This is a genomic window from Paenibacillus sp. N22P23 (assembly GCF_059383735.1).
The window spans coordinates 1-115,343 of sequence record NZ_JBXENT010000006.1 but is presented as its reverse complement, the minus strand read 5'-3'; the positions used below and the strand labels follow the sequence as shown (position 1 = coordinate 115,343).

The window sequence follows — 115,343 nt, the reverse complement described above, 5'->3', positions numbered from 1 at the left end:
CGGCATGACACTATTCAAATACGTGTAGCCATTAAATCCGGATTCGTATTGAAACTGTTCCCCAGCCCATGCGCGGTCATACATGCTTCTAACATAATCATGCATGTTCTCCGGCATGACTTCTTCCATGGTCTTGCCGATGTCTGATTGCGTTAGTCCAAGCATATAGAACAGCTGGCCGTCAGCCAGTGTATAGCGATATTTACCGTCTACCTTCTTAAGCTTAAACGTAATCCCCTGCTGCTCACGCAGCAAGGTCGTATATTCCAATTGAAGCGCCATGAATTGCGTATCCGCTCTGCGCATCCGAACGTAACAGAAGCGGCCCCATAAGAGAGCCGCTGCAATTGTTCCTATAATTGTGGTTGTAGTCGTCCAAGTCGTCATGTCTGCGCACCTGCTTAATAGGTTTATCAGTCATCATTCGACAACAATGGTGGAATTCCTCTAGGTGATCTGTCGCTGATTGTGTACTCTTCTTACGAACTGAGCGGTAAGGTCGAGAGTTTAATCTCGCCTGTCTTCACGCTCATAATGAGCGTGCGGCTTACTTGACCGCCGACTTCAGCGTTAATTGGCTCTATATTCAGATGCTGCAGCATCAGCTGCACTTGCTCCAAGTTGCGGCTTCCGATTCGGAAGTAGTCCCGCTTCTTCGGCTGTGCGCCTCCGAACAGCTGGATAATCAGGTTGTGCTTGCGGCAACCAAACTGCTCTACCATTTTGCGAATAAGCAAAGGAACACCTGTTGTGGCAAAATGGCCTGGCCGTTTGAGCTCGTCCTTCACGGAGAACGGCTGCGGAAGCACAATATGAATTAAGCCCGCTACTTTCTTAACCGGGCAGTAAGCTGTAACCGCCACACAGGTGGACAGGGAGAAGGTTGTGATAGTCTCTACTTGGTTGCCTGAACAAACCCATTCTCCCAATCCCACGACTCTATTCATGATGACTGACTCCTATCCCCTGTGGCGGTTACATTTGTTTGCTGCAACGTCAGTATAGCAATTAAATGTTAGATTTTCTCTAGAGTAAGGAGATATTCCAAAAAAGTTTCACTCATACTTTTCAAACTTTTTTAATGATTGAAAAATGCGAGCTGGATGAAGAACAACACGGCAAACAAATAGAAGATCGGGTGCACATCCTTCCGTTTGCCGCGTACCAGCTTCAGAATCGGATAGACGATAAACCCGACGCCGATCCCTGTTGCAATGCTGTATGTTAGCGGCATAAGGACGACGATGAGGAAAGCGGGGAAAGCTTCTTCGATGTCATTCCACTCGATTTTACGCAGCACATTCAGCATCAAGAAGCCTACTATAATAAGCGCAGGCGCCGTAATCGCCGGGATGCCGGCAAGTACGGATACGACTGGTGAGAAGAATAACGTTACCGCTAGAAGCACACTAACAACGACAGCCGTAAGACCTGTGCGGCCGCCGACTGCAACGCCTGCACTAGACTCGATATAAGCAGAAGTCGGACTTGTTCCGAGAAGTGCACCGACTGTAGTGCCGGCCGCATCAGCCAGCAGTGCCCCCTGGGAACGCGGGAATTTATTGTCCTTTAAGAGATTCGCCTGCTCCGCGACACCGAGCATGGTGCCTGTCGTATCGAACAGCGTAATTAGAAGGAAGGTGAAGATGACCGAGTAGAGCCCTTTCGTAAACACACTGCCAATATCAAGCTGAAAGGCCGTTGCAGACAGTCCGCTCGGCATCGAAACAACAGCATCCGGGAAGTGCATCTGCCCGGTTATCAACGCAATGATGGCTGTTATAATCATGCCTATAAATAGAAACCCTCGTACACGGTAGGCCATTAGAATAAGAGAAATAACAAGTCCTACTATAGTAAGCAGCGTCATCGGCGCAGAGAGATCGCCCAGTGTCAGCAGCGTTGCCGGGGAGTCGACGATGATCTTCGCATTTTGCAAGCCGATGAATGTAATGAACAAACCGATCCCCGCCGTGATAGCGTGCTTCAGACTTGTCGGAATCGCATCCAGCAGTGCGTAGCGGAACGAAGTGAGCGACAGCAGTACGAAGAGAATGCCCGCGACAAAAACAGCCCCAAGCGCAACCTGCCACGATATCCCGCTTCCACCTACGACACTGAAAGCAAAATAAGCGTTTAACCCCATCCCCGGAGCAATAACGATGGGATAGTTGGAGAATACGCCCATTATCAAAGTTGCGACAATACTGGCCAGCACCGTTGCGATGAATACGCCATGGAAATCCATGCCCGCTTCGCTCAGAATACCGGGATTTACGATAACGATATAAACCATGGTTAAAAATGTCGTGATCCCCGCCATGACTTCCGTTGACACGGTAGTACCACGTTCTTGCAGCTTAAATAGTTTGTCCATCTCTTGCAGCGCCTCCTGTAAACCTTGTTGACCTAGCTTCCCCCAAATAAAAAAAACCTAACCTGCAAGCATAGGGAGGGTTATAGATACACGTACCCCTATGCTCGTAGTTAGGATTCTTTGGCTCCTTGTAGAAACCCCCAAACCATATTGTTGAGGATATACGAACGATTGATCATTGTTTAATTGGGTAAATCCTTTACTAGGTTAATGGTATTAGTCGGTGCTGTCAATGAAAAATTGCGTAATTTGGCGGTGAAAAGCGAACTATATGCGGAAAAACGATTTGATTGTTCGGGTTTGTAATTATGAATATTTTCTTTTGCCGGAATGTTGCCTCTGTTCGCCTATGTGTGAATCGAAACCTGATATAATAGATTGCAGTTTATGAATTCACGTGCAGGAGACGCCAATTATGACGATGAAACTCCCTTTTTCCATCGATGATGCCGAGTGGACTGAGCTCACCTTGCAGGTGGGCAAGCATTTCGACGACCTCACGCTCAAACGAGGCTTTCAATATTATAAACAGGATCGGGTCCATTCGGTCATGATGCCCGAAGCTGCACTAGTTGAGGCTGCAGTAGACGGCTCCGACATGTTCGATGTAACGCTGCAACTGGATGATATTCCGAGCAGTGTTTGCTCTTGTCCTTTAAAAACCGGCCGCTGTATGCATGTTGTCGCCGTCTTGCTCTATTACTCTGCCATGCAAGGACGTTCCGTGAATGCCATTGTGAATGCTCGCTCCACGGCAACTGCAAGTGCCACTGCCGCAGCTAAGGGCACTAAAGTCAGCGGTAAGGCTCAGCCGGCAGTTCGACCCGCAACACTAAGTGCGGATGAGCTCGCAACCCTGAGCATTGCCGAGTGGCATACGCGGTTTGGCAGAACGTTAGGCCCTTTTAACCATAGTCCTCGCTTCTTGCAGGAAGCTAAGGAAATGCTCACGGGCATCCAAAACATGAAGCCGCTTCTTTCACTGATACCTGAGCAGCTTTTTGACCTGCATGCTTACTTATTTGTGCTGGAGAAGCTGGTGAAGCCGGCTCAGGAAGACTGGCGCCATTCCGGCCATTTCATGGGATATCATACCCAGCTTGCGATGGATGAGCTGCTCGAAGCTGCGCTTCGCTGTTTGGCCCAACCGCTTCCGATTTCATCAGAGTCAGAGTATTGGCCGCGTGTGAAGGAAACGCTGGCTTATTTGCGGACGCATATGCTGAGGGAGGATCGAAGCTTAAACTGTTTTGCCAAGCTGTATCAAGTATTCTGGATGAAGTGGATGCGGCCGAACTTGGATGACAAAACGGAGCTGGTGCAAGGTGAATTGCTTGAGCTGCAACAGGCTGAAGACGTGCATGGGCAGCATCTATCTCGCGTGCCTTGGATGCTGGCGGAGTGTCTGATGTTCTTCGAGCTGAACCAAGACGAGAACGCTTGGGCGCTGTTGAAAACGGAAGGCAAACGAGCATCCCTGCAGCCGGGTCAAGTGGACCCTTTGTTAGAAGCGCTCGTTCAGGCTGAGGCATGGCCAAGGCTCGTGAGCTGGCTGGAGCAGGTCGGTCCGATGCTTAGCCGTTACCGCAGCGATGACTTCAACTCCTATGGCGGCTATTGGGAGGCTGCGCTCACGCATGTTCAAGATGCGGAGCCGCGCATGTGGGCGACACTTGGCGCCATGCTTCCCTATTCCCGCAGTCTCTATGAGGAGGCGCTGCTGTCCTATGGCAGATGGCAGCAGTGGATGGATTATCAAATCAGCTCGGGCAAAGAGCCGCTTGAATTCAAGGTTGGCGTCCTGAAGCCAATCGAGAAAGAAGCGCCTGAGCTGCTGCTCCCTTTCTACCATCAAGCTGTTGAGCGCTACGTGCTGATGAAGAATAGAGACAGCTATAAAGCTGCCGTGAAGCTGTTGAAACGTCTGAACAAGCTATATAAGAAAACGAAGCAGGACGCGCGCTGGGAATTGTTCATTAGCGCCTTTACCGCACGCCACAGCCGCCTTCGCGCATTGCAAGAAGAGCTTCGGAAAGGAGGACTGCTGTCATGAGCACGTACACGGAGACGATTTCGATTCAAGTCAGCCTGACTTCGCATGGCGATGCACTCATTCACGGCACGGTACCGAGCTTCATCGTAACCGGCGTATATGTGAAGCATCGGCTGTTCGCATGGCATGAGCCCTCCTTCTACGGAACGGAGCTGGAGATCGAGAAGGTCCAGGACATGGAGCTTGTTGTACTCCCCTCGGAGCAGGTCATTCCCTTCTTCGGCGAGCGTCGGCTGCTGGAGCATATGGAGTGGAACTGGGAAAATGATGCGGCATCGCTGGTGGCGCTGGCACCTATTCTCGCCGCGTGTCTGACGGAACGAAAATATGTGCCGAGCTTTGCAGCTTTCCAGAGCGGCAAGCTGCAGTGGATCTGGGACGAGGCACAGCTGGATGCCGAGGCGCTCGAACTGTTTAAGCAGCATGGATTGCTGGCTGTTGCAGGCGTAGGAGATGAAGAAAGCGGGGATGAAGCTTTCTCCGCCGGCTTGCGCGCCGCATTCTCGTCGGCAGTCTACGCCCGCTATTATGGAGCGGAAGAAACAGCGGCCGACTTGCGCCGCGACTTCCCGCTGCTCTTCGCGAAGGACCGTGCATCGGCGACAGCCGGTATGGATGCACAGGCCTGGCTTGTCGCTTCCGGCTGGAAGGCAGATACCTTGCCGTTCCGACCGCTGCTGCAGCTGCTTGAGCCGGATGAAGGCGAAGAAGACTGGCAGCTCGCTCTAGTGCTGCAAGATAAGCGCGAGCCCTCGCTTCTCGTCCCGGTGCGGCTGACGAAGGACGGTTCAGCGCTAGGCTCTTGGCCGACTTCATGGTCGCCGCATGTGCGCGAGCGTTCGGCCGCATGGCTGACGCATCTGCTGGCAAGCCTGCCTGCAGAGCGGCTTGTCGGCGGAGAAGATGATGTCCTGAACTGCCCGATGACCGATGATGCCGCATGGCAGTTCTTGACCGAGGGCAGCCAGCGGCTTCTCGCAGCGGGCTGGCAAGTGCTGCTTCCCGCATGGTGGGAAGCAGCCAGCCGCAGGAAGCCGCGACTGCGGGCGAAGGTTCGCTCCGGAGCAGGCGGCGATCGAACAAGCGGCGGCGGTTCGTTGTTCGGGCTTGATTCGCTCGTAGATTTTGACTGGCGGATCGCGATCGGGGACACCGATCTGACTGAAGAGGAATTTGCGGAGCTTGTTGCCCGCGGTGAACGGCTCGTTCGTTTCCGCGGCCGCTGGGTGCCGCTGGATCCGGTGCTTCTCGCACAAATTCGCAAAGCGATGGCAAGTGTGGATCGCAGCAGCGGATTGTCTTTTCAAGATATTATGCAGCTGCATTTGCTTGGGAACGGTGCGGATGGCTCGGATGGTGCCTCAGCAGAGAGCGCTGGCGATAGCGGTGGCGGTACAGATCCTGGACGTATTCAGCTTGAAGTGGAGCTCAATGAGCATTTGACGAAGCTTATGGCGCAGCTGACTCAGCAGACGGAATGGCCTTCGGTCCCTGTCCCTGATAGTTTGCAGGCGGAGCTGCGCAGCTATCAGCGGGATGGTTTTGCATGGCTTGCCTTCCTGCGCCGCTTCGGTCTTGGAGCTTGCCTCGCGGACGATATGGGTCTTGGTAAAACCGTTCAGTTCATCACCTATCTTCTGCATGTGAAGGAACTTGGCGGTGATGGTGTCGAAACAGTGCCTTCTCTGCTTATTTGTCCAACTTCCGTACTCGGCAACTGGCAGAAGGAGCTCCAGCGTTTCGCTCCCTCGCTGCGCATCATGCTTCATTACGGAAGCAAGCGGCAAAGCGGTGAAGCTTTCCTCGCAGAGGCGAAGGAAGCAGATCTAGTGCTCACATCGTTTGCTACTGCATCGCTGGATCAGGATACAATCAGCGGCTTTCATTGGTCGACCATCTGCCTCGATGAGGCACAGAACATTAAGAACGCCGGAACCAAACAATCCTTGGCCGTTCGCAGCTTCCCTGCCCGGCACCGTATTGCACTGACCGGTACACCGATTGAGAATCGACTGTCCGAGCTATGGTCGATTTATGATTTTATCAATCCCGGTTATCTCGGAAGCTCGCGCACCTTCAATGAACAATTCAGCCAAGCCATTGAGAAGGCGCGCGATGAGGAACGGACGCAGGATTTGCAAAGACTGGTGAAGCCATTCATGCTTCGCCGCAAGAAGAAAGATCCGGCGATCCAGCTCGATTTGCCGGATAAAAATGAGATGAAAACCTACATTAACCTCACTGCGGAGCAAGGTGCGCTCTATGACCAGTCGGTTACTCAATTGATGGAAAAGATGCAGTCGCTTGAGGGAATCGAGCGCAAAGGTGCCATTCTCGCTGCGCTTACCCAGCTCAAGCAGCTTTGCGATCATCCGATGCTGCTCACGAAGGAACCGATTCCGGAGCCGGATGAGGAAGGGATGCTTGCGACGGAGCCATTGATCGGCCGCTCGGCGAAGCTGGAACGATTGCTCGCGATGGTGAAAGAGCTCCGCGAGGAAGGCGAGCGCTGTTTGATTTTCACGCAGTATATCGGGATGGGGCAGATGCTGCAGCGGGTGCTGGGGCAGGAATTGCAGGAGCCGGTGCTCTATCTGCACGGCGGAACGTCCAAGACAGGCCGCGACCGGATGATTGAGCAGTTTCAATCCCAGTCGCTCCCGGCTGCGGAACAGCCGAATGTGTTCGTGTTGTCCATTAAGGCCGGGGGGGTCGGACTGAATTTGACGGCGGCTAACCATGTGTTCCATTTTGACAGGTGGTGGAACCCGGCGGTAGAGAACCAGGCCACGGATCGGGCTTACCGGATGGGCCAGACGCGCGATGTTCAGGTGCATAAGTTCATCTCGCTCGGCACGCTGGAGGAACGCATCGACGAAATGCTGGAGAGCAAGCAGCAGCTCAGCGATAACGTCATTACGAGCTCCGAGGGCTGGATCACCGAGCTGTCGACCGATGCGCTGAAGGATTTGTTCACACTGCGCCGGGATTGGACGATCGGATAGCAGGTTCGAAAATAAAGCTTTCTCAAAAGTACCGCTGGCTTTAGGCGGTGTTTGAGAAAGCTTTTTTGTTAGTTGTATGTATGTGCCGCGCTAAAACTCTAACGAACCGTGGAGGCCTTATGTCCGCAAAATAAGCTCCTAAATTATTCTAACGAACCGTGGAGGCCTTATTTAGGGAAATTGGAGCAGTATAGAGCAGTAAAGCCCGTAATAGCGCCTGTAGGATTCGTTAGATTTTCAAATGCGGTCATTTGGCTCAAATAAGCCCTCTGTGGTTCGTTAGAGTGAAAGTCTGCTGAGGAATCACTGTGATGGCAGCGAATAATCCCAGTATCCACCAATAAAGCAGACCTATCACGGGTTGCCTTCTTCTATCTATTTCACCTCAACCGAGAAATAAAAATCAGCCTGCCCCTGGTCCAGGAACCATTCGCAGTGGATGCGGTACAGGTACACGCCTTTCGCGGTAGGGACGTAGTAGGGATCGCCGTTGAAATCCTTGCTCGTATTGGTCAGAGTGAATTCTTTAATCCCTTGCGGCGGGGTTGGCTCAATCTGGGCACCGCCTTTCACGACGACGGGTTCTAGTTGTGGAATGGAGGCGTCCGTACTTGTGCAAGAGACCGAATCTCCAATGGCTGAGCCGCACCACGAGTAGGCGCTCAGTTTTACAGGGATCGATTCCCCATCGATGACGATCTTCGGTAATGGAGGTTTTTCCCCCTTGATCCATTTTGAAGCGATGGCTTCTTGAACCGTGTGCTCTGCTGCCTTGTTCTGATTCGAGCCGAGAAGGAACCCTCCATAGAATGCACACGCCAGCGCGATCAGCGCAATCAATATGATATTGGTTCTAGTCAAACGACCTCCCCCTTTACCTCAACAGACGGCCGCCCTACACTTAAGGTTGCAAACCGACTATACCCTTACACGCAAAAGAACCCAGCCACCGGCCTGGATTCTTTTGTTCCAAGATTATTTAACTTTCTCGATTTTAAAAACAAACTTCCATTTCGCCGTATTCCCTGAGTAGCGACCACGATTCTCAACAACGGAAACTGTCAGCGACTTCGTGATTGTTTTGGTAATGGAAGATACTTTGATAGATGTTGTAGCTTCACCACTATCCGGATATTTATCCTGTTCTTGCGCTCCAGCCACTAACTTAATGGCATCCGTCGATTTCAAGCTCAGTGTTGTCGATTGACCTTCCCCGACTTCCTTACCATTTACAGTGCCGCCCGACCACCATTCATTGCCCACATGATTATTCTCGACTAAAGAAGCACTAACGAAAGTCACTTTAATCTTCGTTGGTTTGGCGGCTGCGAACAGCGGTTGAGCTGTAAAGAGAGTGAGAATCAAGAAAGAGATTAGTCCTTGGATTAGCTTCTTATTCAAGCACACCACCCCTATTTTCTAGGATATATAAAATCTTCCTTAATATAGCATGTGGGCGATTTTCATACTATGTAATTCGTTTACATAAAATTGGAGAACCCAGCAATTAATCGGCTGGGTTCTCTCTACGTTCATGCTGCAAAAACCACGCATACAGCTCCGTATTCCGGTACGTTTCACTCATGATGGGATGCTTCAGCCCCGGGTAGCACGTGAAGGTGATCGTACCGCCGATCGCTTCAAGCGCCTTCACCATATCGCGGGTGCCGCTCACCGGCACAACATCGTCGTCTTCGCCGTGAAACGCCCAGATTGGGACCTCCTTCAGCAAGGCCGCCGCTTCGGGCTGATACCAGCCGGAGAGCGGAGCCGCCGCCGCGAACCGCTCCGGATAACGAGCTGCCAGATCCCATACACCGTTGCCGCCCATACTAAACCCGGTTAAATAAATACGCCGCTCGTCGATTCGGCAGTTAGCGACGAGGTGATCGATCATCGCCATCACCCCATCCCGCTCGATAGGCCAGAACGAATGTGTCCCGCACTGCGGGGCTGCAACGACAAATTTGAAAATACCTCGGCTCTCCGCAATCGCCGGCAGCCCATATCCATCAAGTGCGCTCTGATCGTCCCCGCGACGATTAATGCCGTGAAGAAATACGATCAGCGGCCATTCCTTCTCCTCATGCTCGTCATACGCCGAAGGCAGAAAGAGTTGATACCCGATCGAAATGGGTTTCCTGATTTCGGTCTGCAAGCGTTGCTTATACAATGCCATTCGCAGCGTCCTCCCGACAATTAACTTGGTAAAATAATACATCCACAGCAGCGGAATGACAACAACAAAATAGGGCACCCGCTAAGGTGCCCCGCAACAACTAAGATGAGACCGGATAATTCACTTGGAATTGCGCGCTTTGCACCCATTCGCCGCGTTCGAAGTCTCTGCCTCTTACGAGTACGCGATCGGCGTACACTTCGACATAATAGCCCTGACTGCCATCCTTATGCTCATCCTCATCCGTCCATAGATACGCAGTCGAAGCGGCATTAAACATCGCCGGCAGCTGACTGCCTCCGTCGAAGAAATTATGCGGCGCATCCAGCTCCCAGTGCGTATGCCCGGTGAACATGATCGCTTGGCGATGTTTCGCCAGCACCGCTTTGAGTTCTGTGTCCTGCGTGACGCCGTACCAGTTCTGCGCTTCCAGCGAGCCTGCCACAGTATCCTTCAGCGGCTGATGCAGGAATACAAACACCGGCTTATCAGGCGAAGCCTTTTCTCCCAGCTTCGCGTCCAGCCAAGCAAGCTGCGCCTCCGATAAAGTGCAGTACAGACCGATCCCCTCCTCCGTGCCGAGGAAGATAAAGTGATACCCGTCAATCCAATGATCATGATACATGTCGGTCATGCCGGTTTGCGCTAAGAACAGCTCCATGTGGTGCCGCCACTCATCGCCAATATCATGATTACCGCTCGTCACATATAGCTTCGGGAGCGCCTCTTTGCTCGCATTCCAAATCCGGTAAAACTCCTCATACTCCTCGATAAACCCGTTATCCGTCAAATCCCCTGCATGCATGATGCCGCAGCTTCCTTCACCATGTGCCGCAATATCCGCAAGGGCCCGCTCCAAATTGCGATTATGCTCATGCGCCGGATCATTGTTAATATGCGTGTCCGTAATGACTTGGAAGGAGAGCAAAGGGCGCTCCTGCCGCTCTTGGTTTAGTTTCGTTTCCATAGAATGCGAATATCCCCCTATTAAGTCGGTTTCAATGCCCCTTACTACTCACCTGCAAACCGATAACACCGACGAGAATCAAACCGATCCATAAGAAAGAGATCGGAGGCAGTTTCTCGTTGAAAATAAAATAACTGGCAATCGTAATCAGCACTATGCCGACGCCCGACCAAACCGCATATACAACGCTAACCTGCAGATAACCAAGCGCGTAATTAATTAAAGTGAAGCTCGCAGCATAACAGACAAACATGATGATCGAAGGAATCAGCTTCGTGAAACTTGCTGACAATTTCATCGATATCGTACCGGTTAACTCGAAGAAGATAGCTATCCCTAATAGTATCCAACCCACGGTGTTCTCACCTTTCATCATGGCTGCTTATGCAGTGCCAATTCAGACATCGAGACGATAACTGCGTCTGCACCCGGCAGCTTTGCTCCTGAATCAGCGTTAGCGTCGGCAGCAATACCGATGGCAACCGCCGCACCGGCAAATTTGGCCATCTTCATATCGCCATTGGTATCCCCTATGACAGCTACCCGCGAAGGAGAGAGCGACAGCCTCGAACAAGCCAGCTCTACCATATCCGGGAACGGCTTGCCCCGCTCCACCTGATCCGTACCAATTACTGCTGCAAAATAAGACGTGAGCCCCAGCCACTCCAACTGCTTGACTGCAGCGTCTGTCTCATCCGCCGTTACGACAGCGAGTGTAATGCCATGTTCACGGCATTGTTCCAGGAATGGAATCACGCCGGGAAGTGCTTTAGCTGCACGCGCCGCGTTAAGCTGCTCATCCGCATATTGCCGGCACTGCTGCACGGCGAGCTTCGCCTCAGCCCATGACATGCCTGCGAGATAACCTTGCCATGCAAGCACGGCAACTAGATCATCAATCGTGCCCATGGCAAGAGGACCATTCCGATCGTAATCGATGATTTCCCCATTCGAGGCGTGGCACGTTCCCCATAGCGTTGCGATATCGAGCTGCATCGGCGGCAACTGGTTAGCCTCGAGCTGGCCCGCGAACGCTGCCAGCATATGCTCGCTCCATTTTCCCCAAGTAAAGATAAAATCGATCAACGTGCCGTCTTTATCAAATAAAATGGCATCAATCGGATAACTGACACCTGCTGCTGTCAATTGATTCAAGTCGTCGTCCCCTCTACTATTTAACTGCAGTTCGTTCAATAAATATTTAATTTTAATTGGAAATAGACTTATTTGGTTATATTATAACTTAAATTCAATAATTTTTGAACAGTAATAGTGTGGTTATTTCGTTTCCGCTTTCGGTTTGGTATAATTTCACGGAACCCTTGTACCATTCGGAGTCGGAGGCGGAGAACGTGAAGAAAGTAACTTCGGGGAAACTGAAAGAACCGGTGTCGCCGCGCGAGCAGTTTCGCATAAAGGTCATCGATGCCATCGCCAAAACCATGGACTTGTACGGCGTTAATTATTCCTTCGGCCAGCTCTACGGCATTATGCTCTTCGAGGATCGGCCCATGACGCAAGAAGAAATGCAGGCCAGCATGAACATGAGCAAGAGCAACATGAGCTACGCCGTTCGCGCATTAATCGATTCCAAGATGATGGTCAAACTGGAAGAGAAGGCTGATCGTAAAGACCTCTATGAAGTTGAAGCGGATTTCTTCAAAGCGTTCCAGCAATTCTTCGCAGCGAAGCTGCAACGGGAAATTGATGTCATGCGCGGTGCTATTGACGAAGTGTTCCCTTCCTTATCGGAGATGATCCTCGAGCTCGATACCTCGGAGGAAGAGCGAATGTTATGTCTCCAAGACCTCCATAAATTGAAGCATGCCGTACGTTATTACGAATGGTTGCAGCAATTCGTAAATCAACTCGAGAGCGGACAATTCTTTCACGGATACACAAACGAACCAATCGAATAGATGGCAAAGAAAGAACCTCCAAACTCACTGCAGCAGTGGCGTTGAAGGTTCTTTTTCATTATATTTATCAGCGGTCCCCCGGCTCCATCTTCTGCTTAAACGCAGATAAATCCATCTCCCCTGAGATGAACAATCGCTTCAGCAAATAGGGATTTTGCAACGAGGTCGTCATGCCGTCATCGAACGTAAACGCGTAATCATATCCGCTGTCCTTGACGATCTTCACGGTCTCAAAGCTGCGCAATCCATACGGATAAGCAATGACAGGAACGGATTTGGACAAGTGCTTCTCAAGCAGCGCTTTAGAACCGGCAATTTCATCAATCTGGCCCTTCGTCGTATGAAGAGGCAAATACGGATGCGTCCTCGTATGCGACATAAGATCCCAACCGCCGCTGCTAAGCTTGTCTACCTCGCTCCAATTCATATAGTCCGGCCCGCCAACCCAGTTAGTGACCAGAAACTCCACAGCCACATAGCCATATTTGTTCAAGATCGGATACGCATTCGTATAGTTGTCCTTATAGCCGTCATCGAACGTGATCAGCACATTTCGTCCGTCGTTTAACATTTCCCCTTTCATTAATAGATCAAACTGACTCAGGTTGATGCTCCGATAGCCTTGTTCGTGCAGCCACTGCATCTGTTCCTCAAGGTGAGCCGGACTGACCACATACTCCCCTGTCTTCTGATCCGTTATGGAATGATAGCAGAGCACCGGAATTTGAACCTCGGACTCCTCACCGGAGGCAAAAACAACAGTCGCTTTCTTGTAGGTAAGAAGCTGGTTCACACCAACGGTGAACGACATGATTGCAAAAATAAAACCGACACCAATAACAAGCAGCTTACGACTTTTATGTCTATTCACTAGGATCTCTTCTCCCGATCATTCAGATGAGCTCACATACCACTTATAACTAAACCATACTAAATAGTTCTAAATATAAAATAGAGATTCAAATCAGTAGTCTACTATGTTACGATACATCACATAGATGACTTCATAGACGATGAAATGGAGTGTTATTATTTATGTTGAAACGCATGTCGAAATTGATGCTGAGCATCGCCCTGCCCGTAGCTCTGCTTGCTGCAACGGCACAACCTGCAATCGCTGCTTCGAAGAAAACAGAGCTGCTTGTTTCCGCTGCTGCAAGCTTGAAAGACAGCCTTGCTGAAATTGAGAAAGGCTATGAAGCCAGCCATCCTACAATTGACTTGGTGTTTAACCTGGGTTCATCCGGTACGCTGCAGAAGCAAATCGAGCAAGGCGCACCTGCTGATTTGTTCCTCTCCGCTGGCCAGAAACAAATGGACGCATTAAGTGATGCAAAGCTAATTGAACGCAGTTCGCTGCTGCTGAAGAATGAGCTTGTCATGGTCGTGCCAACCACTAGCAAGAAAGCTTTCAATACGGTTAAGCAATTGACGGATAAAGACATTAAAACCATTGCAATTGGTCAACCGGAATCCGTTCCGGCCGGTCAATATGCGAAAGACACATTAACTACTCGCAAAGTATGGGATTCCTTGGAGTCCAAACTTGTCTACGCTAAAGATGTTCGTCAAGTGCTGACTTACGTTGAGACTGGGAATGTGGATGCCGGATTCGTTTACAAAACCGATGCGCTCACTTCGAAAAAAGTAAAAGTGGCTCTTCGTATTATCCCAGGTGTTCATAAGCCGATTCTTTACCCGGCCGGTATCGTGAAAGATACGAAACATCTGAAAGAAGCTGCTGATTTCTATACGTATTTACAAGGCAGCAAGGCTGATGCTATATTCGTCAAATACGGCTTTATGCTGCCATAAGTCAGGATGATGAACCATGGATTGGCCAACCTTTCTTGAACCCATATCGCTTTCCATCCAAGTCTCGCTGATCGCCAGCGTCATCATGCTGCTGCTATCCGTCCTCATCGCTGGGCGGATGGCCCGTGCGCGATTCTTCGGCAAGAGCATCGTCGATGCAATTCTGATGCTTCCGCTTGTGCTGCCGCCAACGGTCATCGGTTTCGTCCTGCTCGTTGTCTTCGGACGACGAAGCTGGCCCGGCAAGCTCTATGAGAAGCTGTTCGGCGGCCCGATTATCTTTACTTGGGAAGCTGCAGTCATCGCTGCTGTAGTTGTCGCGTTTCCGCTAGCTTATCGTACAATGAAAGCCGGCTTTGAGGGAATAGACCGCTCACTGGAAAATTCGGCAAGGGTGTACGGAGCGTCAGAGTGGCAGGTCTTTCGCTACATTACGCTTCCGCTTGCTTTTCGCTCCGTGACGACCGGCTATATTCTGGGCTTCGCGCGCGGGCTCGGCGAATTCGGAGCAACGCTTATGATCGCGGGAAATATTCCGGGCAGAACGCAAACGATCCCTACCGCCATCTATGTTGCGATGGACGGAGGCAGCATGCGGATGGCATGGGCGTGGGCCGGCTCCATGGTGGTGCTCTCCTTTATCATGCTCCTGGTCGTCAATCGATTAACGAAAGAAGATCATTAATATGGGAATCCCCTCGCCTTCACGCGCTGCGAGGTGAAGGGGATTTTTGGCATAGCAAACAAAACCCCTCGGCGTGCGCATTCCGTACGCAGCGAGGGGTTCTTCGTTTGTTTAGGTATCCAATAGAACCCGGCCGGTCTCCTGCAAATCGTAGCCACGCATGCTCCGCAGCTCGCTCTGATAAGATTCGGATTGCAGGATCTGCACAACCGTCTCAATCCACCTCAGGTTATCCGATCGCTTGAGCATAACCAGATCGTAACGCTCCTGAATGAGCGGCACGAAATCGACGCCTCCGACTATGCTTGCTGCCTGCTGGGTGCCAACGCCGACATCAGCTTCGCCTGCGGCGATTTTGCCGGCAATCGCCAGATGGCTGTGCTCTTCATCTTGATAGCCGTCAAGCTGCTGCGCCGAAATCCCCTGCAGCCTCAGCTGCTCATCCAGCAGTACTCGCGCACCTGAGCCCTGCTCGCGATTGACGATGCGCAGTCCGGGTTTACTCAAATCCGCCCATGCCTTCACCTGCTTCGGGTTCCCCTGTTTGACATAGAAGCCGGCCATACGCGCAAGCAGATGCACGACAACAACCGGCTTGCCGACAAGTAGTTTTCGAATGTAGGGCAAATTATAAGTGCCTGTGTCACCGTCAAGCAAATGAGTGCTTACGATGTCGGATTCACCTTTGTACATGGAGATTAAACTGTCCATGCTGCCGACGAAGGAACGCAGCGGCCGGAAGCCGGGCAGTTGCTTCTCGATGTGCTTGCTCAGCATGTCTAGGCTGATATCATGGCCGGTAATGACAAGCGAGCGTTCTGAAGCTGCACTCGGTGCATACGGGAGAGACGAAGCCGACGACCTGATCCCCTGCTGCGAAGCTCCTTGAACAGGGGCTGCGGTTCCTTTTGCCCGATGCTTATACACGTCAAGAGCGGAAGCATCTACGCGGATCTGCTTCCCGACCCGATAAGAAGGGAGCTCGCCTTTCTTGATTAGATCATACACGGTGAGCTTGGATATTTTGAGCAGTTTGGCTATTTCTTCGGTCGTATAAGACGTATCGCTGGACATAGACACCTCTGCTTATTTGTACTGTTCGTTCAATTATGACAGCCATTTCTTGTTGTTTCAAGATGAATAGAAGGTGTATGATGGTTAAACACTTAGAACCAGAGGGATTTGCACAACATGAAAATCAGAGATTGGGATTCAAATTTAAAAATCCGCCTAGGCGGAGAAGCTGCTTTTAACGTTATTTTCTGGACGTTCTTTCCGTTCCTCTCCATCTATTTCACCCGCGAGTTCGGCAAAGGCTGGACCGGCATCCTCCTCGTTTTGTCGCAGCTGTTATCCGTATTTGCGAATTTGCTCGGCGGCTACTGCGCGGACCGTTTCGGACGCAAGCGAATGATGGTTTTTGCCGCTTACGGACAAGCTGTCGGCTATGGACTTTTCGCTGCTGCCGCATCTCCGGGGCTGTCGATGCCGATTCTGGGGTTCATCGGCTTCACGATGGCGAGCTTCTTCGGCGCTTTGTACTGGCCAGCCAGCCAAGCGATGGTTGCCGATGTTATCGAGGAGAAACATCAGGCGAGTGTCTTCGCCATCTTCTACACAGCAGCCAACATGGCCGTCGTTGTCGGACCGCTGCTCGGGTCACTCCTCTATGAAGACAATCCCTATTCGGTCCTGGTCATAGCATCCATTATCTGTATGTTGCTCGCGCTCTTCATGAACTACCGCTTGCAGGAAACACTGCCGGAGAAATTAGCCGAGCGCAAACGCTCTAATGCCGGCGATCCTTGGTACCGCGCAGTCGCTGTACAGCTGAGGGACTACAAGGTTATCGCGTCGGACCGCGTCTTCCTGCTCTTCACCATAGCCGGCGTTCTGCTCTCGCAAACGTTCATGCAGCTCGATCTCTTGTTCCCTGTCTTCTTGAAGGAAACCATTCAGCAGGCAACGATCTTCTCGTTCAAGGACTGGCATCTGGAAGTCACCGGTCAACAGTTGTTTGGCCTGATTGTATCGGAGAACGGACTGCTCGTCGCCATCTTCACCGTGATGGTGACCAAGTGGATTGTCGGATTCCGCGATCGCTATATCTTTATTGGCGGCGCCTTACTTTATGCTGTTGGCATTCAGATGTTTGGTCTCATGTCCGGCTTCTGGGGCTTCACGCTGGCGATTGCCATCTTCACATTGGCTGAGCTGATGTCTGCAGGACCGCAGCAAGCTTTCATCGCAAGGCTTGCGCCGGAAGAGATGCGCGGGCAATATTTTGCCGCTGCCAGCTTGCGTTACACGCTCGGAAGGACACTCTCGCCACTCACGATTCCGCTTACCAGCTGGATTGGCTTCACATGGACGTTTACGTTGCTGGCCGTCCTCGCCGCATTCTCTGCGGTCATCTACAACAGCATGTTCAACTTATTCGATAAGCAATCGGCTTAATCGGCGATAAGAAAAACCTTACCTAGCTTGGCGGTTTGCACCTCCAAGCTAGGTAAGGTTTTTTTATTATGCAGCTGCCTATTCTCGGCCCATATAGAACAGCTCTTCCATCACACACCAAAGCCGCTCCGCATCCGGTTTATCCGTCCACGGCTCAAAATGCGGCTCCATTGCCACGCCCCAATCAGGCGGCGTCTCCTTCGTTGACAGCAGTCCCTTTCGAGGCGCCTCCACGATCGCGGGGAGCTCCTGATAAGAGAAGATATATTCGCCCAGACTGCCGATAATATAATATTTGTTAAACAGTCTCGGCTTCTCTTCCTGCAGCTGATAATGCAAGAATACATAGCTGGCGTACTGATCCGGCTTCAGCCTGGACAGACTGCCCACTCGCTGCGTTGGCCGGTAGTCCGGATGCCGCCAAGGCACGTCTGACTGCGGAAGATCATCGTGAAAAATATCGTTCATACGCAGCTCATACGAATTCGTCCCGCCGATGACCGGCCAGGTTTCCAGCAAAGCTGACAGCTTCTCGTCCGCAGCCCATAAGCGAGCCCGCTCTACACGATCGCTGTCACTTGCCCCGCCTTGCAGCTGCTCCAAGTACGTAAAGAGATACCGCCCTTCGCGAAACACGCTGCATGTCTCTACCCCTTGTTGCTTCAGCCGCCCCTTTAATGAAGCATCCGCTTCCGCCAACTCGGTCAGAAAAGCCTCTTCCATGCCCGGCTTAATGGCAGAAATCCATATGATCCGCTCGATCTCATTTGTCATGTTATTCACTCCAAGGCTCCTGATAGGAAGGATCATTAACGAAACGGGCCATACCGAGCTCAAGCGTCGTATGGCTGCCTGGTTCGATGGTTACTTGCAGCCATTTGTCATTGACCGCCGCAGCAGCTGTTGCCGCTTGCGGATTGTATAAGCCGCTAGGCAGCTTCTCCATTGTCGTGGACGCACTAAGCTTGCTGCCATCGCTTGCAGCAGCACCAAATACCGTGTACGCCACATCCGTGAATTGATGCTCGCCGAATGCGCCTGCTTGCAAGATGACAGTGCGGGACTGCGTTGGGTGAAGATTAACCAGCTTCACAGTTGTCCGGTCCGCTTCCAGCTTCTCGACAAGCGCAGCTACATCGGCAGGCAATCCCGGCCGACGAGCATCCGCATCGTAATAACGGAGCCTCGCCTGCAGCAGACCTCCGTTATACAGCGGAGACGGCGCACCGAGCGTAAGCTGGAGTAAGCCTTCCAGCGTCACTGTATTGCGAATTTGCAAGTAATCATCCCGGTAACCGGCCGGATCCTCCGTGTCTGTCCGCATGAAGCTCAGACGCTGGTAGATTTGAGTTAAATTGTAGTTCAATATCTCTTCCGGATAGCTCGGATACTCCCCTTCCAAATAGGAAACCCAGCAATAATCATGTCCGGCTTGGTCCTTGTTCCGGAAATAGCGGATTTGATTGTAATCCGGCTTCGCGTAATTGCGAAGCGACTTGAGCAGCGTGTGGTCGGATTCTTCCATCGACATGTACCAGAGATGCGTCGGATAGAACGGCTCAATGGTCGTAAATTCAAACGCGTGGTCTTTCCACGTCACCGTCTTCCCGTCATCATCCAGAATAATATTCGAGGTCGTGTATTCGTACCAACCCGGATCGCCGAATTTATTAGGCAGATAGCGGGTGCCATCCTCCGCAACAATTGCCTTATCGTTCATGATGGTCAGCTGCGAGCGCAGAAATTCCATATAGGCAGGATCGCGTTCCAGCAGGAGTGCATTCTGCGCAGCTACGCCAACGCCCTGACCAATGCTTACCCAGCCATGCGGCCAAGTCCAGCCATACCAGCCGCCATACCACTTGCCGCCGTTATGCTCCCCGATAATCCCGTTCAAGCCGACATTATCCGGAATCAGACCGCCATTCTGCTTTGCCCTGTCGATCCAAGCATCAACGTACTCCTTGACCCACGTTTTGTACTTGGGATCGCCTGTGTGCAAATACGCATTCGTTACCATACTTGTGGCGAGCAAATTCAGCGGGATATCGCCGCGCGAGGCACGTTCGACAATCGCCTTGCCCATCGCCATTGCACCTTCGTCATGCTTCAGATCATCAAGCGTTGTCACGCCCGGCACATCTTGGAAATGAAGCCCGTAATGCCTCATCCAATCGATATAATACCAGCCGCTAAAATGAGTCTTGAAATTGCGGTCCGTCGCGCCCTTGCTTCCGGAGTGCGGATAAGGAATGATACGGTGCTCCGGGTCATAGTTGATGGCTTCCGGGTCTTCGTTTAGGAATAGTCCGGCAAACTGCTTCGCCCGTTCCTTGATGACCGGGTCATTTGGGTCCATCAGGCCCATATGGTAGAACATCGTATACCCTTCGCCTTGGTGGAACCAGTCGTAGCCTTGCTCATATTCCTTCTCGACCATCTTGTGGCCGGTACCGGAATCGTAACGCGCGAATTGCGCCGTAATCGCGTCGAATTCCTTTTTCGATAACGTCTTGAACTTCTCATGACCGCCCAGAATGTAGAACAATGGCCAATTGAAAAAGCTCTCATACATATCGTCTAACGCGTCGATGCCGGTATGTGTATCCGTGGTTGGCCACAGAATCGTGCCGTCTGGACGAATATAGCGTTCCAGCAACGGCTCTACCGCGTCATTCATCAGATCGATGAGCTGTCGTTCCAGCAGCGCCCACTTCGGCGGCTCATAGAAAGCAAGATTAGCATGCAGTTTAAGCATAGCCGTTCTCCTTCTTCCAGTTCTCGAACTCGATCTTCGCTTCTGCGTTAGGCGGGTAATGGGTGTGCAGTGAGGCGCCTTCGTCCAGCTTCATCTTAATCCAGCGTTCTTCCAGCTCGTCATGAGCTCTTGCAATCTTGACGATTTCCTCTACGCATTGCGGCGGAATAGCTACGGCCCCGTCACGGTCTACCAAAATAATATCGCCCGGCACAACAGACACCCCGCCGCAGCGAATCGGTTCATTGAAACCAACCGACATCAGGGAACGCGGAATCGCGCCGCCGTGAACGCCTCTGGCCAGCACTGGAAAATTAACCGCCTTAACCCGCTGCAAATCGCGGATACAGCCATCCACGATAATAGCTTGACCACCGAGGTAACGCAGACGACGTGTAAAAATATCCCCGACAACGCCTGTTTCCATATGGCTGCCGGTATCGATAACGAGCACATCATTCGGCGTAATCGACTCAAGCGCAACTCGGTGAGGCGATTCCGGAAGTGTATCATACTGCTGCTTCACGAGGTCCTCGCGAAGGGGGACGAAACGCAAGGTCACCGCGCGACCTACTGCACTTTCCTGACCTTCAGGGAAACTCAGCGGCATAATGCCTTGCATATAGGCGTTGCGGTACCCCATCTCTACAAGGGTATGGGAAGCGGTGCTTACACTAACAAGCTTCAATTCCTCCAGCAATTCATCGCTAATCGTATGGGTGTTTTTCACAATATAGGTCATGGTCGTAAACGCTCCTTTAGATGGTTAATTAGTAGTGGTCTCGATTAGACAAATAAGGACGGGCTGTCGGCAAATAAACTCATCACTCGGCTGTGATCCTCTGGTGCCAAGCCCTGGCCGTCACAATAGGAGATGTTGGCGCGCAGTGAGCTGCTTGAGGCAGTACCGGTCAAGGTGACATGAATATCCGGATTTTGCAGGCTAAAACGCATTCCCGGTTCAACCAGCCCTTTGGGCTCCGTACGTCGCAGGAACGCTAAACTCTCCATACGCCTAGCCGCTTCGCCGATCAGCTCTTCATTAAGAAACTTCGCAGGCGCATCTGCCAGCAAGCCCATGCCTAAGACACTGCCGTTTATAACCGCAATGTTCTTCGCTTTGGCGAGTGGGATGATTTCTTTGGCAGCGGAATAATCAAGCAGCATATAGCGCGCGTAGAATTGAATGGAGTCGAATGCATCGGTCTCCATATAGCGCTTCAGCAAATCCAAGTTGCGCGTCGTTACGCCGAGGAAACGAATTTTGCCTTCCTCCCGCAGCTTCAGCATCGCCGGAATCGCTTCGTTGATAATGACGTCATACGGTTTCTTCTCCACATCATGGAGCTGAAGCAGATCGATATAATCCGTCTGTAAGCGCTTTAAACTTTCTTCTACAGAATTGATGATGCCTGCATAATCGTAATCCTTATCGAAGCGCGCCGCTTTCGTGGCGAGTACAATCTTCTCGCGTCTCCCGCCAGTGAGTGCCCGGCCGAATCGTTCTTCGGACACGCCGCCTCCGTATAACGGTGCCGTGTCGATGAAATTAATGCCCAAATCCAGTGACTCGTGAATGACGCGCTCGATTTCCGCTTCATTCACATCCTTGAAATCGCCTCCGATCGGCGCTCCTCCAAGGCCAAGCTTGGATACCTTCAATCCCGTTCGTCCGAATGTCGTATATTCCATGCCTCATTATCGTCCTTTCACTTATGAAGTATGATGATTTTGTTATTTCGTCTTTCATAAACTCAATATATACTATTAATATCGCGTATCGGATACCTGTTTTTTGCGATTTAAATACCAACTTTTTGCGGAGCTGATGGAGATGTACGATGCCCACTTTTTAGCCAAACCTGATTTCAACCGTTTCCCGGCCTACCCGATTGGCGTTGGGCATATCTTCGATGAGCCGAACCACTATGTTAACGGCATGCGTTATGGGCAGAACTTCTACAATATTCATTTTGTTGTAAAAGGCAGCGGGTGGCTCCGAACGAGTGTCGGATCCGTTGAACTGAAGCCCGGCATGGGATTCGTCTATGCGGAGGATCAATATCAGCATTTCGGAACGTACGCGGATGACCCGTGGGAAGTGTGGTGGATCTACTTGAGCGGTGAAGGGATTCGGGATTTGATCGGCGATAAGCGCATCGGTGATGTATGGGCCTTCTCGTTTGAGGGCAATACGCGGCTGATCGCGCTCATGGAAGAGCTTTGGGACGCAGCAAGCAAGAACGACATGGCCTACGTACCACGATATGCTGCCTTATCGTATGAGATCCTGCTCGACATTCTGCTTCATTCCGTTGACTTGAACGCGCCAAGCGAGCCCGGCTTGGTGCATGCCATCCGTCGAGCTGCGGAATTCATGCGCATGAACTGCGCCAAGGATTTGCCGCTGCAGAAGCTGGCCGATCAATGCGGAATAAGCCCGGCCTACTTCAGCCGGACCTTCCACATGCAGATAGGCATGCCACCCTTAACGTATTTGAACATGCAGCGGATTGAGCTATCGAAGCAAATGCTGATCACAACGTCCAAGCCCGTGAAGCAGATCGCCCTTGAGGCGGGCTTCTCCAAGCCGAGCTATTACATCGAGCGCTTCCGACTTGCCGAAGGCGTAACGCCTTCCGTGTTCCGCGACCGGTACATAAGGCCGGCAGAGCTGCCCCATGCTCCTCTGTGAGGAGAAGTCTGCTATGACAATTCTGAAGCTGAGATGGTGTTTTTAGTGTAAGAGTAGCTCACTGAGCTACTCTTGCACAGTTAGTACGCGTTTTCCGCGTTTGTGTCGCTCCCTGAGCTACTCATTCGCAGTTAGTTGGCGATTTCCCGTTTGTGTTGCTCCCAGTGCTACTCTTGCGCAGTTTGTTCGCGATTTCCGCTTATGTGTTGCTCCCAGTGCTGCACTAACTTGAGGCAGACTACTGAAGCAGCAGCTAACGGGTGCAATGTTACCAACCTTGCAACATTAGTCCTGGCCATTCGCGCTAACGAATCGTAGGAGCCTTATTTAGGCGAAAACAGCCCCTAAAAAATTCTAACGAATCGTGGAGACGCTATTTAGGGAAATTCGAGCTTCAAGGGGCATTTTGATACCAAATAAGGCCCCTAGGATTCGTTAGAATTTCACACACGCTCATTCGGCCGAAATAAGCCCTGTACGATTCGTTAGAGTCAATCACTCTACCTCCACACCACCACCAAGCACAAAAAGCTGCCCCAAAAGTCATAAATCGCACTTTTGGGACAGCTCTTCATGGAGTTACTTTATAAACTTAAGCCTGCGGCTGCGGCACGATCTGATATACCACTGTACCTGTTTCTTGCTGAACGTCGCCATCACCGCCGAGAATCGTCCAGCCATGCGACAATACAGACGACAGACGCGCCTTCTCAGCCGGCGTCAACGCCGCATTCACCGCTTCGCGGCCTTCCTCCAGCACCAGCTCAGGCTCCTGAGCGAAAGCAATGGCAATCCAGCTGCGGATGCCGCGAATGGTATTGTACTTGATTTGATACCCGGAGCGCACCGCTGCTTCGAACGTTGCAGGTTCTTTGGCAGCGAAAGCCGCCAGCTCTTCGTAGTTAAACTCGTAGATGCTGGTGTCATCCTTCGGCAGGTCGCCTTGATGAGTGCGACGAATCAGCTCCTCGTCCGACCAGCCCAGTACACGCAGCGATTCAATCAGCATCGCGTCCCATTGGGATAATTTCACCCGTTCCGTTCCTTCTGCTGCCATCATGATTTCCTCCCTGCTGTATCTATCATCAATCCGATTTAATCCAGCGCCACAAAATGTCCTGGGCTTACTTCCCGCAAATCCGGCACGACTGACCCGGCTTCCTTCGTCCAGATCACTCGCTCGTTTACTGCACGCGGGTCCGGTACCGGGATCGAAGAAAGCAGCGCCTTCGTATAAGGGTGCAGCGGGTTCTCGTACAGCTCCTCGCTTGAAGCCACTTCGACCAACCGGCCGCCGTACATCACGCCGATCCGATCCGAAATATGCCGCACCATCGACAAGTCATGGGCAATGAAGAGGTACGTTAATCCAAACTCCTGCTGCAAATCTTCCAGCATGTTAATGACCTGCGCCTGAACGGATACGTCGAGTGCCGAGATCGGCTCGTCACATACGACAAAATCAGGTCGTACAGACAAGGCTCTGGCAATCGAAATCCGTTGACGCTGACCGCCGCTGAACTCGTGCGGATAACGAAGCAGATGCTCTCGCTTCAGTCCAACCCTTTCGAGCAGCCCAGCCACGGCATCCTTACGTTCGGCACCGCGATGCAGCCCGTGAATATCCATAGGCTCCCCAATCAGCTCAAGCACGTTCATTCCGGGATTAAGCGACGAATACGGATCCTGAAAAATCGACTGGATGCGGCGGCGGAACGGCTTCAACTGCCGCTCGCCAAGCGATGACAGCTCATGACCGTCAAAGTGAACCTCGCCAGCCGTATAGTCATACAGCCGAAGCAAGCATCGGCCGACAGTAGACTTACCGCTGCCGGACTCGCCGACAAGGCCGAATGTTTCCCCGCGCTTGATGCCGAAGCTGACGCCGTCAACGGCCTTCAGTACCTCGGTCGGTCTGCCCCACACATCTGTACTCTTCGTGAAATGCTTCTTCAGTCCTCGCACTTCTACTAGCAAATCATCGCGTCGCTCACTCATGGTTGCCGCCCTCCTTATCAACCGTTAACCAGCACAGCGATCGGTGCCCCGGCGAAACCTCGGTGACCGGAGGCAGCTCTGCACACTTGGACATGGCATGCGGACAGCGCTCCATGAATGGGCAGCCCGGCGGCGGGTCCAATAGATTCGGCGGTGTGCCGTCGATCGGGACCAGCCGTTCCTTGGAGCCCTTGTCAGGCTTCGGCAAGGAACGAAGCAGTCCTTGCGTGTAAGGATGCTGCGGACTGTAGAATATTTGCTCTACCGGTCCTTCCTCCATCACCATGCCGCCGTACATGACGACAACGCGGCTGCACACCTGCGCCACTACACCCAAATCATGTGTAATGAGCGCGACTGCCGTCTTGGAGCGCTCCTTCAGTTCCTTGAGCAAATCCAGAATTTGCGCTTGAATCGTCACGTCGAGCGCCGTCGTCGGCTCATCGGCAATCAATAGCTCCGGCTGGCAAGATAGCGCCATCGCGATCATAACCCGCTGACGCATACCGCCGCTGAATTCATGCGGGTATTGGCGCACGCGCCGCTCCGGCTCCGTAATGCCGACTTGACGCAGCATTTCGATGGCTTCGGCTAGCGCGGCTTTTGGCTTCAAACCGCGATGCCGCTGAATGACCTCTGCCATCTGATCGCCAATACGCTGCACGGGATTGAGCGCCGTCATCGGGTCCTGGAACACCATCGCGATCCGATTGCCGCGCAGCTTGCGCCATTCTTTCTCCGTCAAATCGGCGATGGACTGCCCATCAAACGTAATATCCCCTTGAAGCACCTTGCCCGGCGGCGGAATTAGTCCCATCAGCGCCTTGGCTGTCACGCTTTTGCCGCTGCCGGACTCGCCGACGATGCCGACGGTTTCCCCTGCATCAATATGAAAGCTGACGCCGCGGACAGCTTGATTCTCCCCCTCGCGGGTAAAGAAAGAAACCTTAAGGTCCGTAGCGGTCAGTAACCGATTTGTCATCTATGACTCACTCCCTTGTGCCTGCTGTTCACCGGTTATCTCCGAGTGAGCTTCGGTTCAAATCCGACGCGCAAAATATCGCCCAGCACGTTGAAGCTAAGAACCGTCAGTAATATGAATAGTCCTGGAAACACCGCCAAGTAAGGCGCTTGAGCAATATAACCCTGTGCATTGTTGAGCATGCTGCCCCATGTCGCGCTAGGCGGTTGCACCCCAAAGCCGAGAAAGCTAAGGGACGACTCCATCATGATTGCATTCCCGATCGTATTCGTTGCGCCTACGATAATGACGGGCATCAAGTTCGGCAGAATATGCCGAATAATAATACCGACGGCGCTCTGCCCGGAAGCTTTGGCATACAGAACGAATTCACGCTCTTTCACCGTCATTGTCTCCGCCCTAATAATCCGAGCTATATTCATCCACATTAACAAAGCAATAATTAGAATAATGCTGCCGACATTCGGTTTCAAGAAAATGCTGAGCAATAGCAAGACAAGGAATGAAGGAATCGACATGATGACCTCTACGCCCCGCATCAGGATATTATCCAGCTTGCCGCCGAAGTAACCGCTAATCACCCCGATGGTGACACCGATACCCGTTGCCAATATCATGGATGCGAAGCCAACCATCAGCGATACACGACCGCCGAACAGTGCCCTCGTAAAATAATCACGACCGAAGTCATCCGTCCCGAACCAGTGGGCCGAGCTCGGTTTCTTCAGCCGCTCCAGTACATTCAATTGATTAGGATCCTGCGAGGATAGAAACGCCAGAATAGCGCCAATCGTTAGCACCGCCAAAATGACGACGGCCGCGATCCCAAATTTATTCGACAATAGCTCGATTCTAACATTGCGCCATTTGGTGCGATTCATGAAGTCACCTCGTCAGTTTGATTCTCGGATCGGCAATGCCGTACAGCAGATCCGCGGCCAGATTCCCTATTATCAGCATTACGGATGAGAACAGCGTTATGCCCATAATTACGGGATAATCCATTCCCCTCGCGGCTGTCATGCCCAGTGATCCGATACCCGGCCAGGAAAATATCGTTTCCGTGACGATAGCGCCTGCCACCAAATCGGCCATGGACAGCCCAAGCAGCGTAATAACAGGCAGCAGAACATGCTTCATGACATGGCGATATAGAATCGTCATTCGATTCGAACCGAATGCATATTGAATTTGCACATAGTCTTCTTTCAATTGTCCGATTGTACTCGAACGGATATATCGTACATAACCGGGCATGAATCCAAAGGCTAATACGAGACAAGGCAGAATCCCATGCTTAATCACATCCCAAGCAGAGTTCGTACCGATTGTCCGCATCCCCATACTGGGCAGCCAGTGCAGCTTAACCGCAAAGAAATAAATGAATAGAATGGCAAGCCAGAACAGCGGCACAGAAATACCAATATAGGATAAGAAATTGATCAGCTTGTCCACCCATTTGTTCCGGTATGCCCCTGCCAACAGCCCTAGCGGAATCGCAAGCAGCACGGCCAGACCAATCGCGGCACCCATCAGCCCTGCTGTTGCAGGCAGACGATCTACGATTTGCTCTGTCACCGACTGATGATTAATAAGCGAGTAGCCTAAGTTGCCAGTAAGGCAAGACTTCAGCCACTCCCAATATTGCACGATCGCTGGCTGATCGAGCCCCATATTATGCCGAATCCGTTCAATATCATCCGCATGCATGGCTGGTGTAACAAATGAAAGCACCGGATCGCCCGGAGCCATCTTTATCATAGCAAAGCAGACAACCGAGACGAAGAAAAGCATCGGGATGGTCTGCAATAATCGTTTGGCAATGAGCTGTCTCATGCTGGATTCTCCTTGCTTTCAAGTAGCAAAAAATAAGCTGGAACGATCCAGCTTATTTTTTGAACGTTCTTATTTCAAATATAGTTTGGACGGGTCTTCGAAGATGACAACTGGTTTCAGAACCGCTTCGTCAATACCGCCATAGCGCTTATCCATCGCAACGATTGTTTTCGTGTAACCGATTGGGAAGATAGCCGCATCATCCGCAACGATTTCTTGGATCTTCTTGTACACTTCGCCACGTTTCGCAGTATCGCCTTCTGCAGCACCTTGCTTCCACAAGCCGTCTACTTCTGCGTTGGCGTAATGTGTGGTGTTATAGTCAGCACCGGTTGCGTACAAAATGCTGTATGCATCAGGGTCAGAACCCATAATGTAACCACCAACGAAGAATTCGAAATCAGCTGCCTTCGGATCGTAAGCCTTATCGCCGAAAGCCGATGCATCCATATTTTGAAGTTCTACATTAAGACCGACTTCTTTAAGCTTCTGTTGCACGTATAGGGAAACCGACTCTTGAACTTTGTTGCCGCTCGACACGATGAAACGCAGCTTCTGTCCTTCTTTAACGCCTGCCGCTTTCAACAGCTCTTTCGCTTTCGCTGTATCATTGTCAAATGAAGCAACGTCATTCGTTTGGTAAAGGGTATCCGGCGTCAGGATCGAATGAGCCTGTTCTGCATAATCAGCAGAGGAGTAAGCCGCTTGAATGAGCTCTTCACGGTTTAGCGCATAAGACAGTGCTTGACGAACTTCTTTCTTCTTCAGGATGCCAGTATCGCTGTTTGCATTGAAGTTCAGGTAAGACAGACGACCTTCGCTATAAGGCTTAATTTCGAAATTGCCAGTAGCATCAATTGTCGCTACGTCTTGCGGATCCAAGTATTTCACGTTGATCTCGCCGCTTTGCAGAGCAAGGTTCGCTGCATTCGTATCCTTAGCAACACGGTACGTAATGGAATCCAGATGCGGTTTGCCGCCAAAATAGTTATCGAAACGATCAAGCGTCAGGTACTCGCCTGTTTTGTATTCTTTGAATTTGAATGCACCGGAACCGATTGGCGCTGCATTCTTCGTGCTTTTCTCAATATCTGCTTCGTTCTCGAAGATATGCTTCGGAATCGGCGTGATTTGAACCAATGTAGCTTCGAATGCCGGGCTTACGCTCGGAAGCTTGAAGTCAACTGTAGTATCATCCACTTTAACCGCTTCAATTGGCTTGCCACCGATGATCAGGTTGCCGCGCAGGAAGCTGTTTTGTTTCTCTTCCAATATTTTATTGAATGTGAAGACAACGTCATCAGCAGTCAGCTTCTCGCCATCGTGCCAAGTTAGGCCGCTCTTCAGCTTCAATGTATAAGTTAGGTTATCAGCAGATGGTGTCAAGCTGTCTGCCAGATAGAAGGTTTTCTTACCGTTATTAATTTGGAACAATGGTGCGTATAGAGCTTGGTCAATTGTTAGGCTGACACGATCGCTTGCATAGTTCGGGTTAAGAATTGTCGGATCAGCTGCTACAGCAATAATGAGGCTGCCGCCATCCTTCGGCTGCGATGCGTTAGTCGCATTGTCACCGGATTGTGTATTATTGGCCGGAGCGTTATTCGAACCTGTATTCGAGTTCGAATTGCCATTGCCGCCGGAGCATGCACTGATTACCAGGGTAAGTAGGGCTAGTACAATCACAACGGGTAAACTTCTCTTGCTGCGCATTCTCTCATCCTCCAAGTATCTCTATGAAGAGTTTCTTTTGATATTCGTAATCATACATCGGAATACTCGGAATTACAATACTTATTTCAGGAGTACTCGTTTAAGTATAATTTTACCCATTATACTTCATTTTCAAGAGGCTGTGCGCGGGCAAATTGGGCAAAAAAGCGACCATTTACTGGCAAACTGCCGTGAAATGATCGCTTTTCGGGGAAACCGTCTATACCTTCACAAACTAACCGCGTTTAACGGATGTAATGTTGCCGGATGCCGCGCTCTCATATACCGCTTGGATACATTTGAAGTTAAATACTGCATCTTCATTCAAGAGCGCAGCCGAGTCATGACCAAGTACGCGTTCTACGAAGAAGTAGAGCGGCGCATCCATAAAGCTGTATGCATTGTCATTCGGAACTTGCGCTTCTTTCTCCACTACAGAGCCTTGCTCGTCGAAGCGGTGAACAACGGCATCGCCGCCGAAATACGGCGACCATTTCACTGCGCCAAGCGTACCCTCAATCTCAACAAGGGAGTATGCTTCGCCATGTGTACAGGAAGAACGCTCGTATTGTACAAGCACCGGACGGTCTTGGCCTTCAGCGTGGTAGCGCATCAAGGCACCGGAGTTATGTTCAACGTCGTAAACCACGTCCTCAGGATCTGCACCTGTTACAGGCTTGCTGATCCAGCCGCCAAGTACATCTACAGCCGATGGCTGAAGAATATCAGCGAGTACTGTGAAGTCGTATGGACCCCAGTCTGTCAGAATACCGCCGCCGCAAAGCTTCTTGTTCAAGAACCAACGGCTTTCCGGTTGGTACTCGACGCCTGCTCTTCCGCGCTGATCGCGGTGAATGAAGCTTACTTTGTAGATTTCGCCCAGCTGGCCGGAAGCGACAATCGCTTTCACCTGCTCCGTTTTCGGAAGACCGATAAAACGGTCGCTGCAGTCGCCAAACAGCTTGCCTTGGTCCTTCGCCAGCTGCGAAAGCTCGTCTGCTTCAGCAGCGTTCATAACAAGAGGCTTCTCACAAAGTACATGTCGGCCCGATTTCAGTGCAAAGCTGGAAAGCTCGAAATGCGTGAATGGCGGCGTACATACAACCACGACATCATGCTCTTGTGCTTCTTCTGCCAGCATGTCCTTCATATCACTGAACGTGACTGCATGCGGGAATTGCTCAACAAAGCTAGCCAGTGCTTTCGGATTCGGATCCGCAACCTTCAGTTCGATATCCGTTGGTGTTTCACCATAAAATTTATAAGCCGCTTCTGCGTGTGTGCGGGCGATGAAGCCTGCGCCAATCAGGTAAATTCTCGTTGCCATTAATGTTCACTCCTATGCGTATAATTATAACCAGTCCCAAGCTTCGTGCGCGGGCACGGAATACGTCATTATAACCCGAAAACGGTTGCTCTATCAATCGTTAATCCGAAAAACGCCGCTACTTCTGCGCTTCGCCTTAGTTGACGCGAGCTGAAGCAGCTCACTTCTTCAGCTCTTCCTTTACTTCCTCAATGATTTTGTCGCCGCCTTGTTCATTCCAATCCTTCACGAATTGGTCAAACGCGTTTATCGGCTCATCTCCCAGGACGATTTTGTAGAAGGTTTCGGTCTCCATCTTCTGCAGGTTAGCCCAGCGCGTCTCCATCGTCTTCGTCATGGCCGAATACACCGGATCGGTCACATTCATCGGTAGTTTCAGTATGCCCGCTCCCATTAAATATGCTGCAGGCGCAGCCCAATCATTTGCATTCTTTCTCGGGTTCTTCTGATCGCGCAGCTTCTGCTCGTATACCAGCTGCATTTCGCCGTCCATCTCTTCCTTCTTCACCTTGCCGGCCAAAGCATCCAGCAGCAGATCATGCTTACGCGTTGCCGCGTCGGCATAGTCGACTGTCATCAGCAGCGGCCACAGGCCATGTCCCGGATCCAGCTTCATCGCCTGCTCATCCGGCGTACGCTCTGCTTGGACACGCATGTTGGAATACACAACAGCCGCTTCGGGATGCTCATAGCCTTTCCTTACGACGAGGAAAACGTTACTTACCGGCACGCTCGCAATATTATATTGACCTTTCGCATCTTGAATCATGAAAGGTTTCCAATCCGCTTGAGGATTCTTCTTCACCGCATCGACAAGTGCCCAAGGCACCCACCATGGGCCGAAGAAAGCACCGGCCTTGCCGTTCAAGACGAGCTCGTCCGGATTCTTGCGGAGCGCAAACTCCTTATCGATTAAACCTTCCGCATACATTTCATGAATGGCGCTAAGCGCTTGCTTCGTACCAAAGGTTGTGGAGCCGTATACGACCTCGCCGTTCTCATCCTTGATCCAAATCATCGGGAACGACTTAAAGGCGTTAAAGATACCTTTGAAATCGTGAATGCCGCCGCCCTCCGTTGCCAGTTGAAAACTATTCCCCGTTAGTCCAATGGTATCTGCTTGTCCATTGCCGTCCGGATCCTTCACGATGAATGCCCGTAGGACGTTCTTCAGCTCATCGATCGTCTGCGGCGCTTTCAGATTCACCTTATCCAGCCAGTCTTGGCGCAGCCACAGAATGGAAGGTGCATCTGCCTGAATCGCCACACTCGGCAGCGCCATCAGCTTGCCGTCATAGGTCGCTTTCTCCAGCGCTTTGTCTTCCGTCGATTTGTAGAAATCCTTCATCTGAGGCGAGGCATACCGCTTGTAGACAGTCGTTAAATCCTCCAGTTGATCTGCCGCAGCCATAGAACGGAAGGTCTTCTCATCTACAATCATCGCGTCCGGGATCTCATTGTTTGCGATTGCCAGCTGCATTTTCTGATCAAAATCTGTAGAGGTTGCGTCCCATAACACCTTGGTCTTGATGTTTGTTTTGTTAAATACATAACTCGTATATTCATTATCTTCAATCGTTTCACCCGACTTCATGTTCAAGCCGGGTCCAACCGCTTTAATAACGCTCATTTCCACTGGCTCCGGAAGCTTAAAATAATCAACAAGCTCGGGATTCGCCTCATTGCTGCCGGCATTCCCCGCTTTGTTTGCGTTACCGCCTCCGCAGCCTGCCAATACTAAGGATGCAGCCATAACCAAAGAAACGGCTTTCATCGACTTGTTCATTCGCAGGTGGCCCCTCTCCCGGTTGCTTGCAGTTCCTCTTCCATCATAGCATGAACAATGAATGATATTAAATGCCTACGCCATGTAGTATATTACACGACAAGTGAATTATAATTGGAGCAATCACGCTTACATCAGAAGAAGGTGAATGGGCTGAAACTGCGTAAACTTCGAATTGGCATCGTTAAGAAAATGATACTCGGCTATATCGTCATCATTCTGCTGCCCACCGTGTGTATCGGCATGCTGTACTATAAACAGATTCATAATAATGCGTTGAAGGATTTTGCTAATAACCGCGAATACTTCATCCAACAGTTTGGCTCATCCCTGACAATGAATATGAATCAGATCGAGATGATTCATGATGTTTTCCAAACGAACAAGGTTCTGAGCGGCCTTCTATCCGGCAAGTACAAATCGGAGTCTGAGCAGGTCAATGTTTATCTGAAAGAACTCGTTCCGCTTTTTTCCTTCTATAAAAGCAACTCATTCTACATCGACCAAATCCGAATCTATAAGACGGACCCGAAAGTGCGGAGCATGGGGACAAGCATCGTGGACAGTGACGGCAGCATCCCTTCGCAAGCCTCCAAGTTGAATGTCGGAGAAGGCTACTGGCTGCAAGAGATGTCCACGCCTTCAGCGCTGCAGATGATCTATTATAAGAAGCTGTACAATGAGGACTTCACCCAAGCGATTGGACTTATGGAAATTAGGTTGAAATATACGTTCTTGTCCAGCATGTTCCATTCCTCTGATGTCAAAGGTACGCCGCTGCACTATTACATGGCCGAAGACAGCAATCCGAGAAAGAGCATCACCCATACCGAAATTGTCGCATTATCGGCCAAGCTGCCGCTTTTCGGCACCGATAAGACACGGATCTACGCGTCCGTGCAGCAGTCAAAATCCTTGCAGTACTTGGATTCGGAGCTTGGGCAGCTGCTGCTGAACAGCTTCTATGTTCCGCGGCTATCCGCAACGATCCTGACCGTGACACCGACTAGCGAGCTCTTCCAGAACACGAAAAATTCCGTACAATTCTACTTGCTGATGATTAGCGCTTTGCTGCTCATCCTCTCCTGCGCCTATTTCTTTACCGTCTCCACCGTCGTACAGCGCATCGTGAAGCTCGGCAAGCATATGCGGGGTAACCTGCTGGCTAAATATAAAGAAGAACAGGACAGCGACGAGATCGCCTTCCTCGTCTCTTCCTACAATAAAATGATTGATCGCAACGACGAGCTGATGAGCAAGGTAGACATTTCACAGCTGAGGCAGAAGGAAGCGGCCTATCTGGCGCTGCAAGCCCAGATCAACCCGCATTTTATCTATAATGGACTAGAAGCCATTCGGATGGCGGCCGAGGAAAGCGACAGCCCCGACGTAGCCAAAATGATTTATGCGCTCGGGCAATCGATCCGCTACAGCCTGTCCAAAAGCCAGCACGTCGTGCTGCGCGATGAACTCACCCACATTCGCAGCTACCTGCAAATTTATAAGGTTCGGATGGAGGAGCGGCTTCAATATGAAATTGAAGTCGAAGATGAAAGCCTCCTGCGCATCGGCTGTCCGCGATTTATCATTCAACCGCTGGTGGAGAATGCCATCGTGCACGGCATATCCAAGAAGCGCGATACAGGCACGCTGCGAATCCACTTATATAGCGAAGGATCATTAGCATTTGTACGCATTCAAGATGACGGAGCCGGTATCCCGCCGGAGCGGCTTGAGATGCTTCGTCAGAAACTCAATGGAATCGTGAGTCTGCAAGAACTTGAGCAGGAGCAAGGCGGAATCGGCGTTATGAACGTCCATGAGCGAATGATCAGCCATTTTGGACCCGCCTATGGGCTTACGATAGAGAGTGAGCTAGGAGTCGGAACTACGATCACATTATCCATGCCGAAGGAGGGAAATGCCGTTGAAACTCCTCATCGTTGAAGATGAAGCGCCAATCTTAAGGGGATTGCTGCGCAAAGTCAAACAATTCCATACGCCTTTCACGGATATAACAGGCGCCTCCAGCGCAGAGGAAGCACTGGAGACGCTCCGGCAGCATGGGGCTGATCTTGTCATGACCGACATTAACATGCCGGAGATGAACGGGCTGGAGCTCATCCAAACCGCTAAGAGCGAGGGGCTGTGCAGCCGTTTCATCATTTTATCCGGCTATGATGATTTCTCTTATGCACGGGATGCGCTGCGCCTGCAGGTCATCGACTACCTGCTCAAGCCCATCGATGATGAACAGCTCGAAGAGCTGCTCACCCGGCTTGGTCAGGCGGCCCTAGCCGAGCAAGAGAAGCATGAGGCCGAAGAGCAGGAGACCATCCCAGAAGGCGCTGAGCATGACTATGTGGAGAAGCCTGAAGCCAGCAGGCAGATTCTCGACTTTATTGAGGCGAATTACGTGAGGGATCTCTCCCTCACATCTGTCGCGGAGCATGTCGGGCTTCATCCCAACTATGTCAGCTTCCTCTTCAAGAAAGAAACCGGTATGAATGTGCTCGCCTATATTCAGCAGCTCCGGGTCATCAAAGCGAAGGAACTGCTCATCTCGCGGCCTTCCTTGCCCCTTAGCGAGGTGGCCATGCAGACCGGCTTCGAAAGCCAGCGGCATTTCTTCAAGGTATTTAAGAAACATACGAACATGACGCCTCGCCAATTCGGCGAAGCCCAGCATCCGACGCAGCATTAATGCATGTGACCATCGCTTTAGACAAACAATATGAAAAGCCGACCCCATAAGGGTCGGCTTTTTAGCTGCAATCCTATTCTTTTACCGCACCGACCATCATGCCGGATACGAAATACTTCTGCATGAACGGATAGACGATCAGAATCGGAAGCGAGGCGATAAACACCTGCGACGCTTGGATCGTACGGTTCGATACCTTGTTCATGAGCTGCGCCTGCGCCTTCGTCAGCAGCCTGCTGTTCGATTCCACAAGAATCGTCTGCAAGTAAGACTGCAGCGGATAGTCCTTCTGGCTTTTCAAATAGATCAATCCGTCAAACCACGCATTCCAATGTCCAACCGCCGAGAAGACGATCAGTGTTGCAATAATCGGCATCGACAAAGCGAGATATAACGTGCCGAGAATACGGAAATGTCCTGCGCCATCCATGTACGCTGACTCTTCAATATCCTTCGGAATGTTCCGGAAGAAGTTGGAGAGGAGCAGTACGTTGAATACCGAGATCGCACCCGGAATAACGAGCGACCAAATCGTACCGTACAGATGGGTGTTCTTCACGATCATAAAGGTTGGAATTAGACCGCCCGAGAACAGCATCGTAACGACAAAATACCAGGCAAAGAACGACTGATGCTTAAAGTTCGTTTGGCTCTTGGAAAGCGGATAAGCGGCCAGAATCGTAAGGAACATGCTGATCACCACACCAAGAAACACACGTTTCACGGAAACGAACATCGCCGTCCAAAATTCGGAGTTGCTCAAAATATATTCATACGACTTCAGCGAGAACTGTACCGGCCAGAACGTAACCTCGCCGGCCGTTACCGCGCTGCTCTTGCTGAATGAAATCGCAAGTACGTGAAGCATAGGAATGAGACAGGCAAGTGAGAACAGAATGAACAGCAAGCCGTTCAAATTCAAAAATATACGTCTGCCTAACGAACGATCTACCATAATTGAATTCCCCTCCAGACTTTAGAAAATGCGATGATCCGATATTTTGCGGGCCAGATAGTACGATGCAACAATGAGTATTAGGCTGACAACGGAACGGAACAAGCCGATCGCGGCACCTAACGAATATTGAGCCTGCTGAATCCCCATCCGATAGACCCATGTATCGATAACATCGCCTGTCGAGTAGACAGCCGAAGAGTAAAGCATAAGTACCTGTTCAAAGCCGGCATTGAGAATGTAACCAAGACTTAATGTACCCATAAGAACGATCGTTGATTTCATACCCGGAAGTGTAATATTCAGCGTTTGTCTCCAGCGGCTTGCGCCGTCCATAACAGCCGCTTCGTAAAGCGTCGGATCGATTGTCGTAATCGCTGCGAGATACACAATCGTACCGAAGCCGGTTATTTGCCATGTCTCAGTAGCTACAAGAATATAAGGAAACCATGAAGCTTTCTCCAGGAAAATAATCGGGTCAAAGCCCATTTTGCCAAGCATCACATTAATTAAACCTTCACGAGAGAGCATGTCGCGAAAGATGCCCCCGAGGATAACCCAGGACAGGAAGTAAGGAAAATAAACAATGGTTTGCACGGTACGTTTGAACACTTTAGATACAATTTCATTTAGAAGAATCGCAACCGCAATGGCCGCAAATGTTTCGACGATAATTTTCATCGTTGCAATAAAGAGCGTGTTGGCAACAACTTGCTTCACGTCAGGTATTAGCAGTAGACGTCTGAAATGATCCAAGCCGACCCACTTGGAGCCAAAGAAACCTTGCGTTGGCTCATATTTCTGGAAGGCCATGATAACCCCGAACATCGGGAGATAGGAATAAATAAATACGACTACAACGGGTAGAATCAGCATGAGATACAGCGCCAGCTGTTTCTTCGGAATTTTGAAAGCGTTCATAAGTTCGCCCCTTACGATGACTAAATTTAAGGCTAAGAATAGATGCAGAGTACGGATGTACTTGCCATCCGAACTCTGCATGCCCTAACCTAGTTCCTTATTTCTTCTCAAACCACTCTTGAACGCTTTCTTTGTTCTTTGCTTCAAACCAATCGTTTACAACAGGATTTACAGCGGAAGCATACATGGAATCGTATTGCTTCAAGAAATCGTCATACTGACTGATGTCTGCACCCTTCACTACGTTCAGGAACATAACATCCCATGCTTTCTTGATGATTGGCGCATTATCGAGCATTTCTTGCGTCGGCATAGCTGTGTATTCGTTCATCGCGAATCTTTTTTCCTTGATGTACTGATCTACAACAGCAAGGGAGCCTTTATCTGTGTAGGACAGGTAGGACGGGAATCCAGCACCATCGTTTTTGTCTGCATACGATTTGGCTTGATCATAGAACAACTTGTACGCTTCGGACAGCTTATCCGTTGAGCCTGTTTTGAATGAATCGCTAATATCAATAAATGCTTGGTAGTTGAACGATGGGTTGTAGATTGGCATCGAGTACAGCTGGAAAATACCTGCGTTCGTTTTTGGATCTGTGTTGTATTTACCGAACTGCATCGTTTCCGGATTGTTGTTCAAGTCATGGAACAGGTTCGCCATCGTCACAAGCGCCTCAGGGTGTTTAACGCCCTTCTTCGCTACATTGACTCCAAGTACGGTTGCCGCAGTAACGGACGATTTGCCCGGCTTGTCGTCTACGGATGGAATGCCTACTGGCTCCCATTTCGCATCCTTGTTCTTCTCAAGTTCCAGGTTAAGCGGCCACCAAGCATCCCACAGTCCGCCGAACGCTACGAACGATTGCGCGTTCACGATTTGCTCGTTGTATTTCGAATCGTCAAGCGATGCGAAGTCCGGGTGAATGTACCCTTTCTTGTAGTACTCTTGCAGCTTCACAAGCGCAGCACGAGTGTTTTCACGCGATTCTTCACCGAACATACCGTGCTCAAGCTCACCTTTGCTGTTCTTCACCCAAATGTCCGGATAGGAATGGAACATGTTGAAGAATGCATTGCCGATACCCCAGTTTGCGGAGTTCATATTCGCATCGGCAAGTGGAATCGGATATTTCTCGCCGCCTGTGCCGTCATAGTCGTTTTTCTTGAACGCTTCAAGCACTTTGTCCAGATCAGCAACTGTCTTAGGCGCCTCAAGGCCGGCTTTCTTCAAGTTGTCTTCGCGGATCCAAAGCATGTTTCCTTGGTCGTGGTAAGTCATACCGTTAGGCAAACCATAGATTTTGCCGTTCTTCGTTACGCCTTCGAGCAATCCCAAGTAGTCGCCTGTCAGATACTGCTTTGTATATTTGGAAGCATAGTCTTGAACGACTTTCGTAATATCTTCCAGTTGGCCAGTCGACGCAAGCTTCTCGAACTGTGACGGCGTTACGTAGAAGAAGTCGGGCAGGTCGCCGCTTGCGATCATCAGGTTCATCTTCTCTTCCGCTTGCGCGTCAGGCGAAGTCCAGTTATATTTCAGCTTGATGCCAAGCTTCTCTTCCCAAGTCTTTGTGTAAATGTTGTTTTCAATCGTAATGTCTTTGGGCATATTTTGCAGAATGCCGTTGTTCGTATGAACAGTCGTCACTTCAATTGCAGGCGAATATTTACCTGGATCTTTAGGCTCCGAGTTCGGATCCAACAGTTTGGAGAGATCAGCGGTTTCATTCGATTCCGACGAACCGCCATTATTGGTATTGTTGTTGCCGCAAGCTGCGAGCGATAGCGATAACGAAAGACACAGTGAAAGAGATGCCAGCTTAACCCAGTAGTTCTTTTTCATTTAAAAAATCCCCCTGTTTACTTGATGTAATTGGTACAAACTCGCTGTTTTCAAACTTCACTATTTGCTGCCAATTGCTGAGTGGTTCCGCCTCATGAACGTTGGAAGCCGGCCCTCACCTCCTAGGCAATTTGCGCAGTGGTTCTATGATAACCTCACCTGTTGCAGTAGACAGACAAACCAATCGTTGGTTCGCGGCAAGCTCACTTGGCGAGATCAGGCAATCCTCGACATCATGCTGCTTAACATTCCCTTCGATTACCGTACTAATGCAAGTTCGGCATGTACCGTTACGGCAGGAATAAGGGATTTGCGCTTGTTGACGAATCGCTGCATCTAGGATGAATTCACGATTGCCTACTTCAAACGCTTCACCCGTTGCTTGAATGGTTACGCGATTGCTGCTCATTGTACGCCCTCTCGATCTCAATCATTTTCGCTGCGATGCGGGATTGGAACGGCTCGTAATCCCATACCTTGTGGACATCCTCCACGTACTGATAATAACGGGCCAGTGTAACTTCCATCACATCCTGCATCTTCTCGTAGTCGTTATCGAAGCGGTGCAGCAGCCATTTGTGGCCGTATTTCAGATGGATCGCTTCATCTGCCCAGTCATAATCGATGTGAGTCGACGTCTGCAGATCGCCGAAGCTCTCAAATTGCTGCTTCGCCTGCTCGCGATTGGCCGGTCCATCCATTTCAAAGCGGTGCAGCAGCGCCATCAGGTCGAGCTCATCGCCGCCATTCTGCGCTTGTGAAGCGTATGTTTCTTCGTAGACCGGTACGTCGATGCCGATTTCAAAGCCCCAGTCTTTCAGGCGTTGTTCGCCCATCTTGACATGTCTGGTTTCATCGTATGCCCAGCGAGCAAGGTCGAGATAGAATTCCCAAGGCATGTCATCCCACTTCCAAAGTGCCAGCCCCGGTGCTTCCGCTGCCCAGATCTCCGTGATGTGGTAGATAGCCGTCAGCACTTGAATTTCAATCGGCGATTCCGCTCTCTTCGGCGGTACCGAGCTTGGTGCCGGAATGAAGCGCGGATCCCGTGCTGCCTTACGCGGCATGACGTATTCCGCTCTTTCTTTGATAATCCACTGCTCGGCTTCGGCTGCCGCTGCTTCCTCTTCAGGTGTGACAGCGTTTCCAATAATGCCACCGATTCCTGTCAAATAGGAACGAATAACGTTCCGCCACTCCGATGCGTCACTCGGCGGCATGATGTTATCTCTTACGTCATGAACGTAATCGATCTGCTGCTGAATCTGCTCCGGGAAGCGTGTCATAAACTCCAGTGTCGGCGCATCGTTGACAGGATCGGCCTGCTCGATGTAAAGCCGGTATTGCTGCATAAGCTCTTGCTTGACCACATCGTAAACGCTTGCAAGAAGCTCTGCATCGTCTTGAGCGCGGATGATCATCGATAGGAATTTGACGAGCTTCGGATCATGGTTGGCTTCAACGTCCCTGCGCGGGTATCGGAGCTCCATGATGCGGGTACGCAGCGCGTCTGCACGCAGCGAATCTTGCCACATATGGTAAGGCAAATCTTTATTTAATTCCCAGTTGGCCACTTTAATCAAAGCGCCGCCGAGCGTTCGCATGACTTGTTTCTCCACTAAGTAGAAACGTTTCAAAAGACCGGAAGCTTCTTCAACGCTTCGCTTATGAACGAGTTGTCCTGCGAAGATCGCGTGTGTTCCAGACATCCGTCTACCTCCTTCATTTCTATATCCCTACTATACATGAAGCGCTTTCACAAATTATACGGATCATTTCTTATATGATAGTGACCAAAATTAAGATTGCTTGTTCAAGGGCTGTTTTTACAGGAGAAATCGGCTGCGAAAATGGAATTAAGAGGTGGATTTGCGAAACGTTTCACTCAATTTCGAGGGGAAGTGGAGGTTTAGGCGGTGGTAAGGAGGAGGAAGATAGCGTTTCGGCGATGCAGTTTGCTTAAGAAGAGTGCCCAGGGAGCTACATGCGCAGAAATTCGATGAAAATCGCGAAAGAAGGTCACCCAGGGAGCTACATGTGCGAAAACCGGGTGGAAATCGCACATGTAGATCTCACGGGGAGCTACTTGAGTCGATAATCGGTGATACTCGCAAATGAAGATCCCACAAGGAGCTAATCTTTTAATCGACTACACCAAGTTCACTCCACTACGCCAGGTTTCGGTGGGATGTGTTGCTCTGGGGGTTACTCTTTGCTCTATTCCGCCATGTTTCGGCGGATGTGTGGCTCTGGGAGCTACTCTTTGTTCAATTCAGCCGCATTCCGGCGGATGTGTAGGCTCTGGGAGCCACGCTTCAGCGAACACACCGCCCTAGTCTTTCACGGGAGCCCCCTCCGGTAGCTACTCCCACGGGTATTTCGTTAGCAAGAAATCGGCGAACTTCTTACTTTCCTCTCTGCGGTGCTTCCGCAATTCGGCACGATGCTCGGCGGTTTCGTGCAGCTTTTTCTCCTCTTCCGTCTCGGGTACGATCTGCGGAACGCCTGTCGGACGGTTGTTCTCGTCGAGCGCCACGAAAGTAAGAAAGGCAGTCGCGGCGATTTTGCGGTCGCCGCTTCTTAGGTCCTCGCGGATGACCTTCACGAAAACCTCCATCGAGCTCTTGCCCGTCCATGTGATGAACGATTCCAGCGAGACCGAGTCCGTTGGGCGAATCGGCTGCAAGAAATCGACGGAATCCGTCGAAGCCGTCACCGCCGCGGCTCGGCACAGCTTCGAAACGGAAATCGAAGCGATGTCGTCGATATACGACATGAGCTTTCCGCCAAATAGCGTATCATGATTGTTTACATCCGTCGGGAACACCCGTGACACTTTGAAACACCTAGTTTCCCTTGCTGTCTTGGTTTCCAAAACCGATCACCACCTCAAAGATACGTTTGTGCTAGGGGGAGTAAGCGAAGCGTTTGTGTTAGCGTTTGTGTTATGGGTACGCATGGTTAGCGTTTGTGTTATGGGTACGCATGGTTTGCGTTTGTGTTAGGGATACGCATGTGTCTTCTCTTCAATAAGCTCCGACACCGTCACGAACTTATAGCCTCGCCGCGCAAGCTCCGGAAGGATAACACGCAGCGCCTTCACCGTATGGATGGAGCCCGGGATGTAGTCATGAAGCAGGACAATATCGCCGTTCCTTGCATTCTTGAGCACCTTGCGCACAATATAGTTCACCCCCGGGCTGCGCCAATCGGCGGTATCTTGATGCCAGGACCAGAGCACCGTCGTGTAACCAAGCTTCCGGGCAACTTGGATCGTCTGATCACTATAGAACCCACCCGGCGGACGGAATAGATGCGGCTTCTTACCAGTCAGCGCAACCAGCGAATCCTCGGTCTGCATGATTTCTTTCTGAATCGTAGAGAGAGAGGTTCCCTTAGTCAAGAAGGCATGGCTATATGTATGATTGGCAACTTCATGCCCTTCTGCGATTTCACGTTTGATCAGCTCCGGAAACTCTTTTACACGGTAACCCAGTACGAAGAAGGTCGCTTTGGCATTGTACTGCTTTAGCAGATCAAGAATGTCATTCGTCATTTCCGGATAGGGACCGTCATCGAAGGTCAGCGCAATCTTCTTCTCATCCAGCGGCACCTCCCATATAATGTCCCCTCGGCTTTCATAGAAATAACGGTCTTTCTTAGGCAGCTGAAACCCGCATAACATGCAAATGCACAGCAGAACCGCCGAACAGCGCCATACCACAACCACATTCGTTCCTCCTGTTCATCCAATCAACACCTTATACTATGTGCGGCCAAACTGGGATTTATCCTTCAAACAAAGATCCCTCCCTATATTAAAAAGCCTCCATGTCCACTGTGAAAGTGAACATGAAGGCTTATTCAGCAAGCATTAATTATGAGACCTGCTGCTGCGTACGTTTCTTCGAGGAGTCGAAGTTGTTCATATCGATGCCCTTCCAAATATTCGGCAGATCGGCATCCTCAGGATGATCAAATACGAGAAACGCTGTAGGCAAATAACGCGCGCCATATTTACTTGAAGGTTTGTTGACGACCTCGTCATCCTTCACCAAGACCGTGGATGAACCGCCATCCAAATTCGCTGCCGTTACGGCACCTTTCTCAAGCAGGATCTTCTGCACATCATACAAAGTTGCGCCGACCGAATAGCCCGGCTGACGACCGTCGATCACGACGAATACAATCGTGCCATCCTTCAACTGTGCCATACAAGTACGAGGCGCAATTCCCCAACCGTCTGCCTCGCTCTTAATAAGCCCTTTGCCGTTCACGATAAACTTCGGCTGGAACGTGACCGCATCCGAAACCCCCATGGCTAGCAGCTGATTGGGGGAATAACGACCTGCCACCATCAAACCATCGCGGTCGATACCGACGACATTCACTTTCGCATTCATGCCGTCGCCTTTGTACAACACTTTCCCCCCGGACATTACAATTCCGGCCGGTTTAAACCCATTACCATTCCAGTTCGGATCATCGAATGCGCCGCCGTTCACGCCGGCAATTGCACCTGTCCGCTTCACCATGCTCTCCACTCGCTCGCCTGATCCAACAATGCTGGTCGTGACGACACGGATCATTTTCGGATCATGGACATACATCAAATAGCCTTTGAAACCTTTGCGGGAAATCGGCTCGATCTTCACGGTGCCCTCCGGATGCGAAGCCAGGTTTACGTTGTGATTGTCCTTCACCTGCGCCATCGCATCGAACTGCTCGTTATACGCCGCTACACGGTTATCAAGCTCTGCTTGTCCGATCAAATATTTCGCCAAGTAACGATGCTTACTTGTAATGAGCGTATCCGCCATCATATAACGAACATCTGAGCCCGATGGCGTCAGGTAGAACCATCCGCTGCCAGCCAGCACGGTAACAAGCAGTAAGACCGACAGCTGTTTGACCGTTCGCTGCCAACGTTTCTTTGTGCGTTTCATACTATGTGAAGTTTGCCTCTTGGGCATGTTCGTTGTCGCTTCTAAGTTGTTATCCATTGTACTGCACCCCTTTAATGTATGGCCTGTATGTTAAGTTACGGCTCAGCAGCTCCCTACCTCTGCATGAATACCGCGGCTCCTCGTTTCGCATTTCATCCCAATACTATAGAAGCCGAATCTTAAGAGAAGCTTAAAAACGTTACATGTTACCATGGCAATAAAAGTGAATCACTGCGGTTCTGAGTTATTTTGGCGGAATTGCGCAAGCTAAACGGGAATACGTAAAGGAGGTCATTTCACTTGCAGCAAACGCAATCCACCCAGCAGCAGGCCGGTGTCATGCCGGTACCGCCCAAAGTCGTCACAACCAAAGATGCGTCTTATTTGAAGGATCAGTTGTCCTGGCTCATTCTGGCCATGAAGAAATGCAGCCATTTTGCGAAAGAATGCTCGGACCCCGAAATCAGCCAAGCCATTGATAAAGCGGGCCGCATGCATGAACGCCACTATACGCTGCTGCTCAAGCATCTGCAGAACAACAACACTGAGGGAATGAAGAACGTTCCCCAACATTAGAAAGGAGGCACCCCGATCGTGAGCCCGAATCAGAAGAACATGATTCAAAATCCGAAACCGTCCTACGAGCCGCAGGTGAAAGGTCCTGAGTTAACGGACCGCGACCGCATCAACGACATCCTGGCGACGGAAAAATATTTAGGTGACAGCTTCAGCATCGCAGCCAATGAAGCCAGCCACACCGCGCTCCATCAGGATATTATGACGGTGCTGAATGAGACGCATCAATGTCAGCATGAAATCTTCGAGCTGATGTTCCGTAAAGGGCATTACAAGTTGGAAGCCGAAGAGCAGACGAAGCTCGATGAAGCGTACCAGCAGTTCAACGGTTATTCCAGTCAGTTCCCTTACGGTGCCTCGAATACACTGCAATAAGTTAATCCGATGCAAGAACAACAGCGATCTTTTCTCGGTGTATTTTACCGGGGGAAGGTCGCTTTTTCATGCCTGTTGTTCAAAGCCGTTGAAACTTCTGTCCCGTTAGCTGCGTCAAAGGGTTAACATTATCAGAAGGAGTGTGCTTCAATGACAAGGAAGAACAACCGGCTATCACCCAAACGAGCATTCGTAGGGACATTGCTCGGTATATCCATATTGATTCCTACTATGGCGAATGCTGCTGACGGGAACGCCGATGAGAAGCTATTCTCCGCGATCACGCAAATTGACACAGGTGCGCACAATGCCTATGCGGTTCAGTCGGGCGGCAATGTATGGGCATGGGGAGGCGGCACCGCATCGATCGGAAATGGTGCTGCCACTCCTGCCTATACACCGGTGCAATTGCATATGGACCATGTGAAAAAGGTTTCCGGAGGATATCGGCATACGCTATTTCTGAAGGACGACGGTTCTGTTTGGTCAGTTGGGGGCAACGAGCATGGACAGCTTGGAAACGGCAAACAAACGACGGCGATTACTACTTCACCCATCGAAGTGAAAGGATTGTCCGATGTCACCATGATCTCTGCCGGAGATAACCACAGTCTTGTTCTGCGAAGTGATGGAACCGTCTGGGGCTTTGGCGGCAACGAGAAAGGACAGCTAGGCAGTGATTCCCGTCAGAATGCCTTAACCCCCGTACAGGTCGAAAATCTGCCATCCATCGTCTCAGTAGCAGCCGGAATGTATACGTCAGCTGCGCTCGGCAATGGCGGAGAGGTGTGGGTTTGGGGGCTGGAAGCTTACGGCGGCGGCGGTAAATCGGATGTCATCCGCAAGCCTACCAAGCTCAAGGGGGACGGCGAATATACCGCCATTGATATTGATCAATTCTATGGAACAGCGCTGCGCTCCGACGGTACGGTATGGATGTGGACCAATCAAGCCTGGTATCAGCCGGAACGGCCGACGTTGAGGCCGTTTCAAGTACCGGGGCTGACAGATATCGTCTCCATTAGTATGGACGCTGCCGTTAAAGCCGACGGAACAGTGTGGACCTGGACAGTGGACCACCACGGCATTCCTCATGCTGTCCAAGTGCCTGGCATCGAAGGCGCCGTTTCGATTGCATCATCCGGTCGCAATCATCTCGTACGCTTACAAGATGGCCATCTCATGTCGTGGGGCTCTAATGAATATGGACAAACCGGACTTGGCGTATTAGATGTTGAAATCAATACGCCTCAATTCGTAAGAAAGCCCATTGCCGTCTACCTCAATGACAAAGAAACCGAGCTGACCATGCCGCCGCTGCTGCTCCATAATTCCGCTTATGTACCGATTCGAGGTGTATTTCAGCAGATGGGGGTCGAGATTCGTTGGGATGTGCCGACTAGATCGGTCATTGCGAAGAATTCCACGTCAACGATTATTCTGAATTCCATCACAGGACAAACGAGGCTTAACGGCAAACTCGTACCAGCTTCAGAGAAACCCGTCTTCGTGAACGACAGCGTGTTCGTACCGCTTCGCCTCCTATCGGAAACGCTTGGCGCTCATGTCGCGTGGGATGAATCAGCTAACGCAGTGAGAATCGAGCTCGAGCAAGAGAAACCTTGATTCCGTCAAAAAAAAGAGACCCCGCGAGGTCTCTTTTTGCATGTGTATAGTAGTTACACCATTACTTTGCAAATCGCATTTGTGAAAGCAACCGGATCTTGGATCGGCAAGCCTTCGATCAGCAGCGCTTGGTTGTAAAGCAGCTGTGTATAAAGGTTCAGCTTCTCCGCATCCTTGTCAGCCGCTTCTTTCAGCGATTGGAATACCGGGTGATTGACGTTGATCTCAAGCACTTTCTCCGCCTGCACATCTTGGTTGTTCGGCATCGCCTTCAAGATTTTCTCCATCTCAATGGATACTTCGCCTTCGCTGGAGAGGCACACCGGATGGCTCTTCAAGCGCTTGGACGCTTTCACCTTGATCACTTTGCCGCTAAGGATCGTTTGCATTTGCTCGAACAGCTCTTTGCTGCCGCTCTCTTCTGCATCCTGCTGATCCTTATCTGCATCCGACTCGATACCAAGATCGCCGCTCGATACGGACTTGAACTGCTTCTCTTTGTAGCTCATGATCGACTTGATCGCGAACTCATCGATATCGTCCGTGAAGTAGAGAATTTCATAACCTTTGTCCGAAACAACCTCGATCGCCGGAAGCTTCTCAATACGCTCGATGGAATCACCTGCTGCGTAGTAGATATACTTCTGGTCTTCAGGCATTCTCGATACGTATTCATCCAGCGAAACCAGCTTCTTCTCCTTAGAGGAGTGGAACAGAAGCAGGTCCTGCAACGTATCCTTGTTCATGCCGTAGTCGCTGTAAACGCCGAATTTCAGCTGGCGTCCGAATGCTTTGTAGAACGTTTCGTACTTGTCGCGCTCGTCCTTCTGCAGGCTTTGCAGCTGGCTCTTGATCTTGTTCTTGATGTTCTTCGCGATGAGTGTCAGCTGACGGTCATGCTGCAGCATCTCGCGGGAGATGTTCAGCGACAGATCCTCGGAATCGACCATCCCTTTGACGAAGCTGAAGTAGTCCGGCAGCAGATCAGCGCATTTGTTCATGATGAGAACGCCGTTGGAATAGAGCTCAAGCCCTTTCTCGTATTCCTTCGTGTAGTAATCAAACGGCGTGTTCTCCGGAATGTACAGAATCGCTTGGTACACGACCGCGCCGTCCGCACTGATATGGATATGCTTCAGCGGCTTGTCGAAACCGTAACGTTTCTCATTGTAGAACTGTTCGTAATCGGCTGCAGTGAGTTCGCTCTTATTCTTGCGCCAGATCGGCACCATGCTGTTCACGGTTTGCTCTTCCACATACGATTCCAGCTCAGCCTCTTCTTCGCCCTCGCTGCCCGCTTTCGGACGCTGTCCCTTCACATCCATCTTGATCGGGTAACGAATGAAGTCCGAGTACTTCTTAATAACGGTGCGGAGACGGTATTCCTCAAGGAACTCGTCATAGTTGTCGTCTTCTGTGTTCTGCTTGATGTGCAGCACGATTTCCGTGCCGACAGCAGCCTTCTCGCTCGGCACGATCGTGTAGCCATCAGCGCCTTCGGATTCCCACTTGAACGCTTCGTCACTGCCGAGCGCACGGCTTGTTACCGTCACGCGGTCCGCCACCATGAACGCTGCATAGAAACCAACGCCGAACTGGCCGATAATGTTATGGCCATCCTTGCTTTCATTATCTTTCTTGAACGCGAGCGAGCCACTCTTCGCGATAACGCCAAGGTTGCTTTCGAGCTCTTCTTGCGTCATACCGATACCGGTGTCCGTGATTGTTAATATGCGCGCCTCTTTATCGGCAGTCACTTTCACATAATAATCAGCCTGGTTAAATACCAGGTTATCATCCGTTAATGCCTTGTAATAAATCTTATCGATGGCATCACTCGCATTGGAGATCAGCTCCCGCAGGAAGATTTCTCGCTGCGTATAGATGGAATTAATCATCATTTCGAGCAGTCGCTTGGACTCTGCCTTAAACTCTTGCTTGATCATTAGTCGATACCCTCCCAAAAAATGTCGCAGTCAGTTCATTAGCACTCTTGCTTTCGGAGTGCTAACACTCTCTTTTTTATAGCATTTTTTCGGGAAAGGCACAAGTACAATCGAAGCGAATTAGCCTACATGCTGGCCATTCACAACTAGCTTCGTTTCAATATTCCCCTGTGTTGCTTTGGAGTATGGACATACACCCTTCGCTGCTTTAACCAGTTCTTCTGCCGCGTGCTGTTCCACGCCATCGATATTGACATGAAGCTGCACGGCCAGTTCGAATCCGCCATCCGCATCTTTGCCAATGCTCACGTGTGCAGTTACGTCCGTCCCGGAATGCTGGACCTTCTGTGAACGAGCCACCAAGTTCAGTGCACTGTCAAAGCAAGCCGAGTAGCCTGCTGCGAACAGCTGCTCCGGATTTGTACCTTCTTCGCCATTACCGCCCAATGCTCGCGGCATGCGTACATTCAGATCGAGCACGCCGTCGGAGGAAGTGATTTTGCCATTCCGTCCACCTTCTGCTGTTGCGATTGCTGTATATAATGTTTCCATGTCTAATCTCTCCCTCATCATTTAATTGCATACAATTTAATTTTATAAAATGAATTTATCATCTTTCCCTTCAGCCGTCAACAACAAAAAAAGCCTTGCCGAATAATCGGCTAAGCTCTTCACATAAATAAATCACCTTCAAGGCGGCCTTTAATTCTAACCGTCTCCTGCCGAAGAAATAGTTATATCGAACTATTCCAACAGTAACGGAGGTTAGAATAACAGATGACGAAAGCCGCACAAATGGACAAGCTCCTTGACGACTACAATACTGAGGGAATCAACAGCTCTGAGCTCATCGCAATCATCCATCGCATTTTTAACTTTAGTCTCGATTCCCTGCAGGTTTCGCCACTGCCGCGAGACGTCTTGGATGCGTTCCTCCAGCAGGCTGCCGGTTCAGTAACAGGCCCAGAGGTGCGTAGGATGATCAATGAAACGTTCGCAATCAATCTGGATGCCTTGTCTGCGCTCGAGCAGGCCCGAATCTCCCTCTATTCCAAAGGGCAATGGATGCTCCAGCATGAACGGGATTTGTTCGTCGTTCATACGGGAATCGATGACAAAGGCGTGAGCATTTACCCCACCGCCTACTACTCGGAGCAAGCCGGCTCTGCAGAGCTGCCGCAGGAGCTGCGAGAAGCCTTGACCCTCTTGGGGTTCACCTGTGATCCGGAATCTCGGAATTGTTCGTACACAAGCCCCCATGGTGAACCTGTTCCAGATGCCTTCAAAGGTCAAACGATGATGGCGGTTATGACGGTCATCCGAACCGTCTGCACTCACCTCTAACGCCTCAGCTACTTGCCAAAGGACGAGAGAAACTTAACGCGATCCCCCATTGGGGGAGTGCTGTTGTCTTTCAAGGCCACCTCTAGAATTGCCGGCCCCTGTAATGCCGTTAAAGGCTCAATCAGCTCCGAACGGATATCGTCCATCCCGTTAATGCGGTAGCTTGGTATCCCCATCGCAGCAGCCATTCCCGCAATGCTGACTGCTTCTTGCTCGAAGGAGGGATGGGTTCGTTTAAATTGCAGGGAATGACCGTGATAAACCATACCGAGCCGTGCATTGTTAACCACAATAAACAAGATCGGCAATCCCAATTCTTTGGCTGTCAAGATTTCCATGCCATGCATGAAGAAACAGCCGTCTCCTGTAATGCATGCCACCGGACGATCCGGTTCCGCTAATTTGGAGCCGATCGCCGATGCAATCCCCGTCCCCATCGCCCCAAAATGGACATTGATATTATATGAATCCCAATCCAGCACCTTCATATGATGGATCACGTAGGACATGAACTCCCCGATATCCACCGTGTAGCGCGTGTCTGCAGGAAGGCACTCTTGAATGTTTAGCAGTACATTTCTTGTATTATAGTCATCAGCTGCTTCAAGAAGCGGCAGTTGCTGCTCAATAATTACAGCTGCATCCATCGCTTTACTCGCGGCCCCCAGCGCTCTAAGCTCCTCGATCAACATTAACAAGCTCAAATGGATGTCGCCCAGAATCGGCAAATCGATGCTGTAGGTTCGATTAAATACGGTCTGGTCAAAATCCAGCTGCACCGTATAGCGGCCTTTAGTCAGATTGGCATTATAGTTGTTCGTAGCCGTCTCGCCTAAGCTTGAGCCTACAATTAATAATGATCCACCGTTATCCTCGGCAATTAAGGCCGAAGCCGCTTCATGGCCTGCGAATCCAAATACACCAACATACAAGGGATGATTCTCCGGAATGTAACCTTTGGCCTGAGGCGTTGTGACGATCGGCCAAGACAGCAGCTCGGCCAGCTCAATCAATGAATCCACCGAGCCCCTTACTCCTTGTCCTACAAAAATACAGCCTTTTTGCCTCTTCCATAACGCTTTTGCCGCACGCTCTATCGTAGGAAGCTCAGGGATCATCGGTTTTCTGGGAAGCAGGGGCGGAATGATCGGGTCGCCGATATCCGCGTGCTGCACGTCTATCGGAATGGCGATATGGACGGGGCCTGGCACGCCTGAAATCGCGATTTGGCAGGCTCTGGCTACTTCACGAAGCAGATCTTTGGCTTCCGTGACCAAGACACTGTATTTGGTAACCGGACGAAATACCGGAGCAACATCGAGCTCTTGTGAGGCATTCGATCCCATCGTACTTACAGGAACAGCCCCGGTTAGAAATAGTATGGGCAGATGCTCGCGCATCGCGTTAGCAGCGCCTGTCACCAGATTCGTTGCGCCGGGTCCACTGCAGCCAATCGCTACGCTCAGCTGCCCGGTATATTTGGCATATGCCGCGGCCATGTACGAAGCCGCACCTTCATGCTTCGTAACAACGGGCTCGATTTCCGGCATATCGTATAGCTCATCGAAAAACGCGTTAACGGAGCCGGCAGGAATCCCAAATAGATGCTTAACCCCGTTTTCCCGTAAAAATGCCAATACCGCCCCTGCTGCTCTCATACTATCAGCCTCCCGATCACATTAGATATGTAGAAATTGATCTGCGATATCCTCCGCCTTCATGGGGCGACTGAAAAAGTAGCCTTGCATTAAATAGCAGTCACGGGCAAATAGAAATTGAACGTGCTGATCGGTCTCAACACCTTCAGCGATAACACTTAAGTTCAAGTTCTGTGCCAGCGTTATGATAATGTTCGTTATGGCTGCATTATCATCGTCATTGGTGATGTCCTGCATGAACGATTTGTCGATTTTCAGCGTATCAATCGGCAAACTCTTCAAATAGCCAAGTGACGAATACCCCGTTCCAAAATCGTCGATGGCAATCTTTATGCCAAGTCCCTTAAGTTCCTTCATTGTTTTCAGCGTCAATTCCTGATTCTTGATAATCAAGTTCTCGGTAAGCTCCAGCTCCAGATGCTCTGGTGACAAGCCTACTTCCCTAAGTACGTTATTGACCATCGCGAACAAATTGTTCTGTTCAAATTGGCGAACAGACAAATTAACCGACATCCGAAACAGCGGATATCCAAGGTTCTGCCACTCCTTTAACTGTCTGCATGCCTCTCTAAGCACCCATTCGCCAATCGGTACGATTAAGGCCGTCTCTTCGGCGATTGGAATGAACTGATCCGGAGCAATAATGCCTCTCTTCGGATGATTCCATCTTAGCAACGCCTCAACGCCGACGATCCGTTTCGTTTTATAGTTGATTTGCGGCTGGTAATAAATCTCAAGCTCATTCTGATCAAGCGCCTTATACAGATCATTCTCCAGTTTTACGCGTTCAAATGTTCTTGTGTCCATGCCCTCACTGAAGAAATGATAGCTATTGCCGGAAATTTCCTTTGATTTGTACATCGCCGTATCCGCGTTCTTGATTAAGGTTTCGCTCGTATCGCCATTATCCGGATAGAGACTGATGCCGATGCTCGCCTTCATATAGATCTCATTGTCCAGGAGTTGAAAAGGATCGGTGAACGAATCAACCACCAACTGGACAACCTTCAGCACTTCGTTCTCGTTCTTAATATTGGGTAAGAAAATGGTGAACTCATCGCCGCCCTGCCGCGAGACCGTCGCACCCTTCGGCATGCAGTCGCTAAGCCGTTTCGCCACATCCCGCAATAAGAGGTCGCCATAGCTGTGTCCCATCGAATCGTTAATAAACTTGAAGCGATCCAAATCCAGGTAAAGCACAGCCAGTTTCTCGTTATTGATCTGAGCTTGTGTCAGCCCTTGATTCAGCCTGTCCTTCAGCAGAAGCCGATTGGGCAAATCGGTCAAGCTGTCGTAATACGCGCGATATTTGATTTCTTCTTCCATCTGCTTTCGCTGCGTAATATCTTTGAAGGTAACAACTTCCCCTACAATTTCGTCGCCTTCCCTAATGGAGGAGATCACATATTCAACCGGAAAGACAGAGCTGTCTTTTCTGCAAAATTTCTCATCCTGATAATGCCGGTTCCAATTGCCATCGATCCCGGTCGGCGGATCTTGACCTGTCACAATGGTGAAGGAGTCCTGTCCGATTAGCTCATGGCTTGAATCGTAGCCTAACATGGCGATGCCGGCCGGATTGCAAAATGTAATCCTGCGGTCAAGATCCAATCCGAAGATGCCTTCGCCGGCCGAGTTGAGGATCAGCTCCTTCTCTCGGCTAAGCTGCCGCAGCTCAGTGACAACACGTTCAAGCTCATTATTTTTCACCGTGACTTCAGAGGTTCTTTCTTTGATAATAATTTCTTGCTTCTCCATGTAGAGCAGGTTTGATAACGTCGACGCCGTCGCATCTACGATTGACTGACCTAGCTGTATCGTCGCTTCCGAGAAGATGAAGCTGCCTTCCTCCAAATTAACGACCGGAATAACACCGAGTACCTCACCCATCGAGACGATCGGCAGTACCAGCATCCCTTTCATGCCAAAGTTGCGGCATACATCATGGTTAGGCCGATCATCCGCAAAGACGTCCGGAATCAGCACAGCCTTCTTCGTCCGGATGACTTCTTGAATCACCGGGTCATTACTCTCGTCAATTCGGATTTTGCTATGGGCTTCGATCCAATCTTCTTCCGTCCAGTCGCTGTTCTTGCTCAACTTCGCCGGTCGAATATGACTCTCCGTAATCGGGTCCAAGAGATGAACGCCTATATTATAATTGTCGAGTACCTTGCCCAGGTAGAAAAAGCAGCTGTCTAAGCTCTCCTGCATCGTCGAGCACATCGCCAAATCGCGGGTAACGTCAAGAAGAAGCTGCTTCTCGGAAATGAGGTTTTCTTTATGCGTTAAGTTCTTGGCATTCTGAATGGCAACGGCCGCCATATTCACGTAGGCTTCTACCGTTTGAATTTCGGAGTCGGTCAGGTTCATCGGAATCCCATAATCGAATAAAAATACAAGCCCAAACAACTCTTGTTCGAATGAAATGGGGAGGACAAGCAAGGATTTAATTTGAAAACCTTGCACAGCTCGCGGGTCAGGACGTGTATCCTTCGAGGTGTCGGGAATGTAGATCGTTTTTTTCGTTTCAATGACTTCTTTGGCAAGCAAGTCCATCTCGGTATCGATGACATGCATATCGATGGTCCAGCCGTTAATGACGCTCGGCTTGCCGACATAACCCCGGAACGTGCCGTCCTCCTGAGGCAAATAGATACCTACCGAATTACAGCGTACAATTTCCTCGGATATCGCCGTTGTCACGTGCTCCAACACTTCACGCAGCTCGAGCTTCGTATTAATTAATTTCGTTAAATTCGCAAGTCGAGAATATCTTATTTGTTCTTTTAACATACATCGATCCCCATTCCCCTAGTTTCTAGAACACCCGATGGTATGCGTAATTAATCTATTAGTATAAAAATACTATGGAAGCCTTACAAATTTCTACACAAAAATGTGAAAACGCCTTCAAAATGCGATATTTATTTTAAAAAAGTTAGGAAAAATGGCCTAAACCGTCATTATGCGCTCCTAACCGCTCAACAGCTCGGGATGACTGTGGTTGAAGCACTAAAAAAGACCGAAACCGCCAGATGGCAGATTCGGTCTTTTGGACTGGATTTATAATACAGGCAGCAGCACGCGGCTCGGATATTCCGCCGAATGATAAATCGTTTGCTTCACGATTACCGGCTGCGGATCGTCGTATGGATTCAGGCCGGTATTCGTGTTCGGAAACGCGACGAGCTTGCTTGATGACGTGATTGTGAAACGAATACGATGACCCGCTTGGAACGTATGGGCAATATTTTGCAGGAAGATGGTGTACTTCTCTACCTTGCCCGGCGTCAGCAGCTCCGGGGCATCGAAGCCATTTCGATACTTGGCTCTCACGATATAGTTGGACAGCCGGATGGAATTCCCTTTCTCGTCTACATCACTAAGCGTCACAACCCAATCCGTATCGACACCGGTGCTTGCCGCGTACAATTCGCAGGATAGCTCGCCGGCAACGGTCAGCTCCTCCGTCAACGTTTCGCCGGTGTAGACGAGAATATCGCTGCGGAGCTCATGCTTGCGCATATTCTCCGGCTCCCGTTCCCCGCTGTCCGCCACAGGTTCATCCGGGTTGTACAGATACGAATCCGGCTCCGACTGAGCCGCGGGCGCTGCTCCAAGCACGCCATCACCGAGACTCGAATTCGCACGGCCGCCGCTGCCTAGGTAGAAGCTGCGTACCTTGGCCTCAGCAGGCGTCCAATCCTCGGATGTCCGCCACTCATTGGTTCCAACCACATAATAGGTCGCTCTCGGCTCTTGATCGATCCCATTGTGAATGCCCTTCAGGAAACGATCGAACCAGCGCAGCACGTTCACGTCATAATCATACACGACAGCATCGTTGCTGAAGCTTACTCCCATGAGATCACGCGCTCGGTTTGGGCCATGCTCCCACGGTCCAAGCCACAGCTTACGGTTCGGTACATCATGCTTTGTCAGCATGCGCCACGTTTCCGAGACACCTGCACTATCGCCATCGTACCACCCGGAGATAACGAACATCGGCACTTTCACCTGGTCGCCCCGCTCCGAGTAGGTGCAGTTCCGCCAGAAATCATCGTACTCCGGATGCTCGCTCCACAAATCCCATGGCCCGGATGCGCGTCCGATCATTTGCTGCGGAATGTCGCGAATCGGCCTCGCATCGACAGCCTTCTCCGGGTTTACCGTGATGCCCGCGAAGATATTAAAGTCCGTCCGCGTCCCCACCGACTGCGCCAGCGTCCAGCACAGCAGCGGCCACGAGCAGACCGTGCCGCCTTTACGTACCGTATCAACGAACGGCGAACCTACGTTAACCTCGTTAACGACCGCCTTGAGGTTTGGATGACCGCTGGTTGCAGCAGCCGTAACGACATATCCGAGATATGAAGCTCCCCACATCCCAACGTTACCGTCTGACCAATCTTGCGCGATAATCCAATCGATGGTGTTAGAGCTGTCATCCCGCTCATAGTAGAACGGCACAAGCTCCCCTTCGGAATCCGCTCGTCCGCGGACATCCTGATTCACGACAGCGTAGCCTTTGTTCGCCCAGCGTTTCAGCTGGTCCTTCTTCATGTGGCGATCATAGCAGGTACGGACCAGAATGGTCGGCAGCTTTGTCCCCGGCTCGATGCCCTCAGGCAGATAAACATCCGTCGCCAGACGAACCCCGTCACGCATCGGGATTAAGTCCGTTCCCAGCTCCTGAATCCCATATTGAGCCTGTGACAGCTGCGGAGAGTCATAGACAACAAGCGGAGTCAGCGCTTCATAACCTTCTGCGACAAGAACTTCCATCCCGTACCGGTTCGGTGCTGCGAAACCGATGACGCGTCCATCCACCGTCACCACATCCAGCGCCGTATCCAACCGCCTTGCCCATACTTGCGAAGTGACTTCACGGCCATCCACGTTAGCGGTATAGCGAATATGCTTGCGATAAACATCTCCGTTCGCCAGCTCAACCTCTTCCCCGCTCCAAGCCGTTCCCTCGTACTGATCGAGGAACTGCTTGATACGCTGCAGGGGCAGCATGTAAGGCGCTTGCTCGGACAGTACATTTTCCTGCATTTGCGTCCGCCGCCTGGCATCTACCTTGGCATGCATCACTTTATCCGTCGTAAATCGAATCCGTCCCTCATACACACCTGCACAATATAGCTTAAACATGGTCTCCTGCAGCATACTGCTCATACTCCTCGCCCCTATCCCCATACCTGCTCAAATACGCGCAGCCAATTGCCGCCCATAATCTTCGCAATGTCTTCGTCTCGATAACCCCTTGCAACTAAACCCCGCGTGAAGTTGATAAAATAACTGTACTTCTCCAACCCCTTCACCGTCTCGGTTGAAGGTCCATCCCCTTTGGCAAAACCAAGCATCGGCGCAACATGCTCCTTGAAATACACAAGCGCCCATTCCACATCGCTCATCGGCCAATCGGTTCCGATGCCGACATGATCCACACCGGTAAGCCGCACGATGTAATCGATATGATCGAGCACATGTTCCATTGTCGTATCATTCGGATCGCCGTGCACGAACCAAGGCATGGCGAACACGCCGATAACGCCTCCTGTTGCGGCAATCGCCTTTATTTCCTCATCGCTTTTGCAGCGTGCATGGCCATAGATGGCTTCGGCTCCGGTATGCGAAGCGATAACCGGCTGGCCGGATAGTCTGCACGCATCAAGCGTCGTTTGTTTGCCGCAGTGACTTGTATCGACGATAACGCCAAGCTCATTCATACGGCTAATGAAACGTGCGCCGAACTTGCTCACGCCCCCGTCCGTAGGTTCCATGCAGCCGGAAGCCACATAGTTCTGATTATTGTAGGTCAGCTGCAGAATGCGAAGGCCGAAGTGATGCAGCGTATCAAGCAAATCAAGGTTTTTGCCCAGGCCGTCGTTCTCCTGCGCAGTCACAATGCCGGCTTTCCGTCCGCTGCGCTTCGCTTCGCGAATATCGCCGGCAGTCAGCGCCTTATCCAGCCATTCCACCGCATCGAACTGACGCTGCACTTCGCCCATGCTCGTGACGACGCTCTCCGGACTCGACAGATCGAGTTCCCGATTACCGGCTGTAATGCCGGAGCGGTACCATTCCTCTTTGAACTCGGCTAACTCCCCGCGAGCAATCATGCCTTTAATGAGTTTAGCTGGCATCATGCTGTATTCCATCGGCTGATCCCGATAGGGCTCGCATTGCTCACGAAGCTGCTCGGATACACGCGACGGTATCGCCTTAGGCGACAGCGGCCCCTGGAACAGCAGATCAATGATGATGATCCTCTCGTGAAGCCGTCTTGCCCGCTCTTCTTCTTCCGCCGATAACGGGAAAGGGTAGAGTCCCTCTGGTTGCTGATTCATGCTGCATTCCCTCTCCTAAAAGTCAATTTGCGTGCCTTTATGTAAACGAATCGCTTCTTTCAAAATAAACCCGGCTGCCGCCAAATCCTCACTCGCAAGTCCAAGCGCTTTGAACAACGTAATCGCCTGTTCCGAGCTTCGCCCCTGCGCGATGCGGCCTGTCAGCAGTTCGCCAAGCTCGCCTCGAATATGCGTCTCCGTAATCACGCCCTCCGCGAGCGGAATGAGGTAATCGCCGGCTTCATTGACGGCTGATTCCCTGCGATCCACGAACAGCTCCGCGCGCCGCACGAGCTCGGAGTCCAGCTCCCGGTCCTTCGCTCTGCAAGCTCCTACTGCATTAACATGCGTGCCTGCTCTGATCCATTCGCCTTGCACGACAGGGGTCGTTGACGCTGTAACCGTACAAATAATATAGGCCTCTGCCACGGCCTGCTCCGCAGTTGGCATCACTTCTACGACGACGGGAGCTCCGTAGCGCTCCTCGGTCTCCAATCTAAGCTGCGCCGCATGCGCTGGATTCGGCCCCCAGATCGCGATGCGCTTGATCGGCCGCACGAGCAGCATCGCTTCAATATGGCTGCGTGCCTGCTCGCCAGTCCCGATCACCGCAAGCGTCGCTGCGTCTTCGCAAGCGAGCAGCTTCGTCGCGGCAGCGCTGACCGCCGCGGTACGAATGGCCGTAATTTGCCTTCCGTCCACGATGGCTTCAAGCTCTCCCGTAACCGCATCGAACAGCGATACGAACCCTTGATGCGACGGCAATCGCTTCGCATGATTGTCCGGGAATACCGTAATGATTTTGGCGCCAACCTTCTCATCACGCTTCAAGTACGCAGGCATCAGCCCCATTAAATTGCCCCCGCGCACAGGAACAACGCTTCGTAAGGATTGCAACGCTTGTCCAGTTGTCAGGTCTGCCAGCACTTCTTCCATAATGCGGATACACCCCTGCATCGTAAGCAGTTCTTTGACTTCACTCTGTGTTATGACCAACATGCTTATTCACCTATTTCTTATTTTGCTCGTTCCAGTATATCAGAATCTGTGTTACCTTTACTCGGGCTCAGGTAACATGAACCTCACCGTTCGCTGTATAGGCATTGTTTATACTTTTTTTAGAACTGGTTTATGGAATATTTACAGGTAGATACTACAATGAAATGGAAGGGGGCTGCCACGCCATGTCCATCCGAACGAAATTGCTTTTCTCATATATTGCGATGATTGTCATACCTGTTCTACTGCTTGGCATTACGGTCACATTAGCGGCGAATGTCTTCAAGCAGGACATGACTTCCCAAACCGGACAAGAAAAAAGTCATGTCCCGTTTGCCGAAATCCGCGACTTGTTCAGCGGACGCAGCGAGATCGCTTCCGGCCTTCGGTTCGTTGCCCAGCATGATCCGAAGCTGCTCAGCGACCCCGCATTCCTCGCTTCGACGGAGTCGGAGCTGGCCAAGGTAGATGCCGGCATGATCATCCTTGTAGATAAAGCCGAAGCTCCGGCCTATGCATCGCCGGGACTCTCAGCCGATGAAATCATTTCCGAGCTGCAAGGCAACGACGACAGCAGCCATCGACGTTTCGCTCACCCCGGACCGCCCCGCGGAAACAGTCTTGACCAAATCACCTATACCACTCTTGACGGCAAGCCCGGCTCGATCATCATCGTATCCGATATGGAACCTGTCGCGAACTTCTTCAAACGATTCATCCCGACCGTGCTGCTCGGACTGCTTGTCGCACTCGTGCTGACGAATGGCGTTCTCACGTTCTTCGTCTCCCGCAGCATTATTAAGCCGCTTCATGCACTGCGGGATGCTGCAGGACAAATTCGCGAGGGCCAGTTGGATCACGGCATTCATCTGCAGAGGCAGGATGAAATCGGACAGCTTGGATCGGCCTTTGAGGAAATGCGCATTCGCTTGAAAGGGTCTATTGACGCGCAACTGCAGTTGGAGCAGAGCCGCAAGGAGCTGCTAGCGAACATCTCCCATGATTTGAAGACGCCGATCACCGCCATCCAAGGCTGCGTCGATTGCTTGCGCGGCGGGGTTGCCGATACGGAGGAGAAACGGCGCAAATACGTGGACATGATCGGCGGCAAAACCACCGATATGAACCGCATGATTGAAGAGCTGCTACTTTACTCCACGCTCGATATCGGGAAGCTGCCGTTCCAGTTTGAGACGCTGGACGTCGCCGAATATTTGAGCCTTACCGTCGCTGAGCTGAAGCTTGACCCTCGGCTTAGTAGTGCCGAGATCCAGTTCCGCAACAACGCGGCAACGACGAGTGCAGTTTCTCGCGGTCTGCTCATTCGAGCAGACCGCGAGAAACTGCACCGGGCCATCTTTAACGTCGTAAACAACAGCATTAAACATATGGACAAAACACCGCGTGTACTGACGATCGAGCTAACCGCCGAAGCGCTCGCGGGTTCGGCGGGTTCAACCAGTAGTTCCACCAGTTCCGCCTTAACATCTATCGCCACAATCGCCATCTCGGACAACGGCGCCGGCATTCCGGCAGAAGCTCTGCCACATGTGTTCGAACAGTTCTACCGGGCAGAATCGTCGCGTCGTCCGGACTCGGGCAGCAGCGGCCTCGGCCTTGCAATCGTAAAGCAGATTATGGAGGAGCATGGCGGCTCGGTTGCAGCCAGTAGCCGAGAGGGCGAAGGTACGACAATCCTGCTTCACCTCCCTACTCTACCGCGAATTCCATCCGAAGAAAGTGAGGATCCGCAATGAATCGAGCTCGCAAACGAATCTTGATTATCGAGGATGACCCTGTCATTGCCGAAGTGCAGAAAGACTATCTGGAAGCAAGCGGTTTCTCCGCAGACATCGCGGATCGCGGCGATCTTGGTCTCGAAATGGCGCTCAAAGGGGATGGGTATGACCTCATCCTGCTCGACCTGATGCTGCCTCGAATGGATGGCTATGACGTGTGCCGCCGCGTTCGTGAAGCGAGCAATATCCCCATTCTAATCGTATCTGCGAAGAAAGAAGAAGTGGATAAGATCCGCGGATTCGGGCTCGGGGCAGATGATTATATCCTAAAGCCATTCGGGCTTGGCGAGCTTGTTGCACGGGTCAAAGCACATTTGGCACGGTACGACCGGCTTGTGGGCAGCGGTGAATGGCAAAGGGATGAGCTGCAGCTGCATAACATTCGCATCGATCGGCAATCTCGGCGCGTGTACGTCAACGATGAGGAAGTGGTTTTCACAGCCAAAGAGTACGATCTATTGCTCTTCCTCGTCACGAATCCGAATCGTGTCTTCCGCAAGGAGGAATTGTTCGAGCGAATTTGGGGGCTGGACGCGCTTGGCGATCACGCAACGGTAACCGTTCATATCAGCAAGCTGCGGGAAAAGCTCGAGCGTGATCCGTCTAAACCGCGTTATGTCGAGACCGTGTGGGGTGTCGGCTACAGATTCAACCTATAACCATTAGAGGGGCTGCGTTACATTGAAAAAGCTATCCTTGCAGGGACGCAGAATCCTTCTGCTGCTGCACATTATTTTTGCCGCAATCATGCTTGGCGTACAGGCTGTGTTTATCATTCTGGCGTTGACCGCATCTGTGACGAGCGATCCTACGGTGCTGCACGCCTGCTACTCCATCATGAATCTGCTTGCCTCGAGCAGCGTCCGCGCTTCGACCATTGGGGTGACTGTCACCGGCATCATGCTGTCCGTGATGACTTCGTGGAAACTGTTCCGTTACAACTGGATCATCGCCAAAGAAGTACTTACGCTGTTGTGCATCGGGATCGGGGTTATCGGTTTGTATGAATGGACGTTGAAGGGGATCAAACCGACGGCAGATGCCGGATTGAACGCATGGCAAACATCAGGGTTCACCGTCAATCATACGCTGCTCTGGATCGGAATCGTGCTGCAAACCGTGTCGCTCGTCGTCATGTACATCTTATCGATATGGAAACCGGGCGGCGAGCGTCGGTCATATCGCAAACCAATTAAGGAGGTTAAACAGACATGATCCGTATATCCAAAATCATTTTTTATGTATTAGCATGGCTGTTCGGCATTTCATTGTTTACGCAAGTGTTTCTGGCCGGCCTCGCTGTCTTCGACAATGGTGATTGGTCGATGCACAAGTCCTTTATCCACTACTTCGAGTTTGTTCCGATTGTGATGATCGTATTCGCCCTCATCGGCCGCATGGGCTGGAGAACCGCTACATTATCAGCCTTATTGTACGTGTGCATCATCTTTCAATATATCTCCGTCAACTTAGATACACGTATGATCGCTGCCATTCATCCGGTTACGGCACTACTGATGCTTTGGGGCATATTGACGATCATTCGCCGCTCGAACCCATGGAAGCCCATTAGCAGATAGTTCCCACAACAAGACGGTCACCCTACAACTACCTTTCCATAAGACCTTTGTTAATTAAGCGTTCGCTTAATTAAACTGTAGCTTAATTAAGTGAACGCTTAATTAATGTCATGATCGAACAACCATTTATGCCTGAGCGGAGCCTTGGCGCAGAGATATTTCACATCCCATTGTGACTGGGATGGCAGCCACAGCCAGCCGTCGAGTTACTAACTACACTAACTACCTTTCCAAAAATTCTCATTAATTAAGTGTACACTTAATTAATCGTATGCTAAATTAATGCTATGATCGATACAATCCTACATGCCTTAGCAGAACCCAGACGCAGAGATATTTTACATTTCATCCGAGACGAGGAACTAACCTCGAGCGCCATCGCATCGCATTTTTCCGTTTCGGCACCGGCTATTTCACAGCATCTCAAAGTACTGGAGGACGCAGGCCTTGTTGTTGTAAGGCGCGCCGGCACCCAACGATTCTACGTCATCAGGAGAGAAGGGTTTTCCGAATTGAAGCAGTATTTCGAGAGCTTCTGGGAATCCGACTGAAAAGTTAATCGCTTAACAACAAGAGACACCGAATTTCTCGGTGTCTCTTTCGTCATCTATAGGCTATGGAGCAACGATTACCACTGCCAAGGCATTTTGACAGAAGCTCCGACTCTTTCGTGTCTGAATAGGCTTTTCACTGCCGGGGATGCTTGGTCATACGCCTCTTGTGGCACGTGAATCGAACCACCCGCACCGTACCAATCGTTGTTGTAGATCAATGCGATGTTCGTACGGTTCTCTTGCGTACGGTTTGGCGTACCACGGTGCCACATGCGAATGTCACGGATCACGATCGATCCTGCAGGCATGTAGACTTTCTCCGAGTACATCGTTTTTGCAGCGCGCAGCATTTCTCCGTCGATGGACGTATGTTTGGTGCTCTCAGGGTCCAGATGCGTACCGCCCGGCCATACTTCAAGCGGTCCGTTCTCTTCATGAACATCTACAAGCGGGATATTCATAACAAGGCTATATGCCGGCAGTGCTACACCAAGTGTAGGGAACAGCGGCGGCACGTCGGAGTGTACGTTTTGATAATCGGAACCTGGGCAAGCTGTATCTGAAGCCAGGTACGTACAACGAACGCCTTCGCCAAGTACAGCGTTGATAACAGGTAATGCAAATGCGTTTGCTACCATGTAGTCCTTAACGAATGGTTGTAAAAAAGGAAGATGCATCTGTGCACGGTTCGTACCTGTGTTGTAACCGAATCTGTCGATGTATTCGTTGAAGATCGGAAGGAATGCATCCTTAATCTCTTGTACTTGCTCCTTGGACAATACGCTCTCAAATCCGATATATCCGTTTTTGCGAATTTGTTCAGTAGCTACCTCGATTGTTTCTTGCTCCGGCACACCAGTCAGTTTTTCTTGCTCAGTCAATTTCAACAACATATTTAATCACTCCTTGTTTTCGATTTATGTCCTGATTATACGTTGCAGATTGGAGGACGTATTGTATAATGGAATCTAAATTGTAAAAAAGTCAGAAAAAAGTGAGTGATTAATTTTGGCAGCAAACGATAAACTCCTTACCGGACTCGAAGAACTCATTGCACTCATCGACTCGGAGTGGCCCTCCCTCGATTTACATTCCTACGGCTTGTGGCGGAATCACGGCTGGGATGGCGTCGGTCACAGCTTCGAGCTGAACTACTATATACAAGGCAGTAATCTGATCCGTCAGGATCAAGCGAAGGTCGAAGTGAAGCAAGGCGATCTGCTTTTTCTACCGGATACAATTCGTAAGAGCAGCTGTGATGACGGCAGCTTCAAGGTGATTTTCCTATCGTTCTGGTTCAAGGATGACGCGTTAAACGCACGGCTGCGCCAGATTTATAAGACAATCGCCCGTGATAACCATCCGCTTGCGGTGCCCGGACTTGAGGATGATTTTGTCGCGCTCATTACGGAACTGCGCTCCGGCCTGCGTTCCCCGCATCTGCTGAAGCATCTGTTTATCCATATTCTCGTGAAAATTTACCGAGCTGTTCATATCTATCACGGCACGAGGCCGAAGCATAATAAGCATGAGCAAATGATTGGAGAAATCATCAAAGAGCTCAATGAGAATTACGGTTCCGCCATTTCGCTCGCTGACATCGCGGCCACCTACTCGCTCAACGAACGGTACCTCAATCATATTTTCAAAGGAGCAACCGGCATCCCGCTTGGGCGTTATTTGATGAAAATTCGCATCGAGCAAGCCAAGCGGCTGCTCCGCACCACCCATCTGCAAATAACCGATATCGCGATGGATACCGGATTTTTCGATGCGGCGCATTTCTGTAAAGCCTTCAAGAAACATACGGATTACACGCCGGCTGAGTATAAAGCACGCATGGAATAAGCGCTGCGCTTGAATCCGCCTTGCTTGTGTGTCACAATCTTCTATAGGACTAAAACCTATTCCCAATTAGGAGGATGAAACGAATGAGAACGATGAAGCTCGGAAGCAGCTCCCTTGAGGTGCCTGTTCTTGCTGTAGGGTGTATGCGTATTAATGGGCTGGAGAAAGCCGAGGCGGAACGATTCGTCCAAACTTCACTAGAAGCAGGAGCGAACTTCTTTGATCATGCCGATATTTACGGAGGCGGCAAGTGCGAGGAAATCTTCGCGGATGCTATACATATGAACGACGACGTGCGGGAGAACATCATCCTGCAATCCAAATGCGGTATTCGCAGCGGTATGTTCGACTTCTCCAAAGAGCATATCCTTGACTCTGTAGACGCGATCCTGAAACGTCTTAGAACAGACTACCTCGATATTCTGCTGCTGCACCGTCCCGATGCACTGGTTGAGCCACATGAAGTAGCAGAAGCGTTCGATAAACTGGAGAGTTCCGGAAAGGTCCGCCACTTCGGCGTATCCAACCAGAATCCGATGCAAATTCAACTGCTCAAGAAAGTTGTGAAGCAGCCGCTTGTTGCGAACCAACTGCAGCTCAGCATCACGAATGCCAATATGATTTCAAACGGCGTCAACGTCAATATGACGGTCGATTCGTCCATCAACCGCGACGGCAGCATTCTGGATTACTGCCGCCTGAACGACATTACGATTCAGCCATGGTCGCCATTCCAATACGGCTTCTTCGAAGGCGTATTCCTCGGCAGCGAGAAATTCCCGGAGCTGAATAAAGCCATCGACGAAATCGCAGCTAAATACGAGGTAAGCAACACCACGATCGCTATCGCTTGGCTGCTTCGCCACCCGGCACAAATGCAGCCGGTAACAGGCACGATGAACATCGAACGGATTCTCGATTGCATCAAAGCAAGCGAAGTCCACCTGACACGTGAAGAATGGTACGCCATCTACCGCGCGGCAGGCAATATCTTGCCATAAACAAAACAAAGGAGCTGAGCTGTCCGTTCATTCGGACTTCCCGGCTCCTTTCTTTATTAGCGTTAGCGCAGCCCCCACAGCTCCTCGAACTTATCCGGGTCCATGCCGGAGCGTTCATTGCGGTTCAGTGCATCCAGCCGCTCCATGTCATCTGCCGACAATTCGAAGCCGAAGATATCGGCATTCTCGTAAATCCGCTCCGTCTTCGCGGATTTCGGAATCGTTACCACGCCGTTCTGCAAATCCCAACGCAGTATGATCTGCGCGCCTGTTCTGCCATACTTCTCAGCGAGTTCTTGAACAAGCGGCTCTTCCAGCACTCGACCCAGCATAAGCGGGCTCCAGGCTACAAGCTGAATCCCCTTGCTGCTGCAATATCCCTGCAGCTCCTTCTGCGTCAGGCACGGATGATACTCCACTTGATTGACGACAGGCACTACACTGCACTGTGCAAGCAGCGCATCCAGATGTCGCGTCTGAAAATTACTGACACCAATGGCTCTTACTTTGCCCTCGGCATAAACCTTCTCCATCGCACGCCATGTCTCCAGAAAGTGTTTACTCACAGGCCAGTGGATTAAGTACAAGTCGATGTAATCCATCCCAAGCTCGCTCAGCGAATCATCGAACGCCTTCAGCGTAGATTCATATCCCTGACTGGCATTATCCACCTTAGTCGTGACGAATATCTCTTCTCTTGGAACGCCGCTCGCACGGACCGCTCTGCCGACACCTTGTTCATTCCGGTATGCCGCTGCCGTATCGATGCTGCGATAACCCGCTTCAATGGCCGTACGCACCGCATGTTCCACATGTGCGCCGTCTTCCGGTCTGCCCTGCCATACGCCTAGTCCAAGCCAAGGCATAACAACCCCATTGTTTAGTGTGACACCGCTCGAAATGGTCTTCGTCATCCTGCACCTCTCCTCTACATCCGACTATTTCCCATCATAGGACAGCGCTTACCGTTTGTCAGCATCGAAATATAAAAAAATCCACAACCGCATTCGGTCGTGGATCTTACTGCGTTATGCTTCAAGGGAGTGTGACTGCTCCCGGCTCACAATCGCCTTCTTCGTCCAAACCCCGCTCTTCCATCTGGCCAGCATCAGCAGACCGCGCACCCATTCATCCACTGCGAACGAAATCCACACGCCGATTAAGCCCATTCCCAGATGGATACCTAGGTAGTAGGACAACGGAACGCAAATCCCCCACATGGAGCAGACACCCATCAAGACCGGGAACCGCGCATCCCCTGCCGCACGAAGCGAGTTGATGACGACAATGTTGAATACCCGCCCCGGCTCCAAAATAATCGATATGAGGAGGATACTCGCCCCGACAGCGATGACCTTCGGATCATCCGTGAACAACCCGACCAGCTGATAGCGGAACAGCGCCGCAATGCCGACCAATACGGCTGTCAGCAGAATGCTGATCCGCAAGCTTCGCAGCAGCCGGAAGTACGCAGCCTTCTTCTCGCCGGCACCAACCATATGCCCGACTATAATTTCCGTCCCCATGCCAATCGCCATGGACAACGCCATGAAGTAGGCGCTGATATTGTAGACATACACATGTGCGCTGAGCGCTTGTTGGCCAATGATATTGATAAAGCCCATAATCATCATCATCTGCGACTGCCATGCCAGATGCTCACCGGCAGACGGCAAACCGATACCGAGTATTTTCTTCATATACTGCTTATCGAAGGAAATGTAATCCCGGAGCCTTATTGGACTTGGCGTTTTGCGATATAAGAGCATGAACAATACGACGAGGCCGAGAATTCGGCTGCCGATCGTAGACACAGCCGCACCGGTCACACCCCATTCCGGGAATCCAAAGTTCCCGAAGATCAGCAGGTAGTTGCCCACGACATGAATCACATTCACGCCAAGCGTAACATACATAACATCGCGCGTATTCCCGTTCGAACGGATAATGGACGAAACCGCGTACGAAATCGCCTCGATCCAAATAAATCCGCCAATCAGCTTCAAATAGGTGCTCGCTATCGCAATTTGCGACGGGTCGAGATGAAGCAGCCTCATCCCCGGTTCGCTAAAACAGACAACGACGATGCTGACGACGACGCCGAACATCAAATTCATCATGATGGCAAGCGCGGAGATTCGGCTTGCCGTTGCTTTCTGCCCCGCCCCCAAATACTGCGTAACGGCCACGCTCGTTCCAATCGCGACGAACCCGAACATCATAATACAGAACATAATAATTTCATTGGCAAACCCGACAGCGCCCGCCACTTTATCCGAAATCCGGCTGAGCATAAAGACATCGGCCGTTCCCAGCATCATGCGCAGAACCGAATCCACTAATATTGGCCATGACAGAGCAAAGAGACTCAGCTTCTTCCAAGAAGGTACAGCATCATTTTTAATCAAAGGAACTATCTCCTATCACATTTCACCTATTGCTTCCCGCTTACCATTCGTTATTATCCCACCTCCAAATGACCCTGTCTATGTCAAAAGACCTCCAATCCCGTATCGAGATGGAGGTCCTATTATGCGTAATCGAATTCCGCCCATTTCAGCTTATGCCTGCATCCATGCTTTCATAACAGGCATTAACCGCTTGGCATCTTCATAGCCTTCCTTATAAAGAGCGTCCAGCTTATCCGGGTCGCGCTCCATCCGCCCAACCGTCAACTTCTGCTGCGGCCGAATGACGAACAGATTCCCTTTACGTTCCTGCTCATCAATATAAGCTAATGTATCATTATAAATTTCATGCCGGCGAAGCATGATTTTGACAAACTCGGGGTATTTCCTATAGGCACGTCGCACGAGCCAGCCGAAGCGGTTGCGTGATTTGCGATAATCGCTGTCCCGAGTCAGCACGACTACATTGCGCTTGAAGCCGTCGCTTTCTGCTTTACGAAGCGGAATGGGGTCCGAAATCCCGCCATCCAACAGGTTGCGGCCCTTATATTCCACAATCGGCGCGATAAAAGGAAGCGAGCTCGATGCCCGAATGATCTTGAGCAAATCAAAGCCGGGTTCCTCCCGGTTATAGAAGATCGTTTCCCCGGTGTCGCAATCGGTGGTACCGATGACAAACTGCTCTTTGCTGGCTTCAAAGGCTTGATAATCGAACGGCACAATGACATTCGGAAGCTCATCGAATATGAAATCCATGCCGAACAGCTCGCCTTTGCTCCAATAATTCTTCCATGAGATATACCGCGGGTCCGTGACATAATTAACATTAACCTCTCGATTACGCCCCAGCTGCCTCGATAAGTAACTTGCTGCCATACAAGCCCCGGCTGAAACGCCGATGGTATAGGGAAAGTACATATCCTGTTCTGTAAAATAGTCCAGCACGCCGGCCGTGTAGATGCCCCTCATGCCTCCGCCTTCCAGTACTAAACCGATGGATGAATCCATGACCAAACCCCTTTGCCTTGTGCTTCCGTATTCGCTACATTCATTGTACCTATCGCTTAACGGGAGAGTCAATTTTACGACAAACAAGAGCCGACCTGGTGCGGCCGGCTTTTCTTACTTGTTCTATTCATGTCAGCTTGCTATGTCTCTGGATTCGACTGCCGCAGGCTTGTTTCTGAACAAAGACGATAATTGATGACCGAACTTGCGCTCCATGACCTCTGCCAAAACAAGGGCAGCCATTAATCCAAGCAGTGCAGCGCATACCGATATCGGAATTGCCCATAGATGCGTAGTATGAGAGAAGAACGGGATCAGCGCAATGGCGGCAATCGGCGGTGCATTCCAATTAAACTTGCGAATCAGCCAAATGATGATAACGGCATTCACAAACAGTGTGAGCGAGCTCGGATAAAGGTAGAACAGAATCGTTCCTATAATTGCCGATACAACGGAGCCGAAGGTGATCTTGCCGAGCTCCGACATCGAATAAGTGCGTGTGAGAAACAGAAAGCTAAATGAGCCGATCGTTGGGAAAAACAATGTATCCAGGAACGAAACATGCAGCGAGAGCCAGTAGAGCACCATCACATATAAGCAAATAGCTAATGATTTCACATTCATTAGGTCGTTACGGCCTCCTAATAAAATTGACATAGATTCATTATAACGGCCTGTCCTGTAAAAATCACTTGAAAAATAGCCATTAAAACCTATCCGTTAAGTCGGATTTAATGTATACTAAGTGTATCAATCCGATCTGCAAGGAGGGCCTTGAGATGAGCAAACAACCGCTTCTCCCTACGCTTGAATGCGTAGACGATGTTCCTTTGCACCGTGTTCGCGGCAATCAGCTTGGCATCTTGCTTAGCATTATTATTAGTGTAAGTACAGGACAGTTGTGGATTTTGGCTATTCCTCTAGTGGTCCAATTGATTAGCCGCACCTATGGGGTCAACTATAATTTGTTTGCTCGTCTGTTTACACCTTTATTCCCTGTCAGCGCCCGAACGGAGAGCCGCGAGCTGCTCCGGTTCAACAATTTGCTCGCGATCCTATTCCTAGTTGTTACACTCATTGCCTATGCACTCGGCAGCCTAGTTATAGCCTACGTCGCTCTTGGCATGCTCACTGCAGCCGTTGTGCTTGCGCTTAGCGGGTTCTGCCTCGGCTGCTTCATGTACTTTCACTGGAAACAATATCTCTTGAGACGGAAAATTTCCTAATGATTATGGAGCCGATCTTAATTCAAGGTCGGTTTTTTTGCGTCCGATGCGAGCGAGTGTTGTGCGATCAGTTGGGAATACTATTATCTCGATCTGTTGAAATAGAACAGCCCGTCCCTGCTTATAGGGACGGGCTGTTTTGCGCTGTGTCGACTGGAGGTCTACACAAACCAATCATCTTCTAAATTTCGTTAAGAAGATATGCTCTTTCTTCTGCTTCGCTTTCTCCTGGTCCTGCATAATGTCATCTTTAATTTTCATGACGCATTTCACGCATAATTTCCCATTTCGGGTAGGCTCTGAACAAAGATCGCAGGCATCGGATAAGTTCGGATAATCGAATAATTTAAGTTTGCCCTTGCGGATATACGAGCGAATCTGCTGTACGGAAACAGAAGTCTGTTCGGCCACTTGCTCGTTGCTCAGCTGGCGGTTGCGTCTTAAAACCTGCTCAATCGATGTAAGCTGTCCATCTTCCTCGGCAGTACATGTTGCGCATAAGTTACGCAGATTCTTCTGATATACTTTTCCACAATTGGGACAATGCCCTACATTTAGTTCTATAGCCATATCATAACCTCGCTATTAATAGTTCTTATGAACTAATGATAGCATGGAGCATGGAAAAATTCACTAGAAATCAAGAAATCATTACAGACGCTGAGCAGGCACCGCCCCGCACGACTCACGGATCATAAGCTCCGGTGTATGATGAATTGCAATGGCCTCAGCCGAACCATTCATGGCGCTAATTAATTGAAGCACCGCCATCTTGCCTAAATATTCGTTGTGCTGATTCATCGCTGTCAGCCTCGGGATGCTGTACTCACTTTGCAGGAACTGATCGCAGCTGGCAATAGCGATTTGCTCCGGACAACGCAAACCCCGGTCCTTCATCGCGCGAATAGCGCCGAGTGCGACCATATCATTAATGGCAATAACAGCCGTCGGTGCCCCACTGGCCTCGCAAGCATCCAATAGATGATTCATCGCCGTGTAACCATCCTGCGCGTAGTAATCCGAGGTAACGATCCTTCGTTCGTCAACGGACTTACCAAGTGATTGCAGTACCTGCGTGAAGGCTTCTATACGCGCTGTTGTGATGCGGATACCTGGCTCTCCGCCTATAAAACCGATACGTTCATGGCCAAGTGCAATGAAGTGATGAACGATCGCAGTTACGCCCTGCTTCAAACTGCGTTCGACGAACAGACACTCACAGCCTTCTATTCGGCCTCCAACAATAACGACAGGCAGTCGGCGGTGCAACTGATTGAGCGCTTGAATGAATGAATCCGGAATCTCTTCTTTATCGATCGTGCCGCCCAGAATGAGGACGCCATCGACCTGCTTCTCCAGCAGCATGCGAAAATAATCCTCTTCCGAGTAGCGCAGATTCGATGTTTCTTGCTTCTGATGCTGACGGACAAACATCGTATTGAACAGAAGTGTGGCATACTCGTGCTCCATCGCATAACTCTCTACCTGCTGGAACAAGGAAGCAAAATAAGGATTTGTAATGTCCGGTAGAATAACCCCGATATTACCGGGCTTCTGCCGATGAACCATCCCTCTTGCAATCACACTCGGGGTATAGTTGTATTCCTCTATGATTTTCTCAATGATTGCTCTCTTCTTCGGAGAGACAGAAGGGCTGTCATTGAGTACACGTGAAACGGTTGAGACGGAGACGCCGCTCTTCTGGGCGATTTCCTTAATGGTAATCTTACTTTTCACAGGTGGTTCCTCCGCTACTTGATTCTCGCTAGATTGATTCTATCCTAGATCATAGCCGAATTCAATTGTGATTTGGTATCGGTACCAAATTACTCTCTGTGAGGGGTTCGTCTATTTTTATCCCCTTGGATACTGTAATTGTATCCGTTGACCACCTCCGACAGATTTGCTACTCTCAGGTCATAACGATTCCTCTACAGCCACATTTGGTACCGTTACCAAATTGAAAGGAGCTCTTCTGACGACTATGAACATTCCTGTTTCCGTTCTTGCAGTGGATTTAGGCGGCACCTCGATTCGAATCGGGGAGGTCGCGCCTGACGGCACCATTTTGCATATGAAATCCTATTCCAGTGACACGTCCTCGCAAGCAGAAGCGATGACACGTATCCTGCAAGCCCTTGAAGATTATCGAACGAACGAGCCGCTTATTGCCCATGAGGTTGTCGCTCTCGGCATCGGGGTCGTCGGACGCGTCGATTCCCGTAATGGCCGCTGGCTTGAAATTGAGCCTGGCAAGTCTGATCCGACTGAAGTAACAGCGAATATGGAATCCGAATTTGGACTGCCCTGCGGCATCGATAACGATGTGGCCTGCGCCGCGAAAGCGGAATGGCGGTTTGGCTGGGGTACGCGTTCCAATCATTTTATCTATTTCAATATCGGCACAGGCATTGCGGCAAGGTTTATCGTAAACGGGCACTATATGGAAGGCAGTCACTTCAATGCCGGTGAAGTCGGGCATATGGTGGTGGCAATGGACAGCGATGTCGTTTGCGGCTGCGGTCGAAAAGGCTGTGTCGAGCGGCTAGCATCGGGCCTTGGCATGCATGAGCGAGTGCTTGCGCTTCGGTCAACCTATCCCGCAAGCTCGATCCCTGAGACGGTTGGCAGTCGTATTCCTGCTCACTTGATCGTCTCAGAAGCAGAGAACGGCGATCCGCTTGCACAGCGAGTCGTTGCTGATGCAGCTTGCGCAGCTGCGGCTGCGATTATGAATTTGGTGCGCGTCACCGATCCGGAAACGATTGTGCTCGGCGGCGGGGTTGCACGAAGTGATTATTTTCGGGATCAGATCGGGCTTCATCTGAACTCCAGAACGATGCGTTTCGTGACGAACGGACTTGTTGCCACGATGCTCCCTTCGCAAGAAGCAGGACTTGTGGGAGCCGCGCTTGCAGGCTATGAAGCCTATCATTCCCGCCACAAAGGAGATGGAGCACAATGAATGAGGCATTCTTGAGGGACATTAAACAATCGGGCTATATTCATCGTCCTCTGCCAATCTATGTGGAGCATTCACTAGAACGGGAACAACAGCGGCATGTGGTAATGGACGCTAAGCCGTTCTACGATTTGGGCAGCATCGATGTTGGAGATGGAATGGCAGAATGGGTGCACCGCGGAATCGGGTCGCTGCAGCAAACGGCAGATCAGCCGCTGCTGCTTGGCTCACCAACGGTTATGCCCGATTGGCCGCCCGGTGCTCCGGCCGATGGCGATTACACGAATTTCGGACAGTCCTGGATGGCGAGAGCCATTGACCGGGAGAATTGGGAAAGCTTCAACCGCATCACCATGGAGCTTAAGCCGGACTTCCATGGTGTGCCGAATGCCTATGTCATGATCAAGTTCCGGAATGAAGGCGTCATTCCGATTCCCGACATCTATGACCGCGAAGGGGTACATGGCGTTAACCTGCGCAGCCATGAATGGAATACGATTCACCTCGATATCGGGGAGCTTCCAAGAGATGTGATCACGGAGCTGGCGATCGGCTATCTCATTAACGGCAAGGAACGGGCCACCGGTGAGACGATAACTCTTCAAGTAAAGCGCATCACGCTTGAGCAGACGACCGGACAGTCGATCTCTAAAGGCTGGATGCCAAGCAAAGGCGAGATCGTGTTTTCTCACACCGGCTACAATGTTGGTAGTCCGAAGACTGCCTTCGCTGCTGAGCTTGCTGCAGGGACATTCGAATTGAAATGTGCAGCGCGAGGCGAGACGGTCTTCAGTCGACCGATTGAGGCAATCGAGACGCCGGTTGGCCGCTATGACCTGCTCGATTTCAGTGATTTTCGTCAGGAAGGCCGCTACTACTTGGAAGCTGGTGGGCTAGTGACCGAGAGCTTCATGATCGGCACTTCGGTTCTCTTGTGGCAGCCGTCTCTCTGGAAGGTGCTCAATTTCATATTTTGTGAGCGGTGCGGGTATCCCGTCCCCGGTATCCATGGCAGCTGTCACGCTGATATCATTGCGGAGCATGAAGGCACGATGCTCGCCTTTAATGGCGGCTGGCATGATGCCGGTGACGTTTCGCAGCAGCTCATTCAGACTGCGGAGGTTACATGGTCGCTTATTGAAATGGCGGAGCAAGTAAAGCTGTGCGACGAGGATCTCTATCTCCGTTTGCTGGAGGAAGGCGAATGGGGGCTCGACTTCATGCTGAAAACCCGCTTTGGAGACGGCTACCGAGCAACAAGCGCCGGCATGACTCGCTGGACAGACGGTCGCATCGGTACGATGGACGATGCGGCTGCTCGCGTGCATAATCAGGCCTACGAGAACTACTTCTGCGCCGGTATTGAGGCTTACATCCACAGAAGGCTGCCGAATGCAGCGTTGTCTTCGCGTTTGCTGCAGATCGCGCGGGAGGATTTTGATTTTGCGCTGGCTCAGTTCGAGAAGGTCGGGTTCCAAGAGAAGCCAATCTTCTGGGAGCATACGTACCAATCGTCCGAAAGCTTATATATGGCAACGGCTTCCTGGGCGGCATCGATGCTGTATCAAGCGACACAAGATGAGTTCTATGCGGTGAAAGCAGCTGAATTCATCGCTTACGTTCAACGCTCCCAAGAGCTGGACGGCATCCTGCTGCAGGATGGCTCGCGTTTGGGCGGTTTCTTCTATCGCAGTCCCGGCAAGCGGATTGTTCAGCATTTCAATCATCAGGCGCGGGAGCATCTGTATCTGTGGGCCTTCACAGCCATTCATGAAACGCAGCCCCATCATCCTGAAGCCGGCAGCTGGCTGGCCTCGATTGCGGCATATGGCGACTATGTGAAGCAGCTGGCTGCCTATACGCAGCCTTATCCGATGCTGGCGAGCGGCGTTTATCATGTTGATGAGCACGAGGATGACTTAAGCTTTGGCCATCAGCATTTGCTTATTGATGATCGCGCCAAGTCGGACTACAGCCTGCAGTTGAAAGAAGGCGTGAAGTTGAACGACTCCTTCTACCTGCGCCGGTTTCCAGTCTGGTTCTCGTTCAGAGGTAACAATGCGATCTTGTTGTCCGCTGGTAAAGCGGCTTCGCTCGCCGGTCTGCACTTGAATGACAGCGAGCTGCTTGCCATTGCCGAAGGGCAGCTGCAGTGGATTGCAGGTCTTAATCCGTTTGGCCAATCGCTCATGCATGGTGAGGGCTACCGGTATGCACAGCAGTATTCGGTGCTGAGCGGTGAGATGACCGGCGAAATTCCGGTCGGCGTCCAAACGTTCGGCAACGAAGATCTTCCTTACTGGCCGCAGTTCAACAACGCCACCTACAAGGAAGTCTGGACAGGTAATGCCGGGAAGTGGCTGTCGCTTGCGGCGGATCTATACGCAGCTACCACTAGGGAGGGTACACGATGAAACCGACGATGATGACCTATATTCTTGAGGAAGAGGCGATGGTTCGGCAGATTCTAGAGGCCTTCCCGGGACAGGTGCGCACTTTCACACAGCACGCCGCGGGTAAGCGTGAATGGCTGATGCTTGCGACGGGCTCTAGCTACAATGCGGCGCTTAGCGCCAAATTCGCGATAGAGCGCTGGGCCGACGTGCGCATCGAGGTGAAGGAGCCCTTCCACTTCGCCCATTATGAGCGCATAAGCCCGCATACCGATTTGGTCATCGGTATCTCGCAGAGCGGACAAAGCACATCAAGCATCGAAGCGCTGCAGCGCATTCGCCGCGATGCCGGCGGAATCGCGACCATCGCGTTTGCAAGCGATACGGCGAGCGCGATTTCCGAGGTCGCGGATCTAACGGTCGATATCGGCTGCGGCAAAGAGCGAGTCGGCTACGTGACGAAAGGTTTCCTCGCCACCGTGCTCACGCTGATGCTTGCCGGTCTGCATCTGGCCGAGACTACCGGCAAGCTGACTGCTGAAGAAGTGGCTGGGATTCGCTCCGGCTTAGACGAAGCAGCCGCCTCGATTCCCGCTATTATTGAGCGGTCCGAGGCCTTCTTCGAGCGGCATCGCGAAGCGTTCGCGGCGGCCCCGCGCTTCACCGCGATCGGCTACGGGCCGGCCGTCGGCACCATTAAGGAGATCGAGACGAAGTTCTCGGAGACGGTGCGGGTGCCAACGCAGGGGATCGAGCTCGAGGCGTTTATGCATGGACCGTATCTGGAGGTCAACCCGGAGCACCGCATCTTCTTCCTAGACACGGGAGCCAGCGCGGTGAACGAAAGGCTTCGACTGCTGCGCGATTACGAGAGCCGCGTGACTCCGTACACGTACACCCTTTCGCTTGGCGAGTCGAAAGATGACCGAACGCTCGGCCTATCTCTTGCGTGCGACGAATACACGGCGCCGCTGTGGCTTATCATCCCATTTCAGCTTCTAGCCCATCATATCGCCGAAGCGAAGGGCAACGACTTGAAGACGCGCATCTACACCGACTTCGGCATCGCGATGAAGAGCAAGACGCAGCCGGGCGATTACGCCTAGGCTCCGCCGGTTACACCGAGAAAAGCCGTCTCATGAACGCGCAGCATGCGTTTCTTGAGACGGCCTTTTGTCGCGCTCCGCGGAGGCGGGTAGTCGCCGCTCTCCCTCCGCCTCCCCTTGGACGAAGATGCCGACTGCTGCGGTTAGGTTGCTGCATACTTGTGCGAGTGGGGTGGCAGAAACGGGTATGTTATTCCGATTTCAGCCCGCTGCGATTCTCTTTGATGCAGTCGTATCGCGCTAACGAACCGTGGAGGCCTTATTTGCGCGAAAACAGCCCTGAAAATATTCTAACGAACCGTAGAAGCCTTATTCGTACTCATTGGTGTGGTTTGGGGTATTTTTACACCAAATAAGGCCTGTACGATTCGTTAGATTTTCAAACTACTCGATTTGGCTCAAATAAGACCTCTGTGGTTCGTTAGAGTGAAAATCTGGTCATCGCTCCTCGGAATACTGCACAAGGAAGTCAATTTCATAAATCAATTTGCTCCCTCCGAGCTGCTGGGATCACTCGGATCACTCGTCCCTGTTCCATTCCCCCTATCCAATGGGCTGAACTTCGTCTAAAATGACATTGAACCAACTGGGACTACCATTATTTTGCAAAGGAGCGCATGTTCATGAAAGTCGTAGTATTGGGTTGCGGTACAATGGGATACGTACACGCCGCCGCATTCAGTCGGATGCCTGGCGTCATACTCGCCGCTGTGTGCGATATTGATGCAGAACGCGCAGAACGCGTCGCTTCTTCACTTGGGACGGCTTACTATACCTCGTTCGAGGAAATGATGGATGCCGTCGATGCTGACGTCGTCTCGGTTGCATTGCCTACTCCCTTCCACAAGGAATATGTGCTAAAGGTCGCTGCTTTAGGCAAACATGTCATCTGCGAGAAACCGATCGCGCCAACGCCTGAGGATGCTGAAGAGATGATTGCGGCTTGCCGCGCGCAAGGCGTTCGTCTGTTTGTCGGTCACGTCGTTCGTTTCTTCCCTGAATATGCGGACCTAAGCAAGCGCATCCAGTCCGGTGCCATCGGTACTGTAGGCGTTGCTAATGCGAAGCGGATCGGCGCCCATCCGGGCGAACACTCGCCTTGGTACGCGGATAAAGAAGCAAGCGGCGGCGTTATCATGGATCTGATGATTCACGATATCGACTACATGCGCTCCCTCTTCGGAGATGTGAAATCTGTTTATGCTCTAAACCGGACGCAGCCGTCCCTTGATTATGCACTCGTTACGCTGCGGTTCCACAATCATTCCGCTATCGTTCATCTTGAGTCCCACTGGGGTTACCCGGGTGCATTCACAACAGCCGTAGATATCGCCGGAACTTCAGGTGTTCTTCAATATGACAGCAGCGCTTCCAAATCGCTGCAAATTCGACGCACAGAAGCAGCTATTGCCGAGAAATCGGTTCAAGTGCCGCAGAGCCCTTCCTATCGTGATCCGTATTTCATCGAGCTGGCTCATTTTATCGACTGTATCCGCGATGGAGCTGAACCCATCGTGACGGCCGAAGATGCGAAGAAAGCGGTCGAGGTTGCACGGGCTGCCCTGGAATCAGCCGCTACCGGACAATTGATCCGTCTACAATCGACCGCTGGGGAGGCACGCTAATATGACGACGACTAAATCCATCTCGGTTGGCCTGCTTAGCTTCGCCCATGGTCATGCCCACAGCTATACCGGTGAACTGCTCCGTCGTTCCGACGTGACCATCGCCGGCTTCTGGGACGATAATCAAGACCGCGCGAACGCGGTCGCAGCCCAGTATGGTTTTCGCCATTATGAATCCTTGCAGGAGCTTCTTGGCGCAGGCATTGATGCCGTCATTATTTGCTCGGAGAACGCGAAGCATGCTGATCTGACGCTTGCCGCAGCTGCTGCCAAGAAACATGTCATGTGCGAGAAACCGCTAGGCATCTCCGTAGAGGAGATGGAGCTTATGATCCAAGCTTGCGCGGTTAACGGCGTTCAGCTCATGACTGCCTTCCCATGTCGATACATCCCAGCTGTCGTAGAAGCGAAGAAATCCATCGACCGCGGCGATATCGGGGAGATCGTTGCCATTAAAGGGACGAACCGCGGCTCTATGCCGGGCGATTGGTTCGTCGTGCCTTCCGCTTCCGGCGGCGGCGCTGTGCTCGACCATACGGTGCATGTGATGGACCTGATGCACTGGTTCGTGCAATCCGACGTAGTCGACGTATATGCAGAAGCAGCTACTTTGTTCCATCCGGAGCTTGAGGTTGAAGATGCCGGAATGGTACATGTCCGCTTCGGCAATGGGGTCATCGCTTCGCTGGATCCGAGCTGGTCCCGCTCTCGCTCCTTTCCGACATGGGGCGACGTCACGATGGAGATCATCGGCACGAAAGGCGTCATCAGCATCGATTCCTTTGCGCAGAAGAATGATCTGTACAGCAATAAGGAGTCGAAGGCGCAATGGCTATACTGGGGCGACGATATGGACGCCGGTCTTGTAGATGCCTTCATCAGCGCGATTCGCAGCGGCTCTGCCGTGCCGATCACCGGAGAAGACGGCTTGAAATCAGCCAGAGTCGCGCTTACTGCACTGGAATCGGCGAGACTGGAAGCACCGGTTAAGCTGTAGGTAGTCAATATATGGTGTTGAAAAACCCACAGCCGTTTAGATGCGGCTGTGGGTTTTTGGCTTGGCATGACGTTGGTCTAGTCCAAGTCAAATGGGAGGCATATAGTGTGGTAGCACTTCAAATTCGGAACTGGAGGCGAATGATGGTGACCGTCCGATACAGCATCATAATTCCTACCTTTAACCGCATACAGCAACTGCAGCTTACGCTTGTTGCCTTAGAAACACAGAGCTATCCGAAGCGCCTGATGGAAGTCATTGTCGCTGACGACGGCTCAACGGACGGTACGCAGCAGATGGTAGAGAGCTACAAAGCCGCCGCCTCCTATCGACTCATCCATGTCGCTCAGCCCGAGCAGCGCGGTCGCTCTGCGATCCGGAATTTAGGACTGCGTCACGCGAAAGGCCGCTATGTTATTTTCATCGACGCTGACTTCTTAGTGCTGCCTCATTTTCTGCGTACGTTTAGCCGCTATCACCGCAAGTATCCCCGTGCCATTCTGTCCGGTACGCCTTATTCCTTGGACGACGCATACACCCACTACCACCCCGCCTTCTCACCTGAGGAGCAGCTCATGTTTCATAACACCATCGGCCCAAGCGGCGTATGGAAGCCGGAGTTCGAGAACGCTGCTGAAGTCATGCCGTTAATTACACCTGAGGATCTCCTTCATCGGACCAACACCTTGTCGAAAGTCCTCATTCCTAGGCGAATGTCGGCCGAGGTTATCGCTCAATTTGCCGCAACGGATGTTGCCCCATGGATGCAGTTCGTCACGCGCTGCGTAGCGGTTAGACGGCTTGTTCTAACCCGCAGCAAGGGGTTTAACGAGCGTTTTGTCCTGTACGGGCTGGAAGATTGGGAGCTCGGCTACCGGCTGCATCAGAAGAAAATCACCTTTATTCCCATCCGGGAAGTCGTTGGCTACCATCAAGAGCATCCGACCTCCTTCCGCGGCAATCAAGTTAATTTGGAAAATGTACGCATCTTATTCGACAGTCACGGTTTACGCGACTCTGCCCTTAATCTATTCGTTCTCTTGCCCCCATCGGAGGATCTTGTTAAGTATAAAAATACGCTGCGCATCCTTCGAAACGGTATGCGCAAGAAATCAACGCGTGCATCTGCTCTGCTGCTGCGAGGAACCTTAAGGCTTGCTGCGCAGCAATTCTATCAGCCTCAGGATACGGAGGCTTACAAACAATCGCTGGCGCGAATCCGCAGTCTCACCCAGCACCGGAATAGCACGGTTGCGGAAGCCTTGCGCGAGATGTTGGATCGCGCTGAGGCGCTGGCGAAGTAACGTATAGGCGACAAGCATAGGCGCACTTTGAGCATGTGTTGCTCCCAGAGCAACACATGCGCGGCCAGCGCGTTTTTTCTGCTCTTGTGTTGCTCCTAGAGCAACACATCCGTACTCGCAGGCAACTAAACGTACTATCTCTTGCCGCTCATACGCGCTAACGAACCCTACGGGCCTTATTTAAGCGAAAATAGCCGAGTATTTATTCTAACGAACCGTGGAGCCGCTATTGAGGCGAATTCGAGCGGAAAAGTACAGCTTTTCACCAAATAAGACCTGTACGGTTCGTTAGATTTTCAAACCGCCTCATTTCGCCCAAATAAGGCCTGTGTGGTTCGTTAGAGTGAAAACCTACATACCATGACCATGAGGATGCTGCAAACAGAGGAAGGGACGCGAAGCCTATGGAATTTAAGCTCGCTGCTGTCGGGGATATTTTGATGATTGGGCCGATTCTGCGGTCTGCCAAAAAGCAAGGGGATGACCGTTATGCATTCGATCCCCTATTCCAGAAGGTTGCCCCTTACCTCAAGCAGGCGGATCTGGTCATCGGCAATCTGGAAACGCCGCTCGCCGGCAGAGAATCTGCCTATACAAGAGCGAATACCACGACAGGTTTCTCCATGTTCAACTGTCCGGATGAGCTCGCTCCAGCCCTTAAATCCGCAGGATTCGGCGTCTTAACGACGGCCAACAACCACTGCATGGACCGCGGCAAGAAGGGGCTGATCCGCACCATTAATATACTTAATGATAACGACCTAGCCCATACCGGCACCTACGCTTCCGATCCCGGAGCTGACAACCATATCATCGTCGAAGTGAAAGGCATGAAAGTCGGCATTGCCAACTATTCCAAAGGAACCAACAACATTCCCCTGCCTGCCGGCGAGGCATGGCGGGTAAACACCGTTACTCCCAGCACCTATAACAATGTCGCTGCACATATCCGCAGACTTGCGGAGCAGGTCGATGTCGTCATCGTTTGCCCGCATATCGGCAAAGAGTGCCGTCACGTCCCCCTGGGCCAATCGCGTGAGCTCGTGAACCTGCTGCTTGCAAGCGGTGCACACATCATACTCGGACACCACCCGCATGTCCTTCAGCCGGCCTTCCACACCAAGGACGACCGCTTCGCTATCTATTCGCTTGGCAATTTTGCCTCTACCTGCCTGTACAAAAACGCTGCCACCAAATGCGGCGCCATTGCCCAAATAACCGTAGTCAAAGAAGATAGCGGCAGGGTGCGCGTGAAGGAAGTCACCTACGTCCTAACATGGGCGACCAAAGTAGCTACGTCAAGCGGTATGAGCTATCGGATTCTCCCAATTCCTCAAACGTTGAAGCAGCCAGAGCCTGGTCAATCCGTAGCCGATCGGCAATTAATGCTTAAGGTATGGAAGAAGATGTCCCCTCTACTGGTTGAGAAACGCAGTTTGTCTGACCATAAATCTCAATGACCTCCCTCGAAGGAGGTCATTGAGATTTTATCAATTTATATTGTTGAAAAAATATGTCATAAACTCCTGAGCAGATTCCATTTTATTTCTATTTCTAACATAATTAAAATCAGTTAAACTTTCATCTGTTTTCATGATAACTAAATCTAACTGCACTGGTATTTCCTTCTCCTTAAAATACTCATTAATGAAGATAATCTCTGAGTAAAACCATTTATAGGATTCATTGATAAAGGCACAAGTAACATCGCACATTGATTTGTTAAAATAATCGTAGCAGCTCCCACTCCCCAAAGTGGATGCCCCCCTTTGCAAAAAATCTGTCATGTCACTACTTCCATTTCTTTTGCAGTTTTTACCACAACGCTTTTCTAACACCTCGGTCAAGATATTTCCAGTCGGGAGATATTCGTGATTTATTTTTAAAACCACCTTATTAGTACCATCAAGCATCTCATTATGTTCAATTGTTAAATTATTAACACTCAAGTGCTTTATCCAATGGAAAAGCGAATTGTCTGACATTCTATGTCGGTTTCTTTCAAGCACCTCTCGCCTTACTCTTTCTTTTGAAACATCACTTAGATCAGCTATTCGCAACAGTAGAGAAATCAATTTTAAGTGAATTGGATGTCTTCCATCGTGTAAACTATCTGATATCTCATTTACTCTTATTTTATTCCAACCATGAGCTGCGCTAATTATTCCAATATCTCTTCTCTCTGCTACAGTTAGTGGTAAATCTGGATAATCACCCACTAATTCTTTTTCTGAAATATTGGGGTGTTCGTTCCGGACTATATTTTCCCTCAAACGCTCAACATGATTAAATATTTCATATATTTGATGTAAATCTAAGTCAGGGTCAGAACTCTGATTTCTTGCAGCCGCCACTTCAAGTATACGACGTGTCTCATTCTGTAAGTGCTGTATATCTTCTTCATCACTATTGTGTAGTCTAAACTTTGATGGTTCTGATAACATTCCTAAATCATGTAAAAAGCAAGCCGCGAATAATCGAAATGCCTCCTTACTATTGAGGTATACAGAGAATCCAGACTTCTCAAAAATTTCATGAAGTCTGTAGACTAAATACCGTGCATGTTCATGGTTATGTAATGTGTAAAAGTAACATTCTTTTGAACCACTCTTCCAACTTCCTTCAACATAGCTTGCTATCACAATCAGGTTGTCTCTATAATCTACTTCATTAATATAATGCTTTACAATATGATCCAATTTCATCTGTTCAAATTCAACGATAGCACCGCTATCCTCATGAGATAATACTTTTTCAACTTGATTAATAAATGTTATTAGATTGAATCCACTTGAGAAAAGGTAATTAATTATTCGATACTGCCAATTAAATAGTAATGGCGATTGGGACGAACTCCATGATCTTTTAAATATTCGCAGCCCTTCAGATAAATCAATATTAAATAGCGCTTCAAATAAGGTAATAAACGATTTTTTCCATATTGTTGTTGGGGATGTATCAAACAAGTAATCAAAATTCCATGCTGGGTTACCTAGTAAATATATACTACTATTTTTCGAATTTACCCATATATATTCTGGATTCATAACGCTTGCAGGTACTCTCTTTCCGTCAATAAATTGAATCTTCAGCCACATAATTAGATTTCTAAGTAAGGTTTTATTCTTCCTTTCATTTACTAATGGCTCTTCCTTTAACGAATTCGCGTTCGATATATCTAGATCCGTAAATCTCCATCTGGACTTTGAATATTTTAACAACCTATACTTAATCAATTTGAAATCTTCATCATCTAGATAAAGAGGCTCTTTTGTTAGCTTAACTTTTGGACTTTCAAAGATAATCTCATTGTTATTATTTTGTATTAATCGAGATTGTAATTGATTGTTAGAATATTTGGATGGAATAGACTTTACTAACCCTAAATTATAGCAAAGTGATTGTAATTCAATATCTTCCGTAGCTACGAGCAAGCCTTCAAATGAAGGTAATATGTTAATCCAATCTTTATGTACTGAAGATAGTGTTCCTTTAATGCAATAAGTATCCATATTACTATTAATAATGCCTATGTAATCATTTGAAATATCCTCATTAGACAAACGTAGTTCGGTTGGAGACCATCTGAACATATATTTAAAAACTAAAAACTTCACATAGCTAAATTGATTGCCCACTTCCGATTGAACTACATTTCGTAATTTCAATAGAAATGCCCGCTTCATCGCTACAGTATCAGCTTTCAGAAATAATGTGTGCCAAATCGCCAAAAAATTCCCACTTAATACATCACTTGAAAATGCTTTTTCTAATTCTTCGTACCACCCATCATTTGAATTGATTAGCTTCACTAATCTATAATCAACAAATTTCCCTAATTTCTCGCTTAACTTGTTTTTATGGCTTTCACTTTCTGAGTATATCTCACTTATCTCTTTGAAAAGTCTTCCTAGGTTTAGCCGCATTTGAATTAATCCGTCAGAAGTTATAACAACCTCGTCTCGAATAGCTCTCCCCAGATTAGAAGCTTTACTCATTAGCTTAGCTTCTTGCTCTTTATGCTTAGTAACTGGATCAATTAAAGTCTTTGATTGATTCAATGCTAACTTCTTTCTTTTCAAGTATTCTTGTAGTATCAAAAAAATCTGCTCTGCTATTTCTTTAGGATGCTCTGAATAAATGCGAAGATCATCTACGTAGCCAAAGCAAAGTGCACTTGGGTATTTGGTTTTCACTTGTTTAAAGCAATCTTTGATAAAAAACATAGCTAATAACGGTGAGTGTAGCGGGCCTTGAGGTAATCCGACTTTAAGACCGTCACCGTCTTTTTCAAAATATATATTAAGTATTTTCTCAATCCAGGTTATAAATGTAACGGAATCCATATACGATGAAAAATAGGGTTTTAGTTCACTCAATAAAAGTTCATGATTAATGGATGGATAAAACTTTTCTATATCTGTTTCGATTACAGTAAGAAATTTATCACTTTCAATTGCTTCCAATTCTGTTTTTACAAACTTTGCATAGCCTGTTCGCCAGCTCTGATATTGATATGGGGAGTCACTCCAACTAACAACTTTATAGCCATAATTCCATTGAGGCATTAAACTTTCTAATTGTTCACCTAAAATGTTAACAATGCATTGTATAATTACAGAGTCAAAAAAGTTAATTCTCACCAAGGTTCTTTTATCATATGTCTGGCTCTCATGCGAAAATTTAGGCTTGTGCAGTTGTTCAACTTTTGAAAACTCGTAGTCTTGTGGAGAGTGCAAGATGGATTGCATCCCCTCATATATTTTCGGCATCGAGCTATAAAAAAGTTCTTGTTCTGCTTCAATTAGAAGTTCCTTATTCATAGCTCCGTTAATAACTCTCAGATAAGCTAAATGAATATTTTTAGGATTTACTACCTTATCCATTATCCTCACAATGCACATCTCCCATTCTAGTTAGTATATATTACTTTCGCCATAATTTTACAAAAACCTTTCTATATAGTTCCACTTACTTCGTCGTTATTTGCACTTTACGCTAGTATCTGTCATGTGCCTTATATAATGAAAATAAAAGACCACATCCCGATCAGGATGTGGTCTTTACTATATTGATCATTTCCGAAGCACTGCACGAACCGGGCTTCCATCCGCCTCGGTCAGAGGTAATGGAAGAGCAATCAGCTCATAATCCCCCGGTTCCACATGATCTAGGACAAGTCCTTCCAGAATGTGAATGCCCTGTCCGGCGAGCTCATGATGAGCGGGTAATTCTTTGCTGTCGAGCGGATCAACAGATGGCAAATCAAGACCGATCAGCCGCACGCCATAGCCTGCAAGATACACAGCCAGTTCCGGTTCAATTGGCGGTATCGACTGAGGAAACACATGCCTATCCTTCCAGGCATCCGTGCGGATCAACAGCCTCTTTACCCCATCCAGCTCAATCCCGGCTAGCTCCCGAACGCCGATCGATGCAGGGTTCAGCAGATGAATGACTCGCGCCTGCCCCATGTACAAATCAAGGTCTAAATCGCTGACCCTCTTACCCTCATTGTCAAAATGAAACGGGGCATCAATATGCGTCCCCGTGTGGATGCTCATACTGATTTGGCCCACATTGACGGAGCCGCTCTCTTCTTTGCTCCAACTCACCTTGTAGGAGAAGGGGGTGTCCCCCGGCCAAGTGGCGACTTTCTCATCCAGCGGCTGTGAAATATCTATCCAGTTGCTCATGCCATTGTTCATCCCCTTACAGCTTCGTGCGCATGCTCCACAGCTCAGGGAAGAACTGCTGATCCAGCGCTCTCTTCAAGTAATTAACCCCGGACGAACCGCCGGTTCCCATCTTATTGCCGATAATCCGTTCCACGGTCGTCATATGGTTGAACCGCCAGAACTGCTGTTGGCTTCCGATATCAACGAGCTTCTCTGCCAGCTCATAGAGATCCCAGTATTGATCGACATCGCGATATACGGTCAGCCATGCCTCTTCCACACTGGCATTCGGCTGGTAGCTTTGCGACCAATCCCGATCCAGCGCCTCTTGATCAATCGGCAAGCCGCGCGCTGCGAGCGCTCCGATAGCCGCATCATAGAGGCCCGGCTCATGCAGTGCCTGCTGCATCTGCGTGTAGAGCTCAGACTGATGCTGGAAAACGGACAGTGTATGGACATTCTTGTTGCCCATTGCGAATTCGATCAAGCGGTTCTGATGCGATTGGAATCCTGAAGAGGAACCAAGCGCATCACGGAAGCCCATATATTCAGCCGGTGTCAGCGTCGACAGCACGCTCCAAGACTGGATCAATTGCTGCTGTATTCTGGACACGCGCGCCAGCATTTTGAAGGACGGCTCAAGCTCGTTATTGCGGATGGACAGCGTAGCAGCCTGCATCTCATGCAAGATAAGCTTCATCCACAGCTCGCTCGCTTGGTGAATGATAATAAACAGCATTTCATCATGGTGGTCGGAGCATCTATGCTGACTTTCCAGAATTTTATCAAGGTGAAGATAATCCCCGTAGGACATCGATTTGGAGAAATCGGTTTGAATATCCTTCTCCAGCTTCCCGCTGCCGTGCTGCTGTTCATGATTGTTCATGGTGTAAGACCCCTCTCAATGTTCGTTAGGCAACGACTTCGCGTTCATTCTTAAACTGCTCATATTCCTTGTCGACCATAATTTTCTTCAGTTTCTGAACGACTTCCCATACCTCGGCATAGGAGTTATACAGGGCAACCGGTGCAAGCCGAATAATATTAGGCGCCCGGAAATCCGGAATGATACCGTTTTGTTTCAATGACTTGCAGACCCGCGCTGCTTCCGGATGCTCCAAGCTGACATGACCGCCACGCCGTACATCATCACGCGGACTGCCGATATAGAATCCGAATTCGCCAAGCTCATGTTCGATTAAGTCGATTAAATATTGATTAATATGAAGCGACTTCCGCCGAATATTCACAATGCCCGCTTCCGCGAAGATCTCCAGCGCACCAATTAACGGCGCTAAACTCAGCACATGAGGCGTTCCGATCTGATAAGCCCCTGCTGATTCCGCAGGCGTTAACGTGTGCTCCATATCGAATTGTTTATCTTTTCTCGAGCCGAACCAGCCTGCTAAACCGGGGTTCTTACCGAAATGCTTCCGGTTTACGTAGAGCCCACCGACGCTGCCAGGCCCGCCGCCAAGATGTTTATAATTGCACCAATAGGCAAAATCCACATCCCACTCGCTGAACGAATGAGGAATGGCACCAACCGAATGACAGCCATCAAAGCCGATGAGAATGCCGCGCTTATGGGCCTCCTCCGTCAAACGCTTCATATCTAGTATCTGTCCGCTGCGGTAGAGAACGGTCGGCAGTACGATCAAAGCAATATCATCGGTCATCGCCGCGATAATATCATCCTCATTCAAGAACCGGCCATCACGACTTTTCACTCGAATAAGATGCGTATCCGGATCGTAACCGCGTATGCGAAGCTGGCTCTGAAGGGCGTAAATATCCGAAGGGAATGTTAATTCATCCGCCAAAATCTTGCTGCGCTCCCCGTGCGGCTCATAAAACGTAGCGACCAGCTGATGCAGGTTTACCGTTGTAGAACCCGTAACGATCACTTCTTCCGGGGAAGCGCCGACAAGTTCCGCGATCATCTCGCCTAACTTCTCCGATAAGGTGAACCACGGGTGATTGCCTTGCATCCAGCCGTCTATCCCATGCTCTCTCCAATCCGCAAGCGATTCCAGCAGCGTACGCTCCGCTCTCTTCGATAGAAGCCCTAAGGAGTTTCCATCCATATAAATCGAATCAGGCTTCACGTAGAACTCTTCGCGAAACCGTGCAAGGCTATCTTCTGTATCTAATTGTTTAGCGTAATCTAATGTGGGTTGAAACGAACTTGTTCCCATAGCTGCTCCCTCGTTTTCACAAAATAATCGCTTGATGAGGTGATCATATCAACCAATATGACACCGTGTCAATATGTTAGACAAGCCTTTCATTTTCCATCCGTTTCTTATATTCTAGAAGGGTATGGGACTGAGGGGGAGAACGATGGCCATAGAGAAAACCACAGATAAACGACACTTACGCTCCGCGCTGACTCGCCAGAAAATATTAGTTGCCGCCAAGCAAGTGTTTCTGGAGGAAGGGTTCCAGAAAGCGACCATTTCGCAGATGATTCATGCCGCTAAGATCGGATATGGAACAGCTTATGTTCATTTTCAAGGAAAAGAAGATTTGTTAAGCGTGTTAATGGAGAATGTCATGGAGCAGTTTTATGAAATTGCCGCCATTTCCTTCGTTCCGGAAACGAAAGAAGAAGCGGTTCACACAATACGCAAACAAACGCTGGCTTTTCTCAAGATGGCTGAGGCGGAGCGTAATATGATGCAGGTTTTCGAGCAAGCAATCGGCATCTCATCGGTCATCTCCGACAAGTGGAAGGGCATTCGCGAGAAGTTTATTCAGCGGATATCCAGCGATATCGCCTACTCGCAGTCGCATGGGCTGGCACGAACCGATCTTAACCACCTGCTTATCGCACGCGGCTGGTTCTATACGAATGAAATGTACCTGTGGGAAATCGTTCGAGACGAACACCAAAGCTCGGTCGAAGAAATCGCAGTCAACATTACCGATCTGTATACGGCAGGTCTCTATCTCTAATGACTCTTAGCTAAAATAAAACCGGCCTCTGCAGCAATAGCAGAGGTCGGTTTCTGTTGGTGTTCCAATTAATTGCCTGCTTGTACAACAATGCCGGACTGGTCGCCATCCACGACAATCTCTAACGCAGCTGCAGGATTACTTGGATTCCCTATCACAAGGGTATAGCTGCCTGGAGCGATATCGGTCAGCTTAAACTCTCCATCCGAGTCTGTCCCCGGCCAGTAACTGCCGTCATTGCTGGACGTGATAAGTCTAACGGGCAAATCAGCAAGCGGGTTCCCCTCGCCATCTAATGCAGTACCGCTCACCGTGTAAGTAGGAACGGATAACTGGAGCGATATTTTGCTCAAATTCGAGCCTTTAACTGTGATCTTATTCGAATTCTGCAGTTTATAGCCGGAATAGTGGAACATGATTTTGTAGGACCCGTTCGGAATTTGATTGAACGAATACGTACCTGTATCTCGATTGGCACTCGTGACCGGATAATCGCGATCTTCGCCGCGCAAATAAACACCTGTATTTACAGCTTCCCCATTCAGGTCTGCCACTTGAACCGTAACGGAGTAGCCTGCGCCATTCTCTGGTTGCTCCGCAGCTTCGCTATCGCCAGCCTTGTCGCTATCGTCTAGCTCCACCTTGTCTTCCGTATCATCCGACTTATTGTCATTGCCGAACTGATAAGCTCGCCATAACATTGCCGCTGCCTGTGCGCGAGTAACCGGCTGCTGCGGACGGAAGGTTTCATCCGGGAAGCCGGATGCAATGCCTGTCTCGATCGCAATGGCCACTGCGTCTCTTGCGAACTTGGAGATGCCATTAAAGTCTTTGAACATCGCTTGGATGATGCTTTGATCAGGCAGATGCGTCTTGTCGTAGCCTTTCAGTTTGACCAGCGCAGTCACAATATCCTCTCTTAATGAAGGCGAATTTGGTTTGAATACCAATTTCCCGCTGGAGAGCTTATACCCGTTCAGGTATTGTTTCGATGCTTCAACGAAAGGCGTCTCCCAATCGGAGGGCTGCAGGTCGGCAAAGGTAGATTTGGTCACCTTCTTTGCCTTCACGCCGGCGGCCAGCATCATGATTTTGGCAAACTCTGCTCTTGTCACGATTTTCTCCGGTCTAAACTTTCCATCGGGATAACCGCCCAATACGCCGCGCTTCGCTAAGTCTTCAATTGCAGTAAGCGCCCAGTAATTATTGGCGACATCTTTGAAGGTCGAGCCTACGGGCTGGCCGTAGTTGGGGTCAATATCATTGCCATAATCCAGCGGATTATCCGTAGGTGGAGGCGTCGAATCAGCCGGTGTACTCGATGCGCCTTTCACCACGGTAACACCAGCCTCTACATGCCATGTATACTCGGTGCTGATGGATGGTGCAATAAGCTGGTACGGAACGCCAGCGACCAATTGACTAGTATCACTAATGTGGAATTCGAAACCCGAGTCTGCATGATCTCCGAATCCACCTCGAAGCTCTGCAGACACATCCGGATAACCTTCCGCCTTGAGTATAAAGTCTGCTCCCGCTTTATCGACAAATACCATATCTTCACCGTGAATATTTTCTCGTGTGGAAACGATAAAGTCGAATGATACCTCTTGGATCGGCTTAATGATTCTAGGATCGCCTTTCCATAGCGCTCTGTAGATATGAACGTCACGGAGCTGACTTTCCTGCGCTGATGCGGAATAAGCCGGGATCAGCAAAGCAATCACTACGATCAACAGCAGAAGTTTGGATAACCCTTTCATGATCTATGCCCCTTTATAAAGAAATGAAAGGTGTCCTCGCGTAGGAGGACACCGCATTATTTTAAGATGGAAACTCCACGATCTCTGCTTCTTCGCCATCCACGATATCGACGACTTCTTCGTCATCGCCATTCTCTTCCTTGTTCTCATCCCCATACTGATACGCTCTCCAGAGCATAGCCGCTGCTTGTGCACGCGTTACAGGCTGCTGCGCACGGAACGTCTCATCCGGGAAACCGGAAACAAGGTTGTTCTCAATCGCCAGTGCAACATAGTCTTTGGCATAAGAGGAAATCGAATTGTAATCCTTAAACATCGCTTGAATAATCGTGCGATCAGGCAGCTTCGTCTTGTTGTACCCTTTCAGCTTCACGATAGCTACCGCAACATCCTCACGAGTTGCCGGTGCATCCGGTTTAAATACCAACTTACCGCTCGACAGCTTATAACCGCTCAAATACGATTTGGCAGCCTCTACGAAAGGTGCTTCCCAATCCGTTGCTTTTAGATCGGAGAAACTTGTTTTCGATACTTTCGCAGGAGTAAGTCCCGCTGCCAGCACCATGATTTTCGCAAACTCAGCACGCGTTACTACTTTATCCGGTCTAAACTTACCATCCGGATATCCGCTGATGACGTTTCTTGTATTCAGATCCGCGATTGCGCTGAACGCCCAATATTGATTGGTGATATCCGAGAACTGCGACTCCCCGACACTGTTGTAGTTCGGATCGATGTCATTGCCATAGTTATTCGGATTGGATGGCTGACTTGGCTGTGTCGGCTGTGTTGGCTGTGTTGGTTGTGTCTGCTCTTCACTAAGAACGTTAACTGTGGTCTCGTTGTATGCGAGCGGATTACGGTTATCATCGTACAGAATCGTCAGCGCATAATAGGTTCCGCCGCTTGGAAGTCCGCTGTTATAACCGCTTGCAGAATACGGCTCAGGACGGCCCACGAATTCGGCTACGCCGATTTCACGAACACCAAATGGCGCGTTGGAGGATTGAACGGTGATATGCGTAAATAATTGCGCTTGTTCAGGCAGTTCTGCCCGGTTGATGATCGTTTTGAAGCCTTTTACACCCGGAATATGGTTCAGGCCTGTCGTAAGCTCAACTGCACTACTAGCTGTCGTCGTTTCTTCTGCATAGGAGTAGTTCTGTAGTCCTGCAGCGGTCAGAACCACAATTAGCGCGAAACACAGCAATGATTTCAATGAAAAATTCCGTACGCGATTCATCTTAACAAACCCTTCCATGTTGGCAAATGCCCCTCTCATCTTGGCAAATCTATCTACTAGCGTTATACCATAAATCACCAAATATTAGTAGGAAAAAATAGGATAAAATGCCTAGTTTTTTCGCATCTTCCTCCCCATCGTTCGACACCACAAGAAAGGCCACATCCGCACCCGGATGTGGCCTTCATTTCTTATAGAGTAAACTTCTCAATCGCTTCTTCCAAACCGGAGCTTCGCTGCTTCAGCAGATCTGTCGTAACCGCAATTCGCTTGGCCGCTGCCATTTGGTCGGCAGACATCTTCTGCACCAAAGCGGTGTTGTCCGCTGCCGTATTCGAAATCTGCGAGATTTGCTCTACCGATGCAGCCACCTCTTCCGAACCGGCCAGCACCTCTTGCGCAGCTGCGGAAATCTCCTGGATTTGACTGTTTACCAGATTGAAGCGGTCGACCGTCTGATCAAACATCCTCTCCACATGACCAGACAGCTCCGTGCTCCTCGTCATCTCTTCGCTGCCTTCCATCATTCGTTTGCCAATATAAGCAGATTCCTGCGCAATTTGCCCAAGCAGCGAAGTAATGTGACTAGCGGACAGAGAGGATGCTTCCGCCAACTTACGTACCTCACCGGCTACAATGGCAAAACCGGAACCATGCTCGCCGGCTCTTGCCGCCTCGATGGAAGCATTCAGTGCCAATAGCTTGGTTTGATCCGCAATACTCGAGATGGAGGCGAGCACCGGTTCCATTTCGTGCATAAACGCATTCAGCGCCAAGACGGAATCATTCGTCTGCTTCGCCACATCGGAGATGGCGACCACTTGCTCTCGTAACTGATGAATGGATTTGCGGCCTTGCTCCGCGGAATCAAGTGCTTCTACAGAGGCGCTCGAAACCTGGGAAGACGCCTCGGATACGCGCTGGATCGCGTACGTAATTTCCTCCATCGATTTGGCGCTTTCCTCTGCTCCGATACGCTGATGCTGCGCGCCATCCGCCAATAGCGTAATGGATAGCTCAAGCTGTTCGTTCAAGTCGACCAGTTGCCCCGCCTCTGAACCAAACTGATCCGTGGAATGAATGAGGTCCTGCGTCGTTACCTGCATATCCCGAACCACGTTGCCAAGCGTAACGCCAAGTCTGTCGCTCATTTTGTTCATAGCCGCGAAGGCCTGTCCGATCTCATCAGGCGAGTTCACTCGCGTCCTCCCAAGATGACCTTTCGCAGCAGCGAAGTCTCCTCCGGCCATCGCTTCTGCCCCTTTCACAACAATCCTTAGAGGCCGTAACGCGCGGGATAGAAACACGGCGATGAGTATAAAAACAAGCAAGATCACGATGCCCATGATGATAAACAACGGTGTGCTGGATTTCAGAACTTCCTTATAAATGGTCGTGGATACCGATATATCCGTATCAATACCAATGGCGCCAATGACCGTACCGGATTCATTGCGAAGCGGCGAATAAGCCGAAATATAAGTACCGTAATCGGGATTATGAATAATTCCGGATTTGGCTGATTTCCCCTCTAGCACTAAAGCTATTGCATCCTTCGGCATATCGGTAACTTCGCCGATTGGGGACGCATCATCATCGTCTCTAGGCTGACCATCGATCAGAATGATCGGTTCGCCCTTGTCGTTAATTTGAATCGTATATACATACAAAGCGCCTATCCGCTGGCGATAATCATTCATGGCGTCACGAATTTGCCAATACAGATCGTTCTCCTTAGCATCTTGCATATAGGGTTCATACTGCTTGACATCGAATTGCCCCGCATAGGCCTCGGCTGTGTGCATGCCAAAACTGCCGATTGCTTCTTCGCTTGCTTTCCTCGTGTTCTGGACCTGCAAGTAGATCAAGCTTGTAGACAGGATTACGAGAGTAGCCAAAATAAGAACAGATAACTTTACTGCCAGCCGGCTTCTAATGCTTAAGAACATGATACGTATACTCCTCCTGCAGACCTATGTAATTGCTTACATCCTAGTTTACCACAATCTTTCCGCCAAAACTCCCCAAAATATCCCACAAAACAACAAAAAACGACCCCAAAAGGTCGTTTTATCATCCCTATTAACTAATAGGCTGCACTATGCCTTCATGATTCCTTTGTCCTTCAGCACCTTCATAGAGATGCCTCCTACTACACTGCGATGCTGGAAATTCAGCGCTCTTGCCGACAACGTGTCGGTCCAATCGGAGAACATCACGCGGTCCGCCGTGTCGTTCAGCATCTGCCAGATCGGTTCGATCAACGCGGTGAAGGTTGATTGTTCGTCAGCCAATGCCGCTGACCATACAAGCCAATCCGACTTCGTATAGGTTGCGCGGCTGTCCAGCGGCGTACCGTACTTGTTGCTATGCTTCAAGTACCAAGCGACTTCCTTCTGAATCATCGCTTTGTCAAACAATTCCGTGCCGAACAATTGATCCCAGATCAAATTATATTTCAAGCTCCAGCTGCCCTCTTGCCCGAAAGCCAGTTTCGTGTGGTCGCCGTCATCAGCGAGTGCTCCCCACTGATCAGCCATTTCTTTGGCTGCGTTCCGGTAGCGAGCAGCCTCATCGGTTTTGTTCTGCAGCTTCTTCAGAATCGAGAAACTCGCTACGCCCATAATCGCTTTTACAGATAAGTTCGCATTCCGAGCTAGATGGCCGGCAAAATCATCCGTGCACAGCTGATTCTCCGGGTCCAATCCATGCTCCAGCAAGTACTCCGCCCACTCTGTGAAAACGTCCATTTGGCTGAAAATATAGTCTTGGTTACCGCCAGCCAAACAAACCGCTGCAGCCATGACCAGCATGTTGCCGCATTCCTCAACAGGCATCTGCCCTTCTCTTGCGTTCTCACTATATACCTGACCGTTACCAATTGGATACTGCCCGATATCATGCGGCGCGAATTCGAACGGCCACGAATCGCTTCGGGTGTACTTCATGATCGGACGGATCATCGCCTCAACCAATGATGAATTGTAGAGCAGGAACAATGGAACAGAAGGGTAGCTCACGTCTACAGTTGCCATACAGCCGTTACTGTAACACTCTTTGGACAGGAACAGCAGCTCCCCATCCGTATCCGTCACAAGCTTGTGCGCCGCAATCGCCTGGCGATAAGACAGCGCTAGAAGATCCCCATATTTCTCTCCGCCTGACTTTACTCCATCGGCCACAATCTCCTGATCGAATGCCGCGCAGCGCTCGATTAACGCGTTGTATTCAGCGAAAGCAGCCGCAATCATTTCGTCTGTGCTTTGGCCATTTCTTTTCCAGTAAGCCTGCAGCTGATCGCCGAAATAAGTAACGGAGTACACATCATCATAAGCCAATACGGCCAGCTCGGATACCGGCGACGTGCCAACTTCGCCCAGATCATAGACGAGTGCCATAACTGGATTTCCGTTAGCAACCACCTGAGGCGTTGCAGCCGGCTCATTCGTTAACTTCTCATTGCGCACGAAGAGTTTGCGCAAATTTGCTGAATGCAGATAAGCACGCGTTTGCTCCGACTTCTGTGCGGTTAAATAGAAGTGACCCCAATCGATGCGATGATCGTCACCGGACCGATTCATGTACGCTTGCTGTTCATGACTCATTTTCATCACGAACAACTCATTGTTCTCTTTGAATTCCGAAACGATGGCCTGTGAAGGCTGATCCACGCACCACTCTCCGGTTACGTCGAAATAAACGCTTACCTCATGCGTACGTCCATCGAGCGCTCGAACCTCAAACGCCACATAAGAAGCAGGTCTCGACAACACATCCAAATCAGTCAGCAGCAGCGGAGTCGTGAATCGAATAGTCAATGCGATACCGGCTGCCTCAAATGTATAGATCGTGCTGAGCGGCGTGACCTTTAAGCTGGTTTGCGTAAGTGCCGGAGGCTCGGAATAATAACGCTCTGCCTTCGGTTCAACGCGACCTGCAAAGCGGTAAGGCATCCCGTCAATTCGGATAAGCCCTGTCATGGCATGTCGTTGTCCCGTCCAATGGCGGGTGAAATCATCGGTTAAACGGTCAGCTGTTGACCATACGCTGAAATAAGGATCTACCGTTACTAAAGGTACTGCGGCTGGACGAATCGGATTCATGGTTTGAACATCCTCTCAATGATATGTATATAAAAACCATAATGTATATATAAAACATAATATATATACGTAATTTTGTATATAGGTAATTCGGAAGTGGGCAAAAGAAAATCCACAACCCGTGAGGTTGTGGATTTAAGCTCGATCTAATTCGTATCGGATAATAGCATTTGGCGATATCTCTCGTCCTGTGCCGGGATTGTTTGGCCTCGCAGCTCCCAGAACGCATACAGACATTTATTAAATAAGCGGTCATTCTTAATGTTTCGTGCCTCGGATGTCACCTCAAGCAGGACGTCGATTCCTTCTTCGAAGGAGCCGATCTTACTCAGATAGGTCGAATAAGCGAATTGAAAATCCAATACGGTCTTCTGCTTGACCCACGTATCCCGCTCTTTGGAAATATCATCGATAATATGCTGGTATCTCTGGACGAGAGCCTTCGCATCCTCCAACCTGTCTAACTCGACATAGGTCCTGAGCAATCTTGGCAGCCCTACGTAGAGATCATCACGCTCAACCAACCAGGCCAGATACTCTTCTGCGTAATCCAGAATTCCGAAGTCCAAGTAGGCGGCATGCCGATTCCCGATCGCGAATTCGCTGAATGGCTTGTTCACTTCCGAGTAGCGATCAATTTGCTCGAGCACTTCATCCAGCGTACCTCCAAGCCTCGTTAACGAGAACCCTTTGTACATCAAAGCATAGCCCAAATGGTTGCCATAAGAAGCAATGCTCTCTAATTTCTCGGCATAATATTTGACCTCTTTCCAGTCTTCGCGCCTGTAATAGAAGACGGTAATCCATAGGAAGGCGTCTCTGCGAACGTCAACGGGCAAATAATGAATATATTCCAGTAATGTCGATAAGGCGTGCTGCGCCCGGTCCGTCGTAATGAGAATGAAAAACCGCCGGAAATAACAAATCGCAAATTCACTCGAGAATCGGTCCGGGAAATTTTCAATGATCGATTCGTAGAGAAAGAGCGCCTCCGTCTCCTTACTTTCATGAAACAAACGCTCCGCCACCGAGAAAATATTGAGCATTTGTTTGCTTCGTAAATATTTGGAGTTCTCCTCTAATATGCAGCCAATCATGAGACCCGCTTCCAGATTCCGACCGTTCAGCATGCAGCTGTACAGAAATTGACTGCTTCTGCTTTTATGCACATGCTCGCTGTCACTGAAGTACTCTTCGAAATAAAGGGCGTACATGCTCCCGGGCGGCAATCCGATGGCCATTGTGATTTTATCCAATTGCGTAGGTGTAAGTGCCTTCTTCTGGCTAAAAATCCGGCTAACCTCGCTGATATGGATGTCGGCCTGTGAAGCCAAATCGGAATAATTCCAGTTTTTTATCTTCATATGTTCCAGAATTTTCGCGAGTAAAGTTCCATTCATCGTTATCACCACACCGTTATAGGCTCATGTTATGTATACTTTCATTTAATGTTATTTGTATTTTACTAAATACAGCGATCATTTAATAATGTTAATTGGTGGATATGCAGGCGATCTCAACCACGACAAAAAAGCCGACCAGCTGCGGTCGGCTTTCTTCATTACGCCTTCGGCGTGACGTTCTTTAAGGCTGTCTTCAATTCGGAGCTGGAATTATGCAATATAGGGAGATCTTTCATACTGTTAATCATCGGAGACTTACATTGCGCGCATGTCGGAACTTCCGCAAACGAATAACTGTTCCTCATCCAACCATTGCAACCTTCCTTCGTACATGACCAAATGGCTGTCATTTCGTTCGGCAAATCCTCAATGGGTCTTTTCCGTGAAAAATACATTAGCAAGTCCTCCCCTTCTCTAACCACTATAAAAAAAGTCACACACCGAATCAGGCAACATCGCACCTTTTCAGTATGTGACATTAAGTCTCATATACTATACGTGAACCAAACTATACCACACTATCGCCGATTTAGCGAAAGAAACCTTTTCATGGAGCCTATATAGTGACCGGTTCAATCCTATTTCTGCGCGAGAATTTCATCGATTTCGCTCTTGAGGAGCAAATAGCGATGAACGCTTCGCATGATCGGAACCTTGGTTAGTTTATGTTTTTCTACGTAAATCTTCATATGATCCTTGGAGAGGCCTAGCGATTTGCCGGCTTCCGTCACCGTTAACACAACTTCATTGCTCGTTGCATTAAATGTTTCTTTCACTTTTAAATTCCAGTCGTTAAACCCCTGCATATAAGGTAACCTCACGTTTCTGTTTCATCCAATATTTTATTATACCATGAAATTGGACTTATTCCTAAACCAGATGCAGGAAATGTAAGGAAAAGCGCAGCTGTGCGATCAATCCGTTCGTTTGCGTACAATAACGCGCAGCTCCCTTCGATGAGAATAGACTAACAACAGGAAATTGATCATTCCGAACAGAAGGACTGCGCCGGAATAGTTTGCAAGAAATAGGAGTAGCACAAGCAGCAACATACCGAGCACAACTTGAAATGCATCTGCTTCCGAGGTGGATGGCTTTCCTCTGTTGAGTAACCGACCTGACAATAGCAGCACTGCCAGAATAATGGCATAAGCGAGCGAGGCGGCGAATCCCGTAAGCCCGCTCCAGACGCCGAATGTTACTGCGATCGCTTTGCCTCCCCTAAAGCGCAGAAAAGGCGAGAAGATATGACCGATAATTGCCGCAGCGGACGGAAAGATGATACCCGTGCCCGTCACAGCGTTAGTATGTACAAGCCAGAATATCAGTATAAATCCTTTAAGAAAATCAAGGGCAATACCCGTCAAACCGTACGTATATCCAGCTGCCCTCCACAAATTCAGCGCTCCGGGATTGCCATCGCCCTGCTCCTTTAAATTATGCTTCGCCATTAAGCCAAGCCAATAAGAACACATAAGCGATCCGGAAAGGTAAGATAGGACCGTCCATAGGATCAGCATCATTTTCTCCGAGCCCCTACTTCAATACTCCGACCTTTCCAAGCCACTCGTCCAAAGAAGACGACCTGGTAGATGGAATACAGCATGATCATCAGAAAAAAAACAGTGCTCAAGAAATGAACGGCAGGCAGCCATTTGCCAAATCGACCTGTATAGTGAACAAAAAAATAAATTTGCACGGTGTAGAGCACGTATCCGATCGCGAGCGGCACTCCCCAGGAGGTCCCTAGGAAGAACGGAGTTGCCTCCACCATAATCAGACCGACCAGCCAAACCGCCACGAGCAGCGTCGTACGTAAACTGAGCTTGCTTGTACTAAGCACCGCCCCTTTGCTGAAGCCTTCAATTTCACTGCGAATGCCACCGGGATACATCCTGAAGGATACCTTATCGTACCCAATATAATTCACGACCGGGATTCCCGCTTCCATGAATTTAGCCCCCAGGTTCAAGTCATCCAGCAGCTCGCCTTTAATGCCCTCATGGCCTTGCACCTTGTCATATTGCGTTCTTGTTGTGAGAATACATGACCCGTATAACCCCTTCGTAGCATTCGTCCGCTCCATAGGTGACGTAAACGCAAACAAGCCCAGGAGGTTGGGAATTAGGGCTAATTTCTCGTAGAGCTTCTCTGCCTGGTGATACGGTACGACCGAGATCGTCCCACCGACCTGCTCTCTCGCCTCGATGAGCGCCTGCAGCGCATCCGGTGCGAGCCGGACATCGGCATCCAGAAACGCAATCAGCTCGCCGGTGCTCTGCAAGTAACCGTTCCAGACAGCCCAGTTCTTACCTGTCCATCCCAAGGGCAGCGCAGGGCTCGCAATGACTTTGACTCCATAGCTCTCTGCAATCGCACTTGTCTGATCCTCGGAATGATCATCTACGACGATAATCTCAATTTCTTCTATGGTTTGGGCTCGAAGAGAGCTCAGAAGATGCGGCAGATTGCCTTCTTCATTCCTAGCTGGGATAATGACGGACAGCTTCCGCTGCGAAGGGGGAGCATTATGAAGATAGACAGGAATCGTATTTCTACGGAATAATAGTAAACCCGCAGCACACGCACCCATCAACACAGCAATAATCAGCATCCCCATTCCATTACCCCCTAGGACTTGGTTTATGGCTATAAGTAGAATATATGGCATCGATGTATGGATCTATGAACTTATTTCGGGCAACCCCAACTAATCCCTTTTTTCTGATCTCTATTATTTCTGTAATCACGGACACTGTGCGTAAACATGAACAAAAAGAGCGCCAGATTCGGCGCTCCCTCCTATGACCGCTAACACGATGCTTTACGGATTAGTCACGTAAAAGCGCATTAGCAATCAGCATATCAAACTTGCGAATATCCACACCTTTTTGCAATTTCACTTTAATATGGCCCGCCCGTGTCCACAACTCAACCTCAGCATTGATGTCGAGGAACCCGCCGGCGTTCTCTGTGGACCACATATTAATCGAGGAATAAGGGAGGGAGTAGATCTCGATCTTCTTGCCGGTGATGCCTTGTACATCTCTTACGATCAATCTTTTGTTCGTGAATACAGCGGTGTCGCGGAAGGTTTTGTAAGCAGTAACCGCTACTTCTCCTGCCACAAGCAGCACATTGACATCTTGCGGTATTGGACACTCCGATACCAAGGTCCACTCTAGAATGCTCTGAGCACCTGCCATCCACTTAGCCCCCTATTAACTTGCGGAAATAAGAATGCTGTCAATCTCCATACCTAACCCAGCTTCTGACCGCAATTCGGGCAGAAGTTGGCTCCTTCATTCTTGGCCCCGCAATTGGGGCAGAAGTTCGGCTTCTTGTTTGCCGCCGTGGATGAAGGAGCCGACGCTGTTTCCGGACTTTTATCTTCCGCAGGCTGCTGATGCTGGTTTTGATTCATATTTTTCAGCATCTCATTAGCCATATTCATGCCCATCATCATGCCGGCCATATCCGCAGCAGCACCGCCGCCATGCACTTTTCCTGATGAAATGCCATCTGTCATGCTCACCTGCTGATATTTCTGCAAATTGCCGATCATCTCATGCGAAGCCGTCTTCGTAATCATATCCTGAATTTCTTGCGGATAATTGAAGCTCATCACGTGGAAACCCGTGATCGCGATTCCGATGTCCATCATTTGCATATCCAAATCCTCGCGAATGCCCTTCGCAATGTCCGATGCGTTCGCCTGCAGATTAAACATATCCTTACCTTCGCGGCTAATCCACTTCATCAGCAGTTGATCAAGCACGGCAGTCATTCGGATTTTGACATCCTCGACCAAATAATCTTGTTTGACCCCGGCGATCTTGTCGATCAGCGCCATATAGTCACTTACTTTGAAAATAAACGTGCCGTTGGCGCGAATCGGCATCCCGCCCGGCAGTTGCGGAGTCGGAATCAGTACCGGATTCTGCGTGCCCCATCTCACGGTAAACTCCTTCGTATTCACGAAGAGAACCTCTACCCTCATGCCGCTGTTGAAGCCGAACTTAAACCCTTTCAGCGTAGACAAGAAGGGGATGATGTCCGAATCGATTTGGAATGAGCCTTCATCCTTGAAAATCCCTTCGACCTTGCCGTTATTCAGAAAAACAGCATCCTGGCCGGCGCGAATAATGAGCTTGCTCCCCTTCTTAATCTCGCGGTTGCTCCACTTCCAGAAAATCATATCATCCCTGAATTCTTCCCATTCCACAACGTTTGAGAATTGATTGCCGAAAAGCCCCATTCCATTCCCATCCCTTCTATAGTCCGCTTGTTTGGCTATTAAAAAGAACCTCTGCTTCCGCTATGAGAGTGACCTCCGCTGCTCGTACCACCGCCACCGCCACCGCCGCCTGAACCGCGACCTTTGTTCTTCGGAATTCTGCTTTTGGTAACCGTCGTCCGCATATACTGATCCGCCTGATCCAATACGCCTGATGTACTGGAATCCTCATACGTTGCCCGATTAACGGTGATGCGGCCGCCTGAACGGTATACCATCACACTGACGACAATACCTCCAATGACTACAGCAGCTCCCAGCTGAAACCAAATGGTAAACAAGATATTATCGGGATTCACGCCGGGTTTGAACCCCATATACTTGTGCGATAGCGTGATATACCTGCTAAATGCTTCTGCATATTCACCGCGCGTTAAATCCGGGGAAATCGCGTTGCGTATCTTATCCAGCCTGCCGCTGTCGAGATAGTTTTCCGCTATACCAAAGCCGGCCAAGTAAACCTGACGATTGTTCATGTCCATGGTCAAGATAACAGCATTACCGTGTGCCTTATCGTACCCCGGTGCCTGATTATCATAGAAATCCTCTGTCATCAGCTGGACATCCCGGTTCTCCTTATTATCGGATGTAAGAATGATGATGTCCGTCTCTCGATCAGCTCCGTATTTAGTCGCCAAAGCGGTCAGCTCAACCTGTTCTTTTTCACTAAGCAGATGCGCCTGATCAAAAATCAGCTTCTTGCTCGCCGTCGTTGCCGCCGCTATAGGCATTACGGGTATCATTAACGCCATCAAACAAATCGCGAACAAGATGAGAGCTGCTAGAATCTTAGCGTGTCTTCTCATAAGAACCCGCCTCCCAGCATCCAGGAAACGACCTTTAAACCCACGAATGAAACGGCAGAAACCCCAGCAAACCATGCGGTTACCTTCGCTTTACTGATCGGAGGTTTGCCCACGACTTTCCCCGTCTGACCGTTCATCGCAAACGTGTACTCCCGCCGATTATAGTTGTACCTAATCATCCATACGGGAAGCAGCACATAATCCGCCTGTTTCACTGTTGTGTCAATTTGCTTGTCGGTGTACATCACGCTCGAATACCCTTGTACCGTCGAAGAAATATACGCATCGATGTACGAGCTCGTTTTCTCCTTGGCCCGCGGGAATAACTGTTCATCATTATAGCTATATTTCTCCGCCATATAGCCTGCCAGATAAGGTGTCTTGAAAGCTTTCAACTGGTCATAGGGAAACGGCTCCAGCTTATCCATCAGCTCATCATTCATTTTCTCCGATGCATCGATTGGCAGTCTTACATAGTTCAGCTCGATTTTGCGATAGATGTTAAAATGCTGTGTCTCCGTATACCTATAGTCGCCTTGCGTATAGATTCTAACCCTAGTTCCCTGACCGTGAACCTCAATACCGTTGTTCAAATCATAAAGCCAGAAGGGGACGTACATCCCGGTAATCCCCGCGATCCGATCCGCTGTCATAAACCCTTTGGGCGTAAGCAAACCGTTCCTGCACCATTTCTTGAACGCCTTCATCGCAGCTTCCTTCGAAATCGTAAAGGGAATCACCTTCACCGGGGCAAAATCACCCGACAGCCGATCGCTCAGCACTACGGCAGATCCGCAAAAGCTGCATGTCGTTGCGCTTGTCTCCCGCTCGGTCACGATGACAGATCCGCAGCTGTTGCAGTGATACTCCTTCACCTCGTCTTCCGTGAACGTCTGCTTCTTCAGCGGATCGGGAATTTGTTCGACAGCATCCTGTCGTCCGCAACTTGGACAAGATAACGTCCCTGAGCCCGCGTCAAACACCATGCCGCTGCCGCAATTGGGACACTTATACTCAATAACCGCCGCCACTTCGCTCACCTCGACTTTAATCTTTCCTTGATTGCTGCGAGCTCTTCTTCAGGTGTTGTCTTTACAGTCGCAGCAGCCGAACCCGCTGCCGCATCCTTCTCCAGTTGAGCGATCAACACGTCCAGATCCTCTTCCTGTGCCCCGGCCCTAAGTTCGGCGAGAGCCGTCGCCTCGTTTATGGCCTGGTTCGCCTTCTCTTCCATGGCGTTGAAGGCAGCGCTCGCATCGCCGCCAGCTTGCTGCTGCGCTTTTGCATCCGCCATCTTCCCTTTCAGCTCTGCATGCCGCACTTCCAGCTGCGCCAAATCGGACACGAGCTTATCCTCCATATGTTTCATCATCGTTGCCTTCGCAGAAGTCCGGTCATAAGCAGCCTGCAGCTCTGTGCATTTCTCCGCTTGCTTCGATTTGAGATCTAGGAATTTGAGCGCATTCTCATCCTCACCGGACTCCGCAGACTTCTCCGCATAACGCTGCAGCTTCTTGACCTCGGCGCTGCATTCGTCCAACTCCCTCTTGGCTCTGCTCTCACCCAGCAGCACCGCCGCCGTCTCCGCTTTCACTTGGCCCAGATCACTATGTAAGCTCTGCATATATGTCTTTACAGTCTTCTCCGGATCATCCCCACGGTCTAGCAACCCATGCGTGTTGGCTTTCATCACGTCCCTGAACCTCGATAAGATACTCACCACAAGCTCCTCCTTCGAAGTCTTCCATTATCTCCTATACTACATCAAATCGGCTCTAATATTTAATTAGTACAATATATTGTTTACTTCTTCTGGTAAAACAAGTTTTTAACACAGGCTATAATCAAGGGTAAGAATGGAAAGGAGGTTGAATCAGCTTACCGTTGTAAGCGCTTTATTTGTATGTACCACTATACTTCGCAGGGGGATGCAAGACATGACTAGAACAATCAAACGAGTACTCTCGATTTTGCTGGCAGCAGCTTTGCTTATTCCTTCCGGCCTGCTGGCTCCGGTTGTGAAAGCCGCGGCTGCAGAGACGACCGTAGTTTACCACGAGGACTTTGCTAGCGGCAGAGGGGCTGCCACGCAATCCGGCGGTGCGAGCTTGACGCAAGTAACCGGCAAAGTGTTTGACGGCAATGCCGACGGGGCGGCTCTATCGGTAAGCAACAGAGCAAACACCTGGGACGCGGCAGATTTTAAATTTAGCGACATCGGGCTCGAAAACGGTAAAACCTACACCGTCACCGTGCAAGGTTATGTGGACTCGGGTACTGATGTACCTGGCGGCTCGCAAGCCTATCTGCAAACGGTTAACAGCTACGGCTTCTTAGCTGGCGCTGACTTAGTCGCCGGTGCGGCTTTCACGCTGACGAAAGAATTTACGGTGGATACGAGCAAAGATACAAGCCTGCGTGTTCAATCGAGCGAAACCGGCAAAACCGTGCCATTCTACGTCGGTGACGTCCTCATTACCGCTGAGAAACCAGCGACAGATGTGGAGACGGTCTACCACGAAGCTTTTGCAAGCGGCAAAGGGGCTGCTGCGCAATCCGGCGGCGCGAGCTTAACGACAGTTACCGGCAAAGTGTTTCACGGTAACGCCGACGGGGCAGCTCTATCCGTAAGCAACAGAGCAAACACTTGGGACGCGGTTGATTTCAAATTCAGCGATATCGGGCTCGAAAACGGTAAGGCCTATACCGTAACCGTGCAAGGTTATGTTGACCCGGATACCGTTGTGCCTGACGGCTCGCAAGCCTATCTGCAGACGGTTAACAGCTACGGCTTCTTGGCAAGCGCTGACTTAGCAGCCGGTACTGCTTTCACACTTACGAAAGCGTTTACCGTGGATACGAGCAAAGATACAAGCCTGCGTGTTCAATCGAATGAAACCGGCAAAGCCGTGCCGTTCTACGTTGGCGATATCCTCATCACCCAGCAAGTAACACCGGAAGAGCCTGAGGTAGAAGAACCGAGGCCACCGGCTTTGGATTTCAATACCGTTACGTTTGAGGATCAAACAGCCGGCGGATTTGTAGGCCGGGCAGGTACGGAAACGCTAACCGTAACCAATGAAGCTAATCATTCCGAAGAAGGTTCTTACGCTTTGAAAGTGGAAGGACGCACAGATTCGTGGCATGGACCGACATTGCGCGTAGAGAAGTATATAGATAAGGGCTCCGAGTACAAAATTACAGCCTGGGTGAAGCTGATCTCTCCTGCAAGCTCACAGCTTCAGCTCTCCACGCAGGTTGGTCAAGGAAGCAGTGCCAACTATGTTCAGCTTGCAGGCAAAACAATCAGTGCAAGCGACGGCTGGGTGAAGTACGAAGGTACCTACCGTTACAACAATGTAAGCAGTGAGTTCTTATCGATCTATGTAGAAAGCTCCACTAACAAAACAGCTTCCTACTATATCGACGATATCAGCTTTGAAAGCACAGGCTCTGGCCCGATCTCCATTCAGAAAGATCTGGCTCCGATCAAAGATACCTACCAAGACGATTTTCTGATCGGCAACGCGATCTCCGCGGAGGATCTGGAAGGCGTCAGACTTGAGCTTCTGAAGCAGCATTTCAACGTCGTTACAGCCGGCAACGCCATGAAGCCGGATGCGCTTCAGCCTACGAAGGGCACCTTCACCTTTACGGCGGCCGATGCACTTGTCGATAAAGTGCTCGCTGAAGGGATTCAGATGCACGGGCATGTACTGGTATGGCATCAGCAATCGCCTGCATGGCTGAATACGACTAAGGATGGCGATAACAACACGATTCCACTGAGCCGTGAAGAAGCGCTTACTAATTTGAAGACCCATATCCAAACGGTCATGGAGCATTTCGGCAGCAAGGTCATTTCATGGGATGTCGTCAATGAAGCGATGAACGATAACCCGTCTAATCCGGCGGACTGGAAGGCGTCACTTCGCCAAACGCCATGGAATAACGCGATCGGAACGGACTATGTCGAGCAGGCGTTCTTAGCAGCACGAGAAGTGCTGGACGCGCATCCAACTTGGGACATGAAGCTCTATTACAATGATTATAACGAAGACAATCAGAACAAAGCGCAAGCGATCTACAACATGGTCAAAGAAATAAACGACAGATATGCGGAAACACACCCTGGCAAACTCTTGATCGATGGTGTCGGTATGCAGGCGCACTACAGCGTAAATACGAATCCGGACAATGTGAACCTGTCCTTGGAGAAATTTATTTCTTTAGGCGTAGAAATTAGCATTACGGAGCTCGATATTCAGGCCGGAAGCAACTACCAGCTTTCCGAGCCGCTTGCCAATGCCCAAGGTTATCTATACGCGCAGCTGTTTGACATCTTCCAAGCGCATGCTGCAGCGATCAAACGCGTTACCTTCTGGGGCATGGATGACAATACGAGCTGGAGAGCCGCTTCCAACCCGTTGTTGTTTGATAAGAACCTCCAGGCCAAACCGGCTTATTACGGCGTAAGCGACCCGGCCGTATTCATGGAAGAGCATCAGCCTGATTTGGCGGAAGCCAACCAATCCACAGCCAAATTCGCTACACCGGAAGTCGACGGAACGGTTGATGAGAGTTGGAGCCAAGCCCCGGAAATACCGATCAACCGGTATCAGACGGCTTGGCAAGGAGCGAGCGGCGTTGCCAAAGCGCTCTGGGATGAGCACAATCTCTATGTATTGGTACAGGTTAGCGACGCACAGCTCGACAAAACAAGCGTAAATAAGTATGAACAAGATTCCGTCGAAATCTTCCTTGATCAAAACAATGCCAAGACATCGTTCTATCAAGATGATGACGGTCAGTACAGAGTAAACTTTGACAACGAGACATCGTTTAATCCGTTAAGCCTTGCAGACGGGTTCGAATCCGCAACAAAGGTTTCGGGAACCAACTACACAGTTGAAGTGAAAATCCCGTTGACTTCAGTCACGCCGGTCAACGACAAGAAGCTCGGTTTTGACGTACAAATCAATGACGCGAAAGAAGGCTCCCGCCAAAGCGTTACGGCATGGAACGATACAACCGGTAATGGTTATATGGACACGTCCGTATACGGCGAACTTACGCTTACCACTGCTGCGACCAATCCAATCGGTGGCGGCACTGTCAGCCTGCAAACAGGCAGCGTCCAGAACCAGAACGGCGTCGTTACGATCATTCCCGCTATAGAGACGGATAACGGACGTGCCATCGGTACAGTTTCCAGCGACAATTTGAAAAAGGCGCTGGAGCAAGCCGCTCCGGCAGCAAACGGCGAGAAACAAATCGTCATCAAGCTGCCGAAGCAAGCGAACGCGGCATCGTATGAAGTACAATTGCCGACGCAAAGTCTGAAAGGACAAGATGCTTTCGTTCTGTCGGTGAAGACCGAGAACGCAACCATCCAAATTCCAAGCAACATGCTGTCCAACGTAACAGAGAAGGCCGATCAAGTATCCATCCGAGTAGGCAAAGCTTCAACAGACAGCTTGGATGCCGCTACCCGCGAGTTGATCGGCAGCCGTCCGGTTATCGATCTGAATTTAGTCGCTGGCAACTCTGTCTTGGCATGGAGCAACCCTAATGCGCCGGTATCGGTTGCGATCCCTTATACGCCTACAGCGGAAGAGCTTAGCAATCCGGATCATATCGTCATTTGGTACATCAATGGTGAAGGCAACGCGACACAGATTCCAAACGGTCGATATGATGAGGCAAGCCAAACGGTTGTTTTCCAAACGACCCACTTCAGCACCTATGCGGTAGGCTCCGTGTTTAAGACCTTCGGGGACCTGCAGCATGTACCTTGGGCCAAACAAGCCGTAGATGTTATGGCATCGCATGCTATCATCAAAGGGACAACTGCGAACAGCTTCTCACCCGCAGCCTCCATCAAACGAGCAGACTTTATTGCTCTTCTCGTAAGAGCACTTGAACTGCCTGGCACAGGCAAAGAAGGAGCGATGTTCAGCGATATCCAGCAATCCGCTTATTATTACAACGAGCTGGTCATTGCGAAGGAACTTGGAATCGCGACCGGCTTTGCGAACAATACCTTCCAGCCAGAGCGCACAATCTCCCGTCAAGATATGATGGTGCTGACGACACGCGCACTGGCAGCTGCCGGCAAGTCGGTCGAAACATCGGGAGCTCTAGACGCATTTGCTGACGCTGCAAGTATTTCCGACTATGCACAAGACAGCGCTGCAGCTCTGGTGAAATCCGGAATCGTTAACGGCAAGAACGGCAACATCGCGCCGCACGAATCACTCACTCGCGCCGAAACGGCAGTTATTCTGTACCGCATTTGGAATCTGTAAGCATACGGACCGATTAGGCAGGGCTCCCCAGCCCCTCACTATCACTTATGAGAATTCTATGATCCAGCATTAACCTAGGTTCGGTTTACATAAGGCGATCTGCCTTGTCTAAATTGAGCCTAGGTTATTTTATTAAGATCTGCCTGCTAGACAGGTGGTTGGCGACTATCTTGCCATCCATCCTAATGAGTACGTCCTGTTTGTTTTTCGATGCTCTAACGAATCGTACGGGTCTTATTTGCCCATTCATGGCTCCAAAAACATTCTAACGAATCGTAGGAGTTCAATTTTACAGTTTTTGAGTAGTTGGGAGCCATTTATCCCCAAATAAGCCCTCTACGGTTCGTTAGATTCTCGAAGCCCCGAAATTCGGCACAATAAGCCCTCTACGGTTCGTTAGATTTTCGCGGAATCAAGATGAGGAGTTCAAGATGGGTGTGTCACCATATAAACGCGGTTGATGTTATAAATTACATAGATAAAAAAAATAGCCGTCGAGACTATATCGACAGCCTGAACCACATTCGAATAGGATTGTGGTTCATTCTTTGTTGGAGGCTAGACGCGTGCAAACACTAGAGCGTCATAGCCTGCCCATACCGCGCCAGGTATGCTTCCTTCTCTTTGTAGTCCGGCATGACACTCCCTACAAGTCTCCAGAACGACCGATCATGATTCATATGCGATAGGTGGCACAGCTCATGAACAATGACGTAATCGGTGACCTCGGTCGGAGCCATGGCCAGACGATAGTTAAACGTGAGTTGTTTCTTCGAGCTGCAGCTTCCCCACTTTGTGCTGGACTCTACGATCTCGATCGACTTCGGCGCGACTTTCAGCTGTTTCTGATAGATTGGAATGCGTTCCAATACAACCTTTTTACAGCTGGAAAAATAAAACTTTTTCAATCGTTGCCTGAGCTCTTCTTCGCTCTCTGCCTTTGTATCAATTAATTCGCTCAACAAACACAATTTGCCCAGATGGAGGAACTTCCCCTCCTCCTGATACTCCTTCATCGTCAGCACTTCACGGGATTTCTCAATCCGATCAAGCTGTACCTTAATCGCCGGTCCATGCTGCTTCACTGCATTTATGATCATCTCGTCGCTGGTGCCGTTTGGAGCCTTAACAGTAATGAAACCGGAAGGCTCGATCTGGATAGAAAGCTTCTTACCAGGCCCGTATGCGACATGAACGTCGACGGTTCGCTGTTCGAGTTGAATCTCCATACCCTACAGGCAGCACTTTTTATGTTTTTTCCCGCTGCCGCATGGGCACGGTTCGTTTCTTCCGATTTTCTCGGATGCTGTCGGGAACTGGATCACATTGGTGTTCTGCTCTGGCTTAGGTCTTAGCTCATCCGGAGTAAACCCGCGATTGGACCACATTCTCGTATTGTTATGCACATTAATAATTAGCGGCATAACATCCTTAAGCTGCTTCTTGTTCAAGTGGATCTTGCGCTGATCAAACTCTTCCATAATGACGCCAAGCGGCTCTTCCATTGAACATGCGAACTGGATATCATCTGCGAGCGCTTCAGCCAACTTCTCCACTTTGCCTAGATCCTGCATGATGTAGTTCTTCAATGCCTCAAGCTGCGGCGTCTTCTCGAAATAATCGATATCCGCATAACGCAGGAGCTCTTCTTTGGGAGGAATGTAGTACGGCTTATCCTTCACGCTCTCCAAGAACGCTTCATAATCGTCCAAGTCTTCTCCATCTAGGTCATTGTTAAATAGAAATCCACGCTGAATATCCCAAGTCAGCACCTTATCTGAGACGGATAAACGAATTTCATGGAGCTTCTCCTCCGTTAAGCTAACGCCGTTCTGGTCGTTGATAATCTCGATGAGTTTGGGCACCGGGCAGATCCCATACAGGTTCGCCGCAGCTTCCAAGTACCGCAGCACCAGTTGGTTGACGCTGCGTTCTTTCTGGAACGATTTTCGATCCAGCATCTTATACGCGGCTTTGACTTCCTCCGGCATAACAAAGAACAGCTCGTCCCCTTCCAGGAAGCTGAATACCAACCCTTTATCCATCAAAAATAAGTAAGCATCGGCATAAATCGCATTGTCCTGAATGTACGGAACTTCGAGAAGCCGGTTCACAAGCTCCCATTCCTGCGGCTCAGCTGTAAGGAAAGCCGTCTGTACTTGCGTCATACTCGTAATTCGATCGCAAAGCGCATCTACGAGCTCCTGCTTCTTCAGCTTGGAGCGCCCCGCTAGCGCGCAATTTGCAGCAATGAAATTCAACCGATCCTTGGTTAATTGTCCAAGGATGTCGTTCAAGCTAGTCTTAACCGCACCTTTAATCGCATTGTTCACGTTCAGCTGCAGCATTTCTTTTTGAAAATCCATACCTAAACCCCTTTACAATTCAAACAATATATATAGATTGTACCTTAATCTGGCTCTCAATTGAAGGGAATGGTAGTATTAAGCAATTTTGTCCAACCATCTACTCCCTACAGGCCGGCCCTTCCAGCGCCTCCAATGTTCGATCAAGCTCCTGCTCGCACGCTTCCGCCGCCTGCCATCTGTTCTCCAGCAGTCCTTTCACAAAGTCTTTTACCACTGGATCAAGCTCCAGTTCTTCCTCCCAGCCTCGCTCCTCCTGTCCTTCATGCGGCATGTAACCTGCATACATGAGAAACAAGAAGAGATGACCGAGACCATACAGATCGCTTGCCGGTTCAGGTACACGCATCCGGTGCTTCACCGCTCCCCAGCTGTCCGCGAATCCGCTCGGCTCACCTATGTCAGATGCAGACTCTTCGCCTATTCGGCAAGCTAAGCCGACGTCGATGACAACCAGCTGATCGCCGCTCACCAGAACATTCGGGATACGCACATCCCGATGAATATACCCGGTCTCATGCATATATCGCAGCGGCTGCAGCAATTGCCGAACGAGGAGCAAAGCCTCATGCTGACTGTATTTTTTCTCGCCTACCATTACGGCATGCTCCAAACTATAGCCATCAACCAGCTCCATGACGAGCACCATTTCTCTGCCATGCTTGGTATAATCCAACCACCTCGGAATTTGCGGATGATGGAGCCTTTGAAGGATGTCGCTCTCCCGCTTTAGCATCTTACGGGCCATGCTGCGCTTGCTCGGCTTACCTCGCTTCATAAGCACGACTACACCGCTTCTCAGATCCGTACACCGATAGGCTTGACCGTAGCTGCCCATCCCTAGGAACTGCTCAATGCGATACCTGCCCGCCCAAACCGCGCCTCCCCGGAGCGGATAATCCAGCCAGTTCATCCAACGTTCCCGCCACCTTGCACCAAACATCCGCATCCCTCCTTTCCTTCACTTACGGTTGAAGGTGATGCTCGGTTTCTAATCGGTTCGTAAATAGGCGATTTATAACGAAACCTGATTCGAAACGCTGCGTATTATTTTACAAGTCTAAAGCGCTTCCACTTCATTAACATATAGGAGGTCCAATGCGTATGATACGACACCTTCTGAATCGTCTCATCAGCTCCCTGCTCGGCCGCAAGCATCACGGTTCACACGGTCATTACGGCCATCAACATCACAGCAGCAGCGATTATAAGAAAGGCAGCCATTACCCGCCGCATCACTCCAATTATGGCCATGGGCATTACAAGAAGAAGCATGGCAGCTATAGCAGCTAGCTGCGTTTGGAACCCGACCTTTCTTGGTCGGGTTTTATTTTTATTTTGTGATTTGTTATGGATCAAGTAGGAAAGGAAACCCTATTAAAAGAATCAAGTAATGAAGTCTAAATCGTGGAGGTAATCATGGGAAGAGTCATTCATTTCGAGATTCATGTCGATGACATGGACCGTGCTAAGAAATTTTATGGAGAGGTATTCGGCTGGACATTTGAGGATTACAGCAGCTATGCCGGAATGCCCTACTTTGGAGCCGTGACAGGCGACGCTGACGCAATGGGAATCAACGGTGCTTTGATGCAGCGCCATGGTGCTTCTCCACAACCTGGTCAAGCCGTGAATGGTTTTGCCTGTACAATGGGGATCGGGGACTATGATGCGACTGAGGCCAAAATTCTTGAGCATGGAGGCACAATCGCGTTACCGAAATATGCACTGCCTGGCATGGCGTGGCAAGGGTACTATATCGACACCGAAGGTAATATTATTGGAATTCATCAGCCGGACGAGAATGCAAAATAGAAAATTACGTGCGATCTGCAATCGAATGCAAAAGAAGCCTTTTATCCGTCGGGATAAAAGGCTTCTTTATCTTTAGAAAAGCGGGTGATGGGAATCGAACCCACGCTATTAGCTTGGAAGGCTAAAGTTCTACCATTGAACTACACCCGCAAAAAAAATGGTCGGGATGACACGATTTGAACATGCGACCCCCTGGTCCCAAACCAGGTGCTCTACCAAGCTGAGCTACATCCCGCGATCGAAAACAAAACATTCAAGGCGCCACCCAGATTCGAACTGGGGGTGAAGCTTTTGCAGAGCTCTGCCTTACCACTTGGCTATGGCGCCATGATGGAGCGGAAGACGGGAATCGAACCCGCGACCCTCGCCTTGGCAAGGCGATGCTCTACCGCTGAGCCACTTCCGCAGGGTGATGCGGTCAAGAGGACTCGAACCTCCACGTCATTGCTGACACTAGAACCTGAATCTAGCGCGTCTGCCAATTCCGCCATGACCGCGTAACAAGATAAAGTGAGCCATGTAGGACTCGAACCTACGACACCCTGATTAAAAGTCAGGTGCTCTACCAACTGAGCTAATGGCTCAAAATGGCTGGGGATCTAGGATTCGAACCTAGGGAATGACGGAGTCAAAGTCCGTTGCCTTACCGCTTGGCTAATCCCCAACATGAAGCTTTTGTTAAGTAAAAATGGGGCGACCGATGGGAATTGAACCCACGAATGCCGGATCCACAAACCGGTGCGTTAACCACTTCGCCACGATCGCCATGTAAAAATGTGGTGGAGGATGATGGATTCGAACCACCGAACTCGAAGAGAGCAGATTTACAGTCTGCCGTGTTTAGCCACTTCACTAATCCTCCATGATGGTGCCGGCGATAGGAGTCGAACCCACGACCTACTGATTACAAGTCAGTTGCTCTACCAACTGAGCTACACCGGCGTATGAAATTACAATTTAAAAATGGTGGCTCGGGACGGAATCGAACCGCCGACACGAGGATTTTCAGTCCTCTGCTCTACCGACTGAGCTACCGAGCCGAACTTTTAATTAAATGGCGGAGCCGACGGGATTCGAACCCGCGGTCTCCTGCGTGACAGGCAGGCATGTTGGGCCACTACACCACGGCTCCGCATTATTAGTGCTCGGTAATCAACCGAATTGTTTTGGTTGCGGGGGCAGGATTTGAACCTGCGGCCTTCGGGTTATGAGCCCGACGAGCTACCGAGCTGCTCCACCCCGCGATAATATAAGTAAAACAGATATGGTGGAGGCTGACGGGATCGAACCGCCGACCCTCTGCTTGTAAGGCAGATGCTCTCCCAGCTGAGCTAAGCCTCCAGGGAAATGAATGGTGACCCGTAGGGGACTCGAACCCCTGTTACCTCCGTGAAAGGGAGGTGTCTTAACCACTTGACCAACGGGCCCTATCTGGCGGAGAGCGAGAGATTCGAACTCTCGAGACGCGGTTAGCGCCTACACGATTTCCAATCGTGCTCCTTCGACCACTCGGACAGCTCTCCAGATGAATGGCTCCCCGAACAGGACTCGAACCTGTGACAACTCGATTAACAGTCGAGTGCTCTACCAACTGAGCTATCAGGGAATAGGTTAATCATAATTTGGTGGAGCCAAGCGGGATCGAACCGCTGACCTCCTGCTTGCAAGGCAGGCGCTCTCCCAGCTGAGCTATGGCCCCAAAGGGAATGGTTGGCCTTAGTGGACTCGAACCACCGACCTCACCCTTATCAGGGGTGCGCTCTAACCAGCTGAGCTAAAGGCCAATAAAAAACCCACTGCTAGGTGGGTGTGTATTCAATATAGGTGAAAATCACACCCTGAAAACTGGATACGAACCTTTGCGAAGGTCTTGTTTAGCTGATCTTGATCCGAAGTTGAACATCCGAGCGAATGTTCGTAGGATAAGCCCTCGACCGATTAGTATTCGTCAGCTGCATGCATTACTGCACTTCCACCTCGAACCT

The 115,343-nt window shown here is 50.2% G+C and carries 98 protein-coding genes, 19 tRNA genes and 1 riboswitch (1 of these 118 running past the window's edge); of the genes, 32 read left to right on the top strand and 85 right to left on the bottom strand.

What is annotated here, in order from left to right; all coding sequences use genetic code 11:
* The 3 genes from AC506A_RS22425 to AC506A_RS22415 all read right to left on the bottom strand — a co-directional run.
* Positions 1-387, bottom strand: the 5' portion of a protein-coding gene (locus AC506A_RS22425; RefSeq protein ID WP_495463221.1) for a diguanylate cyclase domain-containing protein. The gene continues 1,017 nt to the left of window position 1, outside the view; only the first 387 of its 1,404 coding nucleotides appear in the window; it begins with the start codon at positions 385-387; the stop codon falls past the left edge of the window.
* Positions 388-479: 92 nt separating this feature from the next.
* A complete protein-coding gene (locus AC506A_RS22420) occupies positions 480-947 on the bottom strand; it encodes a chemotaxis protein CheD (RefSeq protein WP_495463220.1) in 468 nt (155 codons plus the stop codon).
* 131 nt (positions 948-1,078) lie between these two features.
* Entirely contained in the window at positions 1,079-2,377 is a 1,299-nt protein-coding gene (locus AC506A_RS22415) for an NCS2 family permease (RefSeq protein ID WP_495463219.1), read from the bottom strand.
* 87 nt (positions 2,378-2,464) lie between these two features.
* Positions 2,465-2,564, bottom strand: a riboswitch (purine riboswitch).
* Between the two features lie 228 nt (positions 2,565-2,792).
* Between AC506A_RS22415 and AC506A_RS22410 the strand changes: the two genes are divergently transcribed.
* Together AC506A_RS22410 and AC506A_RS22405 are read left to right on the top strand one after the other, a co-directional pair.
* Positions 2,793-4,430 carry an SWIM zinc finger family protein gene (locus tag AC506A_RS22410; RefSeq protein WP_495463218.1) on the top strand — a complete coding sequence of 546 codons (1,638 nt, stop codon included), beginning with the start codon at positions 2,793-2,795 and terminating at the stop codon, positions 4,428-4,430.
* Entirely contained in the window at positions 4,427-7,435 is a 3,009-nt protein-coding gene (locus AC506A_RS22405; protein ID WP_495463217.1) for a DEAD/DEAH box helicase, read from the top strand. Before AC506A_RS22410 ends, AC506A_RS22405 begins: the two co-directional genes overlap by 4 nt.
* A gap of 375 nt (positions 7,436-7,810) precedes the next feature.
* Here the strand turns inward: AC506A_RS22405 and AC506A_RS22400 are convergent, their stop codons facing one another.
* The 6 genes from AC506A_RS22400 to AC506A_RS22375 form a co-directional block, all read right to left on the bottom strand.
* Complete coding sequence (locus AC506A_RS22400) at positions 7,811-8,296, bottom strand: hypothetical protein (RefSeq protein WP_495463216.1); 486 nt, start codon at positions 8,294-8,296, stop codon at positions 7,811-7,813.
* 114 nt (positions 8,297-8,410) lie between these two features.
* Positions 8,411-8,836 (bottom strand): hypothetical protein, encoded by a 426-nt coding sequence (locus AC506A_RS22395; protein WP_495463215.1) that lies wholly within the window; start codon positions 8,834-8,836, stop codon positions 8,411-8,413.
* Between the two features lie 106 nt (positions 8,837-8,942).
* Entirely contained in the window at positions 8,943-9,614 is a 672-nt protein-coding gene (locus AC506A_RS22390; RefSeq protein ID WP_495463214.1) for a carboxylesterase family protein, read from the bottom strand.
* 100 nt (positions 9,615-9,714) lie between these two features.
* The gene (locus AC506A_RS22385) at positions 9,715-10,581 is read right to left on the bottom strand and encodes a metallophosphoesterase family protein (RefSeq protein WP_495463213.1); all 867 of its coding nucleotides are present in this window, start codon (positions 10,579-10,581) and stop codon (positions 9,715-9,717) included.
* Positions 10,582-10,612: 31 nt separating this feature from the next.
* Entirely contained in the window at positions 10,613-10,936 is a 324-nt protein-coding gene (locus AC506A_RS22380; RefSeq protein WP_495463212.1) for a DMT family transporter, read from the bottom strand.
* Positions 10,937-10,953: 17 nt separating this feature from the next.
* On the bottom strand, positions 10,954-11,736 hold the full coding sequence (locus AC506A_RS22375) for an HAD family hydrolase (protein WP_495463211.1): 783 nt from the start codon (positions 11,734-11,736) through the stop codon (positions 10,954-10,956).
* Between the two features lie 197 nt (positions 11,737-11,933).
* On the opposite strand from AC506A_RS22375, the gene AC506A_RS22370 reads away from it, so the two are divergent.
* Positions 11,934-12,500 carry a GbsR/MarR family transcriptional regulator gene (locus tag AC506A_RS22370; RefSeq protein ID WP_495463210.1) on the top strand — a complete coding sequence of 189 codons (567 nt, stop codon included), beginning with the start codon at positions 11,934-11,936 and terminating at the stop codon, positions 12,498-12,500.
* Between the two features lie 67 nt (positions 12,501-12,567).
* Here the strand turns inward: AC506A_RS22370 and AC506A_RS22365 are convergent, their stop codons facing one another.
* Positions 12,568-13,371: a polysaccharide deacetylase family protein gene (locus tag AC506A_RS22365; RefSeq protein ID WP_495463209.1), complete on the bottom strand. Its 804-nt coding sequence runs from the start codon at positions 13,369-13,371 to the stop codon at positions 12,568-12,570.
* A gap of 164 nt (positions 13,372-13,535) precedes the next feature.
* Here AC506A_RS22365 and modA point away from each other — a divergent pair, with 164 nt between their 5' ends.
* Positions 13,536-14,315 carry a molybdate ABC transporter substrate-binding protein gene (gene modA, locus AC506A_RS22360; protein ID WP_495463208.1) on the top strand — a complete coding sequence of 260 codons (780 nt, stop codon included), beginning with the start codon at positions 13,536-13,538 and terminating at the stop codon, positions 14,313-14,315.
* A gap of 16 nt (positions 14,316-14,331) precedes the next feature.
* The gene (modB, locus tag AC506A_RS22355) at positions 14,332-15,000 is read left to right on the top strand and encodes a molybdate ABC transporter permease subunit (protein ID WP_495463207.1); all 669 of its coding nucleotides are present in this window, start codon (positions 14,332-14,334) and stop codon (positions 14,998-15,000) included.
* A 111-nt stretch (positions 15,001-15,111) separates the two neighbouring features.
* Here the strand turns inward: modB and AC506A_RS22350 are convergent, their stop codons facing one another.
* Entirely contained in the window at positions 15,112-16,074 is a 963-nt protein-coding gene (locus AC506A_RS22350) for a substrate-binding domain-containing protein (RefSeq protein ID WP_495463206.1), read from the bottom strand.
* Between the two features lie 117 nt (positions 16,075-16,191).
* Between AC506A_RS22350 and AC506A_RS22345 the strand changes: the two genes are divergently transcribed.
* Complete coding sequence (locus tag AC506A_RS22345) at positions 16,192-17,457, top strand: MDR family MFS transporter (RefSeq protein ID WP_495463205.1); 1,266 nt, start codon at positions 16,192-16,194, stop codon at positions 17,455-17,457.
* Positions 17,458-17,535: 78 nt separating this feature from the next.
* Here AC506A_RS22345 and AC506A_RS22340 read toward each other — a convergent pair whose 3' ends face one another.
* Genes AC506A_RS22340 through AC506A_RS22325 form a run of 4 tightly spaced genes read right to left on the bottom strand, consistent with a single transcriptional unit; the run spans position 17,536 to position 21,907 of the window.
* Positions 17,536-18,240, bottom strand: a complete 705-nt coding sequence (locus AC506A_RS22340; protein WP_495463204.1) for a hypothetical protein — start codon at positions 18,238-18,240, stop codon at positions 17,536-17,538.
* Positions 18,233-20,215 (bottom strand): DUF8034 domain-containing protein, encoded by a 1,983-nt coding sequence (locus AC506A_RS22335; protein ID WP_495463203.1) that lies wholly within the window; start codon positions 20,213-20,215, stop codon positions 18,233-18,235. Before AC506A_RS22335 ends, AC506A_RS22340 begins: the two co-directional genes overlap by 8 nt.
* On the bottom strand, positions 20,208-20,957 hold the full coding sequence (locus tag AC506A_RS22330) for an RraA family protein (RefSeq protein WP_495463202.1): 750 nt from the start codon (positions 20,955-20,957) through the stop codon (positions 20,208-20,210). Before AC506A_RS22330 ends, AC506A_RS22335 begins: the two co-directional genes overlap by 8 nt.
* Before the next feature lie 44 nt (positions 20,958-21,001).
* Positions 21,002-21,907, bottom strand: coding sequence for an aldo/keto reductase (locus AC506A_RS22325; protein ID WP_495463201.1), 906 nt, complete (start codon positions 21,905-21,907; stop codon positions 21,002-21,004).
* Between the two features lie 142 nt (positions 21,908-22,049).
* On the opposite strand from AC506A_RS22325, the gene AC506A_RS22320 reads away from it, so the two are divergent.
* On the top strand, positions 22,050-22,910 hold the full coding sequence (locus AC506A_RS22320) for a helix-turn-helix transcriptional regulator (RefSeq protein ID WP_495463200.1): 861 nt from the start codon (positions 22,050-22,052) through the stop codon (positions 22,908-22,910).
* Between the two features lie 592 nt (positions 22,911-23,502).
* Here the strand turns inward: AC506A_RS22320 and AC506A_RS22315 are convergent.
* The 8 genes from AC506A_RS22315 to AC506A_RS22280 form a co-directional block, all read right to left on the bottom strand.
* Positions 23,503-23,967, bottom strand: coding sequence for a hypothetical protein (locus AC506A_RS22315; RefSeq protein WP_495463360.1), 465 nt, complete (start codon positions 23,965-23,967; stop codon positions 23,503-23,505).
* A gap of 38 nt (positions 23,968-24,005) precedes the next feature.
* A complete protein-coding gene (locus AC506A_RS22310) occupies positions 24,006-24,908 on the bottom strand; it encodes an ABC transporter ATP-binding protein (protein ID WP_495463199.1) in 903 nt (300 codons plus the stop codon).
* On the bottom strand, positions 24,901-25,890 hold the full coding sequence (locus tag AC506A_RS22305) for an ABC transporter ATP-binding protein (RefSeq protein ID WP_495463198.1): 990 nt from the start codon (positions 25,888-25,890) through the stop codon (positions 24,901-24,903). Before AC506A_RS22305 ends, AC506A_RS22310 begins: the two co-directional genes overlap by 8 nt.
* Positions 25,891-25,925: 35 nt before the next feature.
* Positions 25,926-26,771, bottom strand: coding sequence for an ABC transporter permease (locus AC506A_RS22300; protein ID WP_495463197.1), 846 nt, complete (start codon positions 26,769-26,771; stop codon positions 25,926-25,928).
* 4 nt (positions 26,772-26,775) lie between these two features.
* Positions 26,776-27,726: an ABC transporter permease gene (locus AC506A_RS22295; protein ID WP_495463196.1), complete on the bottom strand. Its 951-nt coding sequence runs from the start codon at positions 27,724-27,726 to the stop codon at positions 26,776-26,778.
* 69 nt (positions 27,727-27,795) lie between these two features.
* Positions 27,796-29,439 (bottom strand): ABC transporter substrate-binding protein, encoded by a 1,644-nt coding sequence (locus tag AC506A_RS22290; RefSeq protein WP_495463195.1) that lies wholly within the window; start codon positions 29,437-29,439, stop codon positions 27,796-27,798.
* 235 nt (positions 29,440-29,674) lie between these two features.
* Positions 29,675-30,766 carry a Gfo/Idh/MocA family protein gene (locus tag AC506A_RS22285; RefSeq protein ID WP_495463194.1) on the bottom strand — a complete coding sequence of 364 codons (1,092 nt, stop codon included), beginning with the start codon at positions 30,764-30,766 and terminating at the stop codon, positions 29,675-29,677.
* A 160-nt stretch (positions 30,767-30,926) separates the two neighbouring features.
* Positions 30,927-32,552 carry a type 2 periplasmic-binding domain-containing protein gene (locus AC506A_RS22280; protein ID WP_495463193.1) on the bottom strand — a complete coding sequence of 542 codons (1,626 nt, stop codon included), beginning with the start codon at positions 32,550-32,552 and terminating at the stop codon, positions 30,927-30,929.
* Positions 32,553-32,666: 114 nt separating this feature from the next.
* Between AC506A_RS22280 and AC506A_RS22275 the strand changes: the two genes are divergently transcribed.
* The gene (locus AC506A_RS22275) at positions 32,667-34,499 is read left to right on the top strand and encodes a sensor histidine kinase (protein WP_495463192.1); all 1,833 of its coding nucleotides are present in this window, start codon (positions 32,667-32,669) and stop codon (positions 34,497-34,499) included.
* Entirely contained in the window at positions 34,480-35,256 is a 777-nt protein-coding gene (locus tag AC506A_RS22270; RefSeq protein WP_495463191.1) for a response regulator transcription factor, read from the top strand. Before AC506A_RS22275 ends, AC506A_RS22270 begins: the two co-directional genes overlap by 20 nt.
* Before the next feature lie 73 nt (positions 35,257-35,329).
* On the opposite strand, the gene AC506A_RS22265 is transcribed toward AC506A_RS22270, so the two are convergent.
* The 8 genes from AC506A_RS22265 to AC506A_RS22230 all read right to left on the bottom strand — a co-directional run bounded on the left by AC506A_RS22265 (position 35,330) and on the right by AC506A_RS22230 (position 43,981).
* Positions 35,330-36,211, bottom strand: coding sequence for a carbohydrate ABC transporter permease (locus AC506A_RS22265; RefSeq protein ID WP_495463190.1), 882 nt, complete (start codon positions 36,209-36,211; stop codon positions 35,330-35,332).
* Positions 36,212-36,232: 21 nt separating this feature from the next.
* Positions 36,233-37,132, bottom strand: coding sequence for an ABC transporter permease (locus AC506A_RS22260; protein ID WP_495463189.1), 900 nt, complete (start codon positions 37,130-37,132; stop codon positions 36,233-36,235).
* Positions 37,133-37,229: 97 nt separating this feature from the next.
* The gene (locus AC506A_RS22255) at positions 37,230-38,978 is read right to left on the bottom strand and encodes a type 2 periplasmic-binding domain-containing protein (protein ID WP_495463188.1); all 1,749 of its coding nucleotides are present in this window, start codon (positions 38,976-38,978) and stop codon (positions 37,230-37,232) included.
* Positions 38,979-39,093: 115 nt separating this feature from the next.
* A complete protein-coding gene (locus AC506A_RS22250) occupies positions 39,094-39,387 on the bottom strand; it encodes a 2Fe-2S iron-sulfur cluster-binding protein (protein ID WP_495463187.1) in 294 nt (97 codons plus the stop codon).
* Entirely contained in the window at positions 39,350-40,687 is a 1,338-nt protein-coding gene (locus AC506A_RS22245; protein WP_495463186.1) for a DUF455 family protein, read from the bottom strand. Before AC506A_RS22245 ends, AC506A_RS22250 begins: the two co-directional genes overlap by 38 nt.
* Positions 40,688-41,340: 653 nt before the next feature.
* Positions 41,341-41,853, bottom strand: a complete 513-nt coding sequence (locus AC506A_RS22240; protein ID WP_495463185.1) for an acyl-CoA thioesterase — start codon at positions 41,851-41,853, stop codon at positions 41,341-41,343.
* A 126-nt stretch (positions 41,854-41,979) separates the two neighbouring features.
* Positions 41,980-42,663, bottom strand: a complete 684-nt coding sequence (locus tag AC506A_RS22235) for a polysaccharide deacetylase family protein (protein ID WP_495463359.1) — start codon at positions 42,661-42,663, stop codon at positions 41,980-41,982.
* A gap of 193 nt (positions 42,664-42,856) precedes the next feature.
* On the bottom strand, positions 42,857-43,981 hold the full coding sequence (locus AC506A_RS22230) for a phosphodiester glycosidase family protein (RefSeq protein WP_495463184.1): 1,125 nt from the start codon (positions 43,979-43,981) through the stop codon (positions 42,857-42,859).
* A gap of 243 nt (positions 43,982-44,224) precedes the next feature.
* Between AC506A_RS22230 and AC506A_RS22225 the strand changes: the two genes are divergently transcribed.
* From AC506A_RS22225 to AC506A_RS22215, 3 genes are all read left to right on the top strand, one after another.
* Positions 44,225-44,500: a hypothetical protein gene (locus tag AC506A_RS22225; protein WP_495463183.1), complete on the top strand. Its 276-nt coding sequence runs from the start codon at positions 44,225-44,227 to the stop codon at positions 44,498-44,500.
* Positions 44,501-44,539: 39 nt separating this feature from the next.
* Positions 44,540-44,875, top strand: a complete 336-nt coding sequence (locus AC506A_RS22220) for a spore coat protein (protein ID WP_495463358.1) — start codon at positions 44,540-44,542, stop codon at positions 44,873-44,875.
* 150 nt (positions 44,876-45,025) lie between these two features.
* Entirely contained in the window at positions 45,026-46,501 is a 1,476-nt protein-coding gene (locus AC506A_RS22215; RefSeq protein ID WP_495463182.1) for a stalk domain-containing protein, read from the top strand.
* A gap of 53 nt (positions 46,502-46,554) precedes the next feature.
* Here the strand turns inward: AC506A_RS22215 and htpG are convergent, their stop codons facing one another.
* Positions 46,555-48,447, bottom strand: coding sequence for a molecular chaperone HtpG (gene htpG, locus AC506A_RS22210; protein WP_495463181.1), 1,893 nt, complete (start codon positions 48,445-48,447; stop codon positions 46,555-46,557).
* Between the two features lie 120 nt (positions 48,448-48,567).
* Positions 48,568-48,999: an organic hydroperoxide resistance protein gene (locus AC506A_RS22205; protein WP_495463180.1), complete on the bottom strand. Its 432-nt coding sequence runs from the start codon at positions 48,997-48,999 to the stop codon at positions 48,568-48,570.
* 225 nt (positions 49,000-49,224) lie between these two features.
* Between AC506A_RS22205 and AC506A_RS22200 the strand changes: the two genes are divergently transcribed.
* Positions 49,225-49,791: a hypothetical protein gene (locus AC506A_RS22200; RefSeq protein WP_495463179.1), complete on the top strand. Its 567-nt coding sequence runs from the start codon at positions 49,225-49,227 to the stop codon at positions 49,789-49,791.
* An 8-nt stretch (positions 49,792-49,799) separates the two neighbouring features.
* Here the strand turns inward: AC506A_RS22200 and AC506A_RS22195 are convergent, their stop codons facing one another.
* The 5 genes from AC506A_RS22195 to AC506A_RS22175 all read right to left on the bottom strand — a co-directional run bounded on the left by AC506A_RS22195 (position 49,800) and on the right by AC506A_RS22175 (position 58,807).
* Positions 49,800-51,449, bottom strand: a complete 1,650-nt coding sequence (locus tag AC506A_RS22195; protein WP_495463178.1) for a thiamine pyrophosphate-binding protein — start codon at positions 51,447-51,449, stop codon at positions 49,800-49,802.
* 21 nt (positions 51,450-51,470) lie between these two features.
* Positions 51,471-54,245: a bifunctional diguanylate cyclase/phosphodiesterase gene (locus tag AC506A_RS22190; RefSeq protein WP_495463177.1), complete on the bottom strand. Its 2,775-nt coding sequence runs from the start codon at positions 54,243-54,245 to the stop codon at positions 51,471-51,473.
* A 270-nt stretch (positions 54,246-54,515) separates the two neighbouring features.
* Positions 54,516-56,633 (bottom strand): CocE/NonD family hydrolase, encoded by a 2,118-nt coding sequence (locus AC506A_RS22185; protein WP_495463176.1) that lies wholly within the window; start codon positions 56,631-56,633, stop codon positions 54,516-54,518.
* A gap of 11 nt (positions 56,634-56,644) precedes the next feature.
* Positions 56,645-57,808, bottom strand: a complete 1,164-nt coding sequence (locus AC506A_RS22180) for a dipeptidase (protein ID WP_495463175.1) — start codon at positions 57,806-57,808, stop codon at positions 56,645-56,647.
* Between the two features lie 15 nt (positions 57,809-57,823).
* A complete protein-coding gene (locus AC506A_RS22175; RefSeq protein ID WP_495463174.1) occupies positions 57,824-58,807 on the bottom strand; it encodes an ornithine cyclodeaminase family protein in 984 nt (327 codons plus the stop codon).
* A 185-nt stretch (positions 58,808-58,992) separates the two neighbouring features.
* Here AC506A_RS22175 and AC506A_RS22170 point away from each other — a divergent pair, with 185 nt between their 5' ends.
* The 5 genes from AC506A_RS22170 to AC506A_RS22150 all read left to right on the top strand — a co-directional run bounded on the left by AC506A_RS22170 (position 58,993) and on the right by AC506A_RS22150 (position 62,737).
* Positions 58,993-60,564 carry a sensor histidine kinase gene (locus AC506A_RS22170; protein ID WP_495463173.1) on the top strand — a complete coding sequence of 524 codons (1,572 nt, stop codon included), beginning with the start codon at positions 58,993-58,995 and terminating at the stop codon, positions 60,562-60,564.
* Positions 60,561-61,265 carry a response regulator transcription factor gene (locus AC506A_RS22165; protein WP_495463172.1) on the top strand — a complete coding sequence of 235 codons (705 nt, stop codon included), beginning with the start codon at positions 60,561-60,563 and terminating at the stop codon, positions 61,263-61,265. Before AC506A_RS22170 ends, AC506A_RS22165 begins: the two co-directional genes overlap by 4 nt.
* A 22-nt stretch (positions 61,266-61,287) precedes the next feature.
* Positions 61,288-61,821, top strand: coding sequence for a hypothetical protein (locus tag AC506A_RS22160; RefSeq protein WP_495463171.1), 534 nt, complete (start codon positions 61,288-61,290; stop codon positions 61,819-61,821).
* Positions 61,818-62,186: a DUF6220 domain-containing protein gene (locus AC506A_RS22155; protein ID WP_495463170.1), complete on the top strand. Its 369-nt coding sequence runs from the start codon at positions 61,818-61,820 to the stop codon at positions 62,184-62,186. Before AC506A_RS22160 ends, AC506A_RS22155 begins: the two co-directional genes overlap by 4 nt.
* Before the next feature lie 287 nt (positions 62,187-62,473).
* Positions 62,474-62,737, top strand: a complete 264-nt coding sequence (locus AC506A_RS22150) for an ArsR/SmtB family transcription factor (protein ID WP_495463169.1) — start codon at positions 62,474-62,476, stop codon at positions 62,735-62,737.
* 77 nt (positions 62,738-62,814) lie between these two features.
* On the opposite strand, the gene AC506A_RS22145 is transcribed toward AC506A_RS22150, so the two are convergent.
* Positions 62,815-63,633 carry a phytanoyl-CoA dioxygenase family protein gene (locus AC506A_RS22145; RefSeq protein WP_495463168.1) on the bottom strand — a complete coding sequence of 273 codons (819 nt, stop codon included), beginning with the start codon at positions 63,631-63,633 and terminating at the stop codon, positions 62,815-62,817.
* 115 nt (positions 63,634-63,748) lie between these two features.
* Between AC506A_RS22145 and AC506A_RS22140 the strand changes: the two genes are divergently transcribed.
* Both AC506A_RS22140 and AC506A_RS22135 read left to right on the top strand, forming a co-directional pair.
* Positions 63,749-64,588, top strand: coding sequence for an AraC family transcriptional regulator (locus AC506A_RS22140; RefSeq protein ID WP_495463167.1), 840 nt, complete (start codon positions 63,749-63,751; stop codon positions 64,586-64,588).
* 83 nt (positions 64,589-64,671) lie between these two features.
* Positions 64,672-65,589: an aldo/keto reductase gene (locus tag AC506A_RS22135; RefSeq protein ID WP_495463166.1), complete on the top strand. Its 918-nt coding sequence runs from the start codon at positions 64,672-64,674 to the stop codon at positions 65,587-65,589.
* Between the two features lie 62 nt (positions 65,590-65,651).
* Here AC506A_RS22135 and AC506A_RS22130 read toward each other — a convergent pair whose 3' ends face one another.
* From AC506A_RS22130 to AC506A_RS22115, 4 genes are all read right to left on the bottom strand, one after another.
* Entirely contained in the window at positions 65,652-66,503 is an 852-nt protein-coding gene (locus tag AC506A_RS22130) for an aldo/keto reductase (RefSeq protein ID WP_495463165.1), read from the bottom strand.
* 114 nt (positions 66,504-66,617) lie between these two features.
* Positions 66,618-67,997, bottom strand: a complete 1,380-nt coding sequence (locus tag AC506A_RS22125; RefSeq protein ID WP_495463164.1) for an MATE family efflux transporter — start codon at positions 67,995-67,997, stop codon at positions 66,618-66,620.
* Positions 67,998-68,150: 153 nt separating this feature from the next.
* Positions 68,151-69,005, bottom strand: a complete 855-nt coding sequence (locus tag AC506A_RS22120; protein ID WP_495463163.1) for a patatin-like phospholipase family protein — start codon at positions 69,003-69,005, stop codon at positions 68,151-68,153.
* A gap of 132 nt (positions 69,006-69,137) precedes the next feature.
* Positions 69,138-69,629, bottom strand: a complete 492-nt coding sequence (locus AC506A_RS22115) for an HPP family protein (RefSeq protein ID WP_495463162.1) — start codon at positions 69,627-69,629, stop codon at positions 69,138-69,140.
* Between the two features lie 155 nt (positions 69,630-69,784).
* On the opposite strand from AC506A_RS22115, the gene AC506A_RS22110 reads away from it, so the two are divergent.
* Positions 69,785-70,231, top strand: a complete 447-nt coding sequence (locus AC506A_RS22110) for a DUF4395 domain-containing protein (protein ID WP_495463161.1) — start codon at positions 69,785-69,787, stop codon at positions 70,229-70,231.
* A gap of 174 nt (positions 70,232-70,405) precedes the next feature.
* Here the strand turns inward: AC506A_RS22110 and AC506A_RS22105 are convergent, their stop codons facing one another.
* Positions 70,406-70,801 carry a hypothetical protein gene (locus AC506A_RS22105; protein WP_495463160.1) on the bottom strand — a complete coding sequence of 132 codons (396 nt, stop codon included), beginning with the start codon at positions 70,799-70,801 and terminating at the stop codon, positions 70,406-70,408.
* Positions 70,802-70,882: 81 nt separating this feature from the next.
* Positions 70,883-71,968 (bottom strand): LacI family DNA-binding transcriptional regulator, encoded by a 1,086-nt coding sequence (locus tag AC506A_RS22100; protein ID WP_495463159.1) that lies wholly within the window; start codon positions 71,966-71,968, stop codon positions 70,883-70,885.
* Between the two features lie 247 nt (positions 71,969-72,215).
* Between AC506A_RS22100 and AC506A_RS22095 the strand changes: the two genes are divergently transcribed.
* The 7 genes from AC506A_RS22095 (at position 72,216) to AC506A_RS22065 (ending at position 82,078) form a co-directional block, all read left to right on the top strand.
* Positions 72,216-73,196 carry an ROK family protein gene (locus AC506A_RS22095; protein WP_495463158.1) on the top strand — a complete coding sequence of 327 codons (981 nt, stop codon included), beginning with the start codon at positions 72,216-72,218 and terminating at the stop codon, positions 73,194-73,196.
* A complete protein-coding gene (locus tag AC506A_RS22090) occupies positions 73,193-75,607 on the top strand; it encodes a glycoside hydrolase family 9 protein (protein WP_495463157.1) in 2,415 nt (804 codons plus the stop codon). Before AC506A_RS22095 ends, AC506A_RS22090 begins: the two co-directional genes overlap by 4 nt.
* A complete protein-coding gene (locus tag AC506A_RS22085) occupies positions 75,604-76,692 on the top strand; it encodes an SIS domain-containing protein (protein ID WP_495463156.1) in 1,089 nt (362 codons plus the stop codon). The genes AC506A_RS22090 and AC506A_RS22085 overlap by 4 nt, the downstream gene beginning before the upstream one ends.
* A gap of 623 nt (positions 76,693-77,315) precedes the next feature.
* A complete protein-coding gene (locus AC506A_RS22080; RefSeq protein ID WP_495463155.1) occupies positions 77,316-78,317 on the top strand; it encodes a Gfo/Idh/MocA family protein in 1,002 nt (333 codons plus the stop codon).
* A gap of 1 nt (position 78,318) precedes the next feature.
* Complete coding sequence (locus tag AC506A_RS22075; protein ID WP_495463154.1) at positions 78,319-79,314, top strand: Gfo/Idh/MocA family protein; 996 nt, start codon at positions 78,319-78,321, stop codon at positions 79,312-79,314.
* 146 nt (positions 79,315-79,460) lie between these two features.
* Positions 79,461-80,618: a glycosyltransferase gene (locus AC506A_RS22070; RefSeq protein WP_495463357.1), complete on the top strand. Its 1,158-nt coding sequence runs from the start codon at positions 79,461-79,463 to the stop codon at positions 80,616-80,618.
* Between the two features lie 404 nt (positions 80,619-81,022).
* Positions 81,023-82,078 carry a CapA family protein gene (locus AC506A_RS22065; RefSeq protein WP_495463153.1) on the top strand — a complete coding sequence of 352 codons (1,056 nt, stop codon included), beginning with the start codon at positions 81,023-81,025 and terminating at the stop codon, positions 82,076-82,078.
* A gap of 30 nt (positions 82,079-82,108) precedes the next feature.
* Here the strand turns inward: AC506A_RS22065 and AC506A_RS22060 are convergent, their stop codons facing one another.
* From AC506A_RS22060 to kynU, 4 genes are all read right to left on the bottom strand, one after another.
* The gene (locus tag AC506A_RS22060; protein WP_495463356.1) at positions 82,109-85,504 is read right to left on the bottom strand and encodes an RNA-directed DNA polymerase; all 3,396 of its coding nucleotides are present in this window, start codon (positions 85,502-85,504) and stop codon (positions 82,109-82,111) included.
* 189 nt (positions 85,505-85,693) lie between these two features.
* Positions 85,694-86,314, bottom strand: a complete 621-nt coding sequence (gene kynB / locus AC506A_RS22055; RefSeq protein WP_495463152.1) for an arylformamidase — start codon at positions 86,312-86,314, stop codon at positions 85,694-85,696.
* A gap of 16 nt (positions 86,315-86,330) precedes the next feature.
* Entirely contained in the window at positions 86,331-87,182 is an 852-nt protein-coding gene (kynA, locus tag AC506A_RS22050) for a tryptophan 2,3-dioxygenase (protein WP_495463151.1), read from the bottom strand.
* A gap of 25 nt (positions 87,183-87,207) precedes the next feature.
* Positions 87,208-88,494: a kynureninase gene (gene kynU, locus AC506A_RS22045; protein WP_495463150.1), complete on the bottom strand. Its 1,287-nt coding sequence runs from the start codon at positions 88,492-88,494 to the stop codon at positions 87,208-87,210.
* 145 nt (positions 88,495-88,639) lie between these two features.
* Here kynU and AC506A_RS22040 point away from each other — a divergent pair, with 145 nt between their 5' ends.
* Positions 88,640-89,254 (top strand): TetR/AcrR family transcriptional regulator, encoded by a 615-nt coding sequence (locus AC506A_RS22040; protein ID WP_495463149.1) that lies wholly within the window; start codon positions 88,640-88,642, stop codon positions 89,252-89,254.
* A gap of 68 nt (positions 89,255-89,322) precedes the next feature.
* On the opposite strand, the gene AC506A_RS22035 is transcribed toward AC506A_RS22040, so the two are convergent.
* The 14 genes from AC506A_RS22035 to AC506A_RS21970 form a co-directional block, all read right to left on the bottom strand.
* Positions 89,323-91,017, bottom strand: coding sequence for an S-layer homology domain-containing protein (locus tag AC506A_RS22035; RefSeq protein WP_495463148.1), 1,695 nt, complete (start codon positions 91,015-91,017; stop codon positions 89,323-89,325).
* A 61-nt stretch (positions 91,018-91,078) separates the two neighbouring features.
* Positions 91,079-92,278 (bottom strand): S-layer homology domain-containing protein, encoded by a 1,200-nt coding sequence (locus tag AC506A_RS22030; protein ID WP_495463147.1) that lies wholly within the window; start codon positions 92,276-92,278, stop codon positions 91,079-91,081.
* A gap of 173 nt (positions 92,279-92,451) precedes the next feature.
* Positions 92,452-94,209, bottom strand: coding sequence for a methyl-accepting chemotaxis protein (locus AC506A_RS22025; RefSeq protein WP_495463146.1), 1,758 nt, complete (start codon positions 94,207-94,209; stop codon positions 92,452-92,454).
* A gap of 150 nt (positions 94,210-94,359) precedes the next feature.
* Entirely contained in the window at positions 94,360-96,363 is a 2,004-nt protein-coding gene (locus AC506A_RS22020) for a glutaminase family protein (protein WP_495463145.1), read from the bottom strand.
* A gap of 146 nt (positions 96,364-96,509) precedes the next feature.
* Positions 96,510-97,763 carry a hypothetical protein gene (locus AC506A_RS22015; RefSeq protein WP_495463144.1) on the bottom strand — a complete coding sequence of 418 codons (1,254 nt, stop codon included), beginning with the start codon at positions 97,761-97,763 and terminating at the stop codon, positions 96,510-96,512.
* A gap of 161 nt (positions 97,764-97,924) precedes the next feature.
* Positions 97,925-98,161: a cold-shock protein gene (locus AC506A_RS22010; protein ID WP_495463143.1), complete on the bottom strand. Its 237-nt coding sequence runs from the start codon at positions 98,159-98,161 to the stop codon at positions 97,925-97,927.
* A gap of 183 nt (positions 98,162-98,344) precedes the next feature.
* Entirely contained in the window at positions 98,345-98,572 is a 228-nt protein-coding gene (locus AC506A_RS22005) for a helix-turn-helix domain-containing protein (RefSeq protein WP_495463355.1), read from the bottom strand.
* 108 nt (positions 98,573-98,680) lie between these two features.
* Entirely contained in the window at positions 98,681-99,289 is a 609-nt protein-coding gene (locus AC506A_RS22000; RefSeq protein ID WP_495463142.1) for a glycerol-3-phosphate acyltransferase, read from the bottom strand.
* The gene (locus tag AC506A_RS21995; protein WP_495463141.1) at positions 99,286-100,386 is read right to left on the bottom strand and encodes a glycosyltransferase family 2 protein; all 1,101 of its coding nucleotides are present in this window, start codon (positions 100,384-100,386) and stop codon (positions 99,286-99,288) included. The genes AC506A_RS22000 and AC506A_RS21995 overlap by 4 nt, the downstream gene beginning before the upstream one ends.
* Before the next feature lie 211 nt (positions 100,387-100,597).
* A complete protein-coding gene (locus AC506A_RS21990; protein WP_495463140.1) occupies positions 100,598-100,972 on the bottom strand; it encodes a PH domain-containing protein in 375 nt (124 codons plus the stop codon).
* Positions 100,973-101,025: 53 nt separating this feature from the next.
* A complete protein-coding gene (locus AC506A_RS21985) occupies positions 101,026-102,024 on the bottom strand; it encodes an SPFH domain-containing protein (protein ID WP_495463139.1) in 999 nt (332 codons plus the stop codon).
* A gap of 38 nt (positions 102,025-102,062) precedes the next feature.
* Complete coding sequence (locus AC506A_RS21980) at positions 102,063-102,869, bottom strand: TPM domain-containing protein (protein ID WP_495463138.1); 807 nt, start codon at positions 102,867-102,869, stop codon at positions 102,063-102,065.
* Positions 102,866-103,909, bottom strand: coding sequence for a TFIIB-type zinc ribbon-containing protein (locus AC506A_RS21975; protein ID WP_495463137.1), 1,044 nt, complete (start codon positions 103,907-103,909; stop codon positions 102,866-102,868). The genes AC506A_RS21980 and AC506A_RS21975 overlap by 4 nt, the downstream gene beginning before the upstream one ends.
* Complete coding sequence (locus AC506A_RS21970) at positions 103,906-104,589, bottom strand: PspA/IM30 family protein (RefSeq protein ID WP_495463136.1); 684 nt, start codon at positions 104,587-104,589, stop codon at positions 103,906-103,908. The genes AC506A_RS21975 and AC506A_RS21970 overlap by 4 nt, the downstream gene beginning before the upstream one ends.
* A 217-nt stretch (positions 104,590-104,806) precedes the next feature.
* On the opposite strand from AC506A_RS21970, the gene AC506A_RS21965 reads away from it, so the two are divergent.
* Complete coding sequence (locus AC506A_RS21965; protein WP_495463135.1) at positions 104,807-109,177, top strand: endo-1,4-beta-xylanase; 4,371 nt, start codon at positions 104,807-104,809, stop codon at positions 109,175-109,177.
* A 575-nt stretch (positions 109,178-109,752) separates the two neighbouring features.
* Here the strand turns inward: AC506A_RS21965 and AC506A_RS21960 are convergent.
* From AC506A_RS21960 to AC506A_RS21950, 3 genes are all read right to left on the bottom strand, one after another.
* Entirely contained in the window at positions 109,753-110,406 is a 654-nt protein-coding gene (locus AC506A_RS21960; protein ID WP_495463134.1) for a M48 family metallopeptidase, read from the bottom strand.
* A gap of 3 nt (positions 110,407-110,409) precedes the next feature.
* Positions 110,410-111,543 carry a YecA family protein gene (locus AC506A_RS21955; RefSeq protein ID WP_495463133.1) on the bottom strand — a complete coding sequence of 378 codons (1,134 nt, stop codon included), beginning with the start codon at positions 111,541-111,543 and terminating at the stop codon, positions 110,410-110,412.
* Between the two features lie 100 nt (positions 111,544-111,643).
* Entirely contained in the window at positions 111,644-112,486 is an 843-nt protein-coding gene (locus AC506A_RS21950) for a serine/threonine protein kinase (protein ID WP_495463132.1), read from the bottom strand.
* A 161-nt stretch (positions 112,487-112,647) separates the two neighbouring features.
* Here AC506A_RS21950 and AC506A_RS21945 point away from each other — a divergent pair, with 161 nt between their 5' ends.
* Positions 112,648-112,836: a hypothetical protein gene (locus tag AC506A_RS21945; RefSeq protein WP_495463131.1), complete on the top strand. Its 189-nt coding sequence runs from the start codon at positions 112,648-112,650 to the stop codon at positions 112,834-112,836.
* 126 nt (positions 112,837-112,962) lie between these two features.
* Positions 112,963-113,358: a VOC family protein gene (locus AC506A_RS21940; protein WP_495463130.1), complete on the top strand. Its 396-nt coding sequence runs from the start codon at positions 112,963-112,965 to the stop codon at positions 113,356-113,358.
* A gap of 79 nt (positions 113,359-113,437) precedes the next feature.
* Here AC506A_RS21940 and AC506A_RS21935 read toward each other — a convergent pair.
* The 19 genes from AC506A_RS21935 to AC506A_RS21845 form a co-directional block, all read right to left on the bottom strand.
* Positions 113,438-113,508, bottom strand: a tRNA-Gly gene (locus tag AC506A_RS21935).
* An 8-nt stretch (positions 113,509-113,516) separates the two neighbouring features.
* Positions 113,517-113,593: transfer RNA gene (locus AC506A_RS21930), tRNA-Pro, on the bottom strand.
* Between the two features lie 21 nt (positions 113,594-113,614).
* Positions 113,615-113,685: transfer RNA gene (locus AC506A_RS21925), tRNA-Cys, on the bottom strand.
* A 4-nt stretch (positions 113,686-113,689) separates the two neighbouring features.
* Positions 113,690-113,764, bottom strand: a tRNA-Gly gene (locus AC506A_RS21920).
* Positions 113,765-113,771: 7 nt separating this feature from the next.
* A tRNA-Leu gene (locus tag AC506A_RS21915) sits at positions 113,772-113,855 on the bottom strand.
* Between the two features lie 14 nt (positions 113,856-113,869).
* Positions 113,870-113,942 (bottom strand) — tRNA-Lys (locus AC506A_RS21910).
* A 4-nt stretch (positions 113,943-113,946) separates the two neighbouring features.
* Positions 113,947-114,022 (bottom strand) — tRNA-Gln (locus AC506A_RS21905).
* Positions 114,023-114,047: 25 nt separating this feature from the next.
* Positions 114,048-114,123 (bottom strand) — tRNA-His (locus tag AC506A_RS21900).
* A 12-nt stretch (positions 114,124-114,135) separates the two neighbouring features.
* Positions 114,136-114,220: transfer RNA gene (locus tag AC506A_RS21895), tRNA-Tyr, on the bottom strand.
* Positions 114,221-114,224: 4 nt separating this feature from the next.
* A tRNA-Thr gene (locus AC506A_RS21890) sits at positions 114,225-114,300 on the bottom strand.
* A gap of 22 nt (positions 114,301-114,322) precedes the next feature.
* Positions 114,323-114,398: transfer RNA gene (locus tag AC506A_RS21885), tRNA-Phe, on the bottom strand.
* A gap of 15 nt (positions 114,399-114,413) precedes the next feature.
* Positions 114,414-114,490: transfer RNA gene (locus AC506A_RS21880), tRNA-Asp, on the bottom strand.
* 35 nt (positions 114,491-114,525) lie between these two features.
* Positions 114,526-114,602, bottom strand: a tRNA-Met gene (locus AC506A_RS21875).
* Positions 114,603-114,623: 21 nt separating this feature from the next.
* Positions 114,624-114,699 (bottom strand) — tRNA-Val (locus AC506A_RS21870).
* 11 nt (positions 114,700-114,710) lie between these two features.
* Positions 114,711-114,785, bottom strand: a tRNA-Glu gene (locus AC506A_RS21865).
* A 5-nt stretch (positions 114,786-114,790) separates the two neighbouring features.
* Positions 114,791-114,881 (bottom strand) — tRNA-Ser (locus AC506A_RS21860).
* Between the two features lie 7 nt (positions 114,882-114,888).
* Positions 114,889-114,964: transfer RNA gene (locus AC506A_RS21855), tRNA-Asn, on the bottom strand.
* 17 nt (positions 114,965-114,981) lie between these two features.
* A tRNA-Ala gene (locus tag AC506A_RS21850) sits at positions 114,982-115,057 on the bottom strand.
* Between the two features lie 8 nt (positions 115,058-115,065).
* Positions 115,066-115,142: transfer RNA gene (locus AC506A_RS21845), tRNA-Ile, on the bottom strand.
* Positions 115,143-115,343: the final 201 nt, after the last annotated feature.

What these genes read in the sequence shown, in the direction of transcription:
- modA (WP_495463208.1), top strand. Translation starts at nt 13,536, where the DNA reads ATGTTGAAACGCATGTCGAAATTGATGCTGAGCATCGCCCTGCCCGTA.
- AC506A_RS21980 (WP_495463138.1), bottom strand. Translation starts at nt 102,869, where the DNA reads ATGAGAAGACACGCTAAGATTCTAGCAGCTCTCATCTTGTTCGCGATT.
- AC506A_RS22120 (WP_495463163.1), bottom strand. Translation starts at nt 69,005, where the DNA reads ATGGATTCATCCATCGGTTTAGTACTGGAAGGCGGAGGCATGAGGGGC.
- AC506A_RS21960 (WP_495463134.1), bottom strand. Translation starts at nt 110,406, where the DNA reads ATGGAGATTCAACTCGAACAGCGAACCGTCGACGTTCATGTCGCATAC.
- AC506A_RS22385 (WP_495463213.1), bottom strand. Translation starts at nt 10,581, where the DNA reads ATGGAAACGAAACTAAACCAAGAGCGGCAGGAGCGCCCTTTGCTCTCC.
- AC506A_RS22280 (WP_495463193.1), bottom strand. Translation starts at nt 32,552, where the DNA reads ATGAACAAGTCGATGAAAGCCGTTTCTTTGGTTATGGCTGCATCCTTA.
- AC506A_RS22170 (WP_495463173.1), top strand. Translation starts at nt 58,993, where the DNA reads ATGTCCATCCGAACGAAATTGCTTTTCTCATATATTGCGATGATTGTC.
- AC506A_RS21995 (WP_495463141.1), bottom strand. Translation starts at nt 100,386, where the DNA reads ATGGGGATGCTGATTATTGCTGTGTTGATGGGTGCGTGTGCTGCGGGT.
- AC506A_RS22320 (WP_495463200.1), top strand. Translation starts at nt 22,050, where the DNA reads ATGTACGATGCCCACTTTTTAGCCAAACCTGATTTCAACCGTTTCCCG.
- kynB (WP_495463152.1), bottom strand. Translation starts at nt 86,314, where the DNA reads ATGAGCAACTGGATAGATATTTCACAGCCGCTGGATGAGAAAGTCGCC.
- AC506A_RS22000 (WP_495463142.1), bottom strand. Translation starts at nt 99,289, where the DNA reads ATGATGCTGATCCTATGGACGGTCCTATCTTACCTTTCCGGATCGCTT.
- AC506A_RS22260 (WP_495463189.1), bottom strand. Translation starts at nt 37,132, where the DNA reads ATGAACGCTTTCAAAATTCCGAAGAAACAGCTGGCGCTGTATCTCATG.
- AC506A_RS22410 (WP_495463218.1), top strand. Translation starts at nt 2,793, where the DNA reads ATGACGATGAAACTCCCTTTTTCCATCGATGATGCCGAGTGGACTGAG.
- AC506A_RS22345 (WP_495463205.1), top strand. Translation starts at nt 16,192, where the DNA reads ATGAAAATCAGAGATTGGGATTCAAATTTAAAAATCCGCCTAGGCGGA.
- AC506A_RS22075 (WP_495463154.1), top strand. Translation starts at nt 78,319, where the DNA reads ATGACGACGACTAAATCCATCTCGGTTGGCCTGCTTAGCTTCGCCCAT.
- AC506A_RS22030 (WP_495463147.1), bottom strand. Translation starts at nt 92,278, where the DNA reads ATGGAAGGGTTTGTTAAGATGAATCGCGTACGGAATTTTTCATTGAAA.
- AC506A_RS22235 (WP_495463359.1), bottom strand. Translation starts at nt 42,663, where the DNA reads ATGTTATGCGGGTTTCAGCTGCCTAAGAAAGACCGTTATTTCTATGAA.
- AC506A_RS22195 (WP_495463178.1), bottom strand. Translation starts at nt 51,449, where the DNA reads ATGAGAGCAGCAGGGGCGGTATTGGCATTTTTACGGGAAAACGGGGTT.
- AC506A_RS22020 (WP_495463145.1), bottom strand. Translation starts at nt 96,363, where the DNA reads ATGAATCCGATTCGTCCAGCCGCAGTACCTTTAGTAACGGTAGATCCT.
- AC506A_RS22305 (WP_495463198.1), bottom strand. Translation starts at nt 25,890, where the DNA reads ATGACAAATCGGTTACTGACCGCTACGGACCTTAAGGTTTCTTTCTTT.
- AC506A_RS22315 (WP_495463360.1), bottom strand. Translation starts at nt 23,967, where the DNA reads ATGGCAGCAGAAGGAACGGAACGGGTGAAATTATCCCAATGGGACGCG.
- AC506A_RS22085 (WP_495463156.1), top strand. Translation starts at nt 75,604, where the DNA reads ATGAAACCGACGATGATGACCTATATTCTTGAGGAAGAGGCGATGGTT.
- modB (WP_495463207.1), top strand. Translation starts at nt 14,332, where the DNA reads ATGGATTGGCCAACCTTTCTTGAACCCATATCGCTTTCCATCCAAGTC.
- AC506A_RS22245 (WP_495463186.1), bottom strand. Translation starts at nt 40,687, where the DNA reads ATGTCTGGAACACACGCGATCTTCGCAGGACAACTCGTTCATAAGCGA.
- AC506A_RS22060 (WP_495463356.1), bottom strand. Translation starts at nt 85,504, where the DNA reads ATGGATAAGGTAGTAAATCCTAAAAATATTCATTTAGCTTATCTGAGA.
- AC506A_RS21945 (WP_495463131.1), top strand. Translation starts at nt 112,648, where the DNA reads ATGATACGACACCTTCTGAATCGTCTCATCAGCTCCCTGCTCGGCCGC.
- AC506A_RS21940 (WP_495463130.1), top strand. Translation starts at nt 112,963, where the DNA reads ATGGGAAGAGTCATTCATTTCGAGATTCATGTCGATGACATGGACCGT.
- AC506A_RS22185 (WP_495463176.1), bottom strand. Translation starts at nt 56,633, where the DNA reads ATGAGCAGTATGCTGCAGGAGACCATGTTTAAGCTATATTGTGCAGGT.
- AC506A_RS22190 (WP_495463177.1), bottom strand. Translation starts at nt 54,245, where the DNA reads ATGTTAAAAGAACAAATAAGATATTCTCGACTTGCGAATTTAACGAAA.
- AC506A_RS22325 (WP_495463201.1), bottom strand. Translation starts at nt 21,907, where the DNA reads ATGGAATATACGACATTCGGACGAACGGGATTGAAGGTATCCAAGCTT.
- AC506A_RS22255 (WP_495463188.1), bottom strand. Translation starts at nt 38,978, where the DNA reads ATGAAAAAGAACTACTGGGTTAAGCTGGCATCTCTTTCACTGTGTCTT.
- AC506A_RS22095 (WP_495463158.1), top strand. Translation starts at nt 72,216, where the DNA reads ATGAACATTCCTGTTTCCGTTCTTGCAGTGGATTTAGGCGGCACCTCG.
- htpG (WP_495463181.1), bottom strand. Translation starts at nt 48,447, where the DNA reads ATGATCAAGCAAGAGTTTAAGGCAGAGTCCAAGCGACTGCTCGAAATG.
- AC506A_RS22150 (WP_495463169.1), top strand. Translation starts at nt 62,474, where the DNA reads ATGATCGATACAATCCTACATGCCTTAGCAGAACCCAGACGCAGAGAT.
- AC506A_RS22080 (WP_495463155.1), top strand. Translation starts at nt 77,316, where the DNA reads ATGAAAGTCGTAGTATTGGGTTGCGGTACAATGGGATACGTACACGCC.
- AC506A_RS22010 (WP_495463143.1), bottom strand. Translation starts at nt 98,161, where the DNA reads ATGTATTTTTCACGGAAAAGACCCATTGAGGATTTGCCGAACGAAATG.
- AC506A_RS22265 (WP_495463190.1), bottom strand. Translation starts at nt 36,211, where the DNA reads ATGGTAGATCGTTCGTTAGGCAGACGTATATTTTTGAATTTGAACGGC.
- AC506A_RS22090 (WP_495463157.1), top strand. Translation starts at nt 73,193, where the DNA reads ATGAATGAGGCATTCTTGAGGGACATTAAACAATCGGGCTATATTCAT.
- AC506A_RS22205 (WP_495463180.1), bottom strand. Translation starts at nt 48,999, where the DNA reads ATGGAAACATTATATACAGCAATCGCAACAGCAGAAGGTGGACGGAAT.
- AC506A_RS22105 (WP_495463160.1), bottom strand. Translation starts at nt 70,801, where the DNA reads ATGGCTATAGAACTAAATGTAGGGCATTGTCCCAATTGTGGAAAAGTA.
- AC506A_RS22350 (WP_495463206.1), bottom strand. Translation starts at nt 16,074, where the DNA reads ATGTCCAGCGATACGTCTTATACGACCGAAGAAATAGCCAAACTGCTC.
- AC506A_RS22310 (WP_495463199.1), bottom strand. Translation starts at nt 24,908, where the DNA reads ATGAGTGAGCGACGCGATGATTTGCTAGTAGAAGTGCGAGGACTGAAG.
- AC506A_RS22115 (WP_495463162.1), bottom strand. Translation starts at nt 69,629, where the DNA reads ATGAATGTGAAATCATTAGCTATTTGCTTATATGTGATGGTGCTCTAC.
- AC506A_RS22215 (WP_495463182.1), top strand. Translation starts at nt 45,026, where the DNA reads ATGACAAGGAAGAACAACCGGCTATCACCCAAACGAGCATTCGTAGGG.
- AC506A_RS22040 (WP_495463149.1), top strand. Translation starts at nt 88,640, where the DNA reads ATGGCCATAGAGAAAACCACAGATAAACGACACTTACGCTCCGCGCTG.
- AC506A_RS21990 (WP_495463140.1), bottom strand. Translation starts at nt 100,972, where the DNA reads ATGGCAGGTGCTCAGAGCATTCTAGAGTGGACCTTGGTATCGGAGTGT.
- AC506A_RS22130 (WP_495463165.1), bottom strand. Translation starts at nt 66,503, where the DNA reads ATGACGAAGACCATTTCGAGCGGTGTCACACTAAACAATGGGGTTGTT.
- AC506A_RS22005 (WP_495463355.1), bottom strand. Translation starts at nt 98,572, where the DNA reads ATGCAGGGGTTTAACGACTGGAATTTAAAAGTGAAAGAAACATTTAAT.
- AC506A_RS22200 (WP_495463179.1), top strand. Translation starts at nt 49,225, where the DNA reads ATGACGAAAGCCGCACAAATGGACAAGCTCCTTGACGACTACAATACT.
- AC506A_RS22295 (WP_495463196.1), bottom strand. Translation starts at nt 27,726, where the DNA reads ATGAGACAGCTCATTGCCAAACGATTATTGCAGACCATCCCGATGCTT.
- kynA (WP_495463151.1), bottom strand. Translation starts at nt 87,182, where the DNA reads ATGAACAATCATGAACAGCAGCACGGCAGCGGGAAGCTGGAGAAGGAT.
- AC506A_RS22065 (WP_495463153.1), top strand. Translation starts at nt 81,023, where the DNA reads ATGGAATTTAAGCTCGCTGCTGTCGGGGATATTTTGATGATTGGGCCG.
- AC506A_RS22300 (WP_495463197.1), bottom strand. Translation starts at nt 26,771, where the DNA reads ATGAATCGCACCAAATGGCGCAATGTTAGAATCGAGCTATTGTCGAAT.
- AC506A_RS22335 (WP_495463203.1), bottom strand. Translation starts at nt 20,215, where the DNA reads ATGCTTAAACTGCATGCTAATCTTGCTTTCTATGAGCCGCCGAAGTGG.
- AC506A_RS22180 (WP_495463175.1), bottom strand. Translation starts at nt 57,808, where the DNA reads ATGAATCAGCAACCAGAGGGACTCTACCCTTTCCCGTTATCGGCGGAA.
- AC506A_RS21950 (WP_495463132.1), bottom strand. Translation starts at nt 112,486, where the DNA reads ATGTTTGGTGCAAGGTGGCGGGAACGTTGGATGAACTGGCTGGATTAT.
- AC506A_RS21985 (WP_495463139.1), bottom strand. Translation starts at nt 102,024, where the DNA reads ATGGGGCTTTTCGGCAATCAATTCTCAAACGTTGTGGAATGGGAAGAA.
- AC506A_RS22110 (WP_495463161.1), top strand. Translation starts at nt 69,785, where the DNA reads ATGAGCAAACAACCGCTTCTCCCTACGCTTGAATGCGTAGACGATGTT.
- AC506A_RS22175 (WP_495463174.1), bottom strand. Translation starts at nt 58,807, where the DNA reads ATGTTGGTCATAACACAGAGTGAAGTCAAAGAACTGCTTACGATGCAG.
- AC506A_RS22250 (WP_495463187.1), bottom strand. Translation starts at nt 39,387, where the DNA reads ATGAGCAGCAATCGCGTAACCATTCAAGCAACGGGTGAAGCGTTTGAA.
- AC506A_RS22405 (WP_495463217.1), top strand. Translation starts at nt 4,427, where the DNA reads ATGAGCACGTACACGGAGACGATTTCGATTCAAGTCAGCCTGACTTCG.
- AC506A_RS22165 (WP_495463172.1), top strand. Translation starts at nt 60,561, where the DNA reads ATGAATCGAGCTCGCAAACGAATCTTGATTATCGAGGATGACCCTGTC.
- AC506A_RS22035 (WP_495463148.1), bottom strand. Translation starts at nt 91,017, where the DNA reads ATGAAAGGGTTATCCAAACTTCTGCTGTTGATCGTAGTGATTGCTTTG.
- AC506A_RS22220 (WP_495463358.1), top strand. Translation starts at nt 44,540, where the DNA reads ATGATTCAAAATCCGAAACCGTCCTACGAGCCGCAGGTGAAAGGTCCT.
- AC506A_RS22155 (WP_495463170.1), top strand. Translation starts at nt 61,818, where the DNA reads ATGATCCGTATATCCAAAATCATTTTTTATGTATTAGCATGGCTGTTC.
- AC506A_RS21955 (WP_495463133.1), bottom strand. Translation starts at nt 111,543, where the DNA reads ATGGATTTTCAAAAAGAAATGCTGCAGCTGAACGTGAACAATGCGATT.
- AC506A_RS22330 (WP_495463202.1), bottom strand. Translation starts at nt 20,957, where the DNA reads ATGACCTATATTGTGAAAAACACCCATACGATTAGCGATGAATTGCTG.
- kynU (WP_495463150.1), bottom strand. Translation starts at nt 88,494, where the DNA reads ATGGGAACAAGTTCGTTTCAACCCACATTAGATTACGCTAAACAATTA.
- AC506A_RS22415 (WP_495463219.1), bottom strand. Translation starts at nt 2,377, where the DNA reads ATGGACAAACTATTTAAGCTGCAAGAACGTGGTACTACCGTGTCAACG.
- AC506A_RS22015 (WP_495463144.1), bottom strand. Translation starts at nt 97,763, where the DNA reads ATGAATGGAACTTTACTCGCGAAAATTCTGGAACATATGAAGATAAAA.
- AC506A_RS22230 (WP_495463184.1), bottom strand. Translation starts at nt 43,981, where the DNA reads ATGGATAACAACTTAGAAGCGACAACGAACATGCCCAAGAGGCAAACT.
- AC506A_RS22290 (WP_495463195.1), bottom strand. Translation starts at nt 29,439, where the DNA reads ATGCGCAGCAAGAGAAGTTTACCCGTTGTGATTGTACTAGCCCTACTT.
- AC506A_RS22145 (WP_495463168.1), bottom strand. Translation starts at nt 63,633, where the DNA reads ATGTTGTTGAAATTGACTGAGCAAGAAAAACTGACTGGTGTGCCGGAG.
- AC506A_RS22135 (WP_495463166.1), top strand. Translation starts at nt 64,672, where the DNA reads ATGAGAACGATGAAGCTCGGAAGCAGCTCCCTTGAGGTGCCTGTTCTT.
- AC506A_RS22025 (WP_495463146.1), bottom strand. Translation starts at nt 94,209, where the DNA reads ATGTTCTTAAGCATTAGAAGCCGGCTGGCAGTAAAGTTATCTGTTCTT.
- AC506A_RS22285 (WP_495463194.1), bottom strand. Translation starts at nt 30,766, where the DNA reads ATGGCAACGAGAATTTACCTGATTGGCGCAGGCTTCATCGCCCGCACA.
- AC506A_RS22420 (WP_495463220.1), bottom strand. Translation starts at nt 947, where the DNA reads ATGAATAGAGTCGTGGGATTGGGAGAATGGGTTTGTTCAGGCAACCAA.
- AC506A_RS21965 (WP_495463135.1), top strand. Translation starts at nt 104,807, where the DNA reads ATGACTAGAACAATCAAACGAGTACTCTCGATTTTGCTGGCAGCAGCT.
- AC506A_RS22390 (WP_495463214.1), bottom strand. Translation starts at nt 9,614, where the DNA reads ATGGCATTGTATAAGCAACGCTTGCAGACCGAAATCAGGAAACCCATT.